This is a genomic window from Rhodopirellula sp. J20-39 (genome assembly GCF_057365095.1).
In genome coordinates this window covers 7,370,462-7,485,804 of sequence record NZ_CP195123.1, presented here as the reverse complement: position 1 = coordinate 7,485,804, position 115,343 = coordinate 7,370,462, and the positions used below count along the sequence as shown (strand labels likewise).

The window sequence follows — 115,343 nt, the reverse complement described above, 5'->3', positions numbered from 1 at the left end:
AGCGACAGTGAAGCAATCGATCCGTCGTTGAGTCGGACTGCCGTCGCTGAGTCGGACTGGTGGGGCACTTCGGAATGGTGTGTCGTTGGTAAGCGACCTTGGAATGCGTGCCACCGGATTAGCCACGGTCAGGTGGACCATTTTCCCGTTGCGAAAACAGGCTGAAACTGCGTGGGCGACAGGCTACAACGCGGGCTTTTGTCATTTGTCGTAAAACCTCTCATCTTCCCTATCTCTTCTTCTCTGCGTATCTTTCCTGGCGATGTTCTAGGGTTTAGGTCGCAGGAGAAGGTCTAGATGGGATTCCGAAGACTTCGTTCAAACCAAGTGGCTCAACGCCGCTCGCTTTCCAACGTTCAAAGCCGATCGTCACGTCAAACTCGGCGCCGATTGATGTTGGAACCGCTGGAAGGAAGGCGATTGCTTGCTGTCGCGTCTGATCTAGCCAACCTGACCGGACTGGTCTACGACGACTTTTCCGGCGACGGGTTTACCGCAGGCGAGGCTGTCGAGGGAGCCGTCCTGGATTTGTATTTAGGTGACGGGGATGACCAGTTTGAGCCGGGGGCCGGCGATACCGAACTGCGGATGACAACGACCGACGCATCGGGAAGCTACTCGTTCGAACGGCTGCCGGCGGGACAGTACTACGTGGTGCAGCCGGCCCAGACAATCGACGGGCGGACCTTGCAACGATTCGTTTCAGACCCAATCACGATCACGTCCACCCAGGCTGGTGGTCAGGTGATTCGCACTATCGATGGTTTCGACCAGGATTCGCAATCGGTTGCTGACGATACCAACGATGGGAATCCGTCGACGTCGACCCAAGCCAGTGTTGACGTTTTGGGCGGGGCGAGAGACTTGTTGGTGAATCTAACCAGCACCGATGGTACGATCGAAATCACGGTGAACGATACCAATAGCTCTGACCTTTTGAAGATCAGTTCCGATGGGCTGGGAGATGGTCGGCGGAGTGTGATCTATGACGGAAACGGTGACGCGCCGGAAACGATCGAAGCGACGGGGCTAAACAATTTTGATTTGACACAAGGTGGACAGGCATCCGGCATTGGTCTGGCAATGAATTCCGTCATTCCCGATGGGATCGCATTGGTACGGATTTATTCCGATCCCAATAGTGATGGCAATATCGGAGTCAGCACGGCGACTTTGGATATCCAGCGGTCGACAACACGACCAACCATCACGGAGTTCATTGACTTCGATGACTTTGTCACTACATCAGGTGGTGGTGCTGATTTCACGCAGATTGGTGCGATTGAAATCGAGATCCAGGGTGGACCAGACTATGACGCGTTGGCAAATCAGTTTGTCACGTTGGGGTCCAATGAGATTGCCGTTGCTGACTTCAGCAATTTTGAGTCGGTAGATTTAAGACTGACCAAGGAATTAGTGACAACCGACGCCACTTTCAATCAACCGGTTACGTTCACGTTGACGCTCGTCAATGACGGTCAAGACACAGCGACGGGAATCGTTGTCACGGACACACTCCCGTCAGGAATCACCTTTCAGAGCGATCAGCCTTCGCTGGGGACATTCAGTCCGACAAGCGGCGAGTGGTCGATCGCATCTCTGCCGATGGGAGCAACAGCAACGCTTTCAATAACGGGTGTTTTGACATCCGAAACCACACAGACCAACACCGCGGAAGTGACGGCGGTGCAACAGTTTGACACCGACAGCACGCCGGACAATGGCGATCCCGACGAGGATGACCAAGCAACGGCAAGTGTAACAGCAACGCAGATCAACCTATCGCTTGATAAGACGGTTTCCAATGTCCGTCCTAACGTAGGCGATACCGTGACGTATCAGATCGTTCTGTCTAACACCGGCGCGGATACGGCTACCAATGTGATTGTGGAAGAGACGTTGCCCAGTGGGTTGGTGTTGACAGGCAATTTGCCGTCAACGGGTACATTTAATACCGGGAATCGTCGTTGGACAATTCCATCGCTGGCATCGGGTGAGCAGGCAACCTTGGAATTAATGGTGCTGGTGAATCAGTCCGGTAGCTTCACCAACGTGGCGGAAGTGATTGCGGCCGATCAACGCGATACGAACAGCACGCCTAATAACGACGATTTGGACGAGGATGATCAAGACGACGCGACCTTTGAAACACAAGTCGCTGACTTGTCGGTCACCAAAGCGATCTCCGGTGGCGCCGCGACGGTGGGTGACAACGTTACGTTCACGATCACCTTGAATAACGAGGGACCCGATCCAGCAACCAACGTGAATGTTCGCGATGTCCTGCCAACGGGGCTGACCTATGTGAGTGATTCGGCCACGCTGGGGGATTACGATTTTAGCACAGGGATCTGGTCAATGCCTTCCGTGCCGGTTGATAGCGGGACCAGCAGTCCGGTTGTCTTGACCCTCGTCGCTGCCGTCCAGAACGCGGGAAGCAAGACCAATGTTGTCGAAATTATATCGTCGGATCAGGTCGATTCTGATAGCACGCCGGGCAATGGGAACACGACCGAGGACGATTACGCTTCCGTCATTGTGACACCGGTGACGATTGATTTGCAGTTGAGCAGTGAGGTGAGCTCCACACGTCCCGGACCGGAGGAAACGTTCACCTACACACTGACGCTTACCAACACCAGTTCGAGCGACGCCACAGGGGTGATGGTGCAAGATAGCCTGCCCGATGGAGTGACTTTTCAGTCCAGTACCGCGGGCCAGGTATACTCTTCGTCGACCGGGATTTGGAACGTGGGTAACGTCGCCGCTGGCGAGACTCGCACCCTTGAAATCGACGTCATACTCAACCCAAATCGAATTGCGATTTTCGACTCGATCGTCAACACTGCACAAGTAACGGCAGCCAACGAATTCGATACGGATAGCACGCCAGGCAATTCCGTCGCGAGCGAAGATGATCAAACCAGTGTAACGGTCGTTCCTGCACGTGCAGATTTGTCTCTCGCAAAAACGAGCGACAGCACGCAATCCAGTGTGGGCGAAGAGGTAACGTTCACGATCACGGCACGTAACGATGGCCCCGATCCGTCAGGCCAGTTCATTGTTTCCGATCCGATTCCCAGCGGAGCGACGTTTGTACGCGCGAACGCAACTATCGGCGTCTATAGCGAAGTGACAGGGCAATGGAGTGTCCCGGGACTTGCCAATGATGAATCGTCCACTCTTTCGATCGTCTTGATCAGTACGGTTGCGGGCTCGATCGACAACGTTGCCGAAATTATCTCGGCAACCCTTCCCGATACCGATAGCACGCCTGGAAATTCGGTTGAGGGGGAAGACGATCAAGCGAGTGCATCCGTTCAAGCTCAAGCGATCAACCTGTCTTTGGACAAAGTCGTTGATATCGCCACGCCACGGGTTGGTGAAACATTTCGTTATACGATCACGGTTACCAATTCGGGGCCAGACACGGCAACGAATATTGTCATCGGCGAAACGATACCAACGGCGATTTCCATCGTTGACAGCCTTCCCGAATCGGGAACGTATGTGACTTCGACTCGGCGTTGGACGATTCCTTCGCTGGCTGCAGGTGATTCCACGCAGCTTTTCCTGGACGCCCGAATCAACAGTCTCACCAATTTGCCCGAGGGTGATCTCGTGAACACGGCCGAAGTGATTTCGGTCGACCAGTTCGATCTCAATAGCACGCCAGGCAATAACGATCCCGATGAAGACGATCAGGATGCGGCCAGTGTGCGAGTTCCCATCGCGGACATTTCGATTGATAAGACCACGTTAACTCCGTCGCCCAACGTCGGTGAAACCGCTCGGTTTGAAATCGTTGTCTCCAACGCTGGGCCTGATGTCGCGACGAACCTGGTAATCCGTGATTTGCTTCCCGATGGATTGGCATATCGATCCGATAGCCAGAGTGACGCGTCGGGAGTCTACGTGTCCAGTACAGGTTTATGGTCGATCCCTTCGCTGGGCGTTGGGCAATCCATGACGCTGCAAATCAATGCGGACGTAAATGAATCGGGAACGTTTACCAACGTCGCCGAGTTGATCGAAGTTGACCAAGACGATCCCGATTCGACACCAGACAACAATCTTTTGTCCGAAGATGATCAAGATAGCGACCAATTGACGACGCCCATCATCGATTTGTCGCTTGCGAAAGTCGCTTCGGTCGCAAGGCCGGCGGTTGGTAGCGAGGTCTCTTTCACGTTAACGGTAACGAATTCAGGCCCCGATACTGCGACCGGTGTGGTCGTGGCAGACTCGTTGCCCAGCGGGTTTCAGTTTTCGTCAGCAACGCCGTCGGCTGCCTATTCGTCATCAACGGGACGTTGGACGGTCGGTACCCTAGCGAGCGGTGATTCCAGTGAACTGGTTATACGCGGTACTGTTGGCAACGAGGAAACGATTACCAATGTTGCTGAGGTGATCGAAGCGGATCAATTCGATCGCGACAGCACGCCGGGGAATGGATTTGATAACGGCGAAGACGATGCCGCGTCGGTATCGATCACGCCAGCGAGTGCGGATTTGTCGTTGACTAAGAGCGTCAATGACAACACGCCCAATGTGGGGGACGATGTCACGTTCACGTTGACCATTCGCAACGATGGGCCTGATGCGGCTGAGGACATCGAAGTGACCGACTCGCTGCCGTTTGGGCTAACGAACGTTCGTTCGCAAACCGCGACGGGAAGCTTTAGTGTTAGCGATGGGGTCTGGCGAATTCCAACGCTCGCCGCAGGTGGATCGGCGACTTTGGACATTACCGCCACCGTCGACTTTGACGACAACAATACTAGTGATCCAGTGGTCCGCACCAACTTTGCGGAAATCACGGCATCATCGCAGCGTGACCCGGACAGCACGCCGGGAAATCGAGCGGGTGAGGATGACGAAGCCTCAGTGGAGTTCACGCCACAATTGATTGACCTCGCGTTGACGAAGGGTGTCAGTGATACCCGGCCGAATGTCAACGAGACCATCGAGTACGTAGTCACCGTTCGCAATGATGGCCCCAGCACCGCCACGGGGATTGTCGTCGCCGATCCATTGCCCAGCGGTTTGACCTTTGCTTCCTTCAGTGCCGACGATGGAACTTACAACCAACAGACCGGTCGTTGGACGATTCCGGAACTTGCTGCGGGCAGTTCAACCACGCTCATCCTGCGGGCAACAGTGAGCCCCAATGTCGACAATCTCGATGTGATCTTGGCCGAAGGGATTGTGAATATCGCTGAAATCATTGATGCCGATCAGCCGGATCGGGACAGCACACCTGGCAATGGGGCGGGTGAGGATGACTATGCCGCGGTGACCATTACGTTGCCGCGGGCTGATCTTTCGCTGACCAGTAGCGTGAGTAACGCGACGCCCGACCGAAACGAGACGGTTCAGTTTTTGGTCACGATTCGTAACGACGGTCCAGACGTTGCAACAGGAATTGTGATTTCTGAATCGGTGCCTGCGGGTCTAACCGATGTCGAGATTATCGCGTTGCGTGGTGATTACAACGAATCCACTAATCGTTGGACGCTCGATCAACTTGAAGTGGGCCAGAGTGCTACGTTGCAGGTGAGCGGACGCGTGAGTTCGCCGGATACGTTGACCAACACGGCGGAAATTATTCTGGCGGACCAGTTTGATCCGGACAGTGTTGCTGGAAATGGAGTTGTTGGAGAAGACGATTTGACGGATGTGACTGCGGTTCCTCGTGTGGTGGACGTAAGCGTGTCAGCGGTCGTCAGCCCGGAAGAAATCGTCCTCGGCGATACCGTGCAGTTGGTGGTAACGGTCCAGAACGGTTCGGCGAGTACGCTGGTGCAGACCGCGGCGTTGGCTGATCGGCCGATTTCCGATGCGACCGGTGTGGTTGTGGAAATTGATATCCCCGATGGGCTTAGTTTGACGGATGTGGATCCGGCTTCAGCCAATTTTGACCCGGTTACTGGACGCTGGACGGTTGGCGACTTAGCCGCCGGTACGAGCCAGCAGCTCACCCTCCGCTTCTTGGTGACGGAACAAAATGCGAAGGTGTTTGGCATCGAAGTAGTCGAAACCAATGAATTCGATAGCGACAGCACCGCTGGGAATGGCGTTACCGGTGAGGACGACCAAACGGAAGCCACAGTCCGGCCACCACGGACCTTGTCCAAACGCTTGTTCTTGAGTCGTTGAAAACGGCGAAATCGATAGACAAAACAAAACCCAGGGTGCACTGGCAGCCTGGGTTTCGATGACGTGTTCGATTGAGTGCGACTTAGAACTTCAGATCGTTTCGAGGTTCAAAGTCTTGAGCTTCTTCAAACTGCTTGATCAATTCGATTGCCGACTCGGAAAGTTCTTCGGGCAATTGAATCTGCAGCTCGACGATCAGATCACCTGGGTTACCGGAGCTGAACTGAATGCCTTGGCCTTTGAGCCGCAATCGCTTTCCGCTGCGGCTACCCGCTGGTATCGAGAGCGTCACGGTGCCTTTCGGGGTGGGAACATCGACCTTGGCACCCATTGCCGCTTCGCCCACCGTGATCGGCAGTTTGACTTCAAGATTTCGCCCAACTCGATCAAAAAAGGCATGTTCATCGATCTTGATGATCAAGATCAAATCGCCTGGCTCGCCGCCGGGGACCTGTTGGCCTTGGCCGCGAAGCCGAATCTTGGCACCCTCTTCGACCCCGGCTGGGATCGTGACTGAAAGTTTCTCGTTCTTTCCGGTCCCGGTGGGATAGAACTCTGCCTTGCCGCCGAGAACCGCTTTTTCAAACGGAATCGATAGCTCGTAACGCGTGTTGGCTCCCCGTTGCGGTGGTGCAGGTTGCGATCGCCGACCGCCACCGAAGGGACTGCCTCCACCGCCCGGTGAGGCGCCACCACCGAGGATTTGTTCGAAGAAGTCGTTGAAACCGTTCTCGAATCCAGGCCCTCCACCTGCTCCGCCGCCACCCCGTCCGGCAGCTCCGAAGATTTGTTCCAGGTCCAAGCCGTCAAAGGATGGTCCGCCACCTCCGCCGGCACCCGGTTGATAACCGCCACGGATTTTCTCGAAATCGCTGCCGTAGCGGTCGTAAGCAGCGCGTTTTTGCTCGTCGCTTAGGACTTCATAGGCTTCTTGGACACGTTTGAACTTTTCTTGGGCCGCTTTGTCGTCCGGGTTCATGTCCGGGTGGTACTTGCGCGCCAGTTTGCGATAGGCTTTTTGCAATGCGGACTTGTCCGCGTCGCGAGAAACCTCGAGGGTTTGATAAAGGTCTTCAGCCACGGTGAATGTTCAAAAAAGAGTAGTTGCGTGTCAATTTGGCAGCTTTCATGCGTTTGCTAAGACTGTAGCAAACGACAAACCAATTACCGATAGGTCTGTTGTCGAAGGTGGACGCTGGACGCCGCTAAGCGAGGCATTGGGATCGGTATTTCGGTGCTGTCGTGTTTCTTGGGCGATGCTCGCGACCGCCGGTGTAATGCTTGCGGTTGCTTGGTTAATCCTTGCGGCTCAGCCGGGGCAAGCCGCCGAGGGAACCTTGACATTGCGTGTCGTTGATGAGGCGAGTGGCGAGCCCATTTCGGCTCGAGTGGAGCTGACGCGACCGACGCTGGTTTCGCCGCGAGCGAAAGCTCGAAACTCCCGCCGCGATAACATCCGCGTGGTGCGTCCCCTGCCTGCTCGGGGCACAATCGGGACGTCGTTCGGGTTCATTTTGGAAGACTCAGTCAAACTGAACTTGAAGGAGGGGCCTTACCAGTTTCGTGTAACGCGAGGACCGGAGTACCGGGTGATTCGCGGGGATTTCGTGATCGAGAAGACTAGTGTGGACGAGCACGTGGTTTCGCTTCCCCGGATTCTCGACATGAGCGAGCTGGGCTGGACGAGTGGGGATTGCTTGGTACCGAAGTCGGACGACGATCTTCCTCGCCGCTTGTCAGGCGAAATGTTGAAGGTGGCATTAGAGGAAGGCGGTGAGCCGACATCGGTGGAAGTGAAGGGTGGACTGGCGTTCTATTCGACTGGTGATGCTAAGCAAGATAGCGCGCAACAAGGAGATGCTGAGCCAAATTCACGTGCTGATGCTGATTTCGCTGCACTGGATGAAGTGAAGAAGATTACTTTGAGTCGACGAGACGCCGGCCGTGAAGCTCTGCTAGGTTCGAGCGCTGATACTAAGATTGCGATCGAGAATCCGTTTACATGGCCGTTGCCGGTTTACTTGGCTAGCCAACAAGTTGATGGCTGTTTTGTGCTGGGAGACTGGTTGAGGTTGGATGCTACCGTATCGCGTCCAAGTTCCGGTCGACCTTATCCGGGCGAGATGTTACCGGACAACCGATCGTTGGGCCGGGAAGCTGAACAGATCTATTGGGAAATGCTGGGTGCCGGATTCCGCATCGCACCGCTGGCGGGCACCGGTGATGAAGCAAGAGATCATCCGGTGGGTTACAACCGGTTGTACGTTGCGACTCAAGCAAACGAATCGTCATCCTATGAGCGTGCGTTGGCCAATCGAATGGCGGCGCGGAACGATGAACTTGAGAATCAAAGCAACTCAAGCGGACAGCCCGCAGTGGGACAGGCAACCACCGAACAACAAAAGTGGTGGGACGGCGCATGGCGCGGGGAAAGCTTTGTGACCAACGGACCGTTGTTACAGCCGAAGCTGAATGGGTATTTACCTGGTCACGTTTTCGAACTTGGAGCCGGCGACGAATTGCAGCTAACACCGGAACTGACCATCACGGTTCAGGACCCAGTAGAGTACCTGGAGGTGATTTACAACGGCATGGTGCACACGACATCCAAGTTGGATGAGTTTGCGAAAGCCGGTGGACGACTAAAACCCATTCGCGTCGATCAATCGGGTTGGGCGTTGATCCGAGTGGTCACGTTGTACGAGGGCCACTTTCGGGCGGCGACTACGGCGCCTTGGTATTTCGAAGTCGACGGGAAACCTCGGATTTCGAAACGCAGCGTCAAGTTTTTTCAAACTTGGCTGGCTGATTACGAAGCGGAGTTGAAATCGCATCGCAATCGCGACTTGGCTGCTTATGCACCATTCATCCGAGCCGCTCGCCAGTTTTGGCAGGACCGCGCCGACCAGGCGAGTCACCGTTAGGTCACTCGCCTGGATCGCGAAAGCGAACAGCTTGATGGGTTACCAGATCCGGATGCGATCATCAGGAGCGAGGTAAAGCGGGGCGTCTTCGCCAATGTTGAACGCTTCGTACCAAGCATCCATGTTGCGAACGATTCCATTGACGCGGGATTCGCTAGGGCTGTGCGGGTCAGTGATTAGACGCTTGCGAAGCTCTTGTTCACGGTACAAACGACGCCAAATTTGTGACCAACCCAAGAAGAAGCGTTGGTCGCCGGTCAGGTCGTCGATCACGGGTCCGTCCTTGCCGTCCAGCGACAGCTTGTAGGCCGCGTACGAGACAGATAGACCACCGAGGTCGCCGATGTTTTCACCCAGCGTCAGTTCACCGTTGACGTTCATGTCGTCGAACGGTTTGAATTCGTTGTACTGGTCAACCAATCCAGATGCTCGCTTTTCGAACTCTTCGCGATCCGTTGGTGTCCACCAATTTCGAAGGTTCCCGTCACCATCGTACTTGCTTCCTTTGTCGTCGAAGCCGTGGCTAAGTTCGTGACCGATGACAGCACCAATGCCTCCATAGTTGACCGCGTCATCGGCAGCCATATTGAAAAACGGAGGTTGTAGGATCGCGGCGGGGAACACGATCTCGTTCATCGTTGGGTTGTAGTAGGCATTGATCGTTTGTGGCGTCATGTGCCACTCATTGCGATCAATTGGACCGCCTAGCTTATTGAGGTCGCGGTGGTACTCGAATTGTGCCGCGGCGATCATGTTGGTCGCGGGCGATCCTTTGACGATCGTCAAATTGGAGTAGTCTTTCCATTCATCGGGGTAGCCGATTTTGGTGGTGAACTTAGCCAGCTTTTGGAGAGCCTGTTTTTGAGTGCCCTTGCTCATCCATTCGCGTGACTCAATGCGTTGGGCAAAGGCTCGCTTCAGGTTTTCGACCAGCTCATTCATTCGAGCCTTGGCTTTGGGGGTGAAATGCTTTTCGACGTAAAGTTGCCCGACGACCTCGCCCAATACGCTGCCGGTCGCATCGACGGCCCGCTTCCACATGGGTTGTTGTTCATCGGTTCCTGAAACAGCTTTTCCATGGAATTCAAAGTGTCGACGTTCCAAGTCCTCGGTCAGCGACGAGGCGTATCCGTCGATGATTTGAAACTTCAAGTAGTTTTTCCACGCCGCAACGGGTTGCTCGGTGAGAACTTCGTCGAGGGCTTTGAAATAGCTTGGCTGGCGAACGACCAAGTTTTCCTGGTCAGATAGGCCAGCAGCGTCGAGCGTGTTTTGAGTGGGGAACTCAGCGACCAGTTCGTCGACTTCGGCGATGGTCTTCAGGTTGTAGGTCTTTTCCGGATCGCGGTTTTCAGTCTTCGTCCATTGGCGTTGAGCGATTTCTTTTTCAATCGTGAAAACCTGTTTCGCGGCCGCCTCGGGATCGTCCGTTTTCAGTTCCGTCAGCATGTCGGTGACGTAGGTTTGCAGTTCGTCTCGTAAAGTGGCGTAGCGTTGGTCGTCTTCGAGATAGTAGTCGCGGTCGGGCAGGGTGAGTCCGGACTGGGTGAGGTAGACGATGTATTGATCGCTGTTTTTCGCATCGACACTGACGTAGGCTGCCATCGGGCCGTAAATGCCACGCTGAGCCAGCCAACCGATTGCCGAGGCCAGATCCGCTTGCGTTTCGATGGCGTCGACCTTTTTCAGCAATGGTTCGATGGGAGTGATGCCAGCTTGATTGCGAGCGGCAACATCCAAAACGGATCGGTACATGTCGCCGACTTTTTGAGCCGGCGTACCTGACGGAGCGTTCTCTGCAGCAGCCTGATCGATCAGTTTTCGGACCTGTTCACGGGTGGCATCATCCAGCACTGTGAAAATGCCGTAGTCGGCTTTGTCAGCAGGAATCGGGGTTTCGTCGAGCCATTTCTGGTTGGCGTACAGATAAAAATTCTCGCCTGGTTTGACCGTTTCGCTGAATAACGACTGATCGATGCCCGCAACTTTGTTCGCGGAATCAGACGAAACGCTGGGTTTTTGTTCACCTTGAGCCTGGGTGACACTGGCGAGGAATAGCAGCAGCAGGACGGGAAGTGTGTGCGTCGTTGATTTCATGGTGTCCGATTCCTTGGATTGGATGCGATCTAAAACTGGTAAGGAAATAGAGGCGCTGTCAATTTGCGTGACCTAAGATTCTGGGCCATACGGTTCAGGTTGCCCAGTGGTTGGTTGAATGACCGCCAGGGAGGCCCGTATTGCATATAACCCTTGTAATCGCGACAAACGATAGACTGCCATTACTGGTGGATGAGATTGCCCCCCACTCTCGCATGTGAGTCTGCGGGCTACACTGATTTGATGTGGGTTAGGGGGATTAGGAAAAGGATCCATTCGAAGCAAAACTGTGGAATACGAAATCACCACTGATCGAAGTAGCGACAATCACGAAACTCGCGGTATGCAGCCGCCGGTTCATGTGGCTGGAAAAACTGCGCCGTTGCGGTCCGATTCGATCGCAACGAAGTCCTTGGGCCAATTCCTTTCAGGTTCGCGGTCAAACACAACCTCGGCGAAGATCGATCGAGGTGACTTTTCCGCCATCCAGTTGCCGACGCTGGTCGAGTATTGTTTGCACTATGCGAAAAACGAGACCGCCACGCAGCCAGCTTTCACACATGTAACCGGACAGCCGGGAACGCACGATCGGCTGACATTCGAGCAATTAGACCGACGCGCTTGCGCCATTGCTGCTGAAATTCAAAGACGCGGAGGATCGGGGCATCCTGTCTTGGTCGTTCAAGAGCCTGGCGTGGATTACGCTGCATCGCTCTTTGGATGTTTGTACGCGCGGGCCATCGCGGTGCCGGTCTATCCTCCGCAAATGTTGCGTTTGCAACAAACCTTGCCTCGTCTTCAAGCGATGATCGCCAACGCGGGTGCGAAGTGCATGTTGAGCTCACGCTCGATTATCGGAGACTCATTGCTGCCGTTGTGGGGCATGCCTGATGAGATGGCGATCGCCGTTGACGAAGTGGATGCACAGGCCGCCGAAGATTGGGATGGTGTGTTGCCTAGCACGGACGACGTCGCCGTCTTGCAATACACATCGGGATCGACTGGGAATCCACGCGGCGTGATACTTTCGCACCGGGTGTTGCTTAGCAATCTAAATGCTGTCATCGAACACTATCACTTCGAAGGCGCAAACAGTGTCCAGTGGGTTCCACCCTATCACGACATGGGATTGATTGGTGGCATCTTTGTGCCGATTTTCCGTGGTGTGGAAACGGTTGTAATCTCACCAGTCGACTTTGTGCGTGACCCGTTGTTGTGGCTCAAGTGCATTGATCACTACAACGGTTCCAGCAACGGATCTCCCAACTTTGGATACGAGCTTTGCGTGCGGCGCATCAGCGATGCAGATTGCGAAGCAGCCGAATTGGACTTGAGTTCGTGGAAGGTTGCCATCGCGGGTGCTGAGCCTGTGCGAGCGTCAACGCTACGACGATTCACGGAAAAGTTTTCTCGCTTTGGTTTTGCACCCGAGTCCTTTTGTCCGGCTTTCGGGATGGCGGAAACGACCGTGGTCGCGACCGGAACCCCGTTGGAATCACTCTTTCGTTCGTTCGTCGTCGACTCGACCAAACTGCAAAGCGGAGTGGTCGAAACGGTCGCCGAATCAGGTGGCTCGGATCCGGTCAATACGCTCGAGTTAGTCAGTTCCGGAGTACCGGTCGATTCGATGTCTTTCGAGATCGTCGACCCGCAAACTTGCCTTCGCGTACCCGATGGGCGTGTCGGCGAAATCTGGGTGCGTGGCGATTCGGTGGCGTTGGGGTATTGGAACGACAAGGAAGCCACTGAGCGAACGTTCCACGCACGCATCGAAGGTGAAGATTCTCGCGAGTACCTGCGCACTGGCGATCTTGGGACACGCATCGACGGCGAATTGATCGTCACCGGGCGGCTGAAAGAACTCATCATCGTTGCCGGCCGGAATTTGTATCCGCACGATGTGGAAGAGGTTGTTCAGTCCGTCAGCGAAGCGTTCCGACCTGATACCGGAACGGCATTTTCGATGGACACGGGGGATAGCGAGGAACTCGTGATCGTCCAAGAACTGTGGCGTCCTAGAAAATTTTCAGCCGAAGAGTTGCTGCCTGAAATTGTGGCATCGGTACTGGATCAAACGCATGTGACACCGCACACGGTCGTGTTGGTGCGATCGGGAAGTTTGCACAAGACTTCGTCCGGGAAGCTGCGTCGAAACGACACGAAGCAGGCCTTCTTGAATGGCGAACTAACGGAAGTGGCCCGCTGGGAAGCTTCCGGAGTGACGAAACAAGATTCCAAAGCTTCATCGCCGCCGATTACCGAGACGGAAAAACGCGTCGCTAAGATTTGGTCGCGGTTGCTCAACGTGGATGACATTGGTCGCCAAGACGACTTCTTTCACCTTGGTGGCGGATCGCTGTTGGTGGGTGAAATGTTGACCGAGGTCGCAGCGGACCTCCAAACCGAACTGTCAATCACGACGGCATTTCGGCACAGCACACTCGCGGAATTCGCGAAGGCATTGGATGAACAATCCGGTACTTCCAATTCGCTGGTCACCATTCCGCAAACGTCGCTTCAATCGGGTAAGGCCTATCCGCTATCCCATGCTCAACGCCGGTTCTGGTTGTTGGATCAATTGGGACAGACCGACGCGTTTGTTTATGTGCCGGTATCGATTGAGCTAGACGGTCATATCGAAGTTGAAGCTCTGCAAGCGGCAATCGACTCGTTGGTAATTCAACATCCGATGTTGCGCACCCGAGTCGTCGAACAGGACGGTGACGTGTGGCAAATGATTGCTTCGCCTAATGATGAGTCGTCGCGAACGATTGTTCGTACCAATGCGAATGAACCTGCCGGAAGTGACGAACTGTTTCAAGTCAAGCTTACGCAAAGTGATTCGCAATCAAGCCGAATTGATTTGCGGTTCCACCATATGATTTGTGACGCATCAAGCGTTGAAGTTTTGCTGGCCGATTTGCAGGCGATCTTAAATTCGGATTCTGCACCGACGGACAACGCGGAAGCGACTTCGTATGTCGACTATGCCGCTTGGGATCAAAGCGAGCCGCGACAAGCGATGTTCGACTCGGGTGTGGAATACTGGCAACAGCGTCTCGAAGGCGTATCGCAAGAGTTTAATCTTCCTCGACACGAATCCAGTCAGGATGTGACGGCGAAGGTCTTTCACACCGAGGTGCCTGACGATCTTGGGAAACAGATTGAACGGATTGCAACGCAGCACGGCGTGACCGCTTCGATGGTTTACCTGACCGTGTTCCAGAGTGTGTTAGCTCGATACGGCGACAGTGATGATTTCGTGATCACGGTTCCGACTTCGTATCGCCCGGCGAAGGGGCTGAATCGAACGGTCGGTTGTTTCGTGAATCCCATTGCCTATCGCGCGACTGTCGAACCACTCGCAAGTCTCTGCGACGCGATGGTGGCTTCACGAGATCGTTTGTTGGCTGACCTTGATCATGCCGACGTGCCGTTTCAGCAGGTGTTGGGGGCCGTCGATGTCGATCGTACCGGACTGCGAATGCCACTGTCGCAGATCATGTTTCTCTATCAGCCGGCGATGAAGTCGCTCAAGCAGTTAGGGAAAACTTCGGTGCGGACAGTCAAAGCGGATTACTCCGACGTGACGGCATACGATCTCGCATTGGTCGTCGAACCTTCGCAAGCGACTGAATTGACGTTGATCGCCGGTCGGTCAATTGACCACGACGCCGCGGAACGAATTTTGAATGACTTGCAGCGATCATTGGAATGGATCGCAGGCAACCCTGAGTGCCGCGGTTCCGTATCCGAACTTGCCATCTCATTGCCGGTTCACACCGATTCGCAAGCGAAGCCGGCCGATACTCTAGCGATGTTAATCGATCGACTTTCCGAACATGCCAGCCTTCGTCCTAGTGCGATTGCGATTACGGATGATCAAGCTTCGTTAAGCTACGCGGACTTGGATTCATCAACGAATCGGGTCGCCGCGGCACTCATTGATCAAGGGATCCAGCCAGGTGACTTGATTGCCATCGAGATGCCTCGTTCGCTGGACTTAATCGTCGCGATCTTGGCGGTTTGGAAAGCACGGGCCGGTTACGTTCCATTGACGGAATCCATGCCCCGCCAGCGACGCCAGCAGATTCTTGACGATGCTCAACCCAAGTTGTTGATTGATTCGGCGATGTGGGATTCGTTGCTAAGCGGCGGGGAATCTTTCAACAAACCGACTTCGGTTGATGTTGGCGGAAAAACTGACGATCTGGCTTACGTGATGTACACGTCTGGCTCAACTGGCGTGCCTAAGGGCGTGGCGATCGAGCAGGGCAGTGTTTCCAATTTGTTAGCATCGTTCGCGGAACAACCTGCGTTCTCCGCCGATGACACCATGTTGGCAGTCACGACGGTCACGTTTGATATTTCGGTGTTGGAAATGTTCCTGCCGATTTGGTGCGGTGGCGGTGTTCGCATCACCGCCCATCAAATTAGCGATGCTCCAGAAGCCGTCGCTGAGCTAATTGAACAATCCGATTGCACACACGTGCAATCAACTCCATCGGCGTTTCGAATGTTGCTGTCGACGGGTTGGCGTCCCGGTGCCAAGCTGACTTTGTTGTGCGGTGGTGAACCGTTGATGCATGATGTTGCCAGCGAGTTGTTATCGACCAATCAATCGCTATGGAACGTTTACGGACCGACCGAAACAACGGTTTGGTCGACGATGCAACGCATCTTAGATCCGAATTCGATCACAATTGGAACTCCGATTCGCGAAACCGTATGCCGAGTGCTAGATCGCAATCATTTGGAAACACCGATTGGTGTCACCGGTGAATTGTGGATCGGTGGGCAGGGCGTTGCTCGCGGTTATTTCCGAAACGAGGAACAGACTTCCGAACGCTTTGTTCGGATTGATAAGGATCGCTTTTATCGAACCGGCGATCAAGTCCGACTACGGCCAGATGGTCAATACGAGTTTCTCGCTCGCAATGACCGACAAGTCAAAATCCGTGGTTTCCGTGTTGAACTGGATGAAATCGAGGCCGCGATCCAACAATGCGATGGTGTAGCACGGGCCGCGGTCGTGCTGCGTCAGAACCAATCGGGTTATGACAATTTTGAGGCCTATTGCGGTGTGTCCCAAGATCATCAAGGCGATCCGTTAACCGTCGACGCCTTGAAGCAGGATTTGAGCGACCGGCTTCCAGCCTACATGATTCCAGTAACGATTCATTTAATGGATCAGTTGCCGCAAACACCTGCTGGTAAGACCGATTACAAAGCGTTGCCTGCCAATGTGGGCGAAGACGTGGGGGCAACCAGCGAACCGCCGCAAACACCGATTGAAAAAACCTTGGCGGAAGCTTGGTGTGAGATCTTGGAAGTGGAATCCGTGGGCCGCCACGATCACTTCTTTGACCTAGGCGGCAACTCATTGATGGCGGCACAATTGTTCGCTCGATTGCGTGAACGGTTCCAAGTCCAACTGCAACTCAGCGAAATTTATCAGCGACCGACGATATCGGCCTTAGCGGAAGCTATTGTTCAAAACCAAGCTGACACTCAGGCGGATGAAATATCCGATCTGCTAAGCCAGCTCGACTCACTTTCCGACGACGAAGCCCTTAAAGCTCTCGAGCAAGATTCATGAGCGAATCACAATCTCCTGTTGAACTTGATTTTCTGATCATTGGTGCCGGCCCTGCGGGTATCCAACTGGGCTACTTCATGAAGAAGGCCGGTTGCAGCCACTTGATCTTAGAAGCCGCTGATCGACCGGGCACTTTTTTAGAGAAGTACCCACGCCACGGTAAGTTGCTGTCGATCAACAAGATTCATACCGGTTATACCGATCGCGCTACTCAGCTTCGTTACGACTGGAACTCGTTGCTATGTGATGATGATGACATGGCGATGACAAATTATTCCAAGGAATATTTTCCAACCACGGAAGAGTACGCCAAGTACACGCGTGACTTTGTCGAACGTTTTGATCTGAGTATTCAGTACAACACCAACGTCACGTCCGTCCGAAAGGCGGATAATGTTGGCGAAGGTTATGTGGTCCAAGATCATCACGGAACGACATACCATGTCCGTTGTCTGATCGTTGCCGTAGGCGTGCAAAAGCCTTATGTGCCCAACATCCCAGGCATCGAGCTGGCTGAAAACTACATGGATATGTCGTTGGATCCCGATGATTTTGCCGGTCAAAAAGTTTTGATCTTGGGCAAGGGGAACTCGGCGTTCGAGACGGCAAATCATTTGATCGCGGCCACGCGAGTGACGCATTTGTGCAGCCCCAATCCCATTAAGATGGCGTGGCAGACGCACTTCTTTGGCCACCTTCGTGCGGTCAACAACGACTTTCTAGATACCTATATCCTGAAAGGCCAAAACTCGGTTCTTGATGCAGAGGTCGAGTGTATCGAGAAGGTCGGGGATGAGTACCACGTGCGCATTCGCTTTACGCATGCGGAAGATCAACGAGCGGTTTTGGCTTACGACCGTGTGCTTTGCTGTACCGGTTTTCAGTGGGATCCGACATTCTTCGATGCCGATTGCCAACCGGACATGGCTTGCGAAGATCGGTTGCCGGCGATGACCAGCGGTTGGGAATCGACGAACCTGCCTGGTGTCTTTTACGCTGGCACAATCACACAAATTCGCGATCTGAAGAAGACGATGAGCAGTGTGCTGCACGGCTTTCGTTTTAACACCGCAAGTCTTTTCAACATCGTCACCGAACGCGTTCTGGGCACGCCCTGGCCGCGAGATTGCTTCGAAGCGACGTCACACAATATTGCTGAAAAGATTACCGAACAGGTCAGTTCGGCTGCTGGCTTGATGCACCAACCTGGATTTCTAGGTGATTGCTTGGTGGTGGACGACGAAACCGGACAAGCGGAGTATTTTGCCAATCTTGCGGTGGACTACATCCAAGACAGTGACTTCGCCAAAAATGCTCACTACTACATTATTACGATGGAGTACGGTGAGTTCGATGGCGATTTGTTCAACAAAGAACGCGATCCAGATGCCGCCAAGGGCTACGACGATGCTTATCTGCACCCGCGGATTCGTCGTATGTGTCGCGGGCGAATGCTTGCCGAACATCACATTTCCGAATCCTTGGAAAATGATTGGCGAATTGGCAAACATCCGGGCGATCTACCTCTGATTCGCGCTCTGGATTTCAAAGGCCAGGCTGATCCGACCCAATACCAAGAAACGCATCGCGAACAGTTGGTGCAGTACTTGGAAACACAATTGGCGGTGGGTTCACCCGGAATTGATGAAGTCCCCGCCGCAGTCGGCTGCTCAGACGATTCGATGGGACACAACGCGGGTGAAACGTGCGGCTGCACAGCTGCTTTCCCGACGACTACCCCGCCGGATGGCCAAACATGTCCGACCTCGAGAAACGCCTAGCCCAATTATCTCCTGCCAAACGGGCTTTGTTGGAGAAGATGATCTTGGAGCGAGGCGGAAGCCTCACGGCCGAGATTCCGGTGCGACCTGCAGATGCGGCGGCCGAGCTATCAGGTGCGGAAAAACGATTGTGGTTTGTCGACCAGATCGCCAAAGACGATCCGTTCTACAACATGCCGCTGGCTGCGCGATTGCGTGGACCGTTGAAGCAAGAAGCATTCGAACGCGCTGTCCAAACCGTTGTGGAACGTCATGAGTCGTTGCGGACGACCTACCATCTTTCCGATGGAACGCCGTTTCGTCATGTGCACGCGTCGATGCCGGTGCGCTGCAATTGGGTTGATCTTTCGTCGTCAAACGATGCGGAAGCCGATCTAAAGAGCCGCATGCGAGTTGCCGGGCGGGCGCCTTTCGATCTTGAAAATGGACCGCTGTTGCGGGTGACGGTTTACCAACTGGGTGAAGATCACCATGTCGTCTTACTGGTGATGCACCACATCGTTTCGGACGGTTGGTCGATGATCGTGATGTTGCGAGAATTGACGCTCGCGTATGAAGCCTTTGTGATCGGCGAGAAAGCGGATTTGTCACCGCTTACGATTCAGTACGCTGATTTTGCGCACTGGCAAAACGAGCGTCTCTCGGGCGACCGCATTGATTCGCAAATGGATTATTGGCGTGGACAACTTGGTGATGCGCCGGCGGTGCTGGACTTACCGGTAGACCGACATCGCCCGGCGATTCAGGATTTCATTGGGGCCACAGTCGAATTTGAATTATCCAGCGAGCTGACGAAAGGCGTCAATGAACTCGCAATTCAATTGCGAACGACTCCTTTTGTGGTCTTGATGGCAGCCGAAGCGGTTTTGTTATCACGCAGTTGTCGCCAGGATGAATTGGTTTTGGGGACGGCTTCAGCAGGACGTGTTCATCCTGAAATCGAGCCGTTGATCGGCTTCTTTGTCAACACGCTGCCACTGCGAATCGACTTAAAGGAATCGCCAACATTTGCCGAGTTGGTTCAGCAAATTCACACCACGACATTGCAGGCTCACGAGAATGCCGAGGTGCCTTTCGAACGATTGGTTGAGGAGTTCGCGCCGACTCGAGATCGAAGTTTTTCACCCATCTTTCAAGCCGCATTGGTGATGCAAAACTTGCCGCGTGACCATAAGTTGGCTCGTGATTTGGGACGCGAGGCGAGTTTGCAGGTTGATCCAATCTTGGTCGATAACGGAACGGCGAAATATGACCTGACGTTCTTCTTGTGGGAAGAAGACCATCGCTTGATTGGACATGTCGAGTACCGTTCGACCTTGTTGGACAGCACGACGATCCAGCGAATGATCGAGTCCTACCGGACGATTTTGGAAGCGGCGGTGGCGACGCCGGAAGCGAAAACAGAACGGCTTCCGATGTTGTCCAGTGATCAGTTCGAACAGGTTGTGAACGTTTTTAACGACACTTTGGTTTCCGAGGATGGAACGCAACTGCTGCACGAGTTGGTTGAGGAGCAAGCGACAAGCCGGCCTAACAAAGTTGCCGTAGTCGATGATGGGAAAGAGTTTACCTTTGAACAACTGATTCGCCGCGCGGAGCAAATCGCTCAGCATTTATTGGGCGAAGGGATACAACCCGAATCGGCCGTGGTGCTTCGTCTACCACGATCGTTTGATTTGATCGCGGTTGTTCTTGGCGTGTTGAAAGCAGGTGGGAGCTTTGTGCCAACGAACATGGACGCGCCGCAATTGCGTCTGGATCAGGTCGTTGACGACGTCGACGCGTTTGCAGTTATCGATTCGAAGTGGCTAGAAACGCATGCCGGTGAACCGGAGCAGAAGACCGCATGGCCCGATGTTAAGTCGACCGATCGCGCGTACGTGATTTTTACTTCGGGATCGACTGGGAAGCCAAAGGGAGTCCAGATCGAACACCGAACGATCACGAACTTCATTCGTGGTCAGATCGAACGGATGGAAGTGTGCCGGGACGATCGCTTCTTGTTCAGCTTTTCGCCGGCGTTCGACGGAGCAGTTTCAGAAATCTTTTACTCGCTTTCGAGTGGCGGCACGTGCGTACCGGTGGACCAGTCAACGTTGTTGGATCCGACAACGCTTAGTCAGTTTTTAAACGATTCGAAGATCACCGTTGCAAAGTTCCCGCCAGCATTGTTGGCGATGTTGAACCCGCAAGATGTCCCCAATTTGCGAACCATCGCTTCGGCAGGCGACAAGTTGACCGGAGAACTTGGACGTCGTTGGACGAATGCGAAACGCCGCGTTTTCAATGGTTATGGTCCAACTGAAGTCAGTGTTGGTTGCAGCATGATGCCGCTGCATCGGAAGTGGGAAAACGAGAAGCCGCCGATTGGACGTCCCATGCGAAACATGCGGATGTACGTCTTGGATGGGCACCGTCAACCGTTGCCGATCGGCGTGACGGGCGAGATCTACATTGGTGGTGCCGGGGTCGGGCGTGGCTATCTGAACGCTCCCGAATTGACGGATGAAGTTTTTGTTGACGACCCGTTTGCGGCCCCGCCGTATCCGGATCTGGACCGAGCGAGAATGTATCGGACCGGTGATTTAGGTCGTTGGTTGCCCAGTGGTGAGATGGAATTTGTCGGACGCGCTGATGATCAGGTTAGTGTGCGTGGTTATCGGATCGAGCCGGGCGAAATCGCGTCGGTTCTAGAAACGTTGCCCGCCGTTCGGCTGGCTGCGGTTGTGGAACGATCCGATGATGAAAGTTCGCAGTTGGTTGCTTATGTGGTGGCCGAACAGGAAGCATTTGACGTTGATTGGATCAATGCGTCAGAACGTGATCACGTTTCGCAGTGGCACAATTTGTTTGAACAAACCCACCGTCTCGCCCCGCCCGTGCTGGATACGGCCTTTAACGTCACCGGCTGGATCAGCACGTTCACGGGACAACCGATTCCGACCGCCGAAATGCGGGAGTGGGCCGACGGAGCGGTCAGCCGCATTGTGTCGCTCAACACCGATCGTGTTCTTGAAATTGGATGCGGAACAGGTTTGTTATTGTTACGGGTGGCCGAGCATTGTCAGTCGTATGTGGGTTCCGACTTGTTGGAATCATCGCTAGACAACATCCGGGTGGAATTGCAACGTAAGCCGGAATTGAAGTCCAAGGTCAGGCTACACCAATCCAACGCTGATGATTTTTCGCACTTACTTGGCGATTCCACGAAACGCGAATCGTTTGATTGCTTAGTGCTTAATTCGGTTGTGCAGTACTTTCCGTCGCTGACTTACCTGCAGCGAGTGTTGCACGATGCGATTGAGTTCATCGAGCCCGGTGGGTATCTATTTCTCGGTGACATCCGAAATTTATTGCTGCAAGATGTGATGGCGGCCGCGGTGGAACGAGCGCGAGCTGAATCCACTTTACCGATATCGGAACTGAAGCATCATGTTGCTTCACGAATTGAACACGAAGAGGAGTTGCTGATTGATCCACGTTGGTTTGACCAGCTTACGGAGATTCACCCGCGTTTGCGTGAAGCAAAAATTTTATTGAAGGCGGCGGATGCGAATAACGAGTTGAGCCAGTTTCGATACGACGTGGTGATGCGAGTTGACGAGCCTGTTTCAGATGATGTCTTAGAGCAAATTCAAGCAACACAATATGAAACGAAGCTGGCTTGCGAGCGAGCCGCCGAAGAGATCAAAGCTTGGCAGTTGATTCAGTCCATGGGGCAGGGGCAAACCGTCGCCGATCTGGAAGCGGCGATTGATGCGGCTGAGCAAGGCAAGCCGGTGATGCTGGATATTGAACCGGCCGACCGCTTTGCAAACGACCCGGCGGCTTCTGAGGTGTCACGTCGGTTTACCAAGCATCTGCGAGACGAGCTGCTTGAACGGTTGCCTAGCTACATGGTTCCATCGGCCTTTGTGCTGATGGATGAATTGCCTCGAACAACCAATGGGAAGATCGATCGCGATGCGTTACCGCGTCCATCGGGCCGACCTGCGTGGGCGGGAGACTTTGAGGCCGCCAGCACACCTACACAGAAAGTCCTCGTTGAGATCTGGGAAGAGCTCTTGGATGCGCATCCGATTGGCGTGCGAGACGATTTCTTTGAATTAGGCGGTCACAGCATGTTGGCCGTGCGAATGACCAGCGAGGTTGAAAAGAAGCTGGGCGAACGTCTGCCGTTGGTGGCATTGTTCCAGGATGCAACGATTGCTCACCTTGCCGAGTTGATTGATCAACCGGAGTTGGCTTCCATCAGTTCAACCTTGGTTCCTTTGTCCGCCGCGGCTGTGAAATCGTCCACGACATCGAAGTCAGCACCGTTGTTCTGCATTCATCCGGCCGGTGGCACGGTATTTTGCTACCGAGAATTGGCCCATTTCTTGTCAGCTGAAGACTCATCGAACGATCGAGCGATCTATGGATTGCAGGCACATGGGATCGATGGAAATCGGCCACCGCATGAAACGCTAGCGGAGATGGCGGCGCATTACGCCCGTGTGATTTCGGAACAACAACCTAGCGGAAAGGTTCATTTGGCAGGATGGTCGCTCGGCGGAAACATCGCTTTTGAAGTGGCTCGCCAATTGCGAATTCGTGGGCGATCCGTTGGCATCGTCGCTCTTCTTGATTCGGGTTTGTTGTCACCTGAAACGGAATTGCGAGAAGAAGACTTCTTGCCGCTGTTGTCGGCGCTATTTCCAGGGGCCGCTAACTTGGACCTGGAGGCGATCCGTCAAAAGCCACCCGCCGAACAACTTCAATTTTTCGTTGATCGAGCGGCCCAGGCGGGCATCGTTCCGGAAGAATTGGATGCCGAGAACCTAGCGGCGAATAATGCGATGCACGTCTTTGGAGTCTTCCAGGCGAACGTGAAAGCGGTTCATGAATACGTTGCGGAGCCCTACGATGGTGAAGTGCATCTGTTCCGACCGGAGGATCAGGATCGAACCAATCCGTTGTTCGATGATCCGTTGTTGGGTTGGCGAGCGGTGACCGAGGGAGTGCAAGTAGTGACCGTGCCAGGTGACCACGCTCACATGCTGCAGGAACCTGCTGTCAATGCGTTGGCCAAGCAACTCGCGGGGATGTTAAGTCAGAACGAAGCTTTGGCGTGAACAGCCTTCGGAGAGCACTTGTTGGCTAACGGCGTGGGTCGTCGCCGCGACCACGCCGCGACCGAGAGTCGCCACGAGGGCCCTTTAGTAGCGAACTGACATCAAACGCTTCGCCTTTAAGAGACTCGAACTGCTCTTTTTGATTCGCATCGAGGACGTCCATCATCATGGATTCAATTTCGGTGCGGATGTCTTGCATCTTGCCGTGGAAGTCTTGGCGAGGTCCAGCTTGTCGCATCTCTTGGAAGCTCTTTCGCATCTTTTCGTCTTGGACGCGGCGGATTTGCTTGAGCTTGTCAATTTGAACTTCGGTTAATGCGAGTTCCTTTTGGACTTTCGGCGCACCGAGTGCCATTGGACCGTGAACTTGAATGGCAATCTGTTCGAGCCGTTCGACTTGTTTAGGCTGAAGCACTTCGACAAGGCGGTTGCGCTGTTCTTCTCGCCGGCTTTGGATTTTCTGAAAGAGCTTTGCTCGTTCTTCGTCGCTGGCGTTTCGGAAGTCAAATTCTCGATCGCTGTCGTCACCACGCTTCAAATCCGATTGTTCACGTTGTTGGTGTCGCAGTTGCCGTTCCAGGTCCCTCAATCGTTCCACTTGGTCGGGTACCAAATTCAGTTCCGATTGAACCTTAGATGAGCGAAGAAGCCCGAACATGATTTCGCTGCCGGAAGGCTTTCCGCCAGGGCCGCGTTTCCCATCACCATCATGATCCCGGCGATCGCCACCTTCCCGGCGATCACCACCATCTCGGCGATCACCACCATCTCGTGAACGACCATTCTTGCCGTCCTTGTTGCGAGATTGATCGTCCTTGTCTTTTTCCTTGTCAGCGGACTGCGGTGGGACGCGATTGGGCGCGGAGTCGTTGCTGGCGACTTTGTCGCCCGATGGAGGTGTCTGGGAGGCGACTTCGACGCTGGTGACGACCGCGAAAGCTAGGCAGCCGATAAGGCATGCGATGAAAAAAGGACGCTTTGTCATGAATCTGAGGTGGCAAGAGCACTTGTCGTTTTGCCGAAAATGGACGGCACTGTTCTATTGAAACCCCATTGAGGGCCTAAGTTTCGCAAACAACGACACATTCGAGCGTTGCTGGGCCGAAATTCAGCGGATATCCGGCCAAACGCGGGCATCGCCCCAGGAGCGAGAAACGCGGCGTTCTGGATGCCTTTGACTAGCTTAGCTTCTTGATGCCAGCGGTGGGATGAATCGTCCGCCAGCCCTTCTTGATCAGCTCTTTCATCGGGATCTGTTTCAGACAGGCGACGACTCGGTTTTCAAGCGAGAATGAAAATCGATGCCACCTGGAATCGGTGATCGTTCCGTAGGCCACTTCGCTGGTCGTTGTGGTTTGCTTTTGCTTGTAGGGTTGTTCGCCGTAGCCCATGTCGATGCAGTTGATACCGTGGCTGCTAGCGGCGCGAACGATCTCGGTAAACAGAGCGGTGCCAGGCGAGTAGCGAGCGTAGGTCGGATCGTATGTGGGGAACCAATAATGCAGACGGCCTCGTTCGATCATCCCGTAGTGCGCGGCGACGACTTTGTCGCCTGCCCAAAGCACCGACAGGATTCCCTTGAGCGGTTGCTTGCCTAATTGGCAAAACTCAGCTTCGTTGGAGACCATCGAGGTGAGGTCCGGCCGGTGGGAGTCTGCTTCGCTGCACGCGATTTCGTCATCCCCATTATGCAGCTCATCAACCAGCTTGCGTGTCCAATCGGGGAGGAACAAATCGAGAATGTGCGTGCGGTGGTACTGCGCCCTTTTCCACTGAATCGTTTGCTTGAGAATGTCAGGGCATCGGCAGTCGATTTCCAGGCGGACTTCGCCAACCTCTCGACTCAGTTTGCGAGTCTTCTGGCCCTGTTTGCCGATCGTGCGGTGATCCCGTTCCAGTCGTCGCAGGAATTGCTTGGAGTCGCCCGCTAGGTCTGCTCGAAAGGCTCGGACGGTTTCTAGTCGATAGTCAGCAATCCAGTCCGATTTGGCTTGGATGATCGAATGCATGTTGAATGCGGTGACTTTGCACGCCTGAAGCCATGCCGACCAGTCCACACGAGTGGCATCCAGTCCGATCACGCTTTGAGCGTCGTTTAGAAATCGACCCACGGGAACGCCAACCCGCCCAACACGATGGAAGGGTAGAAAGCCGATGGCATGTTCGGGATCGAGGGCTGACCCGACGGCGCCATGGTCGTTGGAATCCGTGTCCTGTTCCGACGTCGTGGCAACAGCGACGAGAACATCACCTCGGGCGCGATGAACGGCTGCAGCAAACCGAGGCGAAAAGAAGGGCTGGTCGAATTGGGCGGAATCGTCAGCGATCCACCGCAATGCGTCCCACTTGTGGAGCATTTCTGGTGAGAGGTCGTCGAAAGCGACAACCTGAATTCGGGACGCCGGTACAACGGATCGATCGCTCAACTTCATGGCTGAAGGAGCAACGTCCTCCCACTGTTCCGAATGGACGCCCGGGTTTAGCGGAGCATCAACCTTCGAACGAGTCGGATCACCTTGGTGTGGTGCAGGGGGAGGGGTGACGTCAGGCAACACCAGGGAGATCGATAAACGCGGCAAAGAAGGAAGGCAAGACAGGATGACATCCGTGCATCGCATTCATTCAGGTTAGTCCAAATGGCCTAACTTGCACAGTTAACGAAATCGTTTTCTAACGACGGGTCTTTTTGACCTTCGCTCCGCCTTGGCGGACCTTGAACTTTGGATTGCTCTTGCAAATGACGTAAATTCGGCCACGTCGTTTGACGACTTGGCAATCAGGGTGGCGGTATTTCAACGCGCCGATACTGCTAACGACCTTCATGAGATGATTCTCGGGGTGGATATGCGTTGTATAGGTAGTGTTTCGGGCCACGCAGGATAGCGAAATTTCAGCGGTGGGCAACGGCAATCCGAAATCCAGCCTAGAAAAGTACGCTAAGACTGATTCGAAGAGGCTGATGTCAGCATCTGATCGAAGGCCGAAACCAAGTATTCCAAGGGGAACAAACAAAACGACCATTCACGACTGGCCAAGATCTGTTCTTCGGCAGAAGCCTGGTGTAACTGTGCTAATTCCGAACGTAATGTCGCTCGGGTTGGCTCCAGCAACGCAGACAGCTTGCCGTTGATCGACTCAATTTGCCGGTGCCAGTCACTTCGCTGGTGGTGTGGAGGCATGTTATCGAGCAGGTCTCGTTTTTGGCGAGCGAGAGCCTGGATCGCGGGCGAATCGTGGATGATGTTGAGTTTGGTGTCGTTTTCGGTCGAGTTTTCTGAGTTGGAAGCGTTGCCAGCCCAGCGTTCACCTTGGTACTGGGTATCCCGGATTTTTCGCTGCAGGGTGCTGATCTTGTCCGCACGGTCGGGGTCAACCGACTGACCGGGAAGTCGCAATGTTGCGGAAACGACCTGAAAGGCGGGGGCTGTGATGCCGTAGAACTGGCTCATGATTCGATCTGCAAGCTGATCGTATTTGCCGCCGCCGATGCCGTGCAGGAACAAATCGCTCAGCAGTAAGCGTGCGAACATGGTGGTGACGAGCGCTCTCGGTCGCAGCTTGAATTCGGGTGAATTGGATTCTGAAAGAATCACGGCAGCCCGATCTCGATCGCCAGCGGGCAACAAAACGCCCGGACGATCATTGGAGCGATCCGTGATTTCCAATTGGTCGCCTATTCGGCGGACCCACACGGCTCGCCGGGTTGGCGAATCATTGCCGTACACCCATAGCGGCAATTCCCAATATTCACCGTCGACAGTCAAGTTCGGGACGGGGTGGGCGTTGCTGCGGATCCCATGCCAGGCACGGTAGTGGTCAGCCGAATCGTTATAGACTTGATGAAAACGCTCGAAATCGTCGATCCACTCCATCACAAAGCGGGCGAACGGGAGTCCGCGAACGGCAACGCCCAGCGGGATTTCTAGCGTGTTCCAGCCCAATTCCGCCTCGAGTGAGTGCCGGGCTTGAGCGAGCGCACAACCGGCGATTTCGCAACGGCGAATTGCCTCGCGAGCATGCGGCCATAGCGAGGAAATCAGCGGGTTCTTCACCAATGGAGCAATCGTCCGTTGGACCCCATTTTCGAAAGCGTCGAACTGCCTCAGGTCTCGGATTTTGGCTTGTTCGTAAGGGATCCCCGACCCGCCATTGTCGTACCCCACCGACGAAATACGAGCTCGCCCGAACGAATCTCGGACGGGCACGCGAATGGAACGACTTGATGCGACGTCGTTATCGATCACCAAGTTGATGCCAATCGCACCCGTTTCTTGGCTGATGTGCTGCAACGCAAAATTCTTAAACCACACACCTGGATGAAAAAGTGTGGGCTGATGACCGGCCATCACGATCGGTGGCGTTTCCAGGTGGGGTGCCGTGCCGGGCAAGGGATTGCCTGCGGCGATGGCTTCCTGGTTGCTGGTTTGCGTGTTGCTGCCGCTTGGTCCGCTGACGGTTCGATACGCCGACGTGTATCGCCGCGCATCCTGAATCACTTGTTGGCGAGCTTGCTGGCTTAGCTTGTGCCAAAAATCAGATTCGCTCGAACCGCTCAAGCCGACTTCATCACAAAGATTTTGCTTCAGCAGAAGCTCGGAATCGCCGATCTCTGGATCGATCAAGGCGGTACGGTCGTCCTGGCGAGCACGGAAAGCTCGATAGCCCGTGGTAGGGCGGGCTGGTGTGGTCACGACAGCGGATTCGTTAGTGATGGAAGATGCGGTCATCAAAGTTTGAAACGAGTGGCAAAGTCGGATAGGAAAGACCGTGCAGTCCAGCTGCATTCCGGTTGGCCAACGAGCTTCAATAAGTCTCGCAGTGCTGGACCGAAATCAACCAACCATCGGGTCGGTCGGCTGGAACATACAACTCTAGGAGTTGGACCAGTCGAACGCTGGCTAATCAACGCCGGGCGAATCGATACGGGCCAACCCGTCTTAAGGCCAGTCAGGATCAGTGACAGACCGGTTCAGCGACGCCAAACGAGATTGCACGTCAAGCAATCGCTGCCAAGCAGACTGCTTTAGCAACACTTGTTCCGTATCCTCATCCGTTTCCGCAGTTTCAATCAAACGTTCCAACCGATTTTGAAGGAAATCGAGGATCTCGCAAAGTTGCGCCTTTTGTCCTGGCGAAAGATCGTCCGGAATCCCAGGCAATTCTTCTACCTGTAGCGATTCGACCGGCAACGGGCTTTCAGGTTCCTGTTGCAGATCAACGGCGATCGATTCATCCAGTGACTTAATGTCTCGATTGAGCGTTCCCCCGCCATTGCCCATCAATCGCAGTCGCTCGGCGATCTGTTCTTCGGACCCCAGCAACAAAAGGCTTCGGCCCACCGCAATCAGATCACCGTGACGCAGGATCTTCAGTTGGCATTCCGAACCGTTAACTTTGGTTCCGTTGGTGCTGTCCAGATCCGTCAAGACGAGGCGATCATTATCGCGTTGGATCTTCAGATGACATCGGCTAACTCGCTCGTCGTTGAGCTGGATGTCGTTCCCTTCTTCACGTCCGATCGTCAGCGGTGGCGAGATTTCCTCGAACAGCTTCCCGCGGTCAGCGCCGTGCAGAACTTTGATCGTTACATTCGACACCGATCGGCCTCGGACGAAAATTGAAGAAGGCGGAGAATCCTCAAGGGACTGGAAACACCTTACCAAAAAACGATACGTGTTCCCAGAAACTGAAAAAGGGGATGTTGACTATAAACGCGTCAAGTGGCTACGTCTCCCGCAATCACGTTTTTGATTGCGTAATTTTCACTTCCGGGGCATCGATTATGCGGGGCACCGCTACTGCACCTCGGCAATGACGCATTTCAAATAGTCACTTTCAGGACAGGATACCGCACATGGGTGGTCGGGTGATGGGCCAAGTACTCGCGTCATCACCAAATCTCGCCGGCGTTTGCGGCCGACATCAACCAGCATGTTCAGGAAATCAGCACGCGAGACGTGTCCTGAGCAACTGCAGGTGACCAAAATTCCCGATGGGTTGAGCAGGTCGACGGCGGACATGTTCAGTCGAGCGTAGGCCCGCAGCGCGGCGTCGACTTGGCGTCGCGACCCGGCAAACCGAGGTGGATCGAGGATGATCGCATCGAACTTTTCGCCGTCTTGGCCGCGTTGCTTGAGATCATCGAAGCAGTCCGCTTTTTCGAACTGGACGTGATCTAGCGAGTTCGCAGCCGCGTTTTGGCGAGCCATCTCAAGTGCTTTCTCGCTGCTGTCGACGCCAATCACCTCAGCGGCGCCCGCCCGAGCGGCGGCCAAGGCGAAGCCGCCCGTGTAAGTGCAAACGTCCAGGACTCGGCGACCCTTCATGTACGATGCGGCGATCGCATGGTTGTCTTGTTGGTCCAGGTAGCCGCCCGTCTTTTGCCCGTCGCAAAGATTCAAAGCCATCTTCAAGTCGTTGTGCTGGTACCACACTCGACCGGATTCTTCCGATTCCAGCCCGCGGCTCCAGGACTCGATTTTGGTAATCCAGTCCGACGAGACGCCTTCGTGTTTGGCCGTCGCAGGATCCATCCGGCAAACGACTCGTTGGCACGGCGTGCCGTACTTTTCGCAAGCCGCCAAGACTTGATCGATCAGGAATTCGCCTCGCTGTAACAAAGCTGCCGAGGTGAACTGGATGGACAGACAATCCGCATAGCGATCCACGATTAAGCCGCTAAGCAGGTCCGATTCGCTAAAGATCAAACGCTCACCACCGCCAGCAAGGTTCGGGCGAACCGTTGATTGTCGACGGCGAGCGACGGCTTGGTCGACACGACGAGCAAACAGGGCATCGTTGATCGGTTGGTCAGCTTCGAAACTGTAAAGTCGCAATCGCAATCGGCTGGCTGGGTTGTATAGACCTCGTCCGATCCAGTTGCCGTCATGGTCAAGTAGCTCGGCGACTTGGCCGAACTGATTCTTGGTGTCGGCTTGGTCAGCGGCGAGATCAGTGGCCTCGGTCGGTGCTGCCTCGGTTTGAGCGGCGTCCGTCTGAGTGGTTTCCGGAACTGCCGTCAGTGCTGCGTTGTCTTTCGCGTTCTTGCCGGACTTGAGGTTCTTGTTGACGCGTTTGCCGTCGCCACGCTGGTTATCTGAGCGCGTCCCGTCGGCTAACGCGGTGGCCAACACCCAGGGGTGCCGCGATAGAAACGGAAAGTGACGGTTGGGTTTGGTTCGCAAAATCATCGCGGCGGTCGCTTCCGTCTCGGTGGGTGGGTGCGATTCCATGGCGTCTGAAGTGGCGGAATCGGTTGTTTCGGTGTCGTCGGAGGGGTGGGGCACGATGTTGAAGCTTCGAAAAGGGGACGGTCGTCAAAGGGCCGTTTTACTTGCAGGAACCAGAAACTATGCCCTGAAATTCAAAATTTGCGAGATGGGAGGTTTGCCCAAGCTTCCTGATTCGGCAAAATAGAACATTGCCGTCTAGGCAAAATAAAGGGTCTGCGGAAACCTGCGTTTGCGATTCTGGTGAATTGCAGACGGATTTCGGCCAAGTTCCCAAGCGGGCTGGTCCGATAATTCTGCCAATTGGCAGACGCTTCTGCTGCCTTTCACACTGAAGTTTTGATTGCTGAAAACCTAAGGTAATATTTATGCACGTCGTCGCCGAACCCTGCTCCGGATGCAAGTACACCGATTGCGTTGTCGTTTGTCCCGTAGAATGTTTCTACGAAGGCGAACAAATGCTCTACATCCACCCGGAAGAGTGCATCGATTGTGAAGCATGCGTCCCCGAGTGTCCTGTTGAAGCGATCTTCCACGAAGACAATTTGCCGGAAGAGTGGCAGAAATACATCGAGATCAACGCAGAGCAATCCGAGGAATGCGAAGTGATCACCGAGAAAAAAGAACCGCTTGCCGATAACTGAGCGTGATGCGGATTGGCCCAATGATGATCGTCCTGAAGATGACCAGGACGGTGACAACCGGGGCAATCGTGATCTCCAAGGACACTCTCATTTGCCCGTAGCCGAGCGATCGTCGATTGTCGAGCGTTGCCGGCAAGTCGGGGCGGTTGCATTGCCCTGGATCAAGCGAGTTGTTTTCTTGCTTGTGTTGATGGGGTTGGTGGCTGCGGCGATCCAGTCCAGTCGACGTTGGGTGGCTGAGACTGCGAAATTGACTGCGGAAGCGGAGTCTTTGCAACTGCAAGCCGCTGCGGCGAGCGACCCAGTTCGTCGTTCGGTATTGCGTTCCGAGGCGGATGCAAGGATCGCTGCGATCCCCTCGCTCGGTAATGTGCGTTGGGATCGAATGGCCTTCGCCGCGTTTCTATACGGGCTAGGGTTACTGCCACCGGGTTGGATTTTGCACCGGTGTTGCCTGGCAATGCAGGTTCCTTCTCGATGGCGTTTGGCCGTTGCCGCCCAATTGCTGGGGCATGTGGGGAAGTATGTGCCGGGTAAAGCTCTAGTGGTCGTGCTGCGCGTCGGCGCGATCTTGCCCAAAGGGCTGCCTGCGTCGCAGCGCCCAGTCGGTCGCGCCACAACTTGTGTCTTTTTAGAAACCCTGTTGATGATGGGCGTCGGCGGTTTTCTCGCTGGGGCGTTGTTGTGGAATTCGCCATTGCCGATTTGGGTGCGGTCGATGGCAGCGTTGATGGCGGTCGGTTCGATGTTGCCACTCAGCCCGCCGATCATGCGGCGATTGGTAGCTGTCGTACAACGTCGCCGAGCTAAACGGGAGCAAGCCTCTGCCTACCAACCGCAAGCCTCCGCCGACCAACCGCAAGCAACGGACGACCCGTTGCCGGTATCACAATCGCCAACGGTTCAAGGAATCACGTGGTCGTTATTAACGGTATGTGGTTTGGCGTCGTTGATTTCGTGGGCGTTCATTGGCGGTTCGTTTGCGTGCCTGGTTTCCGCGATCCCTTCGTGGGAAACCTTTTCTGATGCTGGGGTAGCGAACGAATTGGCGTCTGCGGCTAGCGTCGATGGTCTTGCTTCCTGGTTTGACTTGCTTTCTTGGACCGGGACGGCGACCGCGGCGATCTCGCTCGGCATGGTACTCGGGTTTGCATCACTGTTGCCCGGTGGTGCTGGCGTGCGGGAATACGTCACCTTGCTTGTTCTTGCGCCCGTGATTGGGCCAACCCACGCGTTGTTGTCGGTGATCGCGGCGCGGTTGATGTTTATCGCTGTGGAAGCCATCCTGGCGGCGGTCGCTTGGGTTTACTTGCGACGTTTTTCAGCCAACGCTCTGTAAATTCACTCTTAACGCAACCGAAATTCACTCGTAACACAACCGTTTATCAAGACCTTGAAAGACACTTTTCCTACAGCACCCTTTGGTTTCCTGCCTTTCAATAAACCCAAGGGCATGACGTCTCGTGACCTTGCCAACCGAGTTCAGCGACGACTGCGGCGCGAGAATGAAAATCGCAAGCTGAAGGTTGGGCATACTGGCACGCTGGATCCTTTGGCATCCGGTTTGGTGGTGTTGGCCGTTGGTTCCGCGACTCGGTTGACGCCGTGGATGTTAAAGCCAACGAAACGTTACGTTGCTACTTTCCGGTTTGGTGCCCACAGCGAGTCTGGCGATCTGGAAGAACTGGTGATCGAAGTGGCTGATCCGGTCGTGCCAACGCGTGCGCAGGTCGAACAAGCACTTGCCAGTTTCAGCGGTTGGGTCGATCAAACGCCTCCGTCGCACTCCGCGATTTGGGTCAACGGCGAACGTGCCCATCAACGCATCCGTCGCGGTGAAGAAATTGAAATGCCAACCCGTCGAGTCTGGCTGGGTGCCATTGAATTGCTGCGATACGAACCGCCTACCATTCAAGTCGATGTGACTTGTGGTTCGGGAACTTACTTGCGGTCGTTGGGGATCGACATTGCTGCCGCCTGTCAAACGGTTGCCGTGATGACGGACTTGGTACGCACCGAAGTAGGGAATTTCCATCTCGATGCAGCGATCGATTGCATGCCACCGAACGATCCGCCGCCGGTTCCAGGGATGCCCTTGCGGCACGAACTAACACCGATGAGCGATCTGAATGAGGTGACAGGTTCCCCGTGGTTAACCGATTGCGTTCAGTCGCCGATCCCTGCGTTATCCTTCATGCCCCGAATGGATCTGGATCGAGTGGACGCCTATCGCGTGCGAAATGGCTTGTATGTCACCGGGGAGCCAACTGCGCCAGAACACATGTCGGTGCCGCCGGACGATCCGAATCCTCAAACTGACTTGGCGGGTAACGAATACACCGCTGGTGAGATGATCGCGGTCGACCCCGAGGGAGACCTCGTGGCGATCATGCGGATCAAAAAGGCGCACTGGGCACCTTATCGAGTGTTCGCACCGACGTCCGATCAACTACAATCCTGATTCCGCAATCCCGCCTTCACAGCCTCCCACCTCAGCCCGCCTTTGCCATGTTTCACCGTACCGCCCGTCTGTTTTCGTTTGTATTTGTTGCCGCCTTGGTTTGTTGCGTCGTCGGCTGGAAGATTTCTCAGTCGCCCGCGGAGCAAATGCAAACCTTCGCAACCGCCTATCTAGAAACGCTCGACGACAGTCAACGCGAATTGACAATGAAGAATTTTGATTCGCCCGAGCGTGTGGGCTGGCACTTCATTCCCAAAGACGAACGCAAGGGATTGATGCTGGAGAAGATGAACGATGCTCAACGCACCGCGGCGCTGCGTTTGTTGCGTTCGGCATTGAGCGAAGCTGGGTACTTCAAGGCGAATCGAATCATGTTGCTGGAAGAAGTGCTCAACGAAATGGAGGCTGGTAAAGGTCGTTGGGAACGAAACCCACAGCGCTATTACGTGACCTTGTTCGGGGATCCGAGTCAAACAGCCTCGAAAGACGACAGTGGGAAAGCCGCTAAATGGGGACTCAGTTTCGAAGGGCATCACTTGTCATTGAACTTTGTTTGCCGTGGTAACAAAGTGCTCGACAGCACGCCCCAATTCCTAGCCGCAAACCCTGCGGTGGTCATGAATGACACCACCGTGACGCTCGGTAAAGGGACCGCTGTACTAAGTCGTGAAGAGCAACTGGGGTTCAAGTTGGTTAACGGCTTCGCGCCCCAGCAAAAAGAACTCGCGGTGATTGCGGATCAGGCCCCGCGAGACATTCGCTTTATTGCCCAGACGCAACCGGACGTGCTTCCTCCCGAAGGAATCGCTTATTCGAAACTGGATGACAGTCAAAAAGAGTTGTTGCAAGAGTTGGTTTTTCTTTACACCGATGTCGCCCCTGATGAAGTGGCGTCAAAACGACGTGCCGAGATCCAAGAGGATGGCTGGGACAACGTGTGGTTCGCTTGGGCCGGCGCAACGAAGCCTGGTGTTGGCCACTATTACCGAGTTCAAGGAAAACGTTTCCTGATTGAATTCGCAAACTCGCAATCGGATCCGGCTGGTAATCCTGCCAATCACATCCATACGATCTATCGCGATTTGACTGGCGACTTCGACTTGCCAATCACCCAGTAGTCTCGAAGCGATTGAAGTCTTTGACGGGCTAATTTTTATAATGGTGCAGCGACATGCAAGATGGTTGTTGCACGGTGTCCCACTCCGTCGTGGGTTCATGGTGAAGGTACAAGTATCTTCACCGAATCTTTGCAAAGCGTCGCTCATCCAGGTGGAGCACGCCAATGAGTGATGGGCTTCGGTAACAGCGAGGCAATCTTCACCAAAACCTGATCTTCGAAGTCGTCTGAACTTCATGGAAGTTTTCTAAGATCCGCCGCGTGGAAAGTTCAAAACGGAATTGAACTTTTCAGTTGGCGGACTTTGTCCTGCGGCGCATGCTGGCAGCGTGAGGCACCGTCTGGAAAGCTTCCTTTCATTGAAACGGCACGCATGGCCGAACAATCAGATGGTCTGTTTGAACACGAGAGTGAACGTCGTGTTCGTACACTCTTTATCAGTGATACTCACTTGGGATGCCGATACAGTCGTCCTGACGCGTTGTATCACTTCTTGGGCCAGTATCGACCAGACCAACTGTTTTTAGTGGGCGATGTCGTCGACGGCTGGAAGTTGAGTCGACGTTGGCACTGGCAACCAATCTACAACCGCATTCTGGATCGCTTGCGTGAGATGATGGGTTGCGGAACTCAGATCACGTATTTGCCGGGGAACCACGATGCTTTGTTCCGTAACCCGTTACACCGTCGCTTGCTAACGGATCATTGCAAGTACCTTTTGATCACCGATCAAGTGGTTTTTCATGCGGCCGACGGACGCCGCTTTTTGGTGACGCATGGTGATCGCTTTGATTGGTTCGAAACCAACGCGGTCTGGCTCTCCAAATTGCTGATGCGAACGTACGACCCACTGCTTGGGATCAGCCGCTGGCGACACCGGTTTAGCAGGAATCACGCTGCCAATCCGTATGCCGTCTGCAATCGACTGAAACGACAAACCAAGTCGATTGCCAAGTTTGTTTCTGCCTTCCAGCAACAACTGATCACACATGCCGAACGTGTGGGCTGCGACGGAATCATTTGTGGGCACCTGCACAGTCCCACGATCGCTCAATCGGATTCCGTGATTTACTGCAACACCGGTGACTGGGTGGAAAACTGTACCGGGTTGATCGAGCGTTTCGATGGCACGCTGGAGTTGCACTCACATTACCAAGACTTACCGCTGCAAACGTTGCCGCCCCGCGAGCAATGTCAGTTGTCGATTGCCTGAACGGACTGACCACGAATCCCCCTTTTCTTAGATAGGAACCCCATGTTTCACCGTTGGTTCGAAGCGAAATGTTTCCGTGCGATTCACTCTCGCAACCTGGTTTACAACACCTGTTGGGAAGATCCACGGCTAGACCGTCAAGCTCTTCGACTGCATTCGAATGATCGCGTCGTCATGATCACTTCGGCGGGATGCAATGCATTGGATTACGCGCTGGACAGCCCGGCGTCGATTGATTGTGTGGACATGAACCCGCTGCAAAACGCATTGCTGGAACTGAAGATCGCGGGCATTCGAGAATTGGACTACGAAGATTTCTTTGCCGCCTTCGGCACCGGCTGGCATCCGGATTGGAACCACTTATACGACACTCGGTTGCGCCCTCAATTAACGCCCAAAGTGCGCGAGTCCTGGGATTCGCGTCGGCATTTCTTTGACGGTTCGGCGAGACGTGGGACTTTCTATTTCCATGGTACATCAGGGCTATTTGCTTGGTGGATCAATCATTATCTCGATCGCGTCGGGCTTCGTGATGCCGTGAGGGATTTGATTGCCGCGCCCGATGTGGAAACGCAACGAGAAATATTTGCTGAGCAGCGTGTCGAGAAACGCTTGTGGAGAATGCCTATCCGTTGGGCTCTTCGGCGTGATACGACGATGGCCATGTTGGGTGTGCCAAGGTCACAACGTTTGCAGATCGATCGCACCTACACCGGCGGGATTGAAAGCTTCGTACGAGATCGAGTGCAAGCGGTTCTGACGAATCTGGCGTTGGCTGATAACTACTTTTGGCGGGTGTACCTGACGGGGGCATACTCCCAAGATTGTTGTCCCGAGTATCTTAAGCGTGACAATTTCGAGCTGTTGAAAGGCGGCTTGGTCGATCGGGTGCGTTGCCATACGCAAACGATGGAAGGTTTCCTATCCAGCCGAGACCATGCGTTTGACCGGTTTGTGCTGCTCGACCACATGGACTGGATGGCTGAACGGGCACCGGAAGCATTGGCTGAAGAATGGCAAGCGATTGTGGATCATGCCGGTTCGGACGCACGAATACTCTGGCGAAGTGCCGGGCCAGAGGTCGGGTTTGTCAATCCAATTCAAGTTCGCCATCGTGGCAGCGTCCGTCGACTGGGTGAACTGTTGAGCTACCGTTTTGATCTTGCTCAGCGGTTGCACCAGTTGGACCGCGTCAACACTTACGGAAGTTTCCATATTGCGGACCTGGAGACCGCAGCGTGAGAACGCTTGTATCCGATATGCGCACCATCGGGCAGCTTTTATTGGTGCCCGTCCGTGGTGACACTCACCAGGATCGGTTGGAGAGCTTTTATCGAGCTCAAGCGAGTGACTACGATTCGTTTCGCGAACGCATGTTGCATGGACGCCGAGAGTTGATCGACTCGTTGGTCTTTCCGGACCAAGGTGTGTGGGTCGATTTGGGATGCGGCACCGGTAAAAATCTGGAGTTTGCCGGTAAGGAGATTTCCAAGCTCGGAGGGATCGAATTGGTTGATCTTTCCGATTCGATGTTGAAGGTGGCTGCCAAACGGATCGAAAGTTTGCGCTGTGATGGAATGATTGATTCTTCGACTGAAACCCAAGTTCGGTGTTGTGATGCGACCGCGACACCGTTGGCCGATGGGTGTGCCGATGTCGTCACGCTTTCTTACTCGTTAACCATGATTCCAAACTGGTTTTCCGCGATCGATGAGGCATGTCGGTTGTTGAAGGTGGGCGGCACCATTGCCGTTGTCGACTTCTATGTGTCACGCAAGCATGCCAGTCGTGACCGAGTTCGGCATGGTTGGTTGACTCGAACGGGGTGGCCGATTTGGTTTGGGACCGACAATGTTAATTTGTCGCCCGATCACCTGCCGATGCTATCGAAACGGTTTCAAACGCGATCGCTGCATGAATCGCGTGGTTCGATTCCCTATCTGCCGTTGGTGCGTGTTCCGCACTATCGGTTTGTCGGCACGAAAGGGTAAGCAGCACGAAGGTTTGAGTAAAAGAGAAGCCGATCATTCGAAAGAGTGTTCGATGAAATCGTTGTTGAGTCGTTCTATCGTGCGCGTCGTCCACAACGATGAGGTCAACGTCATCAGGTTCGGTTCGGACGGATTGTATCGCAGTCGTGCGTGACCGGATGTGAGACCGACGGCGACATGCTGTTGCTTAGTGGGATCGTAGTAGACCCAGGGGCATCCGCTGGCACCGCCGCCGAAGTGGGTGGCGACGACCGGCGAAAATTCATCTTCGCCGCCACCGCTGACTCCAAACAAAAATCGACCGCGGCTACGCCAAAGTTGCTTGCCGAAATCAAAACCACTGCCCGCGGGATAGCCTAGGATGTCGACCCAGTGGTCGTCAAAGAATGCCACATCATCGAGTTCTTGGATTGGCAACTCGACGCCCATGATGTCGCCAATATTGCAATCGACACGACAGATCGCAATGTCGTTGTTCGTCAAAGGGTTGTCGAGATAGGCTTTCGGCACGATCCCCGATGTGATCCGGCACGCGGGAGTTGGAGTGGACGAATAGAAATCGTATCCAGGATGGAATTCCAAGCCTCGCGACCACTCGCGTTCGTTTGAATCGAACAGATTGTGGGCACAAGTCATGATGGTGTTGGGGCCGGTAATGAATGCCGAGCCGCTGGCGAATTGACCAACATGTTTGCCGGGTAACATGATCGCGAGCTTTCCAATCGCGTTTGCGATCGTGCTCACATCGGCGGGGATGCTCTGTTCCTGTTTCGAAGGTGTGTATCCCGCGGGCCACGCTTGCGGTGAACTCCAAAGTGGCGAGTCTGCCAAAGCCGTGGCGAACAGCGGCGTCAGTGGGCCGGTGCGTAACCGAGCTGGATTGGGGTATCGTCGCGCCGGACGCAGGTTTTGCAACGTGCCGGGATCAAGAGGCTGGTCATCGACGCGGCCCAGCAAGGATCGATCGGACGGACCCGGCGAGTTTTCGGGGACGTTGGATTGCAATGGGTTCCTACTGGACCGGCCGACTCGGGTAGGCTGATCGACTCGGGCGTTTTGCTGAAGCCAAAGCCCACGTTGAGTCAGGAACTCGTGTGATTGACCGGTGAAGGAGCGAGTCGTAACGCGATTGTCTCGCGGGTTTGCGTTGGGGTTCCGCGCGTCCGTCATCATGGATTCCGTGCTTGCTGATGAGTTCGTTGGTTGGAACGAGCGAAATCATTCGCTGGGATCAACTCGACAAAGAGACTTCGCATCATGCGGTCCGAACCCGCTCGGTGTGAGTGGCCGGTGTTGCTGGCTGCTAATTCACGAGCTTTCGATTTTTTAGCTTCCAATTTGTAAGCGTGAACATCAAATGCGATTGGGCGGGCGATCCATCACTGTCCAGCGATTCGGCGATTTCGTCAAGAGTTGAAATCGCCAAGCCCGCACCTGCGTTCGAATTGCGTATGATGATCGGTTTTCGCAAGCGAACTCTTTCCAACTTCATTCCCCATATGGCTGTCCCCATGCCGAGTCGACTCATACGTTGGTCGCTGACCTCTGCCCTGGCCGGATTTTTGTTCGGCTTCGACACTGTTGTGATTTCTGGAGCCGAAAGCACGATCCAGGCATTGTGGTCGTTGGGCGATGGCCAACACGGACTGGCCATGAGTATGGCATTGTGGGGCACCGTGGTGGGTTCGTTGTGTGGTGGTTGGCCGACGGATCGGTTTGGGCGTAAGGCAACGTTGTTGTGGATCGGAGTACTTTATCTCTCATCGGCGATCTGGTCGGGACTGGCAACGGACGTCTATTCGTTCATGTTGGCTCGATTTATCGGCGGTTTAGGGGTCGGGATCTCGACCGTTGCAGCCCCGCTGTATATCTCCGAGATCGCGCCGGCAGATCGTCGCGGTCGACTTGCTGGCTTGTTCCAGTTCAATATTGTGGTCGGCATTGTGGTCGCGTTCGCGTCCAATGCGATGCTCGGTCGGATCGGTGAAAACGCATGGCGATGGATGCTCGGTGTGGAAGCCATCCCTGCGCTTATTTTCAGCCTGTTGTGCATCGGGTTGCCCGAGAGTCCACGTTGGTTGATCTCGCGTCGTGGTGATGAAAAGGAAGCGACTCGTATCTTTGGGTTGGTCAGTCCAGAGGCATCACCGCAAGAGATCGCCGACCGCGTTGAGCAGATTCATCAAGCGTCCGAAGAATCGGATTCGTCAGAACGTTTTTGGACGATGCGTTTGCGGGTTCCGATCGCGTTGGCCTTCTTCGTCGCGTTCTTTAATCAGCTATCTGGCATCAACGCGATTCTGTACTTCGCCCCACGTATCTTTGAAATGACGGGTCTGGGGCAACAAGCGGCTCTGCTTCAATCGATAGGGATCGGTGTCACCAACCTGATCTTCACTTTCCTAGGGTTGTGGTTGATCGACCGATTGGGGCGACGCACGCTCTTGTTAATTGGTTCGGTGGGCTACATCGCATCTTTGGGAACGTGTGCATGGGCGTTTCATAGTGAAAACTTTGACATCGTTCCGGCGTGCATCTTCGCCTTCATTGCAGCCCACGCGATCGGTCAAGGTGCCGTGATTTGGGTGTTGATTTCAGAAGTCTTTCCGAACAAGCAACGTGCTGCGGGGCAATCGCTGGGCAGTTTCACTCACTGGATTTTCGCTGCGATTCTGACCTCCGTCTTCCCCATGATGGTGGGGGCGTTCGCACCTTCGCACGTCTTTCTGTTCTTCTGTGGGATGATGGTGTTGCAACTGATTTGGGTGCTGTTCTTCGTGCCGGAAACCAAAGGGGTGGCACTCGAAGACATTGAAGCGAAGCTTGGGATCGCGCCGGCGGCTAAGTCAGCGTAGCTTGTCGGTATTCGAAAACTGTTGCTTGGTCGTCAGCTTGTCCGGCACGATTTCGTCGGCTGACAAGGTGATGGTGTTCGGGCTAGAATTCGTCACCTGCCTTCTTTGCCCTACCTACTTTGACCCTGAGTGTTTGACATGCACGACCATCAATACGTTGAGCGTTTTGTTAGCCTATTGGATGACGATGCGAATGCGTTGTTTAACTCGTCCGTGCAAGACGCCGTGGCGCTTTTGGGCGCTGGTGACGCGGAAAGTTTGCGGCAGGTCGATGGGCAGTTTGCGTTGGTGCATCGCAGTGGCAACATCGTCCGCATGGCCCGGTCGATCGGGCGTCCGATGCGGTACTTTTTGGCCAAGCAAGTAGCCGGCCCGTGCTTGGTGGTTGCCGAACGAATGGATGAGATTCGTGATTGGCTCAAAGCCGAGGGGTTGGAAGATCAGTTTCATCCGTCTTACACGCGAATGGTGCCCGCCCACCACATCGTCGAGATCGCTTTGTTGGGATGTCCGGATCCCAATCCTGTGTACACCCGTTTTTTCACGCCGCAACGCAATCGGCTTTCGACAGACCTCGATCAGATTGGCTACGCGTATATCGCGGCACTGCAAAACGAGATCACATGTTGGTTGGATCATATCCCACAACACGAACCCATTGGTGTGTTGTTCAGCGGCGGCATCGATAGTGGGGCCGTGTTTTGTGCCACGTATGATTGTTTGTTGAAACGTGGCGAATCGCCGGCGCGGTTGAAAGCATTCAGTTTGTCGATCGATCAATGCGGACAGGACGCGGAACAGTGTCACCAATTCTTAAGCGATCTAGACTTAAGCATGTTCTTGGAAGTGATTGACGTGCCGGCATCCGCGATTGATTATCGCGAAGCGGTGGAAGTGATCGAAGACTACAAGCCGCTGGACGTTCAAGCGGCGACGATGGGCTTGGCCCTTTGCCGCGAAATTCGAAATCGCTATCCCGATTGGAAGTACTTGCTCGATGGCGACGGCGGCGATGAAAACATGAAGGATTACCCTATCGAAGAGAACAGCGAGCTGACGATTCGCAGCGTGCTGAACAACCTGATGCTGTATCACGAGGGCTGGGGCGTCGATGCGATCAAGCACTCGTTGACCTACAGCGGCGGTCAGAGCCGCGGCCATGTGCGATCGTGGGCACCGGCGAGGAAGTTTGGCTTTCGAGGTTTAAGCCCGTTTGCCCTTCCTAATGTGATTGAAGTTTCCGAGGGGATCCCGTTCATCGAGCTGACCGATTGGGAACACGGCAAACTCTACAACTTGAAAGGCGAAGTCGTCCGGCGCGGTGTCGAACAGGTAACTGGTTTAACGATGCCGGTATTCGAAAAGCGACGTTTTCAACACGGTGCGGGCACCGATGCCACGTTCACGGAGTTGTTCCCGAGTGATGAACAGAGTTACCGCGACGCGTTTCGCAAGGTATTCGCGTGAGTTTGAATGAGGCCTCGCGAGACTCCGGTTTGCAACTCACTTGGCGTTGGGCCGTATGAGTGAACCGCAGTGGTCCGACGCGGCGATCCTTTCCGCCCGTGGGCCTCGGAACTCAGTCGACCTAAATCGCCCCTACGCAATGTTGGTCGAGCCGGAGTACTCGGCGGCGGGCGTGGTCGAGGATGTGGCGACAGTTTTTCTATCTAACCGCGAATGCGTTTTTCGCTGTCTGATGTGCGATTTGTGGAAGAACACGACCGATGCGCCGATGCCAGCCGGAGCGGTCGTTCGCCAGGTTGAACATGCGATAGCGGAGCTCCCCGTCGCTCAACACATCAAGCTCTACAACAGCGGCAATTTTTTCGATGCACGGGCGTTTCCGCGGGGCGATCTTCCTAAAATAGCCAGGCTCGTTGCCGGTTACCAAACCGTGATCGTTGAGAACCATCCCAAGTTGTGTAACGACAAGGTGATCACGTTTCAGGATGATTGCGGAACGCAGCTTGAAGTGGCGATGGGGTTGGAAACGTCCCACGAGCCGACGTTGTCACGTTTGAATAAGCAGATGACGACTGGTGATTTTTCGAACGGCTGCGAGTTCTTGTTGAAAAATCAAATTCGCGTCCGTGCATTCGTCTTGTTGCGGCCGCCCTGGACAACGGAGACGGAAGGGATTCAGCAGGCGATCGCGTCGGTTTGGTTCGCGTTTGAAAACGGCGTCGATTGTTGTGCGGTCATTCCGACTCGGCAAGGGAACGGAATCATGGATCGGTTGTTAGCAACGGGTGATTTTCAGCCTCCGTCACTGCGTTCGTTAGAGGCCGTGATGGAGGAAACGTTGTCCTGGCGGAAGGGACGCGTCTTTGCCGATCTGTGGGACCTGCAGCGATTTTCGAAGTGCGACCATTGTTTCGATGCCCGGTACCAGCGACTTCAGCAGATGAACCTGTCACAAACGGTTCAGCCTAGTGTTATCTGTGGCATGTGTTCCGGTGACCTGAGTGACTCGGACGAGGGATAACGATGGCCGAAAACACGTATGACGTTTTGGTGTTGGGATCCGGCTTTGGCGGTAGTTTGCTGAGTGCGATCTTGGCGAAGTCCGGCTTATCGGTCGCGATGGTCGATCGAGCCAAACATCCGCGTTTCGCGATTGGCGAATCGTCCACTCCACTGGCCGACTCGGCGCTAGCCAGGATCGCGACGGACTACGATCTGCCAGAGTTAATGCCGTTGACGAAGTACGGTTCTTGGAAACGATCGCACCCGGAACTGACATGCGGACTCAAACGTGGGTTCAGCTATTTTGGGCATCGTCGTGGTCGGACGTTCGATCCGCGTGACCAATTGATCGTCGCCGCCAGTGCGTCAGATGAGGTTTCGGACACGCATTGGTTGCGCAGTGACGTGGACCAATTTTTGTTTCAATTGGCGAATAAAGTTGGTGTCACTTCGTTGGAAGGTGTGGATTATCAACTCGCAACCAACCCAGAAGGCTGGAGTTTAACGGGGGCAAGCGATTCGTCGCCAGTTTCACTGTGTGCCGGTTTTGTAGTGGACGCCACCGGGCCGGCCGGTGTCGTGCTGCGAACGCTGGGGATTCCCGATCAAGCGGGCGTGTTGAAGACCCGGTCGCAAGCGGTGTTTGGACATTTTGCGGGCGTACGCTGCGTTGCCGAAATGTTCGACAAGAAGGGCGTTAGTCGTGGTCGGCATCCTTTTGCATGTGACGCTGCGGCCGTTCATCATGTCTTGGATGAAGGGTGGATGTGGCAGTTGCGATTGGATGATGAAACGGTCAGTTGTGGGCATCTTCTGCGTATGAACGATGTTGCTGAAAGTCAGCGAGTAGGTGCCAGCCGTGTTTGGGAGGATCAGCTCGACGCTTATCCGTTTCTTGCTGAACAGTTTGCCGGTGCGAGGTTGGTGCGTCCCGCCGGTGGACTGCAAGTCACGGGGCGATTGCAGCGATTGACGACGGTTGCCGCAGGCTCGAATTGGGCGGCACTTCCATCGACAGCAGGTTTTATCGACCCACTGCACAGCACGGGAATCGCTCACACCTTATTTGGAGTACGACGCATCGCAGCGGCGATGTTGGGTGACGACGGTCTTCGGAAGCAGCGGTTGCAGGCATATTCCCAAGCGGTGATTGACGAGCTGAAATTCATCGATCAATTGGTCGAAGGCTGCTACGCGGCGCTACCCCATTTCCAGCTGTGGAGTGCTTGGTGCATGCTCTATTTCGCGGCAGTGACCTCGCAGGAACATACTGACGATCCGGCTGGCGTGTCGTCGTTCTTGGGGGCAGACGATGTTGAGTTTCGTCGGATGCTGCTGGTGGCTCGGCAGAAGTTCCAAGCGACCCTTGAAGGCGTTCCCTGTCCGGAGGAAATGTCGTCGTTTGAAAACTGGCTTCGCAGCGAGTTGCAACCGTGGAATCGAGTTGGCTTGCTGAGTCCCGAAGCCGCAGGGATGTATTCCAGCACGGCTGCGCCGATATGAAACCTTGGGTTGGCTGAGTCTCATTCAAACTAAAGATCGGCAACTCTATTTCTGGCGGAGCGGACGAGGCAAAGAGCTAACGATTCCTCGCAAGTCCTTCCCCGTTGGCCAGAAAATCGAAGATTCGGTCAATCGAAGTTTGCCACGAAGGGTCGGGACATTCTTTGGGAGAGTAGAACGATTGTCCTCAATCGTTCGGGATCGTTCTTTTGCGTGGAATTCCCAAGCGATTGCGACAATCGCTCTACAATGAACACGCACAAACACGATCTCGAATGGCGGGAATCTGCCTCTCCACGACCCATTGCGTTACTGATCGTTCCGTCGTTCCTAGAGCATTTTGGGGAATGCTGTAGGCTGTAGCGGAAGTCGTCAAGACTTTCGATCTCCACGTCTGGTCACGAAACTCTTGACGAGTTCGGTTACGACAAAAATCAAAATGCTCTAACGAATGAAAATCACCTTCGTTTCATCAATCTTCGTGTGATCGCCGCTCTCCATTGGCATTCGGTTGTCATGGTAATACCAGGTACCATTGCCGCTGCTGTTTCCGTATCGCCAGAGCACCAGTTCTTTGCTGGGGCGTAGTATCCGGAAGTAATAGAGTTGACCTCGTTCGAGGGCATTTTCGGCAATCAGCGGGGCTGCCTGAGTCAGTTCGGCTTGTGATTGTGGGAACTTACCGGTTCGGCGTTGGTACTGCTTGATGGCAATCGCGGTCAAAGTCCAATCACGCACTTCGACCCATTCTTCCAAGTATTGGCCAATGTGTGGCAACCAAAAGGAGTTCGTAAAGGGAGACCCTTGATGACTGGCCATCGGAATGGAAATGCAATCGATCGCATCTGGACTCATCTCTCGCTCGTATGGCTTGGCTAATGACCGGGCACTTCGCCATGGTTCCGGTGGGTGAGATTCAGCCACTGAATCCAGTAGGTTGAGCCAGCGATTGAAATGTTTGGCAGATAAGATGGCGGAATCGGCTTCGTCGCCTCGCCATGAACGAACGCTGAAACGATGTCTATTTAGCTCGGTTAAACGCATCGCCCGTGTTGCTTCGACGCCGTTTTTCCATCGCTGAGACAAGTTCATTGGCTTTGAGATGAGGCGTGTTAGCTCGGTGAGTTGTTCGTCAGACCACGCGTCTGCACGCAACGATTGTCGAATCAGGGCTAGCTGAGTTTGGTACTGTTGAAAGATGTTGGTTTGTTCAAGTGGATGCCAGGCTCCATCCAGTCTCTCAAGCGTATCGCCCATGCGTTGTAAGATTTGGATCGCTTGTTCCGTATCGCCCCTATAAAAGGCGATCCGGAACATTTCCGCATCCTGTGTTGTTAGGTACCACGTTGTCCCGGTCAGACTGGAGGAAATTCGTTCGCCGTCAAAAACGATGGGCATCCAGACGTTGCCACTTTGCTCAGATAGCCTTTGTCGGATTGCGTCGAGACTCTGCCAACGGTTCGCTTGAGCTTCGGCGATCGGCTGTTCACTCCACTCTTGTCCTGGCAGCGGCATGGGTTCCATTCGATTTAGGTCTGCAGTGCGGCGAACCACCTCGTCGTTGAACGCTCGGGAAGCAAGCAGCACGTCGCTCCATGCTCCGGTGTGCGTTCGGCTGGTGGATGCGTCGTAGGCCTTGGCCAATGTCACGCTGTCGGTTGGGATATTGTGCGCCGACCATTCCGAAATGCGCTGCTCGGTTTGCTGCATGCAGGCGTATGATCTCGCTAGTGAAACCACAAGGACAGCCAGCAACATGACTGGCGGTGCCAACAAAGCCAACCAGAAGCCCCAAGCCCTTTTTGAGTCATGTGGATGAACGCGCATCATTGTTTCTCCCAAGGGGCAAACCAGCGTTGGCAAGGTACGAGGTATCGGTGGATCATTGGCGATACCTGGTTAGGATCCAGTCCCGGTTGCAAGCGATCTGAATAGGGTGATGTGGAAAATGGATGTTCGGCTCCGTTGAGCAGCGAGTCCATCTTTTGACGCGTCAGCAAGGTTGATTCGCCTTGCTGGCCTTGGCTGATGAGTTGAAGTGCCAGGGCAACGAACGCGTCGACACCATCGTCATGAACCCAGGCTCTTTGAGTCATGGGAACCCATTCAAACCATTCCGTCGTATCGATCCCGCCGAGTTCGGGCCTTCCCTGGGATGAGCGACGGTGTTGTGTGTATTTCCACCAAGACACCAGAACCGCGCGGCGTCGAGCGTCTTGTCTGCCCTGAAAATCGCTCAGCATGGCCAGCACGGCCTTGCCGGATTTTGATTCCGCGTACTCCGACATTTCTTCCCGAGCTAGGCGGCGAGCGAGATACACTTCCAATTGATCGGCATACTCCTGGTCAATCCACCGGGTGCTGATACGCAGTCGCCTAGTCATCCGTGTCAGACAGTCCATCCATTGTAAAAGCATCGCTTCGGCTTCGCTGGAGGGTGATTCCATGTAGTTGAGCCGATGCAGTTCAGTTGTTGCGATCGCTTGCCAGACAATCGCGGCGTCGGCGAACAAACCGGTGTCGTCCTCACCTGGCATTTGAATCCACGACTCAGGCGCGTCCGAAAGCGACTGCATGATCTTCAGTTTCTCGTCGACCTTTTGGATCGGTCCGAACTCGTTGGTCAATTCGCGAGTCGCTCGCTCGACCAGCATCAGATTGGAAGCGGGGGACGGCATGGATGCGAGTTGTGCGGCTTCGGTTAATAAGATTTCTTTTTGCTCCGCGGGCATCGCTGGGAAGTCGCGGACAGACCATTTTGCCCACGCGAAGGGTGTTAAGACAAATGCCATCACCGCCGTCGCGTGTGCCACCCAGAACGGCCAGCGACGTGTCCCTTCCATGTGCGTTCGCATTGTCCACCAAGTCGCGATCATAGGAACGCTGATACAGAACACGACGATCCCCATCGGCAGTCGCATGGTTGAAAAGGCGGTTGCTAAATAGATGACCGATACGATCGACAGCAGCAGTGACAAAAACGCGCTTGCCGCCAAAATGCGGGCGACATGACTGGTCCACTGGGATACGGCATAAACCGTCGCGGTGACTAGGCACAGGAATGCCAATGACGGCATGGCATCACCGTAATAGTATCCTTGTTGATGCGAAATCCACTGGGCTGTTGCCAACTGGACCGCTGCGAACACCAGCAGTGCGGTGCAGCCGATCGAGACACCAATCACATGTCGGGAAAACCATGCTCGTCCCGGTGATACGCCGCGGTCAGCCAAAAACTTCATGCGCAGGCTGCTGCCATCTCCGGCGAATGCCATCACTCCCAGCCAGGACGCGCTGATGGTCCCGAGCAGGGCGATGATGAACAGCATGCTGTCTTGTGATGAAAATAGCTCGAACACAATCTGCAGCGGTAAGGCAATCGCAGCGGCCACGGCACCGGAACCTAGGATCCACAGCAATCGCGGTTGATCGTGGATCGATTGCCAAACCAACGCCAGCGTGGCGTCGAGAGGTTTCGGCGAGGACATTTCGTTGGGTGAAACGAGAGAGTCAGCCAATTGGATGCGTGAAGCCTTGGATCCCAGTTCCAGTGCTGGTTGTGTTGGTTCAAAATGTTGATGTGCTGATCGCAGCCCCAGCACGACCATTGCTGGAATCATCGGTATTGTGATTGCAAACGTGGTCATCAAGACTCGTTGCGGCGAGCCGTATCCGAAACCCAATTGCTGCCAAAGCCAAGTCCCGATCGATGCTGCCATGAATGGTAATACCGCCAGCGGCAGTAGCAACAGCAGTGCCGCAAAAGCAGTTCGGCATCGCCAAGCCGCAAACATACCACTGGCCAACAGGTAGACCGTGTGCGCAAACCAAAACGAAAAGTTGACGACCGGAGTTCCAGGAAGCCAATCGGGCGAAATTTGCTGAAAGGGCTCCCCGGTCGAGAAGATCATGATCCCGGTCAGCAACCACATCACGATGAGGCCCAGTAACGCCACCGCAAACTTCGTCGTGAAGAGTTGGTTGACCAGGATCGGTAGCGAAGCGGACCAGTCCATCGTTCGCGATTCTTTCTCCTGGCTAACCAGCAGTGGGCCTGCCCCCACGGCAAACAACGCGGGGAGTCCAAGGATCAGTATGCCTTGTAGCGATCGGGTGGGTGACGATTGCCCGCCCATTTGATAGAGCACAAAGAGCAGGCCGACGACACTGATCACCATCCAAATCAGTGGCATCGTTTGCCGGTATTCCTTCCAAAGCAATCCGCGAACCGAAGCCGACGCTGCAATCATGTCAACGCTCCCGCTTCATCGGATACGGCCGGACTTGCCAAGGCCGCATGAGCCGGGGGCGATTCGCCGGAGCCACCGGTTTCTTCTCGCGTGTAGGCGATGAAGATTTCTTCCAGCGACATCCGGCGAGTGTGTACGTCCTTGACCCCGGGAGATGCCGCCAGAACCGGAATCATCTCAGGCTGAAAATCGCGAACGATCATCTGACGTTGTCGTCCCTCGACCGACTCGCAAACGATGCTTGCCGGCGAGGGTGGCGGCGGTTGGCTGATAAGCGGATCGTCGATGTTGAGCGTCAATTCGGTCATTGACTCTTTGAGTTGGTCAATCGGCTCGCAGCATCGCAGTTGTCCTTGGTGCAGGATCGCCACTCGATCGGCGACGCGTTCGACTTCCGAAATCTGGTGGCTGGAAAGGAACACGGTTCGTCCCGCCACCGCTCGCTCGATCATGCTTTCAAGGAACTCACGGCGTACCATCGGATCCAAACCTGAGGTAGGCTCATCCAGGATTAGCAACGCCGGATCATGAGCCAACGCCAATGACAGAGCGACCTTCGCTCGCTGGCCTTTGCTTAAGTGCTTGATCTTGCGGTCTTCGGGAATCTTGTAGTGTGCGACCTGTTGGCGGTAGGTCGGAAGAAACCCGTCGTCGTAAAAGGATGCCGTGAACCAGCCGATTTCGCCCACCCGCATCCAGTCGTACAGCGAAGGATTGTCCGGCACGTAACCTACCCGGCGGCGTACCTGCAGGGCTTGTTTGACCGGATCGAGATCGCACACGCGGCAGGTTCCGGAAGTGGGCGTCTGGAAGCCGGTCAGGATCCGGATCAGTGTCGTTTTGCCGGCACCATTTTCACCCAAGATGGCGAACACCTGTCCTGCCGGGATGTCCAAGTCGACTCCGTTGAGCGCCTCGCAGCCTCGGAATCGCATCGTGAGTTGATGAGCGGAGATTACTGACGACATATCAACGAACTCGCCGAAAAGGAAGGAATCTGAAAAGTTGCCTAGCGGAACAGGAGTTAAGCAGGCACGGGTGGCATAGGCTTCCAGCCTGTGAATGAGGAAGCACAGGCTGGAAGCCTATGCCACTTTTTGTTTGCTCGAGCCTGCAACGAAACGTTTGCATCTAGTCCGGCGGTAGACCGGCGGGCGGGATCTTTCCGGCGAGTTGACGCAATTGGGTATCGACGACTTTCTGAATCTCGTCGGCATCCATTCCCGCTCGCATCGCCTCGGCCAACACATCGCGTATCGATTCGGCAATGAACGACCGCCGCTGCTTACGGCATGCTGCCGGCGCGGTCGTGGTAACGGCAACGCCACGGCCGCGAAGCGTTTCAATCAACTCTTCGGCTTGCAATTCCTGGAACGCCCGAGCGATCGTGTTGGGGTTGCATGCTAGTTGATGGCTCAGTTGCCGGACGCTGGGCAATAGTTGTCCGGGGCGAAGCGTTTGTTCCGCGATGGCAAACTTGACCTGCTGCACGACTTGCGCGTAGATCGGTTGTCCGTTCGACGGGTCGATGTGAAAGAACATCGTCAACGCGGCCTAATGAGTGTTGATGCCCTTGACGGTTCGCGACAGCTTGGCAAAGCGTCACAGTGCAAGTGCGTGTTGGTGTACTGGTTCGATAGTACACCTGGGCCAAAAGCGAGTCAAGCGATTTTCTTGGCTCGGCTGTGCGGTCTGCATCGCCTGCGTTCCCACCATCATCAACGCGTCAGGGCTAGAACCGCACGTTGAACTGGACGTAGGTGAATTCGCCGTCACCGCCGGTCGCACCGTTGGGGGCGATGCCAGCAGGTCCGCCTTGAATGACGGGGCTGTCAAAGTAGTCACCTGCCCAAAGGTAGGTGTAGCCGCCGATGAACTGCGTTCTGGGCGAGATGGTCCATCGAGCCTGCAGGTCCAGTTCATTGGCTAGCTGCCGTGAAGCCGATCCGCTGGGATCTTGATAGATCGGTGTGCCACCGATGGAGTAGACCGCATCTCGGCGGCTGGCTAACCAGTAGTTGTGGTATGCCAGATTGAACTGGATCTTTTCGGTCACCGCCGTGGAAAGTTGCAAGTTGAGATCATGCAAATTCTGGCGGTTGGTTAGGTCGGCGGCACCCAAGTAGTAATGGCCACGCGGGTTCAGTGGATGGAACGTGCCGTGAGTTCCATCGTTCAGATCGTTGTCGCCGGATGCCCAGTCATAGAACAACCAAACGGTGGTCGCGAAACTTGATTTCGCCAGCGTTCGACCAATCCCGCCGGTGAAGAAGCCGGCTGATTGACGAAGACTTGCGTAGCTGCCGAATTGGTAGCCGCCTTCCAGTTCGATGTGGTTGTCGTTGTAGCTGCGTTTGGTGCGTCCACCGATCGTATGGAGATTGAAGGTGCCGTCGTTCCCGTCGAAGTCGCTGACCACGGCGTCGCTGTCGGTCAAACCAAAGTAGTACAGTTCGTTCAGGCCCTTGTCGATATTGCGTTTGAAGAAGGCACCAAAGAACTGCCGGCTGGTATCGGGCGAATCAAAGTTATGGTCCTCCGGAATATGCTGCGAAGGGCTTAGCGGTTGAACCCAAAAGGCGTCCAGTCGCGCGTCGTCGCATTGCCACCACGTTCGCACACCGTCGTGATTCAGCGGCGTGTTCCGCCAAGGCCGACTGGAAACCAAACGTTGCGAACCCAGGTAAAGCTCCTGGCGTCCACCTCGCACCCACCACTCACTGCCTTCACCGTCGGATAGCAGTCGAGCATCGACGGCGAGGTTTTGGGCATCGAAGCGATTCAGTTCTGTCGCACCGGATGTGAACTCGTTGCCATCGCTGGTCGCATCAATGGCTTCGGCAAACAGTCGCAGGTTTTCGCCCCAGTGCACGTCGGCGAACAAACGCGTGCGATGCAGCAGGAAGTCATCGCTACGCCCAGCCAAACGCTGGCCTCGAATGTTGTTCTCGTTATGAAAGCGCATCCGGTACTGGCCGCCCAAATCAATCGTCAATCGATCCGTCGGCCGCAAGCGTTTCAGAGATTCGCCCAGGAAAGACTTTTCGACGTCGGTTTCGTCGAGGTAGCTGAAGTCATTCTCCAGGTTCGATTGGGCATAAGCCTTGCTTGCCAAGACCGGGTCACTGGCTTGCAATTCACTCGTTCCACGCACGGCAAGCAATCCAAGAGCGATCACGAGGCCAAGGTTCACCCCGAGTCGATTGAAGGCTGGCGTGGAAGGCATGGAGGTGGATCCTGGCGACGGAACGTTGACCTAGGTAGCCATCGTCCACAACACCCCGATCCACCTACCTATTCTGGGGCCCAGCGAATTGCACGCATAAAAACAATCGACCCCATCCTCAAAACCAGCACATTTTCACACGCCCGCCACACCGCCCATCGGCGAGCCCGATCGGCCTCATCGATTTCGATCGCAGCCAGTAGAAATCCATCCTCATCACCAATGCAGTGAAACCAGAACGCTGCAAAGATGTTGTTTGCAAAACGCTTCCAACGAACTGAAGAAACCGACGCAACCCAGCCTTATTGAATCCGAGACCCATCGGGCCTTAACGCACTGTGCTGTCGAGAAACCGTAGTCGGTGCAACTGGTGCATACTGAGACCAGCAACACCGACGCGTCGCAGGAGCATCCACCGGACCCGCCATCACCGCCATTCAAAATGGCATCAAAAAGTCCGCGCATCTCTTCGTGCCCAAGCCAGCCACTCCCTCAACAAGAGTAGGACGATTGTCCCCAATCGTTCGGGCTCAAGCGGGCTCATCTGGTCGCGTGCAACTCCCAAACGATTGGGACAATCGTTCTACAATGAAGTCATGCAATCAGCCACTTGATCCTGTCAGAACTCACCATGTATCCAGGCGGTGGATAATCCAAAGGGCCGAGGTCCAGGGGCTGGAACGATCCAGGACGATGCCATGAGAGTACGGCGCAACTCCTGGCCTACTGGTTATGATTGCATTTAAAAAAGGCGTCCGCGACCCTTTTCAGCTCCCCACCGAAGCACCGGAAGGCGGTCAGCGGACCAGCCATCACTGCCATTCAAAATGGCACAATAACGTCCTCGCTGGGCTGGAACGATCCAGGACGATGCCATGAGAATACGGTGCAACTCTTGGCCTACTGGTTTTGAACGCCCTAGGAAAAGCGTTCGCTGCCCCTTTGGGTTCCCCACCGACGCCGCCATCCGTGCCATCCAAAATGGCAAGAAAGAGTCCGCTTACCTTTTCTTCGTGGCAAATGCTCTAGGGGTATCGTGTTCCGGCAAATTGCCAAGGAACAATTGAGGTGCTCAGATACGTTTAGCTGCTACCAACACCGCCGTTTTCATAAATTGAGCCAAACCGAACCACTTCTTCGGAGCGTTCGCAGAGCATTACCGCTTTTTTATTTTTGCCGAGTTCGGAAGATGGATTAGGCGATACGTTCACATGAGCTGTGTTTCCGAGATGCTCTTTGAACACAGCGCGGTAACCACAATCAAGAATGTCCTGATACTTCAAGCGGACGATACCGCAGTTCTTTCGATTCCATTTCGACTCCGCGAATGCAATTGCGTCCGGAACGCTAAACTCTGACTCAAGAAAAACAGAGAAGATCGGCTTCTTGTAGTAGGCCGTCGATGGCCGATTCTCAGTTCTACACCAGAGATTCTCCGTCGTAACAATCCAGATTAGCGGGTCAGTGGGGTTAGGCTCTGAACCTTGTTCTCGCACCTAATCACTCATTTTTCAACCAGGAAAACAGATCCGAAATCTGTTCGTCGTTCTGCCTAATCGCAATAACGTTCTTCTCCATGATTGAAATTAATTGCCCTTCAGTCGCATCGGAGGCATTACCATCCCAATAGATGAAGCTCGGTGGTCCCTCTGGCGAGAACTCAATCTCTAGGTGTTTGGGCCCGTTATGCCACTCAAGCTGAAGCCCGCCATCACAAGTTGGGTTGATAACGGTATTGGGATGAGTGATGGATCTTCTGCAGAAAACGATTACTGCCTGCACTACTTCATCCGTTGGCGCAACAGCATCGTAGCTATCCCAATTATCTGGTAATGACCGAAGTTCGTCTAAACGTGCCTTAATTCGATCTTCAGCATTCGGATCGTAGAAGTTTCCTTCACTCGTGTAGCCAGGGAAGGCGGTTGAGTTGGGTTCACAGCTAGGATGTGACGTCTTGGTAATGCGATGAGGGTCCGTTAATTGGAGCATGTTATTCTGATTCCTTCGGACGTATTTCAATTCCCCAAGCCTTTTCAATCAAAGACTTCAGGGTGTCGATTGATAATGTAAATTCATCTGCTGCAGTTGCGAGTACTTCGCTTTCGCAACTTCGTGTTTCATGGTTGCCGCTTACTATTAGCAGACGCTCTGTCTGTTCAATCGAAACGGCAATACTCTTGTTGTCTGGTGCATCAAGTGAAATAGAGGCAGAGCGACGCTTGCTCTTGAATTCGCCCAATTCATCCGGCAGAGAACGTAGGGTAGGGTGTATTTCGTCTGAATTTGCTTTAAACGCAATGTTTGCGCCAACAGCTACCAATGGTGTTTCGGCCAGTTTCCGCAATATTTTCCCGACAGGGGATCCACAGTCGAAATCCGGTGACTCACTAACAATTTCTATTCGCTGGGGGTCAACGACAAGCTTGGCCCCGTTTTCACCAAGGCTAATGCGAAAACCTGGTCGCGAAAGTGCGAACTCCAAATTTTGAGGATCGCCCTCGAGCACACCACATTTTTTTAGCCAAGGCGGCGTGAAAATGTGAATGTTAAATGTGCCTACAGCGATGAGGCTGGCAGATTCGAAAGTGAATCGTGTCACAACAATCTGAGCTTTCTCGACATGAAAAACGAATATTTGACTTGGTACTCTAAGTTTACGTTAGACGCTCGAATAGCCGCCAACGTTCAACTAACATTCTTGATTTTAAGTAGTAGCCACTTGGAACTCACTACGGCAAACGGAAAAACAGAAAAGACAGTCTAATATAGAAAGCAGGGGACACCTTCATATTCTGTTGCCAAATGATTCGGCTAGCAACAGTTTAGTCGTCGGGAATGTCGGTTTTCTTTATAGGAAAAATGTAAGTACTGGTCGTGCTGCAAACTTATTCTCGGTTCGCACGACTAGCCCCACCCTTCACCCGCCCTCTAGCCCCGCCCTTTTGAGCTCTATTCGCTCGAAAGCCTGGGTTTCAGCCAGAGTTAATTCCAGGAGATGGGAATTCAGCCTCGTCCACGCATCTGGTTGGGTCTGTCTCTGTACGGGTTTGCCCGTTCTTTCCCGAGCTGTTGCCTCACCTAATGCAAGCCAGAGAGATGGCCCCGAGGGAGTCGAGTTGGTGGTTGCTCGAGACGGGCTTGGTAGGAGGGTCACGAGACGTTCAAGAAGAGCGTCGAGCGGGCGGGGCTGACCGCTTGGCTGAAGCGGATGCAGGACCTGGGGGCGACCCGTGACTTCGAGTTGCTGGACCTCGGGCAAAGACGCGACACGCTGCATCGGGAGCTGTGGCCCGTCTAGATGAGGCTCGTCGCCATGGCGAGGCAATCGTCGTTGGGCCGGGTGATTGAAAGAGGGGTGCCGAACGAGGGACGAAAATTACCCCAAAATTCACCCCGCTCGATCGCTGCGAATGGCGATGGATAGCATCTGGCCGAAACCGTGGGAGATTCGAAACGCCGCTAGAAACGGGTTTTGTTGCTGGTGAGTGCCAGCGGTTTCCCTTTCAAAATACCCAGGGCGGGACTCGAACCCGCAAGGCCGTATTCGGCCGGGGGATTTTAAATCCCCTGTGTCTGCCAATTCCACCACCTGGGCAGGTGCCGTGATTCACGGTGTTTTTGTCGATTTCGAGGGCGGCTTCGGGCCTCAAAAGTGCTCGATGGTGACAAATGGGGCACCACCGCGATGACCGCTGCATGTGCCATCGTGGCAGGATAACCGAATCCACGTCCTGGCAAAAGGACGGTTTCGACCTCCGAAATCGATCTTTGAAGCAGCTTTCCAGGCAGCTACACGACCCGAACTTGCGGGCCTTGTTTTCGCTTCAGACACCTTATTTTCCTCTTAGAGGGGGCCGTTCATCCAAAGCGGGGCTTCCGTGGGGAATTGGATCTTCGCAGGGGAGCCGGCCCGGTGTGCGGGTTTTTTAGTCCGTTTAGGGGGTGGATCTGCTGTCTTGGGCGTCTTTTAGGGAAATTGCGTGATCTTTCAGGGTCAACGTGACATTGTCTATTGGCAGGGCTCAACTTTCGCAGAAGGGCGGGGTAACGGATCACTCAGTCCAGTCGCCTAGTGTTGAGGGTCGATCGTGCTCGCAGTCATCGCGTCCGTGGTGGTTTGGGTGGCCAAGTAAGTTGCCTTGCATCCCACGTAGGAACCTCCAAGTGCAGGAATCCAATTCATGAACTCATCGAATCACTATGCTCGCGGATGTTCTGGTTTTCAGACCATGCCGCGTCGTCAGATCCTTCAAGCCGGGACCCTCGGTGCGTTCGGGCTCTCGATGGCCGACCTCTTTCGTCTGCAGGCGGCGGAGAACTCGGGGATGACGGTGGGCGCTGGCAAGAAGATCGAGCCGCGTGCGAAGAGCGTGATCCAGATCAACCTGCCCGGCGGTTTCCCGCATCACGAGTCGTTTGATCCGAAGCCGGAGGCGCCTGTTGAGTATCGCGGGTCTTTCGGAGTCGTGAAGACGAACACCGGTGAGGTGTTCAGCGACAATTTGCCAAGACTGGCGTCGATCGCCGACAAGTTGACGGTAGTGCGATCGGTTGTTGGAAAGATTCCGGACCACAACCTGGCGACCTACAACCTGTTCACCGGCTACACGCCCTCGGCCGTGATCGACTATCCGCAGATGGGATCCATCGTGTCGCACGAGCTGGGGGCTGTCGGCGAGTTGCCTTGTTACATCGCGATCCCGGGCAAGAACGCGGCCAGTGGCGGCACTGGGTTTTTGCCAAGTATTCATGGGCCGTTCGAAACCGGCGGCGATCCGGGAACGGAAAAGAAGAACTTCCGCGTGCGAGACTTCTCGTTGCCGTCGGGAATGTCGGTGGATCAGCTTCGGCGTCGGCGGGCGGTTCGCGAGACGGTCGAAAAGCGGATCCGGGACCTTGAGGCGAATCCGGTGATGCTTGACACGATGGATGAATTCCACGCTCGGGCCTATTCGCTTTTGACATCGACCGATGCCCAAGATGCATTTTCTTTTGAAGGTGAGAGCGACGAAACGTTGAAGCTGTATGGCAGCGAAGTCACCGGAGACATCAAGGGTCCCGATGGTCGGCTGCATCCGAAGGGACTCGCCGAGCGGCTGATCATTGCACGCCGGTTGGTGGAGTCGGGAGTGCGGTTCGTGACGCTGGAGTATGGATCGTGGGATTGCCACAGCGGTGTGGAAAAAGCGTGCCTGGATCAGATGCGTCCGTTTGATCATGCGATCGCGGGATTGGTGACGGACCTGGATCGTCGCGGGATGCTCGACTCGACCATTGTTTGGGTGACGACGGAGTTCGGCCGCACACCGAAGATCAACAAAGAGAGTGGCCGGGATCACTGGTCACGCAGTTTTTCGATGATGGTCGCGGGCGGCGGTTTCAACCAAGGGCTTACCTATGGGGCCAGCGACTCGACGGGCGGCGAACCCGCTCGCGATGCCGTGACCCTCGAGAACTTGATGGCCACGATCTATCACCAGATGGGCATCGATGCGAACAAGGAATTGGTGGCGTTCGGGACGCGGCCGATCGAAATTATCCGCGATGCCGAGGTCGTCAAGTCGCTGATTAGCTAAGCGACGGAAACGATTCTTCTTACGGGAGCCAACACAACATGCTTACTTTCAGCAGGACGATTCTTTCGTCTGTCGTCCTTGTCGTTTTATCAAGCGGTTTGATATCGAGCGGTCTCGCATGGGCTGACCCTTGGATCGCTGGCGTGACACCACGTCTGGTCGGTCGGGGAACGACCAGCGAGATCACGATCACTCGATGGCGCCACGAGGCCAGCGAACTGGTGTTCTATCCACCAGGGATGACGGGCCCGGAGTACGACAACAACGGCGATCGCAATCAGCATCCGGGCATCCGCTGCATCGGCACTGAATTTGACGCTGAAAAGGAGCGATTGGTTTGTCGGTTGGAGGTTTCGGACGATTGCCAGCCCGGCGAGTATCCGTTTCGGGTTTTGACCGCGGTGGGGCTCTCTTCGATGGGGACGGTTCATGTCAGTCCGTTTCCAGTGGTCGAAGAGGGCGAGAAAAAGCCCAATACGAACGACCAAGTTGAAACCGCATTGCGGGTCGAGCCAAACGTCACCGTGTTGGGAACGCTGTCGAGAAGCGCCGCCGATGACATTGATTGTTTCCGCGTAGCGGGCAAAGCTGGCGATCGACTTTCCGTTGAGGTCGACATGGTCAAGATGGGCAACGACCTTCGCTGGAACCCGGTGCCGGATGGTTACGATTCCGTGGTCACGGTTCTTGACCCGTCAGGAAAGCGGATTGCGATCAACGATGATTCGTCTTTGAACCGGCAAGACCCGTTGGTGTCGGTGAAGTTGCCTGTCGACGGTGATTACACCGTTGTTCTGCGTCGCTCGATGTTTGTTCCCGAAGAGAGAGCTTACGCGATCCACATCGGTCAGTACTTTCGACCGCTGGCGGCATATCCACCGGGCGGACCGGCAGGGGTGCCGCTTGATATCGAGTTGCTCGGCGACCCACTGGGGCCTGTGTCGCAAACCGTGACACCACCTGACGCACCGGGCACGTTCGCGTACTTCGGCGAAGCAACGTTGCCATTGTCGCTGCGTTCCAGCCCGTATCCGAACTTGCTTGAAGAGCCGGATCAATTCGAAACGCGAGTTCCTAAAACGCCGATCGCGGTTAACGGCATCCTGGCCAAGTCGGATGAGACCGATCGGTTCCGCATCACGGTGCAGAAGGGTGTGCCGCTGCAGGTGCGGGTTTGGGCCAGTGCACTGGGGTCGCCCGTGGATCCGTCGATCAAGCTTCGCCGAGTCGACGAATCAGGTAAGCCCGGGGCGGTGGAGCTTCAGGCTGATGATGCCAAACGTCCCGAACGCGATATCTTTGGCGGGCAGGGTGACTTTCCTGAGACGTTCGATCCGTCGGTGATCTGGACGCCGAAGCATGACGGTGATTACGTGCTTGAGATTGCTGATCCACGTGGTGTGGGTGGTCCAACGCATGTTTACCGTATCGAGATTGCACCGCCGGTTAACACGCTGCATGTGGGGCTTTCGTTTGAAGGTTACAAGCCAGAGCGGCCTCGGAAAACGTCGCTGTCGGTGCCGCGTGGCGGTACCTGGACGGTCCGGTTGTCGCTCTATCCGGCACAAGGAAGCAACATCAAGGGACCGATCGATCTTGGGATTGAGGGGATGCCTGAGGGTATCAAGATGCTGTCCCCGCGGATGCCCAGTCTGGAATCGGTTTGGCCGATGACGTTGGTGGCGGATGCCGACGCCGAGTTGGATGCATCGCTGATCAACGTGACCGCGCGGCCAGCGGACGGTGGCGAGCCGTTCGTTGTCGTGAACCAACAAAACCTGCAACGGGTGTCCTATTCGCACTATCCGTGGCGAAACATTCGGGTTGACCGATTCGCGGCCGCCGTGAGCGAACCGGCTGGCTTTGCGTTGGATCTTCAGGCACCCAAACAACCGCTGATGCGTGGATCGGAGATGACCATCCCGATCAAGATTCTGCGAGAATCAGGGTTCGACGAACCGCTGGAGATTCAGTGCGAATTCGCACCGCGCGGCGTCGGTACATCGCCCGCCGAGATCATTCCGGCGGGCGAGACGTCAGCCTTCCTAACGCTATCGGCGTCAGCGAATGCCAAGATTGGCAGCTCACCGCTGTATGTGATGGCGACCACGACCCAGGCGAGAGGCGGACGGGCGGACAGTAAGGTTCGGGGCGATACGGAATTAGGATCCGAGCGTGTGAGGGTCTCGTCGGATGTCGTCACCATCGAGGTTGCCGAGCCCTTTTTGTCTCTTTCAACCGAGCCACAAAGTGTTCGCCGCGGCGAGAAGATTGAGTACCAGTGGGCAGTCAAACAGATTCGTCCGTTTGAAGGCAAAGCAACCGTCAGCATGCTGGGTTTGCCGGTCGGTGTGACTCAGGTCGGTGATGAGCCGACGATCGATAAGGATTCGACTGAGGTGACGGTGCAACTGGAGGCACGCGACGAGGCGTTGTTGGGTTTGGTGAGTGATTTGAAGTGCGACGTGCGGTTTTCCGTCGGCGGCACCGAGATCCAATTACGGACGGGCTCCGGCAAGCTGCGAATTGACCCGAGATTGGAAAAGTGATGCGACCGACAAACCTGAATTCAGAACCCCGAAATCATTCCAAAGTAGGGACCACATTCGTGACCGTAAAATCAATGCTGACTTGGGTGCTTGCGGGCATCTTGCTGACGTCCAGTGGCGTCCATGCGGCGGAAATTCTCGCCGACACGTTGACGTCCAGTAAGTCCGCCGCCGCTGAATCGGCATCGGGGACTTCGGATCTCGATCAGTCGGAGGCTGACCTGTCGGACACAAGTCCTTCGGTCGTGCCGAGCTTTCGGCGTGACGTCATGCCGGTCTTCTTCCGCGCCGGGTGCAATGCCGGCACGTGCCACGGATCGGCTCGAGGCAAGGATGGCTACATGCTTTCGTTGTTTGGTTACGACACGGCGGGTGACTACTTCCGCACGGTGGAAGAGATTCCAGGCCGCCGCGTGAATACGGCGTTGCCATCGGAAAGCTTGCTGTTATTGAAAGCGACCGGTGCGGTGCCTCACACCGGCGGAAAGTTGTTCGAAAGTAACAGTGAGCTTGCCAAAACGCTGCGAGATTGGATCCAGGCGGGTGCTCCGGATGATGTCGGCGATGTACCCGATGTGGCCGGCATCGCGGTTTCAAAGCCCTCTTTGGTTTTCAAAAAGGCGGCACAGACGATGGACTTGCGGGTCACGGCGACGTACGCCGATGGTTCAACTCGCGATGTCACATCGCTGGCTCTTTTCGGTACCAATAACCCGAGCGTGGCCGACATCGATTCGCAAGGCCGCGTGATCGCCAAGGGGGCCGGCGATACGACGGTCTTCGCAAGGTTTAGCCGGTTCACCGTCGGCGCCGAAGTGATTGTGTTGCCGTCCAGTGAAGGGTTCACTTGGCCCAATCCACCGGAGAACAACTTCATCGATAAGCATGTCTTCGCGCGACTGCAAAAGTTGCGGATCGCGCCATCGGAACTTTGCGACGACGAGACGTTCCTTCGCCGTGTTACCCTTGATCTTGCCGCCCGGCCACCGACGGTGGAAGAGTATCAAGCTTTCATGGCGGATACTTCGCCCGACAAGCGAGCTCGAAAGATCGACGAATTGCTTGCCAGCGAAGACTTCACGGATTACCTGACGGCGTTGTGGGCGGAACTTTGCCGAGTTAATAGCCACGACTACACGGGACGAGGTGACTCGCATAAACCCGCCAATGCGTTCAACGCTTGGTTGCGCGATCAAGTGGCCGCCGATCGGCCGTTTGACGAAGTCGTGGCCGACATGGTGACGGCGGTTGGCAGCACGAACATCGACGGCCAAACGGGCCTCTACACGATGCTGATCAAAGACTACCAACTTGATCCCAAGGTGATGGCGGCGGACTTCTCGCAGCTTTTCTTGGGCGTGCGGATGCAGTGCGCGGAGTGCCACAATCACCCCTTCGATCGCTGGACGATGGATGACTATTACGGCTTCGTCAGTTTCTTCAGTTGCGTTAAGCGAAAGTCGGGCAGCGACAGTCGTGATCGGCGAGTGATCTTTGATCCATCTGCTCCACCGGCCAAGCACGCGTTGGACGGTCGGCCCATGCCCGCGAAATTGCTAGGTGAAGTTGAGCCCGTGAAGGGCGAAGGCGATCCGCGACGAGCGTTGGCTGCATGGATCAAGGATCCCGGCAACGACCTCTTTAACCGCAATATCGTCAATCGACTTTGGGCTCATCTATTTGGTGTCGGCATCGTGGACCCGATTGATGACTTCCGGGCGACAAACCCGCCGGCGAACGGTCCGCTATTGGATTCGCTCGCCGCACGGTATGTCGAGCATGGTCGCCGAATTCGGCCGATTGTTCGCGACATTTGTAACTCGCGGGTCTATCAGCTTTCGATTGAACCGACCCCATCTGGGAAAGACGACCTGCGGCAGTTCTCGCATGCTCAACTTCGGCGACTGCGGGCCGACGTGTTGCTTGATTCGATCGTTGCCGTTACCGGGGTTCCTCGGTCGTTGCCTCGATCCCCGACGGGCACGAAGGCCATCAACTACATCAACCGTAACCACAACATGGCGACCGGTGATTTTGTGCTGGATACCTTTGGCCAGTCGCCGCGAAAGACAGTGTGTGCCTGCGACACGAGAACCGAACCATCGCTCTCGCAAGTGATGCACTTGCTGGTGGGCGACACGTCCGGTCCCCGGGTGCACAAGGCGGGCAGCAACGGAGTACTGAAGTCAATCATGGAAAACGCATCGTCACCCGAAGATGTGATCGAGGCCATCTTTGTCCGTGTCCTTTCCCGTCGTCCGACAACGGCGGAGATGGAAACGATGCTGCAACTTGTAGCTGATGGTAAACCGTCGGACATCTACGAGGACATCTTCGCTGGACTGATCGACTCGAGCGAGTTTCTTTTCAACCACTGATGCATCCATTGTCTAAACAACCTGCCGCCGTCCAACTAGATTCGACTCGGAGAAGAATGATGAAGACTTCGCGCCACCGGCTTTCGCTTCCGTTTGATTCGGTGGCAGCATTTTTGGTTTTCGGTCTTTGTGTGGGTCTGCCGGTGAACGCGCACGCCCAAAACGAGATGATGATGGGCCAGATGTCCACTGGCGATAAAGACACGAGCCCAAAAGACACGGGCGTGAAGTCCGGTGGCAAGCCGGTCACATACGATGATCATGTCGCCGCGATCTTGAAAAAGAACTGTGCGACCTGTCATGGCGATGGGAAGCAAGAGGCCGGACTGAACCTTGCCAACTACGCTGACGTGACCGGCGAAAGCGGGCTTGTCGTACCAGGGCGATCGACAGCCAGCCACTTGGTGGAAGTGATCACCTCGACCGAAGAAGGCGAGCGGATGCCGCCCGAAGGCGACCCGTTGCCAGCCGAGGCGGTGGCGTTAATCAAGAAGTGGATCGACACCGGGTTGCGAGAAAATTCAGGGAGTTCCGCTGCGGAAATGCGAACGCTTGGCTTCCAAGCCGCGGCGCCGACTTCCGATGATGGTCCTGGAGCGGTTCCAGCGAACTTGCCAACGTTCATCCGCACGGTGACGCAGCGACCCTATCCGGTGCTCGCTCTGGCGGCCAGTTTGCGGGCTCCCGTGGCGGCTCGAAGTGGTTACGGTCTTATCGACTTTTTCAACCCTTCGACGGGTCACTCGTATGGCGCGATCGAGTTTCCTGAAGGCGAGCCGCTTGTGCTGAAGTTCAGCCAATCGGGGCGATTGCTGCTGGCCGCTGGCGGTAAGCCGGTGCAAAGCGGGACCGTCGTGCTCTTTGATGTGGCCACGGGGAAGCGTCTGGCAAGCGTGGCTGACGAGCCGGATGCGATCATCGCCGCGGACATTTCGCCCGATGAAAAGCTGGTGGCAATCGGGTGCACGAGCCGGCTCGTGAAGCTCTATAGCACCGAAGATGGCAGCCTGAAGGCGACCCTCGATAAGCACACTGACTGGGTCACCACGGTCGCGTTTTCGCCAGACGGAAAGTATCTGGCGACGGGCGACCGAATCGGTAATATCCATCTTTGGGATGGGGCCAGCGGCGGAGTGATTTTGCCGCTGTCGGAGCATAAAGAATCTGTGCGATCCCTATCGTGGCGTAGCGATTCGGGCGTCGTCGCTTCCGCCGCCGAGGATGGCACCGTTGTGTGGTGGGACGTGAAAGACGGTTGGCCGTTGTCTCAAAAGCCGAACGCGCATGCCGACGGCGTGCTTGATTGTCATTTCGGTCCACAAGGAGAGCTGGTCACCAGCGGCCGCGATGGGGCGGTAAAAATCTGGTCGGCCCAAGGCAAGCAGCTTAAGGCGTTTTCGATCGCGGAACCAACGAAAACCGAAAGTCCGCTTCCCCCGGGCGTCCGCGTTTTGCCAACCAGAGTGACGATCGCGGACGATGGTTCCACCGTAATCGCCGGTGACACATCCGGAAGCCTCCACACCTGGAAGCTTCCTTAAAACTTGGAAGCTTCCTTAAAACGACGGAAGCTCCCTTAAACCACGGATCAAACCCGAATTACTTCATCTGACGGTAGCGCTGGATGAGTTGGTTCGTGGAGCTGTCGTGGGCGAGGTCGCCGGTGTGGTCGCTGGCTAGTTCGGGGATGATGTTTTTGGCGAGGACTTTGCCGAGTTCGACGCCCCATTGATCGAAGGCGTCGATGTCCCAGATCACACTTTGGACGTACACGTTGTGTTCGTACAACGCGACTAGCTTGCCAAGCATGGAGGGCGACATCTGTTCGCCGAAGAGCGTGTTGGAAGGTCGGTTGCCTTGGAAGACACGATGGGGGACGAGCCAGTCTTCGGTGCCTTCGGCTTTCACTTCCTCGGCGGTTTTGCCGAACGCGAGTGCCTCGGATTGAGCCAGCACGTTGGCGATCAGGATGTCTTGATGGTCGCCGATCGGATTGAGTGACTTGGCGAACGCGATGAAGTCGCAAGGGATCAGACGCGTGCCTTGGTGGATCAATTGATAGAACGAGTGTTGGCCGTTGGTGCCGGGTTCGCCCCAGTAGATCAATCCGGTTTCGTGATCGACTTGTTCGCCTTGAACGGTGACGTACTTGCCGTTGCTTTCCATCGTGAGTTGTTGCAAATAGGCAGGAAAGCGTTTGAGGTATTGTTCGTAGGGAAGAACCGCGGTGGTTTCGACGCCAAAGAAGTTGGCGTACCAAACCGATAGCATCGCCATCAACACAGGCAGGTTGTCTTCCAGCGGTGCGGTGCGGAAGTGTTGGTCCATTTCGTGAAAGCCGTCAAGCATTTCACGGAAGCCGCTGGGGCCGACGGCGAGCATCGTCGAAAGTCCGATGGCGGAGTCCATGGAATAGCGGCCGCCCACCCAATCCCAAAAGCCAAACATGTTGGCGGTGTCGATTCCGAAAGCGGAGACTTTTTCGGCGTTGGTCGAGAGGGCGACGAAGTGTTTCGCGATCGCGGATTCATCGCCGCCGATGCCGTCGAGTAACCATTGCCGGGCGGTCGACGCGTTGGTCATCGTTTCGATGGTGGTGAAGGTTTTCGACGCGACGATGAACAGTGTTTCAGCGGGGTCGAGATCCACGGTGGCTTCGGCGAAATCGGTCGCGTCAACGTTGCTAACGAAGCGAAAGGTCAAGTCGCGTTGGCTGAAGTGACGCAGTGCTTCGTACGCCATGACTGGCCCAAGGTCCGATCCGCCGATACCGATGTTGACGATGTTGCGAATGGTTTTGCCGGTATGGCCTTTCCAGTCGCCGCCGCGAACGCGTTCACAGAACGCTGACATTTTGTCGAGGACGGCGTGGACTTCGGGGATCACGTTTTCGCCATCGACGATCACGCTGGCATCACGCGGCGCACGTAGCGCGGTGTGCAGAACGGCCCGGTTTTCGGTCAGGTTGATCTTTTCGCCGGTGAACATCGCTTCGATCTTTTCGCCCAGGCCGCGTGAGCGGGCGAGATCCAACAGCAGCGTCATGGTTTCCGAAGTGACGCGGTTCTTGGAGTAATCCAGGTACAGTCCCGCGGCCTCGGTGGTCATCGTTTGGCCACGTTTGGGATCGTCGGCAAAGAGATCTCGCAGTTGCGAATCTTTGATGGTGGCGTAGTGATCCGAGAGGGCTTTCCATTGCGGTGTGCCGGTCAAAGTAGCAGTCATCGGTAGGTCTTCGCTGATGGAGTTAGTGGTGGATTCGCGTGAGGCATCCGAGTTTGAATTCGGATTGAGAATAGGAAAAGCGTACTCGGTGGCGACTAGCCACGGTGGCCCAGACGGCCAAACATTTTGTCGAGTTCGTTGAGGCTGAAGAATAACGCCGTTGGCCGCCCGTGGGGGCAGTGATGGGTTTCTTGATACAGGTCTTTTTGCTCCAACAGGCTGGTGATTTCCTCGGGGGATAGCGGGTCACCGGCTTTAACAGCGGCTTTGCAGGCGACCGTGCTGAGCAAATGGTTCAGCAAATCTTTGGGGTTGGGATCGCGTCCGGCGCCCATAACGGACTCCAGGATCGTCCGCAGCATTTCCGCAGGACCGCGTTTAGGCAGGATCGCGGGGTAGGAATGGATCAGGATGGTCTCGCCGCCAAAGTCTTCGATTTCCAGACCGATGCGGGCGAGCGTGTCTTTGACTTCCAAGGCAGCGGCGCGTTCAGCCGGTGTCATCGAAACGGGTTCGGGGACGAGCAGTCGTTGAGCTTCGAGTGAGGATTCTTCGCCGAGTACTTTCTTGCAAACCCGCTCGTAGAGGACGCGTTCGTGAAGAGCGTGCTGGTCAATGACGACCATCCCTTTTTCGTCTTGGGTGACCAAATAGCGGTTGTGAACCTGGAAGCCTAAATAGCACACGCTTGGACGAGGACCGGCGGATTGACCGGGCTGAAATGACTGGCCGGTGATCGCGTTTGGGTTTCCACCCGATGCGCCGTCGGTGCCGGGTTGGGTGCCAGCAGTGGATTGGAAGCCAGTGGCGGACTCGTTTTCGTTTCTATCCCCTTCGTTCCCGTCCCAAGGAGCACGTTCGTCGGTGGAGGATCGGTTCGCCAAATCACGCTGCGAACCACCATCGAACGGTTGGAATTCAGGCACACCGCCGAGCATGGATGATGACGAGGAACTTGAGGACGCCGGGTTCGTGGAAGAGGCGGACTCGATGCGATGTGATTGCGGCAGATGAGGACTGACGCTGGCGGTGTCTTGGCCGGTTCGTGCCCAATCGATCACGGATTGACGCTGGACGTCGACATCACGTGCGGGCATCCCCATCACGGATTCGCTGGGTGTGCGAAGGTCTGCACCCTGAATCGGCTCCGGTGGTGTGGGGGAACCGACTCGGTGAGTCATGTCGGTTGATAGAAAACGTTGACGCAATGTTTGCAACAAACGGCTGTAAACGCGACCGCTGTCGGTGAAGCGAACTTCCAGTTTGGCCGGGTGCACGTTGACGTCGATCATCTCCGGCGGCATCGTCATCCGCAGGAAACAAACCGGATGCCGTCCAACCATCAGCATCCCGCGGTAGGATTCACCGAGGGCATGTTGCAGGGCGCGGTCGCGAATGTGGCGTCCGTTCAAAAACAGATACTGCATTCGGTTGTTGCCGCGACTGACCGAAGGATCGCAGGCATAACCGGTGATCTTGACCTGAGAGTCTTCGCTATCGATCGGGATTAGTGATTCCGAAATCTCGGTCCCAAAGAACGCTTCGATTCGGTCTGCCCAACGAACGGTGGGCAGCAGATCGAACATTTCCTTGTCACCATTGCGGAGACTGAAGTGCACCTTCGGGTTAGCGAGCGCGAGCCGCGTGAAGGCTTCGACAATGTGTCCACGTTCGGTTTGTGGAGTTTTCAAAAACTTGCGGCGGACCGGCGTGTTGAAGAACAGGTTGCGGACTTCAATCGTCGTGCCCACCGGGCAACCACAAGGACCAGGGGATTCGATGACGCCGCCGCGGATGTCAATTTGGCTGCCGCTGGATTCTCCTTCGGCGCGGCTACGGATGGTCATCTGGGAAACACTGGCGATCGATGCGAGTGCTTCGCCGCGGAACCCGAGTGTGCCGACGTGAAAGAGCGAATCGTCGTCGGGTAGTTTGCTGGTCGCGTGACTGGTGACGGCCAATGGCAGTTGTTCGGCAGTCATGCCGCAGCCATCATCGCTGATTCGAATCAGTTCGACCCCGCCACCATCGATGGTTAGGTCGACGCGGGTAGCGCCGGCATCGATGCTGTTTTCAAGAAGTTCTTTGACCACCGAAGCGGGCCGCTCGATGACCTCGCCAGCGGCGATCTGGTTGACCAGTTGGGGCGGCAGTTGCCGGATGATGCGGGGGCCCCTGGTTTGAGGGCCGTTGTTTTCAGAGGCCTTGTATTCTGGGCCCTTCTTATCTGGGCCCTCATTTTCAGAGACCTGGGACGCGGCTGCGGTCGGCGACGTGGTTTTGTCGCTGGCAGCGGAATCGGTCAGAACGGCGACGGAATCAGTTTGTGCATTGCTCATGCCCCGAATGTAACGGATCGGGATTAATGGACCAGCGGAAACTGATTTCAGGTGCGTCGGCCGGTTCGGGATGGTCCGCGATAACCCGCTACAACACGGATGATCGATCAGGTTCCCCAATCGGGTTTGTCCGATCGATCAGGCGAGTTGATCTCGGTCAAAGCTCGGAAGCTTTGAAAAGCCGGTGATCGCTATCGCAGTAGCGGTCTAGTTCAGTTCCAGCGAGGATTCCAGCTCGCGAAGTTCCTTTTCTGTCTCGTCCAGAGGTGCTTCGCTCTCGAGTTCGCCGGTTGAGATATCAGAGTCGTCAAACGGGGCAAGTTCGCTGCCCGAGGAAGTGAAGTCCAGTTTCAACCGATTCCCGTCGGGCTGAATCAGGTAGGCCTCGTCGACTTCACCTTGGGCGCCCATTTTGACCGAAAACTGTTGAGGCCCTGCTTCGGTTTCCGCGTCGAAAATGACGAAATCGGGGTTCTCTTCAGCTTCCTTCACCGTGGCGGTGAAGTTCATGGTCAGTTTGTCGATCGTGCCGACGTTGTCTTGAACTTGGGCAGATTGATTCAGTTCAGCTCGAACTGGCTCAAAAACAACGGAACCAAATTTAGAAAATCCAAAGGTCATCAGACCGCAGCAAACGATCAGGCCGATGAACCCCAAACCGAAAACAATTCCCAGTACCCACAGCCAGGTGCGGCTCTTCTTGGGCGGTGGGTTATTGGCGGAAAAGCCACCGTCGTTGCCGTATTGCTGGGGTGGGTTTGAATGAAAAGAGTCGTTGGACATGTTCCCGGCAATCCTTCTAGGGGCAATGAATGTTCAATCAAGGGCGCCCGACGCGACTTTTGAACCGTCGTTTGTCGGTCGATTTGCTCCTAGTTTATAGGCGTTGGCATTCCGGTTGGCGAGGTGATCGTCGTAGCGATCTATCCGTTACCACTGGATTGCAATCGAATTTCGGTTATTTTAACACTGCTGCAAGCGACGCAAGTGGATTCATTCTGCGAGTGTGTTTAGCCGCGCGGTTGGGTAGACCGTTTTTTAGTCCAAATGTTTCGTTTTTTAGGTTGTCGCGCGAGTGCCACCCCATGGTGGTCGGCCGATAATCCAACCAGTCTGAGGAGACTCGCGTTCATGACCAAGTGCAAGTTGGAATACATCTGGCTCGACGGCTACCAGCCAACCCAGAGCATGCGCAGCAAGACAAAAGTTGTTGACGATTTTAGTGGCAACGTCGAAGACGCTGACATGTGGTCGTTCGATGGTTCGTCCACCGAACAGGCTCCTGGTGGTGCCAGCGATTGCTTGCTCAAACCTGTCTTTTGCTGCCCCGATCCTGATCGTTTGGGCACCGGCTTCCTCGTGATGTGCGAAGTGCTGAACGCCGATGGTTCGCCACACCGCAGCAACGGTCGGGCAACGATCAAGGATAAGGATGACGATTTCTGGTTCGGTTTCGAACAGGAATACACCATCTTTGATCCTGAAACCAAGAAGCCAATCGGCTTCCCAGCGGAAGGCTACCCAGCTCCGCAGGGCCCTTACTACTGCTCCGTCGGTGCAGGCAAAGCGGTTGGCCGCGAAATCGTCGAAGATCACCTCGAGCTATGTCTCGAAGCTGGTCTGAACGTCGAAGGCATCAACGCCGAAGTGATGATGGGTCAATGGGAATTCCAAATCTTCGCTAAGGGTGCAGCTCGTGCCGGCGACGAAATTTGGGTTGCCCGTTACCTGCTTGACCGTACCGCTGAAAAGTACGGCATGGAAATCAACTACCACTGCAAGCCAGTCAAGGGTGACTGGAACGGTAGCGGCATGCACGCTAACTTCTCCAACACGACCTTGCGTACCTGCGGTAGCAAGGAAGTTTACGAAGCGATCTGCCAAGCGTTCGAGCCTCGTATCACTGAGCACATCGACGTGTACGGTGCCGACAACGATCAGCGTTTGACCGGTCTTCACGAAACTCAATCGATCGACAAGTTCAGCTACGGTATTTCCGACCGTGGTGCTTCGATCCGGATTCCAATCTTCACCGTCGAGCACGGCTGGAAGGGTTGGCTCGAAGATCGTCGTCCGGCTTCCAACGCCGATCCGTACATGGTCGCCAGTGCGATCATCGCAACGGTTCGCACGGCAAAAATTCCAGAAACCGTTTAATCGCTTAAGCGATTGCAACAGTTCACTGGATAGAAGCCTAGCTGCTTAAACCACGAAACCCACGCTGCCAAAGCAGCGTGGGTTTTTTCATGCACACGCCTAGCTCTGCATCCCTGCATCTCTGCATCTCTGCATCTCTGCATCCCTGCATCCCTGCATCCCTGTGGTCCTGTGGTCCTGTGGTCCTGTGGTCCTGTGGTCCTGTGGTCCTGTGACCCTTTCTACCTCCTCAAATCCCCGCCGTGTTTTTCTTTCAGGCCGCTTTTTAGTTTGGTAAACTGCCTGTTTTCCAATCCCTAGGCTTCGAAGCGATCGCCGATGTCTGAACCACGTGAACCGCAACGTTCGAATCCCGATGGACCTCGCAATTCCGGCGACAGTGTTCCTTGCATCGGGATCGATCTGGGGACAACCAACTCCCTAGCTAGCATCTTTCGTGATGGCAAGCCGGAGTTGTTGCCAACGGCGCATGGCGGTGTGTTGACTCCGTCGGTTGTAGGCGTGCTAGACAATGGCGAGGTCGTTGTTGGGCAAACGGCAAAAGAGCTTCGTGTCACCGACCCCGAGTCATGTGCATGGTGCTTTAAGCGTTACATGGGGCAGGATCGCCGATTGAAGATTGGCAACAAGGAATTCACGCCACATGAATTGAGCAGTCTTGTGCTGCGATCGCTGAAGCAGGATGCGTCGGCGGCATTGGGCGTTGAGGTGACCGATGCGGTGATCACCGTGCCAGCTTATTTCAACGACCACGCTCGGCAAGCGACACGGTTGGCCGGTGAGATGGCGGGGCTGAATGTGCGGCGGATGATTAACGAGCCGACCGCGGCGGCTTTGGTGTATGGCTTTCATGATCGCGATGACGAGAAGAATATCGTCGTAATCGACTTGGGTGGCGGCACGTTTGATGTGACCGTGATGGAAGTGTTTGAGGGGACGCTTGAGATTCGTTCGAGTGCGGGCGAAAGCCTACTAGGCGGCGAGGACTTCACCGATCGCATCGTTTCGGAAGTGCTGGCGTCGGAGAACGCGCAGTTGGAGATTGCTGAGTTCAATGATCCGTTGCGGGTGGCTCGCATGAGAAGCGAGTGTGAGACAGCCAAGCGTACGTTGGCAACGGAGGAATCAGCGTCGATTCGTGTGCCTGATGTGGACGGTCGGTTTGCGGCGAAACCGAAGAAGTTCCGCATCGACCGGAAAACGTTTGCGCGGCTATGCGATCCGCTGATGCAGCGGGTGGCTGGGCCGATCGCGCGAGCGTTGCGAGACGCTGAAATACAGCCCACTGAAATTGACGAGGTGATTTTGGTGGGCGGTGCCACGCGGATGGATGTGCTCAAGAAGTTCGTCGAAGACTATTTCGGAAAGCCAGCCGTGATGCGTCACAACCCAGATGAGGTCGTTGCGTTAGGTGCGGCAATCCAGGCGGCTTTGATCGACGACGACGCAGCCGTGGATGACATGGTGATGACGGACGTGTGCCCGTTCACGATGGGCGTGGAGGTTGCCAAGGAACTCGGCGGTCAGGTCCACGAGGGATACTTCTCGCCAGTGCTGCATCGCAACAGCACCATTCCGATTTCCAAGGAAGAGGTTTATAGCACGATGGCGCCGAACCAAACTTCGGTGACCGTGAAGGTGTATCAAGGGGATGCTCGCAAGGTGGGTGACAATGTCTTGCTTGGACAATTGGAAGTCAGCGAGTTGCCACCGGGGCCGGCGGGCAGTCCGTTTTACATTCGGTTCACTTACGACGTTAGCGGCGTGCTGGAGGTGGAGGCTTATGCGCCGGGCGGCAAGAAGTTCCGAACCGTGCTGACAAATCACATCAAGGGCTTATCGCCGAAGTCAGTGGAAGCGGCGCGGCGGCGGATTAGCGAGATGAAGTTCTATCCTCGAGAGGATCTCGCGAACCAGCAGCTTGCTCGCTATGCCGAACGGATGCTGGGCGAATTGCACCCCACCCAGCGAGAACAGCTCGACAGCGTTTTGGATGCGTATGAGGCCGCTATGAACCGGGCCGATCGGGCGGAGTTCTTGGCTACTCGAGAGATGTTGATGATGTGCTTGTCGTCGCTAGGGATCCATCCTGATGGAGACGATCAGTGACGGACTCGACGCCCGCGAATGGACCCGATCGCGGTGCGACGGCAACGGTAGGGAAAGCGTATGTTCGCGAGATGTTGGACTTCAATCCGATGTGGGATGCCCAGCAAATCATCTTGCGTCGGCGTGAGCTATGGGGCGGTGGCAATGTAGGGAATGCGACGACGGGCAATACCGCCGCAATCGCAGTCAAGCCGGAGGTCGACCAGCGGCTGCGTGATCGAGCACGGCAATGCTTGGATGTGTTACATGCGAAGTTTTACGAATTGCCACAAGACAAGCTTCTTCAGTACATCGGTGCGCTACGCAACGAACGGTTGCCGGAGTACGCCGCTACGGTGGCGCGATTGCAGAAAGTTGCTGGTTTGCGAGACACGGTTCTGTCATCACAAATCGAAACAGGTGATGTCAAGTTTGCGTATTCTTTGCAGCAAAGTTTGGTGCGGCCAGCTATCGAAGGCGGTGCCTTTCGCGAACAGTTCATCGAATCGATTATCGAGGAACGCCGCGTCAAACCGGCATGCGATGCCGTCAAGAATTATCTCGATGCGCATCCGGAAATCTATGCGCTCGAACGAGATTGGTTCGATCTTCTGCTGGATCCGGACAATCAAAGCGCATGGTCGGATAGCTATTCGTTCAACGGGAAGTTTCGCCGTTTCATGGGATGGAATCCTAGTGGCGTGGAAACGGTCGGTGGATCCATCAAGGGCTGGGTGGCAGTGGTCGTCTTTATCTTGATCATTGTGGGAAAGGTGGCGGGAACGGTCTCTCGGTCATCCAGGCGTAATGCGAATACGCCTGCTGTGCCCACGGTGACGACATCGCCCACGGGATCCGGTCCGCAATCGTTCGTGAACGGTTTGCCAAGCGATGGTCCGTCGAACAATGGTTCGTCTAATGCCAGTGGTGCTTCGGTTCCGGCGTGGCAGCCGGTTGATCGAGCCCCTCGCGAAATCACCTCGAGCGATTCGGATTCGCTGACAAAGATAAGAGAAGCGATAGAAAAGGTTCGGCTTGAAAATGAGCGGGCTTTTCGTGAGAGCCAGGAAAGGATGAATGCGAGGATCGAAGAGGATCAACGCCGGCTAATAGAACGGAACGAGGAACGCCGTGCGCGTTCCAACGAGATTCGAGGTTTGATCAAGCGGAAATCGTTCGGACCGGATATTCCGATGCCGGGTTTCCATCCAGCCGAAATGCCCATGCCTAGCATCATGCCACCGAATTACCAAATGCCGACGCCACCGGGTGTTCCGCAAATGCGGATGGTGCCCGGGGGGAACGATTCGTAGTGAATGATCTGTCACTTTTACCTGGTGACCCGGTAGGCTTCTTTGGACTAGCTGAAGGTTATGACCGACGCGATCTCAAGCGAGCCTATGGGAAAGCCATTCGGATCTACAAGCCGGAAACGCATCCGGCAGAGTTTGGTCAGGTTCGTGATGCGTACGAACGTCTAGAAAGGCAGTTGCGTTACGGCAAGCAAAAGCAGCAGTTTGCGGATGCCGCTGATGCGTGGAGTAAGAACTCCGCAGCGGCGGAAGCAACACCGTCGGTCTCCAGTGCACCAAGTGGAAATGTACGGCCGGCGCGATCCGCGAAACCAGCTAGTACGCTGTCGTTGCGGCAGCTTGCCGTGGCGGATCCCGCTGCGGCGACGAAGCGATTGGCTGCCCAGTCACGCCGTACTCCGCCGGACTACTATCTGGCGGCGTTGTTGGCCGACACGACTGCCGGTCGTCCGACTAGTAAGTATCTAGTGCATCTGATCGATGGGTTGGCCGCGTATCCGTCGGACCCTGGGCTATCGAGTCTTGTTGGTGAATACCTGCGGACGGAAATTCCGGACAAGATGCTGGCGAAGGTCGTTCAATTTGTTGCCGAGAAGCTTCGGTCGCCAGTGTTCTATATGTTGACGGAGTCGCTCTGGTTGCGATTGGTTGACGCGTTACCGTTTGATCAGTTTGAAGAGTTGTTGAATCAGTGCGAGCGATCGATTCGCCAAACCGAACCTGCGTTTCGAACCGCTTTCTATTTGCGGTTGTTGCGATCTGCTATCTGGAAGGCCCCGGCGTCGTGGACTGATACGGTGATGACTGAGCTTGAGTCTCAGTCGGCGGATTTGGGTTATGCGGCAAGCTCTGACCTTGAATATCTTGAACGCCTTCGTAGTCTGCTAAAGGGTGAGGCGAAAACGCCTTCGACAGATCCGGTGCGAAAAAAGCTGTTGGCTGCTATTCGGTTGTCGTGTCAGAACGATGATGCAGCCACGACCGCGCGTGTGTTGCTCGTGCTCAACGAAATCGCTCGTCATTCGAAGGGGGTGCAGAGTGCGTTTCCGATGAAGACGGCGTCTGAAGATGCCGCTTGGGTTTGGTTGACATACGCTCTAGCCGAACAAACGCAGGTGTATCAAGGTGAGCCGGTCGAGTTACCTGTAGGACGTATTGAAACGCAGATTCGAAGTTTGATCGAAGACCTGCTCCCGCACGTGGAAAGTCTCAACTCCGCAATCAACGGTATTGAATGGCGTTACAAGTACCTGCCTCTGGTTGCATGGGTGATCCTAATTGTCATCGTCGGAATGTTTCCGTTGCTAATGATTGGGTTCGGTGTTCTGGGGACGGGGGCAGCAAACGTTTTACTGGTTTTGGCTGGCATGTTGGGGTTGTTTGTGGCATCGTTCATCAGCTTCTTCCGTTGGATCTTTCCGAAGTATCTGAACGATCGGATGGGTGAGAAACAGCAGTCCGCTATGAACAGGATCTACGCCAAGCGATGGCGAGCTCGATTGTTCCGCTACGCAGGTTCGTCCGGGGACGCTCTTCAGGTGCAGATTGCCCGTATCGATGCGGTTGGCAATGCGATGGGCCACAATCGTCTGGGTGAGATGATCAATATGTTCGTTCGCCAAGACGCGGGATTTTGCGTGTACGTCGCACTACAGTCGCTGGTGCGGTAGAGACCCACCTTGAATAAGAGTCTTGCTGGAGTCTTTGCCGGTTGTTGTGACCCTCGTAGTTGTCCAGCGGAGAATAACCCAAATGACCGGAAGTCGAAGATCAGGTTTTCTGCTGATGTGATTTATGTGGTTTTTTAGATGCCCAGGCGATCCATACCAAAATCCCTAACGCCAGAGCGAGGCTCGCGCCATTGAGGCTGGTCGCGATTCGTGTGAACCAGGCGGGAGGGTCGAGTCGCATCAGAAACATGCGTGTCGATAGATAGTTCATTGCTGGACATGCCAGCAGTGCGATTAGGACATATCGCAGTCGGGTATCGATGCGTCGCCAAGCGGTTGATGCACGATCGAAGTTAGTTGTGATTAGTCCAGTGAGTGGTGCGGCTAGCAATAAGGCGTCATACGATTGGTGGTATAAGCTGACGAGCAGTGTCGTCATCGCCAACGCACCTGTGATGCCTGTGATGCTATCGTTCACATTCGCGTTTTTCATTCTTCGTAGAGCTGCCATCGGTAAAGCGAGGATCACGAACATGAACGCGAGATGGGGTAGGTCGCCAGGATCGTTTTTGGACCACTTGGCGAGGATGGCAAAGAGGTCGAGCCGTGTCCAAGAGAACACGGGTGATTCATCTTGCATGCCGCGATGGACTTCTTGGGTGTGGACGATTTGTTCTTGAAGGATACTGACGCCATTGACCATGTCGCCGCCGCCTTCGTGGTAGGCGATCCAGCCTAACGAGGCTACTGCGCCAACAATGCTAAGAGCGGCGCCTACGGTAAGAGCACGGTAGTTGCCACGTGCCAGCATCAGAAAACCGAGCGGTAGAATGTAGGTGGGCTTCGCAGAAACGATTAGCAGCATCCAAGCGGAAGCGATCGGTTTGCGATCTGCCCAGATTACGGCAAGATAAGTTGCCACGACCAGTTGGAATGTGAAGTAACCGTTGAACAATGTGATGTGCCCACATCGCGTGAACACGATTGCCGCTGCGATCGCGAGCACCACGTCCAGTCGTCGCCGAAAACCCGCGGCATCGGCGCAGATAGCAGCGAGAGCTATTAGCAATGCAATTTGCAACAAGGTGTTGAGCGTTTCACCCGCATGCAATGGCAGCATCGCCAAGGGAGCGTGCAGCCATAGGATAACCGGCGAGAAGAATGGTATCTGTCGTGCGACTGGATACTTCGCCGCGTACGCCTCGCTGTAAGGACTTTCGCCTCGGATAGCGGCTTGGGCGGGAAAGTAGATTCCGTTGTGGAAGTCGCACAAGCCTTGTTGGCTGGGCGTGAAGGGGCCGGGCGTTTGGTACTGGAAGACAACACGCGCCAGCGTCGCGGCCAAGCCGATCGTCAGGATGAGGGTGGCGGCGAGGGCCAGTTTGCGATTGCCGATTTGCCATCGTTCGGGGTCGCCAGTCGGCGGCGCTTGCTGAGTTGATTGGTTATTGATCGTTCACTGCCTCCGGCGCGATGTGAGTAGAAGGCGGCAGGTATTCAAACCAGCTAACGCGGTGGCCAATATTGCGTTGGCCGCCCGCCAACGTCCCGCATCCTCAATGGGATTGAGGATGATTGTCGATTCGATTTGCGGAGCGTCTGAAGCGTTTGTCGAAGACCGGCATCGATGATGGTGTCGTTGCCGTTGTTCTCTATCGGTCGGCCTTTACCCGTCAACCTTTCGCCGATGGGCTTTTAGCCCTTTTCGATGAGTGACTCGCCGGTCATCTCGGCTGGTTTTTCGATGCCGAGCAATTCCAGCAGGGTCGGTGCGATGTCGGCAAGTCGGCCGCCTTCACGAAGCTTCTTTCCCTTTAGGTCAGGATCGACGACGATTAGTGGGACCGTGTAGGTGGTGTGGGCGGTGTGCGGGCCTCCCGTTTCCGGGTTGATCATTTGCTCGCAGTTTCCGTGGTCCGCAGTCACGATTAAAGCTCCACCAGCAGCCAGTGTGGCTTCGGCGATGCGGCCGACGCAATCGTCGACTTTTTCGACGGCTTCAATCGCGGCTTTCAGGACGCCGGTGTGACCAACCATGTCACCGTTGGCGAAGTTGACGATATAAACGTCCTCGTCGTCCGCCTTCAAATGCTCAAGGACCTTTTCGGTGATCCCTTCGGCAGACATTTCGGGCTTTTGGTCGTACGTTGAAACATCGCGGGGCGACTGCGCCATGCCCCAGTCTTCGCCGCCGAACGGATCGTCGCGATAGTCGTTGAAGAAGAACGTGACGTGGGGGTACTTTTCAGTTTCGGCGCAGCGGAATTGTTTCAGTCCATTGGCCGCGATCACTTCCCCCAAGATGTGTGGCATCTTAGGTGGCTTTTCGAAAATGACTTCGACAGGCAAGCCGGTTTCGTAGCCGGTCATGGTGGCGAAGTACAGGTTGTCAATTTTGTCACCACGATCGAAGCCACCACCGGGAATGTCTTTCCAGGCCGCGTCATCGAATGTGAACGCTTTGGTGATCTCGCGGGTCCGGTCGCCGCGGTAGTTGATGAACATCATCGCGTCGCCAGGCTGGATTGTGATCGCCGAGCCGCCTTCGGGAACAATGGAAGTGGCCTCGATGAACTCGTCTCCATCGCGGTTGGAATCGGTTGGGTGATCGTAGTAGTTCTGAATCGCCGCGGCCGCGGACGTCGCTGTTTTCTCGGTGCCCTTGGTTAGCATGTCGTAGGCGGTTTGGACGCGTTCCCAACGCAAGTCACGGTCCATTGCATAGAAGCGACCGATCACCGAAGCGACCACGCCGACACCGGTTTCTTGGCATCGCTCTTCGATTTGGCTGACGAAGCCTAGCCCGCCGCGTGGTGACGTATCGCGTCCGTCGGTGATCGCGTGGATCGCCAGTCGATCGCCGGTCAGGGCATTGCGTTTGGCCAATTCGATGGTGGCCATCGCGTGTTGCAGATCGCTGTGGACTCGGCCATCGGACATCAGGCCGAGGATGTGCAGTCGGCCGCCGGACTTTTTAACGTGATCAATCGCACCGGTGACGACGGGGTTGGAGAAGAACGAATCGTCACGAATGGCGCGGGTGATTCGCATCACTTCTTGGTCGACAATCCGTCCGGCACCGATGTTTTGGTGTCCGACTTCGCTGTTGCCCATGACGCCATCGGGCAAGCCAACGTCTTCGCCGGAGGTCGCGATCAAGACGGACGGGTATTCGTCGGTCAGGGCACTGTCGACCGGGGTTTTCGCGAGATGGACGGCATTGCAGTCATCCCATTTCGGATCTGGGTTTTTGCCCCATCCATCACGAACGATGAGGACAACAGGTCGGCGGCGGAGGTTGGAGGTCGCAGTCACGGTTCGCTTGTTTTCCAGAAGTGGTTGAGCGTACGGAGTTTCTCGTGCTGCTAATTTATCCAATCATCGCGTTTTCAAGTAGGCGTCCAACGATCGTCGAAAGGACGGTGGGGATGGCGAGACGGGTTGGTCGCAGGATGGGTTTTGGCAAAACCCGCTATTTTTTGCGATAGAGTTTCCGCTGCTCGGCGTATTCCTGCGGTGTTGGCAGGGTTTCCGAGTCTGGGTGCTCGGCTTCCATCAGCCGCTGCAGGAAAGGGCGGCACCAGCCACAGCCGGTGCCCGCTCCATAGCAGTTAGAAAGCTCGCTAAGTCGCCGTGGCTTTTCGACACGGATGTACTGAACGACTTTGCGACGACTGACGTGAAAACAAAGGCAGAGGTCATCGTCGTCGTTCATGGAGGTCTTTTCGCGAGCGATTGATAATCGAGTAGGAATGCCGGAACTGCGCCGAAGCGGCTCGGTCCGGCCTACTTGACCCTGAAGCGTAGGCTCCAGTGCTTCGCTAGCGTTGGACGCGAGCGTTGCCCTTCCAGATGCTCCAAACTTGGTCTTCGTCGGCAGGTTGGCCGTAGTCTGTGTTAAGCGTAGCAGTGAGTGCACCGGTCGCCCAACCGAATTGGGAGCTCTTGTCCGCGTCCCAACCCTTCAGCACGCCGTAGAGCAATCCGCCGACGAAACCGTCGCCGCCACCGATCCGGTCGAAGACGCCAATTTGGCGAGGTTCGATGACGCTGAAGTTTTCACCGTGTGACACAATCGCGCCCCACATGTGCGAGTTGGCGCTTTCGACTTCACGCAGCGTAGTGGCGAACAAAGTCGTTGAAGGGTATTCCTGTTTGACGCGATTGATCATGCCCTTGAAGCCGTCAATCTTGGCAGCGATGCCTTGTCCGCCAGCTTCAGGGCCTTCGACGCCCAAGCAGAGCTGGAAGTCTTCTTCGTTGCCGATCAGGATGTCCGACAGGCTGGCGATTTCTTTGAACTGAGCCGCTAGTAATTCTTCACGGCCCTTCCAGAACGAGGCGCGGTGGTTCAGGTCGAATGAGATTCGAGCCCCATGCTTCTTGGCCACGCGAGCGATTTCCAGGCAGAACTCGCTGGTCTCTTCCGACAGAGCCGCGATCAGCCCAGACATGTGGACGATCTTAGCGCCTTCGTCACCGAAGATTCGTTCCAGGTCAAAGTCTTTGACGTTCAGTTTGCGGCCGACTTCGCCAGCACGGTCGTTTTGAACGCGAGGTCCGCGAGATCCCCAGCCGCTGTCGGCCATGTTGATCTGGTGACGAACGCCCCAGGGGGTGTCTTGCGAGAATTCGGGGCCTTCGTAGTCCATGTGGCGACGAGCCAAGTCGTCTTTGATGAACCGAGCGACGGGGCTGTCTTTAACGAACGCGGTCAGGATTTTGACAGGCAAACCGAGGAACGACGCGATGCTGCCGACGTTGGATTCGGCGCTGGTGCCCTGCATCTTGAAGGTGTCGCTGCAATGAAACGGCTGGTGGTCAGCCGGCGTCAGCCGAACTCCCATGCTGGTCGGAATGACGAGGGAGTACTTGGCGTCTTTTCGAAGCTCGATCATTTAGGCGGCTCGTGGGGGAAGAGTCTGGTGGGAATTATGGAATGTCGTGGAGAACCGATAACCGCAATTTGGATCACTGCGGTGTCGGTTGTTTCCGATGGGGACGCTAGCGGGAAGCTAGATCGTGACGGAAGCAAAGCCGCCGTCGATGGCGATGTTTTGTCCGGTGACGAACGACGAAGCCTGGCGACTGGCTAGCCAGATGGTGGCTCCGGCGAGTTCTTCTGGCTTGCCAAAACGTGCCATTGGGGTGTGGCCGATGATTTGACCACCACGCTCGGTGTAGGTGCCGTCTTCGTTGAACAGCAACTTTCGGTTTTGTTCAGCGGGGAAGAAGCCAGGGCTGATCGCGTTAACGCGAACGCCGGTGGTTGCCCATTCGCGAGCGAGCCAGAGGGTGAGGTTGATGACGGCGGCCTTGGCGGCGGAATAGGCGACTACGCGTGACAGCGGGATGATGCCCGACATCGATGCGATATTGATGATGCTGCCCACACCGGCTTCGATCATTGCCGGAGCAAAAACTTGGCTGGGAAGCAGTGCTCCGCCGACCAGATTCAGATCGAAAACCGTGTTCCAAGCTTCGCGGGGAAGCTTGCAGATATCGGCACCCGGTGGAATCGTCGCGTCGGGATGGTTTCCGCCCGCAGCGTTGACCAACACGGTCGGCGTTCCGGCCCAGGCGGTGATGGCGTCACGGGCGGATTCCAGAGAATCGCTCGACAAACCATCGGCAGCGAAAAACTTCGCTTCGCCGCCAGCGTCCGTGATCGCCTTGGCTCGGTTATTGCCGCGTTCTTCGTTACGGCCGACAACCGCAACTTTGGCACCTCCGCTACCGAGAGCCTCGGCCATGTGGCCGCCGAGTTCGCCAGTCCCGCCGATTACTACGGCGACGTCATTTTTGAGATCAAATAGTGTATTCATAGGACGGGTACTTTAATCCGCCCGATCGCCGTCGACCAGATGCTGATCAGGGGGAACGGATTTAGAAGAGATTCCGTTACATCAACCGATCGCCAGTCGCTATTTTTTCGTCGCCAATCTTGATTGCATCGCCGGCGGCTAGATGCCGGAATCCTGAGCTCGCCAGTCGACCAGGTGAACTTCAACGCTTTTGTAGCCACGAAATTCGTTGATCACCGGTCGGTAAGCGATCTCGATCGGGCCTCTGCATTCGTTCAGTGGATCGCACCAGTCGGCCGCACCAAAGGCGACCCCGCGAATGACTCGGTCGCCCTGTTTGAAACGGACCGATAAGTGGCGTTCACCACCGCCCATTTTTTTGGCTGGTTCCGCCAGTTCGACGCCGCGGCCCAGCAACACCGGTCGTGGGTTGCCCGCGCCGAAGGGGGCCATGGTTTCGATTTCCTTCATGATGTGCAGGTTCAGTTGGCCCAGTGGGGCCTCTGCATCAATCTGAATCGACGGCACGATCTCCTGTTCGGCCCATTGGCGCGAAACCGCTTCGCAAAAGTCGCCTCGGAAGGCTTCGATTTCTGATTCGCGGATGGTCAAACCGGCGGCAGCGGGGTGGCCGCCGAAACGTTCCAACCGGTTTTCACATTCCAGCAAAGCGGCGTGCAGGTTGATGCCGGTTCCGCCCACGCGGCCGGATCCCACTGCGTCGGCTTTGCCCGTGTTGTCCATCGAGATGATGATGACGGGCTTGGCGTACTTTTCGGCCAGGCGTCCGGCGACAACACCGATTACTCCGGCATGCCAGCCGACGCCGTTGAGCACCAACGCGGCGTCTTCATCCACGTCGAATTCTTCTTTGGCTTGTTTTTGTGCGGCCAATTGCACGCTTCGCTGCAGTGTATCGCGAGTGCCGTTGAGGCCGTCGATGTACTCCGCCAGCATGCAGGCTCGCTCGCCGGCTTCGATCGTCATCAGCTCAATCGCGAGTTGGGCTTGGCCTAGCCGACCGGCGGCGTTCAGTCGCGGGGCAAGCGAAAACGCAATGCTTTCGGTGGTCAATTCGGATGCCTGGTCCAGCTTGGTCAGTTTCATCAATTCGAACAGGCCCGGCAGTGGTTCTCTCTGCATGGTCTTCAGTCCGTGATTGACTAGCACTCGGTTTTCATCGACCAGCGGCACAACATCGGCGATCGTGCCGATTGCGGCCAAAGCCAGTGATTGCATCAAGAACCGCTTCATCGGCGGTGTGACTTTTTTCTGGCCTGCCTTGGCTTGGCAAAGCGACCACGCCAATTTGAAAGCGACGCCGGCGCCACAAAGTTCCCCGAAGGGATAGTTCGTGCCAGGAAGTCGCGGGTGAACGATCGCCGCCGCATCGGGCAGCGTGTCATTCATCTGGTGATGGTCGGTGATCACCAGGGTGACGCCCAGTTCCCGGCAAACTTGGGCGCAGTGGACGCTTGTGATTCCGCAATCCACCGAGACGATTAGCTTCTTGCCACGCTGGGCCAGTTTGCGAATCGAGTCCTCGTTCAGGCCGTAGCCTTCTTCGAGACGATTGGGGACATGATAAGCCACATCGGCACCCAACAATCGCAGTCCGTTGACCAGGATTGCGGAGCCCGTCATTCCATCGGCGTCGTAGTCGCCGTAGATGACGATGGGCGTGGATTGCTCGATCGCGTCGAGCAGGATCCGAGTGGCCTCGGGCACACCGGGAAGTTCCTGCGGGTCGCGCAGGTTGGTGAGCTTGGTGTCCAAAAAGGCTGTAGCGTCATCGGACGAATAAACGCCGCGACTGACTAATAGCTGTGCAACGACGGGCGAAAGGCCTGACGTTCGAATCAATTGTTCGACCATCGGGCCATCGTGTGGCGTGATCCGCCATTGCCGCTTCATCCGTGTTGCCTCGTGGAGCTTTGGCCAATCAAAGGGCCACGCTGGCGGGTGAAACCGGAATGTTTCAGCGAAACGCTTCCGTCAGCGTTGGGAAAAACTAGCGAACTACTTTTTCTTTTCGAGGTGCCAAGTGTGCTTGCGCACATGTGGATTGTACTTCTTCAACCGCAACTTCTCACCACCTGGCTTGCGACGCAGGGTGTAGTTGTAGTGACCGGTTTCTTCACAGACCAGGAAAATGGTCTCTGCTTTTTTCTTGCTTTTAGCCATCGAAATTCAGGCGACGAACGGGGAGTGTGTTGAAATTGGCCCCGAAGTATGGTCGCAGAGAGGGCATTTTGGCAAGACGTTCTTTCAGGACTTGGGCGGATTGAGCAGACGAGTGATTGTTTCGTCGTCCAAGTTATCCTTCGTGGCGACGTAAACGCCGGTGTCTACGAAGGTTTCGACGGGATTTCCCCGTAAGTGGTCCGCCAAAGTTTTGACGGCCAGATAGCCAATTTGCACCGGATCTTGCAGCACGATGGCGGCAACTTCGCCGGCCGACAGAGCATTTCGAAGGGAATCGCTGCTATCGAAGGCCACCAATTTTACTTTTCCTTGCAGTCCTCGATCCCGGATCGCTCGCAACACGCCCTCGGCATTGGGTTCACAGGCGGCAAAAATCCCGTCGACGTCGTCGCCGTAACGATTCAGTAGCGTTTGAGCCTTATCAATCGCCGATTCGGTGGTCGTGCCGGAGTACTGGTCACTGCTGATCACTTCGATGTTGTCGAATTGTTTCAGCCCGTCGAGGAATCCCTCTTCCCGTTTGTGCGTGCTGTCGCTGCCTTTGTTGTATCGCAAGCAAATGACTTTGCCGCCGGACTCACCGAGGCTGTCGGCCATCGCTTGGGCAGCGATTTGGCCGCCGCGGAAGTTGTCGGTTGCTACAAACGCGACCATGGCGTCTTTGGCAGCGTTGAGACCACTGTCAAAGATGACGACCGGAACCCCGGCACGCCCGGCTTCTTCGACCGGACGGATCAACGCGTCCGCGTCCAATGGTGCCAGGCAGATCCCATCGACCTGAGCGTTCAAGAACCCTTGCACCACGTTGATCTGTTCGTTGCGGTCACTTTCTTTGGCTGGGCCTTTGAAGGTGATTCTCGCCCCGACTTCTTCACCAGCTTGTTCGGCACCGTGTTTGACGGATTGCCAATAGATGTGATTTTCCCCCTTGGGAATGACAGCAAAATGCAACAGACCGTCGCGGTTCTTTTTGCCAGGGGCGTTTGCTTGTTGCGCCGAATCTTGAGGTGGCTGGCAACCGGCGATCGCGATCAACGAAATTAACAACGCTATCGGCGTATAGCTAGCAAACCAAGTCATGGTGAATGTCCAACTGAAGCGAAAGTTTGAAACGAGCAAATATATTTTTACGACCAGAGTTTACCGTATTTCGTTTGCCAGATTCATCCACCCCCGGCTCGTTGAACGTTTGACTTGAAAGAATTTGCAAAACTGCCTTGACCCGCGAAAGCCGCCCCAGCTAAGTTCCCGCTCATGGTCGTGAGCCGGTTGTTTCGGCAACCTTTTGCGACCCAAATGAAGTGTTTAAGAATGCTTTTCGCACGGGTCACTCTTCGGAGTTGGCTGCGAAAATCGTGAGTGCGGTTGGGTCATGGATGACTCGAAAACACTCGTCAGATTCTTAAGTACTTTTAGTTCGGTTGGTGCTAGCAAGGATGCGATGCGCCAATTCGGACGACACCACCCACCGGCTCCCGGAATAGAAGCGCGTTGTCCTCCGCCCCCCTAGGACCTCGTACTTTCCGGGAGCTTTTTTTATGCGCGTACGTTACGCAGAGGATCAGTTGCACTGACCGTCCCGATGTATCGAGGTTCGGATGCGCTGGAGTTCAAGAGTGCGAGCAAACGGATGCAACGCATGCCGATGACGCAACCGCATTGCAGACTTTTTGAGCAACCCTACGCAGGGTTCTGTATTTCTCTCTTGCGCTGAAACCCACATTCCGGCTATCGTGCAAAGTCGATGATCGCCCGGGAATATGCGATCGTGATTCGACTCATCTATTCGAAGCGAGACGCACGGATGCGACGCAGAGCAATCAAAGACTTTGATCTTCAGTCTCGCGAACTGTCACAAGCCGAACGAGCGCAGACAGAACGGACCGTGCACCGACGTGCCGATCGAATGCGCCGCCGCCGAATGATAGGGATCATGTCGTTCCTATTCATGGGACTTGTGGTTGCTGCGGCACCGAGCATGGTGAGCTACTCACCGCTGAGTCGATCGATTCTGGCTCAAGCGTTGGCCAGTTATGGCTGGGATGCCGATGCGGATTCGATCCAGGTCGGATGGGTCACGCCGACGCGAGTGACTGGTTTGCGGATGAAAGGTCGTCGCGCCGGATCAACGGTGGAAGTCGGTGAATTGCGAACCAGCTTGACGTTGCCACAATTGTTTGGAGGGGATGTTTCGTCGGGCAACTTTGGCGAGATCGTGTTGCGAGACGTGATGGTGAGTTGCCGCGTGGATCAACGCACCACTTCAATCGAAGAAGACTGCATCGACTTTCTTGCACCCTCGGACTCCCCGTCAACGATGCGGCCAGATGGCGTCGTTCAGGTTCAAGGCTTGCACGTTGACTTAACGGATTCATCAACGGGTGCAACTTGGGCGATCGATCAATCCAATGCTTCGATTGCAATTACACCGGATCAATTGGAATCTCAATGGCAGGGCGTGCTAAGCCAGCCGGGTGGCGGTGAGGGATCTTTGCAAGGCAAACTCGCGTGTTCAGTGCAAGGCAATGGCTTGCCGTTGACCTTGGACGTGGAAACGGATTCCCTTCCCCTTTCAATCTTAAGTTTGGTGGCGTTGCGTTTTCCCGAAAGCGAGCTTCCCGCTGAAATTACCGGCGATTTATCGGGCAACGCGATCGTGTCGGTACCAACGTCGGGGCACCCAAGTGTGTCGCTGCGTAAGGTGAAGCTGCGTGGCTTGGCGGCGTTTGATCCGCAGACTCACGCGAGACTATGGAGCAACGAACTGACTCAACTAGACGGTGATGGGACATGGCAGCCGGGCCGCATCGTCGCTCGTCAATTGAAAGCTCGAACTGATTTTGCTGTGGTTGCACTGAACGGTTCGTTTTCTGATTCAATCTCGATCTCTGGAACTGATTCCAATCCGCTGGTTTGGCTCGATCAAGTCGATGCAACGGCCGATGTCGAAGTGGACTTGCATCGTTTGCATGCGGCGATGCCCGGGTTATTGCCGCTGCGTCAAGACGCACAGTTGCACCGCGGAGTGGTTCGCGCCAGTATCCAGCCGATGGACTCGACCGCAACCAATGGACAAGGACGCGGGAATCAACGTCGTCGTCGTTTGATTGTTCAAAGCGATGCGATTGAAGCGACCGCCGGCGGCAAGTCGGTCCGGATCGCTCCCATGGATGCGACCGCCATCGTGGCCAGCGACACTTTCCAGTTGCGAGCGGAACAGTTTGAAATGCGAAGTCCGTTTGCGACGATCCGAGGTCAGGGTGACTTGGCATCCGGTTCGGCGGATGTGGACGTGAACTTCGGAAAACTATCCCGAATGCTTGGGCCCATCTTTGAGATGGATCAACAAGGTTTGCAGGGAGACATCCGTGCCAACGTGCGTTGGGACGCCGAGTCCAACGGTTTGTGGCGGCTTCGTGGAGAAAGCGACATTCGTGATTTGGTCGTTGAGGTTTCTCCGCAGCAGCGTATTCGACAAGATCAATTGCATTCCACGATCGACGTTGAAGGTCGATGGACTGGGCAAGGGAATCGTTGGGCACTGGAAGAGTTGACCCGTGGAGGATTGCATCTTGAAGGCGATGGCTTGCGAGCAGATGTGGACTTGGTGCAAACGGTTCCCCGTCTAAGCCGAAATGAGATGATTCCGTTGAAGTTGCGAGGGCAGGGACGAATTGAAACCATCGCAGAACTCGCCCGTCCTTGGTTACCGGAGTCACTGGCCAATTGCCGAGGCGGATTGGACTTCACCGCGCGGGCTTCGGTCAATGGTAACGGTGCTGTGGTGCTGCAAACGATCGATAGCCAAGTGAATTCATTGCAGGTGCCGATCGCCGATCGTGATTGGCAGCAAGAACTGGTGAAGATTCACTTCAACGGAAAAGCTTACTGGCCACAAAGTGAAGTGGTGATCCAGTCGATGACGGTTACCGGTGACGCGTTGTCGGCGGCGATCCAGGGTGAATGGATCAATTCCCGAGCGGATGTGGAAATCGCTTGGCGAGCTGACTTGAATCGATTGCAAACCAGTGCACCTAAGCGAATCGCTCAAGACCCTCGCTCGGTTCGTCCGGTTGGTTTCAATTCCAACCGAACTTCGAATCCAAGCAGCGAGTGGGCCGTCCGTGGAAGTGTCGAGGGAAATACGATCGTGGTGGGCGACACCACTCAATTGCATTTGGATACGCAACTATCTGGGCGTGATGTCGCCTTGCTGGAAGCGGGACGGGCGTCCAAGGCGGTCTGGCAAGAGTCGGCTGTCGAAATCGATGCTCAATTGCTGTTGAACGCGGCGCAAATGAGTGTGAAGGCAGATTCCTTCAAGCTCTCGACCGATTGGTGTGGAGCCACATTGGCCGGAACGGCGTCTTATTTCAATGATATCGCTGACGTCGATTTGCGTGGCCCTGCTCGCTTTCAAATGGATCAGGTATCCAAACGGCTGACGGACTTATCGGGGACCGTGATTGTCGCCGAAGGTCTGCATGAGACGCCTTTGGAAATTCGTTATGCACGAGGCAACAACAATCAATATGCCTTTACTGTGAAGGGCAACTTGGGTTGGGAAACCGTCGACACCGCGGGCATGTTGTTCGGGCCGGCGGAAGTGCCGTTCCGGATGACCGAAGACACGGTGACCATTTCGCCCAGCAAGATTCCGGTCTTGGGAGTCAGCCGGCTAACTCCTCAGATGATCGGGCCGCAGATCGCGCCGTTTGAATCCCAAACGGGATTTGAGTCCGCATCCGCTAGCACGGGTCAGGGTGAAATTTATGTTGCCGGTGACGTGCACTATCGACCGGAGTTGTGGATCGATGTGACGCCTGGGCCGATCGCTCGTGGCGTTAGTCTCACGCCGGACATGACCGAGAAGTGGCTGAAATACCTGGCCCCCATTGCCGCCGATGCCGCTCGTGTGGAAGGCGTCTTCAGTGCCGATTTGGAACAGGCCCGCATCTATGTCGACGATCCGACGCGAAGCCAAATCCGAGGCCGCTTGGACATTCAACAGGTACGGATGAACGCGGGACCGCTTGCTGATCAGGTGATCGCGGGGGCTCGCCAGTTGCAAGCACTCGCCGCGATCGGGTCCAACGTGCGTCCCGCCAGTACGGGTAAGACGCTGATCACGCTTCCGGCTCAAACGGTTGATTTTCAAGTCGCTAGCGGGATTGTTGATCACCGCGCATTGATGCTGGAGGTCGATCGGGCCAAGGTGGTCACCAGCGGCGAAGTTGCTTTTGATGGACGGCTGAACTTGACCGCTCAGATTCCACTAGATGCTCGCTGGTTGGGTAATGATCTGAAGGGACTTGCCGGGCAATCCATGACGCTGCCGATCGGAGGAACACTCAGTCGTCCACGTTTGGATTCAGCAGGCATCCAGAAAGTGGTTGCGGACTTTGGAGTGCGTGCCGCTCAGGGAGCAGTTCAGGATGCAGCCGGCAGCTTTTTACAGCAGCAGCTCGGACGCGGACAGCAGCAGCTCGAGCAGAGTTTCAATAAGAGCTTCGAGAAACTTCGCATTGATAAGCTTTTTGGGAACTAGGACATTATCCATATTTGCGACGGGGCCGGCGGCATATTCACTGGTCAGCCCACCTCGCCGTGACTGAATATTCGTGATGCGATTGACTGACCACGTGGTCAAAGAAGCAAGTCAGTCCTTCGATTCATAGCCGATTCATTTTACCGTTTGTTTGCAAAAGTAACCTGTGATTCCAACTCGCCTGACACGAACGATTTTGCTGGAGATTTTGAAAATCTTCATCGTCTCGTTGGTCGTGTTGACCACGATCATCCTGTTGATTGCGGTGGCTCGCGAGTTGATTCGCAAGGGACTTGGACCGCTGGCGGTGTTGCAATTGCTGCCGTTCGCCATTCCTATCTCGCTGCAGCACGCCGTTCCGGCAACGGCTCTGTTTTCGGTTTGCTGTGTGTATGGACGGATGGCGGCTGACGGTGAAGTCAGCACGGTGAAGTCGTCGGGGATCTCGCCGCTACGTCTTTTGCAGCCGGCGATTATCTTTGCTGCTCTGTTAAGTCCCGTCGCTGTCTATTGCAGTGACATGGCAGTGTCGTGGGGGAAGCCAGGTGTCAAACGCGTGGTTTTGTTATCAGTCGAGGATATCGCTTACAAAGTGCTGGAGGCGCAGCACTCGTTCACATCGGATCATGGTTTTTCCATTCACGTTCGTGACGTGATCGATCGCCGCATGATTTCACCAACGGTCATTGTCCGTGGCAAGAGTGACGACGCGTTCGAGGTGACCGCGAGTGAAGGTCAACTTTTAATGGACGAAGAGCGGCAAGCTTTGGTCCTGAAATTGGTCGACAGCAAGGTCGTCCGTGGCGAAGGCTTGCAAGGCATCGTGCCAGGTGAATCCACCTTTGAAATCCCGTTGGGCAATGCACTGGCCGATGAAGATATCGCTAGTGTCCGGCCTAGCGAGTTGCCGTTGCGATTGATCAGCCGCGAGCGGTCACGGCAAAGTGAACGAACTCACGCCGCGATTGGGCAGTTGGCCGCATTCACCGGGTTCGCGTTGTTGAAATCACGCCCGGATGAGATTGGCGGAACACAAGCCAGTAGCATCCACAACACACTGATCGCCAGCGAGCGTCGCTTGATCCGGTTGCAGACAGAACCTTGGCGTCGCTGGGCAGAAGGGTTCACGTGTTTCTTCTTCGTGATCGTAGGAGCGCCATTGGCGATCCTTGCGAAGACCAGCGATTACTGGACCACGTTCGGCATGTGTTTTTTGCCGATCATCCTGATGTACTATCCGCTTTACCTGTTCGGACTTGATCAGGCGAAAGCGGGTGACCTGCCACCCTATGGTGTTTGGGCGGGGAACGTGGTGCTTGCCGGGATTGGCTCAATTTTGATGGTGCGTGTCCGTCGCTATTAAGCCAGCCGTTTTCGTTTATCGTAGTAGCGACAAGACGTTTTGCGGGTTCTGGTTAGCCAGCGAAAGCACATTCGTTCCGGACTGAACCAAGATCTGTGCTCGAGTCAGTTTGGCTGATTCTTGGGCGAAGTCAGCGTCTCGGATCGAGCTTTCCGCTTCTTGCAGGTTAGCCAGCGTATCGTTGAGGCTGACCAGGTTGCTTTCTAGCGTGGTTGCTTGGAACGCACCCAATCGACCGCGGATTCCCGTTACCTGATCGATCGCCTCGGTAACGATTCGGGCAGCCAAGTTGGGGTCGGTCGACAACGCGGCCGATTCGCCACTGCCCAGTTGGAACAATCGACCGGCTGAACCGCCTAGACGGGCAGCACTGACACTTCCGATACCGATCCGTGCTTGCTGGTTACTGACCACATCGGATCCCAGTTGGAACAACGCACCACCGCCGGTGATGGAGAATCCAACACTGTCGCTAGTACCGTCATCGACGGTGATCGAGATGTCCAAGGTCGACGTGTTGATCGAAAGCGTGTTTCCACGACCATCGGCATCTACGCCGTTCACCTTTGCTTGGATGTCAGTACCGGTGACCCGTTGGCCTGAACCAATAGGGGATGTTTCAAACGTTCCGCCTGCACCTTCTTGGATCACACGAAGGTCGACGACGGCATCGGATCCATATTCGCTGGATGTCAAAACCAACGAAGTTCCGTCTTTGGTCGCGACGACGCCGGTTGCGTCTTGGACCAAGTTGATTTGTTTGACTAGGTCATCGATGCTGGTCCCAGCACTGACGTTGAACACTTCCGAGCCCGTTGCACCCAACAGTTCGAAGACAACGTCTTCGGCTAGACCACCCGAGCCGTTAACTCCGTCAGCGAATGCCGCTTCGGTGTCGGTGCCTGTGGCACTATTGAACGATGTGAGTGTGGCACCGGCGGCTACTTCCGCATTGTAGGTGCCTTCATCGCTGATCGCATCGATGATATCGGAGATGTCAACATCGACGTTTTCTTGGACTGTGACAACGATGTTGCCGTCGACGTCCACGGTAGCCGTTGGTGGTCCAACATCGGATGTTGTTTGGAAGGTGACTGTGTTGCCGTTAGCGGCGTCGCCGGTTTCTTTGGCTGTAAGATTGAGTTCAGCAGTGAAGGTGCCTCCGTCGATTCCGCCGGTCAGGTCCTCGGTGGTGGGGGCGATTGAAGTGCCGCCATCATAGTCGCCAACAGGTGGAGTGTCGGTGTTGGTAAGCACGGCATCGAAGTCGGCCAAGTCGTTGATCGCGGTTTCGATCGACGCAAGCGTCGCATCACTATCACTGTCGATCGTTAGGACGATATTACCGTCAACGTCAGTTGCTGCACCAAAGGTAGCCCCGGAAGACTCATTGATGATGATCTGTTTGTTGAACGCTTCCCCATCTGCCGAAGCGGTCACCGCGATCGTCGCAGTGCTGGTCGATGCATCGGCACCACCCGTCAACGATTCTGAACCGCTTGCGATGATGTCTGTATTGTCGACTGCGGTCGTGTCGGTACTCTGGAAATCAAAGTCGCTATCCGTTGACAGGAAAGCGGTGATCTGGGCCAGGGTTTGTCCTTCTTCCAGCGTGATCGTGATCTCACCTGGTGTGCTGGAATCGATCGACGATGCCGTACCGCCGGCCGCACCGGTGGTTTGCACAATAATGTCTAAGGCTTCACCTGCGGCCCCTTCAAAGGCTCCGCCCGTCTTCGCGGCGATGGTGAAGTCACCGGCTTGCGGTAGGGTTACCGTTCCAGAAGCCGCTTCAGTTTGCGGGTTGGCTTGAGTGAATTCGATCGAACCAGCCGCTGAAGCTGGCGCCACGACATTTTCGAGTGAGATCGATCCTGCGGACAGGGCGGGGGTAACCGCTTCAGGGATGTCCGGTATCGTGATGGAAGCTTGGGTCGCGGCAGCGGTCACGGTGACGGCCACGTCCAGCGATCCGAGTGCACCCAGGTTAGCCTGGTCTACTTGCAGGTTGGTGATGTTGCCAAAGTTGGTGCCGGCACTGGTCAAGAAGTCTAACCCGCCGTCGAGCAACTTACGTCCTTGGAACGTGGTTGTTTGGGCGATCCGGTTAATCGCTTCGAGTGAGCTGTCGATTTGCAACTGGTTAGCAGCGATTTCGTCAGTGCTTAGGGCACCCGTGTTAGCTGCCTCAACGACCAATCCACGAACGTCGTTTAGCAGGTTGCTGACCTGGCCAAGGGCACTGTCAGCGGTGCTGATGATTTGGCTTGCTCGATTGGTGTTCGAGACTGCTTTGCCAAGGCTGGTGATTTCACTTCGCAGTGCTTCACTTGCGATCAAACCCGCTGGGTCATCGCTGCCGCTGTTGATTCGAAGACCCGTGCTCAGTCGGGTCAACGCTTCTTGTAAGTCCACGTTGCTTGATTGAAGACGGTTTTGAGCGACCAGCGAAGAGACGTTAGTATTGATACGGGTCATGGCTTTGAATCTTCAATTTGATGCAAGTGTCTGTGGATATCGTTGCTCTAAACTCATCGGCGTCGGACCCTTGGAAAGCTCAGTATTCAAGCCGCTTTTTGGTTTAGTGTGTCCCCATAGGGACGACTATCTAAACCAATCGCTACATATTGCCATTTCACCGTTTCGTTTTGACTCGGACCCCTTCACTTTGAACAGTAAGTTGCACCCTTCGCATGACTTTTTTAAACGCTCGGCATTCGCTTATCGTTATTTGCCTGGTTGGAACCGGTGTGGGTGGATGTCCTACCGTGCTGGCGGAATCACCCAATGACGTCATTCCCACGACAGATCTCGCGGCGGCCAACGCTCAGCTATCAGAAGAACAGATCGTCGCGGCCTTTGCGGCTTCCCATGAGGGATACAGCAGCGACGAGTTAATTGTTGATGAAAAGTTGCGTGTGGCGTTCATGGACGCGTTGGGCATCGGGGAGCCGATCGATGGCAGCGATTCATCGGTTGCGGATCGTCAAACCACAGCTTTGCTCGAATTGTTGAGGCTACGAAAGCAGGGGCGTTTGGATGTGCCGACCACTCGTACTCGGCGTGAGGACATCTCGGGGATTACGGATACCGCAGAGATCGCGATTCGCACCGTGCTGGACCGCAACGACGTCAGTATTGATTCGGTGCTCTGTGATCCGCGACTTCGCAGCGAGCTTCAATCGGAAGCGGAAAAGTTGGTGCCCGGGGTGTCGGATCGATTGATTCGCAAAGCGGTCCTGCGGCTTCGTAAGATCAGACGACTGCGGCCGGAGCTCGTTTTGCGAGTGGCTCAGTGGGATAAAGAGGTGGTTACCATGCCGGTGATCGGTTTGGATCTCGAAGCGATTCCGCATGCTCCAGGGGTGTACATGTTCCGCCGTGACGATGGCTATCTGTATATAGGCGAAGCGGCGGATTTGCACGAGCGAATCAAACAGCATTTTGCCGGTAGCCATAATTCAGGCCTGGCGAAGGTCTTGGCTGTCCAGCCGACTGATACTGTGGATACGGCTGATTCTGAACAATCCAGACAATCCAGTGTGGTTTTGGAGCTACATGTGTTCGCAAAAGACTCACCGGGGCGGCAAACCGTGATGCGTCGTGCCTATGAGAGCGAACTGATCCGCTCCCGTGAGCCGAAGTTCAACCTGCGACCTTGACGGTTGTTGGGATTGTGCGGGTTGTAGGTTGTGGCGACATGCTTGGTCGCCGAAACTTCTAGCGATTGCCCGCCTGGTTTCCAAACGCGAACTATCTTGGCGTCTATGAAAACCATCTTCATGACCGTATTTGGACTTTCGTTCGCACTGGCTTTGGGGCCCGCCGCGACTGTGTCAGCAGATTGGCTGACGTTGCCATCGGACTACACGCATGATGCGGTTTCAGGACAACGGGTTGCCCAATACGCACCTGCCACGTTGCCAACGGCACCTCAAGGACCACCGGTCCGAACGAGCGGTTACACCCATTACCGCAGCACACTGGCGTACGGCCAGTCGGCCGACAACTATCATCGGGTTGAAGAATGGGGCGATCCGGTTCGACCTTACGGTGAATGGCGATTCCCATACCGACCATACAGCACTCCCTATCCTAATTGGGGTGCGCCGTTGGCCGGGTTGAACCTGAACAGTGGTAACTATTTCGGATGGCAATCCGGTGTGGTGCCAACGGCTTTGCCAGGCGTGGGCTTCCCACCCCATGCAGGACAAATTGGCCCGGGAACAGGACAAAACGGAGCAGGGCATCACGGAACAGGCCAAGCCGGCGGGAATCGACCGGACTGGCGTCCAGGTCCGCATCGGCCAAACTTTCCCAATCCCGCTGCGGGGACCAGTGGTTTGGCACCTTACCCATCGGGACGAGGCACCCCTTATCCCGTCGCACCGTATTACGACGGTTACTATCCGAACTATCGCGACTGAGCTTGACGCGATTGAGATTGCGATCGCGATTGCAAATGGATACCGCGATTTTGATTCGCTATCGACGACCGGTCGCGTTGACCATGTTGTAGCCCTTTTCGGTTAACAATTTGCTTAGCGTTCGCTTAGGTCCATAGTCGCCGTGAACCAGACGGATCTCTTTGGGGCGACTTTCCATCTCTTCAACAAATCGGATCAGGTCCGCTTGGTCACCGTGGGCTGAATAGCCGGTCAGTTGGTGGACGGCGGCGCGGATGGTGTGTTTTTTACCATCAAGTCGAACCCATTCGCTGCCGCGCGAAATGAAATGACCTGGCGTGCCACCGGCTTGATACCCAGCGAAGATAATGTCAGTGCGAGGGTCGCCGATGAACCGTTTCAGGTAATTCATCACGCGGCCACCGGTACACATTCCACTTCCGGCAATCACGACTGCGGGTAGCTGTTTTTCTTCCAAATAGTCGAGTGTCGATTTGTGTTCAGTATGGCTGCCGACGGTGGTGAGATTCTCGAAGACCAAAGGTTGATCGTCGGTTTCCATTAAGAACTGGGCTTCTTCCCCCCAGTGTTGTTTCATGTCCTTGTAAAGACTGGTGAAACGCGACGCCAAAGGCGAATCCACGATGACATCCACACGTTTCAGCAAGGATCGGTCGTCTGACTTTTCAACCCGTTCAAAGATCCCGTTCAGCTCGTATAGCAACGCTTGGGTCCGACCCAGTGAAAACGCGGGGATGATCGTCACACCACCATCGTCGAGTGTGTGCCGTATGATCGTTTCCAATTCCGCTTGGCGATCGTTTTTAGGTGGATGAAGTCTATCGCCGTAAGTGCTTTCGAGGACCAGAATGTCGGCGCTCTGTGGACTGACGGGCGGATTGAGTAGAGGGTTGGTTCCCGCACCAATGTCACCGCTGAAGACCGCTCGTTTGCTATCGGGCAATTCGACTTCAAAAATGGTCGAACCCAACACATGCCCCGCGGGCAACAAACGAACCTTGGCACCGCCAGGAATTTCTTTCCAATGATGATAGGGAACTGGCCGGAGCATCCGGTTGATCTGTTTTAAGAACTTACCGATCAACCTTTTCGATCTTGTGAAGCCAATTTTGAGAGCGTCTTCCATCACCATCGGCAACAATTTGGCGGTGGGCTCGCTGCAATAGATGGGGCCATCAAAACCAGCGGCAAGCAAATAAGGCAGGCGACCGGCATGATCAATGTGAACATGGGTTAGCAACAAGCACTCGACACCCCGTAGTGAGAATTTAATTTCGGGATTGGGATGCTTTTTGGCGTTGTCGCCTTGGAAGGTTCCGCAGTCAACTAACAAACTGCGATCACCGCTGCCGGAATCTTTCTGCCAAAGGAGTTGATGGCAGGAACCGGTGACACCGTCGTACGCGCCGTGATGGATGATTTGCATAAGAAGTTGATCAGAGCCCAGATGTCTTTAGCCGCAAAGTTTACCGAGAGCATATCAGATTGACGTTGTCCGGCGTCGATTCAGCATCGAATCGAAAGCCGTGATCCATTGCCGGACCATACGTGTCCCACGCCTCCCCGATACTTCTTTTGTCGCCCAGCAAGGGCCGCCTTCAACAACGATTCAGTGCAAACAATTAAAGGGAATTACCATGGCCAAGTTCTATGTTCAGTCGGGAAACTTTCGTCGTGTCGTCGCTGCCGATTCGAGCCGCAAGGCTGCGATTTGGGCGGTTCATGAGGTGATGCAGCAAATCATGCCAACCGAAAGCCACGAGGCTGCGGCAACTTCGATTGGCTTGACTGATCCCCAAGCCGAAGCTCAGACGGTGACCGTCTTGTCCGGTAAAGTTCGCGTCAATGAACGCGGTTTTGATCGCTCCGATGCAAGCGAGATTCCCACTATGGAAGTGGTCGGCGAATGGAACCAAATGGTGATGACGCTGGATCGTTTGCAGCGGATGTTTGGCGATTCGCCCGAGGTCGGTAACCCGGCTGCAAACAGTGAAGTGATGAAAAACAGCGAAGTGACCAACCCCGTTCGTGGCAACCGGCTTGCGGGTAATGATTTCTTGTCAGATGACATGGCGGCATGAAGCAGACCGTACCACAGCGTGGAGAAGCGTAGGTTTAGTCCACCCAATTTACGCAATCCGACCTGCATTAAGCCGTACGAACGGAAGGGCCGATACAACCAGGCGTTGGCTTTGCGTCAGCAATGATTGTTGGCGGCAATTGACCATATATGTTGGGTGTGAACCCACGGAGAAGGCTGATCTTGTCTCGGTGGATTTACAAGCTTGCTATCGGTGTCGTGTTGTTATTCCAGTTTGTTGGAACGACAACGTCGAAACTGTACGCCCAAAGCGAAGGCATTCAGCTCAACGCATCGAATGACCCAATCGTTGCTGAATTGGCATCTTTAGGGTTGCCCGAAAATTCAATGCTGATCGAAGTCGATCACAACGCTCCCATGCAGGTAGCAGCCTATCATGGCTTGTCTGCAAATGCGGAATCCCGCCAGTGGCATATTCTTCCTGATGGTTTACTTTGGGATCCGTATTTAGCTGGACCTCAAGAATCGCGGATGTCTCTGGTGATTCATCAGCGTACCGATGATCTAGATGGCTATTTCTGGGACTCGACATTGGGTGGTCGTGTCGGTTTGTTGCGATACGGAACCGATCAATCTCGCGGTGCTCAAGGCTGGCAATGGGATCTGGAAGGCGCCGTGATCACTCGATTGAACCTGGAAGAGTCTGAAGATGTCGAATCGATGGATTTTCGCTTCGGCACTTTAATTACCATGGCGGATGGTCCTTGGTCGGCCAAGTTTGGATACTTCCACATCAGTTCGCATGTGGGTGATGAGTATCTGGCGCGGAATCCTACCTTTGAACGTGTGAATTACGTTACCGAATCCCTGATCGCGGGATTGAGTTATCAGAAGTCCGAAGCGTTGCGTCTATATGGCGAGACTGCATTAGCGGTCAAAACTTCTGGTGGTGCCAAGCCTTGGCAATTCCAAACCGGTCTGGAGTTCATTCCACCGGTGGCGGTTCCAAAGAAGGGTGGACCGTTTACCGCTTTGAATATTGATATTCGAGAAGCGGTGGGCTTTCACCCCACGTTTACACTGCAATCGGGATGGCAGTGGCAGGGCAAACGATCCGGACGCCGGTTTCGTGCCGGCTTTCAGTACCTCAACGGGTACACGCCCCAATTTTCGTTCTTCGATGACAAAGAACAATCCATCGGGACGGGCATTTGGTTCGACTACTAGCCTAGCTGATGGCGCCGCTCATGCAGCGAACGGCGCGTCAACGTTTTGGTTAGCTTGAACCTTCTCAACGCATGCCTGGGTTGGCATCTTTGACCGCTTGAGCCATGACTTCGATGGCCGCGTCGGTGTAGCGTTCGTATTCGTTGAAGAAGTGATTCATTGCTGCTTCGTCGGCGAAGAAGAACATGCGTTGATGGATTGGATCACGCATGCCAAAGCGACGCTTGCCAGGCACGATTTGGCGTTCCTCGAAGAAGCGTACCACGTCGATTTCGTTCAACACGGGAGTGTACGGTGTGGGGTCAGCCAGGAACGTGTCCATCTTTTCGGCTGAACCGAACAAGTACAGTTTTCCTAGGTGCACGACGCCGAACTTCGGATTGCCTTCTTCCCATTTGTCCTCGTCGATCACGGTGACGGCACAGTAGCCTTCCATCGCTAACTTGGGTGTGGACGTTGATGCTGGAGCAGGTTTGGAAGCCGTGGTCGTTGGTTCCGGTGTGTTGTCCATCGAAGGTGGATCCAACATTTGGCCTGGCATTCCCAATGTCATGCCGTCGGTGCGAGCACCGGCCAATCGGGCCGACGCACCACCCGGCAAAGGACCGGTGGGCTGATGATAAGGGTTAGCAACCGGAGCACCGGGATGGGACTGGGCGAGGTTAGCCTGTGCAGGGCCGGTGGCGGGGCCAGCTTGGGCGCCAGATGGGCCTGGGTGGACGTGTGGGTTCGTTCCGGAGGGAACTTGTTGCATCGCATAGCTGCCAGCGGCGTTGACGGGCAGTTTGCTCTTGGGCTGCATCGCCAACATCTTGTTACCGGCGGAGGCCAGCATGCCGACATAGCGGTTTGGATCTTGTGGGCTGACTCCGTGTGCCAAACTTTCGCCATCCGGCGTCACGACGACGTCGGTGGGGAAACGCGTGACCTTGAACATTTTCGCCAGTTCAGGCGACTTGCCAGCGTGCACTTTGACTGGGACGAAGCCTTGCGAAATCGCTTGATTGACCTGAGGTGACTGGAAAGCACCGGCTTCGAGTCGATCGCAAAAAACGCAGTTGTCGCTGTAGAAATGCAGCAAAAGTGGTTTGTTTTGGGCTTTAGCTTGCGCGTGAGCGGTTGCTAAGTCGCTTTGCCAAGCAATCTCAGCGTGTGCCGCAACGGGAGCTAGCAAACAGGTGGCGGCTAGAAATACCGTCGATGTAATGTGTCGGGGCCATGCGAGTCGCATTGGACAAAGTCCTTTTTGTCGGTTTGCAGTATTGCGATTGCCCAACAGAAATGGGGCACGTCATCGGTAGTGATCGGTTAGGTAGACTTTAACGCTTGAGGGAAAGTTACCAATTTTGCGGACTGGACTGCTAGTGCGGCGTTAAAACCGAGTTTCACGGTTTCACAGACAACAATGGCCAGCGTTTAATGCCGGTTTGTAGATGACGATCCCGTACCGACTTAGCTATGGGGCACGGAAACGGACACGCCGAAACCATGCGAGCCTAGCCGATCGAACCGCAGGTCTAGCGAGAACTGCCTTCCTGATACGCTCTTAGCCGTGCGACCAGACCGCCAAGCTGGTTTGCTGCGGTGGGCAGTTCGACCTCGGCAAGTTCAGTTAGCGCCGCGATGGGGCCTTTGAACTTCTCGCAGTTCTGCTCCATCTCGACTGCGATGCTGCGGGATTTGTCGATTCGTTGTTGGCACAATCGAATGCGGTTTTTCCAGCGATTGACCTGCTTCTTTTCCTCGGTGGCCGGATGGTGTTCACCTGCGCGGACGGCAAACTGTTTCCGGCTGAGTCGGTCTCGGGCTTCGGCAAAGGCTTGTTCTGCGGTCCGTAATTGACGACGCCAATACGCGGGGTAGTCCTGGCCAAAGTGTCGTTGAGCTTGTGTGGCGACGGATTGCAGTTGGTAGCTCTGCAGCGTCAAACGCTCGCTGAGGTGACTGATCGCCCGCTGAAGATCTTCGAGCGTGTCGATACTGCGGACGTCGGCTTCACTCATGGACGGTCTCACCTAGTGGGACGAAATGGTGGTGTGATCTCAGGAAACGTGACCGATGGATTGGAAAAACGGGCAGAACGCGTGTTGTGTTTGAGGAGCAACCGGATTGAATTGGTTGCATCGAAAGCGAACCTAACCGGCCTTTATCGCCTCATTGGTAGCTTAGGCAAACCTTGCGGGCAACGCTTTCGTTCTTCCGTTCAGGTTGCAGCGATTATGTGCATCGATGGGCGATTGTGAGCCGAAACCGAACCTGACGGAAGGTACTACATACACAAAATCGGTTCACCCGATGATAGGATTCGATATGAATCGTTGGCTCATGTTAGCTTCATTCGCCGGCTTGTTGGCGATGTCCACAGGATGTTTGCACCATAACACACGGGGCGGCTGTTCGTCGTGCTCGGGTGGGACTGCAATGTCCAGCTGTGGAACCGGTAATTGCAATAGTTGCGAAACGGGCAATTGTGGCGGAGACTGCGGGTCTGCGTCTTGTGGATCGAGTGGTTGTGGGTTGATCGGCAAGGGCCGCGGCCGGCTTGCTGGTTGCCGCACAGGTTGCCAAGCTGGACCCATGGGTTGGCAACAAGGGGGGCTGGATTACAGTTCGCACCTGAACCCTGGATTCCTAGGACACAACGCGGGTAGCGCGGTTGCCAGCCAACCATTCCAAGCAGGTGCACCATCTGCGCAGGTTGCCTATCCGTACTATACTCACCGTGGACCACGTGACTTTCTGATGGATAACCCACCATCGATCGGTCCCTGAGCGGTTCGGGTTGGTTCTCGTTTAACAATCTCACCTATTGCATGAAGTACGCCGAGCATTGAGGCATTTGCAATAGGCTGTACTTTTCTCGAGGTGAAGTCCCGTGGCGTCTGATTTTCGACTCAAAGAATCGTTGCCAGAATTGACTGAACAAATCGTCGCGACGTATACGCCGGACGATTCGATCAATCACCTCGGGCATTGCCCGCTTCCCAGTTACGAAGCGGTGGTTCGAATTTTGTTGGACCTGAAGGATATCCTGTACCCAGGATATCGTCGTCGGACCAACCTACATGCTGGGAACATCCGCTACCACGTTGGTAGCTTGATCGACTCACTGCATGATCAGTTGACCGTTCAAATCGGACGCGCGTTACGTCACGAACATCGTGTGAAGCAAAAGCACGATGATTGCGTGGACGAGATCGACTTCGAAGCCAAAGGGCAAGCGATGACGATCGAGTTGTTGAAGCGAATCATTCCCTTGCGGAAAACACTCGCGACAGACGTACAAGCAGCTTTCGATGGCGACCCAGCGTGCCAGACAACCGACGAGATCGTCTTTTGCTATCCCGGCTTTGAGGCGATTACGGTTTACCGGATTGCTCATCAGTTGGTGAAACTCGACGTTCCCTTCATCCCTCGGATGATGACGGAATGGGCGCATCAGCAAACAGGAATCGATATTCACCCTGGTGCAACGATTGGTGATTACTTTTTCATCGATCACGGAACGGGTGTGGTGATTGGTGAAACTTGCGAAATCGGTGAACACGTCAAGCTGTACCAAGGTGTTACTTTGGGGGCGTTGAGCTTCCCAACGGATTCCGATGGTCAGATCATTCGTGGTCAGAAACGTCACCCGACGATTGAAGATCACGTCGTTGTTTACGCTAACGCAACCATCTTAGGTGGTCGTACGGTTGTAGGCCGAGATTCGGTAATCGGATCGAGTGTCTGGATCACGCGTAGCGTTTCGCCCGGTACAACGGTCTTGTTGGAAAAACCACAACTTCGTGTTCGTGGTGGCGATGACGCGGCGGATGAACTGGCTCCCGAACTGAACTACCAGATCTAGCGTGCTTAAAGCTGAACGCGCCATCGTTGTGATGGATCGCTTGTCGGATCTCTATCCTGATCCGCCGATTCCGTTGGACCATCGTGACGAGTTCACGCTGTTGGTGGCGGTGCTGCTAAGTGCTCAGTGCACCGACAAGAAGGTCAACGAGGTCACGCCGGAATTGTTCGAGGTGGCGGGCACACCCCGAGCCATGTTCGAACTGGGCGAAGCGAAGATTCTCGAAATCATTCGACCGCTTGGGCTTTCCAAACAGAAAGCGGCTGCGCTCGCGAAGCTTTCGGATTTGCTGATTCAGCAACATGATTCACAGGTCCCACAAAGTTTCGCCGAATTAGAAGCCTTGCCCGGCGTCGGTCATAAGACCGCTAGTGTCGTGATGGCTCAGGCGTTTGGTGTTCCCGCGTTTCCGGTCGACACCCACATTCATCGACTGGCTCAGCGATGGGGACTGACGTCGGGTAAGAATGTGGTGCAGACGGAAAACGATTTGAAGAAGCTGTTCCCTGAAGAGAAGTGGAACGACCTTCATCTGCAAATCATTTTCTACGGTCGCGAGCACTGTACCGCTCGCGGTTGCGACGGCACCAAATGTGGGCTTTGTCGCGAACTGTATCCGCGTCGCCGAAAACCGGTCGTTTGGATCAAACCGTAGTTACAGTCTTCGGTGCACTTGGTTATTCCGGCGAACACCAAACCACAATCGCCGGCAGCAACGTGAGGTTGGCGACTGTTGAGGCGGCCAGTGTGGCAGCGACAAGCAGCCCAAAAGTCGCGGTGGGCACAAAGGGGCTGGTTACCAGCACGCCAAAGCCCACGACCAACGCGAAACTCGCTAATACGATCGGCAATCCTAAGTCGGTCGCGGATTCGACGGCAGCATCATGTGTCGAACTGCCGGATAGCCGTCGGCGATGATAGCCGCTTAGAAAATGAACGGAGCCATCGATTGATAATCCGATGGATACGGCACCGATCATCGCAGAACCCAAGTCGAGTTGCCCGCCAAAAAGTCCCATCAATGAGAGCACGACCACGATGGGTAACGTGTTAACCAGCAACGCCGCCAAGGTTTCTTGCCATTGTCGGGTGGCAAGCCATAGCAGGGTGCCGACCAAACAGCATGCCAGTCCGAGGGCTCGCCATTGATCGCGAATCAGGCTGTCGACCAATTGCGACATTAAAACCGAATAGCCAGTCAGTAGCGGGCGGTCGGATTCGGCTAGGTTATTTTGCGTCGCGTACAGATCGAGTTCTTGGGTAATCGCTTGGGCAATGGCCGCCTTGTCCGGTCCCGACATCGCTTCATCGCGACGTAGCATGATCCGTAGTGAGCGGTGAGGCGAGTTCGCCGTTGGTTCAGGAAACGTCAACAATGCATGCGCAAATTCTGGGATCGCAGCACGCATGCCGGCCAGACGCACGTCCGGAGTGACAAACGACAGTAGGCTTGCTTTTGCCGCGACCGCGTCGGCATCGGCCAGACTGAGGACCTTACTAAGTCGGCTTTCACCATGCGGGCCCACGCGAATCGCACGTAAGCGATTCTCCAGTGCGAGCACTCGGTCCAGGTACGCTGGCGAGATCGAGTCTGGCGCTGGCAAGACGATGTCGATCACCCCAGCACCACCGAGTCGTTCTTCGACGCGACGGTAAACGGTCGCGATCGGACTGTCGGGACGAAAGTTTTGTAGAAAGCTGGTGTTGGTGGTCAGTGTGGCAACATGGCTGCCGCATGCCAGTGTGACCAGCAAAGTCGAGATTCCCAAAGGTATGCGGTTTCGCAATGCGATTCGGACGATCCTGCTTAGAAACTCTGAGCGTCGGTTTGGCACCCGAAGCTGATCCTGGCCGTCTGTATGACGCCAAATTCGAAGGCGGTCGGGCCACGCCAGGATCGCTGGCGAAAAGAGGATTAACGACACCAGCACAGATAGCGAAGCAACTCCCGTCATGATGCCAAACTGCTGAACAGGTCGAACTCCAGAAACCAGCAGCGATGCGAAACCAGCAGCATCCGTTAAACAGGTTGCGGCGATGGGGATCGCGAGTAGAGCGATCGTCGGTGTGGTGCTAACGCCGGATCGACGGCTGATTCCCAGGTGCATCACCGCGGCAACGACAATCACCGCAACAATCGCGATCAGGACGGCGGAAACCAAGGACAGTTCGATCCCGAACAACACCATGGTCGACCGCGTCGCCAACGTGGACCAGATGATGCAGATTGCCGACAAAACGACTACTCGGATATCGCCGAGAGTCAATAGAATCACCAACGCCAGCAAACTGATTGTGCCGATGGCCAAGCGTCTTCCATCCGCCAAAATGAGGTCAAACGCGTCCTGCAAAAGGATCGGTTCACCCACCAAGGCTGCATTGGAATCGGGGTTTACCGTATTCATTTGGTCGACCATGCGACGCAGGTCAGCCAGTGTCTTTTGGATGTTGTCGGGACCAAGCATCGCAACGATCGCCGATGTTGATTCGTCGCTGCTATGCGTGTATCCCTCGAAAAGTTCGCGGAACTCTTGAGCCAAATCGTCGTCGCGATTGAATAACGCGATGGAATCGTCGGACGCGAACGGAAGCTTTGGTCGTAGGTAGGCGAACACGTCGACCAGTTTGGCAACGGATAGAACACCAGCGACCGCGTCGAGAGATTCAACTTGAAGAGTCCGCCTGCGGTTGCGATTCAACCCATCTTGGCTCATCAAGTTCGGGTCGTCATAGACAACCATGACGACTTGGTTGCCGCCAAAGGTGGATTGAAGTTTTTGGTAATCGGCCAGTGAGACATCGTCATCGGCAAACATCGACGCCAATTGCCGGTTGACTTGAAGTCCCGATTGTATCGTCGCCAGTGGCCAAAGGCTCGCGATGCCAACGAGCAGTCCGAGCCAACGATATCGGTTGAGGAAAGACGCGAATCCAGCAACCGTCGTTGCAATCAGTGGCGGTCTGATGATGATCTCCTAGACGTCATCGTTCGACCCGCCGGAAGCACCCGATGCGTCTGGGGTACCCGACTTGGTTGCAACCGCATCTTTGTCTGGCACCATTCCAGGCGGCGGGAAGAAGATGGATTGAACGACCAGCATGATTGCGCCGGTGACCAATAGTGAATCGGCGATGTTGAAGTTCGGCCACCGCCACTGGTCGGACGCTTGCCAAAGGATCCAATCTCGCACACCGCTTTGCCATTGTTCGGGATAGCCGGGTTGCCACCACATCCCAATGCGATCATAGAAGTTGCCAATGATCCCGCCGGTGATGCATCCCATTGCGAAGGTAAGCCATTTTGAAACAGCGCCTTTGAACCAAAACAGCCAGACCAAAATGGCGATCAGAGCGAAGACCGAGATTCCTGCAAACAGAACGCCCTTGCCGGCACCGATTCCGAAGACGGCACCGATATTGACCGCGGTTTCGATCCCGAAGTAGCCTTCGATCAACCAGTAAATTTCGCTCTGGCCGGGAAGACCTCGCCATTCAAAAATGGCCTGTTTGGTCCACAAGTCGGCACCCCCGCCCAAAACGGCGAGCGCGGTAAAGAGAACGTAGCGAGAAATGGGGACCGAGCCAATTGAACTTGGTGCGGTCGACGTCGCTGCAGTGGAAGAGTCAGGTTCAGGGGTAGCCATCAAAAAATCGCGTGGGGAGTGGGGGGCCACGGGAAGACGACCGCCCCTGATAAACAGACGGCGGTGCAGTGTTGCCCTGTTCTATCGAAACCCAACGATTTTCATCACCCCGGTATGCCAGAAAGTGCTAACGTCCAACGCGAACGCGTCCGGAACGAAGCCGTTTTTGTGGCGGAGTGCAGGCCCGCGAATTCAGCTCGTTCATCCCAGCAACGCTCGATCGGAAGATTGCATCGAGCGTTGTTGCTAATCCTAGTCGCGGTGAGGTAACAAATCAGTTGCGGGGCGGTGGCAGTTCGTTGTTGCCGAAGCCCGTTTGATCCGATGCAGTGTCTTCCGGCAATGCGAGCGGATCAGGAAGAATTGCTTCTTGATTGCTTGGTTTTTGAAGCCGTTCCATCGCGGGTGCAGGTGCGGGCTCTGGTGTTTGAGTCGCGGTGGCATTCGGCTTGGATCCACCGAACAAGCCGCCCAATGCCGATCCCATTCCGCTCAGCAAACTTTTGCCACTGTCGGTTGGATCTTTCTTGGCATTGTTGGCTTGGCTGGTCGTCGGGCTGGAGGCTCCGCGAATCGGTTTTCCACCGGGACCGCCCATTTCCACATCCAATTCCACCATTGCGTCACTGCGGACCACGCCGAATTGAACACGGTCGCCTGGCTGGCTAAGCGATAGTTCACGAATCAAGTCATCGATATTGCTAATCAAACGTCCTTCCACCGAGACGATTCGGTCCAGTGGACGGAATCCACCAATTTTGCCTGCCGTTTCTTCCCCCGCGGTCGCAACCTCGACACCACGCTTGGGCGTCGCATTGCGTACTTCCAGACCCAAAGAGGCACGGGGGCGAGCCAAGGTTGGGCCGGCGGTGGAGGAAACCGGTGGTTTGGCGGCTTTGCGTGGTGTGGCGGAAGGTTGCCTACCGGATGCGTCGTCTTGTTTGTCGGCGGAAGCTTTGCCAGCAATTGCATCAGCAGGATCCAGATCGTCGGCCGTTTGGATGAACGGGACCATGGCTCGATAACGGCGACCGTTGCGATACAGTTCGATGGTGGCTTGTTGCCCGACACGGCTTCGGGTTTGAGCCCGGCTGACATCTGCCAAGGAAGCGGTTCGCACGCCTTCGATCGCGACGATCACATCCCCTGGACGTAGGCCGGCGCGGGTTGCCAATGAATCTTCACTGAAACCAGTGATAGCCAGACCACGGTACGGACCGACTTGGCTGGGTGAAACCTCGATGCCCAGTGTGGGCGTGTCGGATGAGTCGGCTGTATCGGATTTCCCCGATCGAGACTGGCCCGGCAGTGGCTTCGCCAAAACTCGAGCGTTTTTGGGGTCCGCATCAGCGCGGGATTGTCCTGGAGCTGGGTTGGGAGCTGAACGCCGATAGGCATCAGGTTGGACAGCCGGCGGCGGCTGAAGGGCGGCTCGGCGGCTTTCCGCTCGGGCACGCAGGCGACTGAACAGACCTTGAGCGGACGCAGATTGCGTGTCGACGCAGGCCAAAATCGCCAAACTGACCAGCAGGCCGAGTCCGATTTTGGAAAGAGGAAACATGAGTTGGGACAAAAACTTGGGCATGAATAAATCCGAGAAAGCGAAAATGTTGGTGGACCAAAGGTCGGATCCAATCTCGAATCAACGTCCGAGGTGAACCTTTCGTCCCCCCCGATGATAGAAGAGCCGACCGTTCCGGCCAACCAATCGGCCCAGATTCGGTTGCAAACCTCGGTTTCGACACGACAGGCAATCGCAATGGACGATAAACTCCCCGTCTAGCGATACACTCCCATACGACTCAGTTTCATGCCCCCTAATTCTTCTTCGTTGAGTTCGACCCGCAACCGGGACATTTGCGTGTGGGAATTGCCAATCCCAGATCTCGCGGTTGTCCTAACCGATTTTCTGGGACGCCTCTCGCCGACCCGAGTCAGCATCATTACCGACCAGTTGCGGGCAATTCTTCGGTCCGATCGCCAGCAAGATCTCGTGTTGCTTGCCGCATCAGCGAGCCCCGCCAATCTGGAAGAAGCCGTCGTGCTGATCGCGACGGTTCCTGAACCAGGTGACACCGCCTCGGTCCTGCATATGGACTGGACCCATCCTGCTACACCGGGCGATGCGACGGTTGCGGCCGGTTGTGCCGCGGCAATCTATCGCGAAATGGTCCCGATTTTCTCGGCCCGTGGTGTGCAATTCATTCAGTGGGCAACCGACCCTGACGAGACCGTTTCGCACCCGGCCGACTTGAATGCAGATCGGTCTGTGTTCGCTTGGCCGCGCCGAATGGGGTTCGTCCAAATCGGCACGCTGGATTATCTAGCGATGGACTTCCCGACCGCCCAAGACGGTGATGGAACGACACCGGTAATCTCGGAACGCGAACCGACGATACTTATCGAAACGCTGGATCACGAATCACCCGAAGCCGTGGCGGAGTTCGAACAGGTGATCCAGCACACCTATTCGGGGTCACTGGATTGCCCTCGGCTCGAAGAATATCGCACGCCCACTCAAATTATTCAGACTTACCGAAACGTTGATGCTTATGCACCGGAGTTGTGGTTCAGTGTACGGGCCGCTGTTACAGATGAGGATAACTTGTCTCGTGGCGAAGTCATCGGATGCATGATGTTGGCAAAACATCATAGTGCTGCCGATAACAACTTGGTCCTTGAACTGGTATACATGGGCGTGGTGCCGGAGCAGCGGGGACGCCGATATGGCGAGCAAATTATGCAGCAAATTTCGAAGATTTGCATTGCTGAAAATGCCAGCCGACTCGTATTGGCGGTCGATCAACGAAATCGCCCAGCGCACAGTGCGTATCGACGAATGGGAATGCTGAGCCTGTTCCGTGAAACGGTTTGGGTTCACTCGAATCAAACTGAATCTTTGGACTGAGTTACTGGCACCGTAGCGGAGTCAACCATCGACGATTCCAGTTCGGACGCCGATTTCATAATCAATGCGATGTCGCTGTCATCACCGCTATCAAGCTGGCGAAAAGGAGTCGGCGGGAAGGCGATGAAACTCGCGACCCAGCGAATTGCGATGGCGAATGCCGGACTCACCGTGTTTGCGTCTGACGGGTTGCGATCTGCAGATGGTTCGGTGCCCTACTAGCTATCGGCAGGACGTTGACTTCGTAGATATGAGCCGGTCCTCGTTGCATCACGGAAGTCATTTGAGTCCCCGATGGCATCCTCATTGAAAGCTGTCGGGCCGTGACATGGTTGTCGACAACCAAGAGAGATCGTCCTGATTGTTTGATGAAGTTAGGCAAAGCCGCATCGTCGACATTCATGAAATTGGTAACGTCGTGACGGTTTAGATAGAACGGTACTTCGGAGAATTCATGGTCGATCGTGGCGATCGATTCGTAATTCTCGATGGCCAGTTTGTCGGGCAATGGAGATGACTCACCGAACAATGTTTGTGAGCGACTGTAGGCCGGTACCATTTGATGCATCATCATGACAGCAAACAGAAACGCCACGCCGGTGGTGCTGCCCCACGCTATCCTGGCCTGATACCGGTTGCCGACTAGTAACAGCGATGTGACTAACAAAGACGTCCAAAGCATCGCCCAGGCATAGACTGAGAGGGACGCTTGCGGGTTGGTCATGATGACGAAGACTGCAAAACCGACGCCCGCCAGACAGGTTGTTGCTGTGGCAGTCCGGGCGGACCAAAAGCGGGCGAAAAAGTGCCGGTTAGGATTTTGCGTACTGCCAAGAACCTCATTGAGATAGTGCCCAATCATCAATGCCAAAGCAGGTGCGGCTGGCAATAAGTAAGTCGGCAGTTTGCACTTCGACATTGAAAAGAACACAAAACACCACACGCTCCAAAGCAACAGGAATCCAATCGCAGGCGGACGTTGAAGTCGGTTCTCTTCGCCGCGTCCAAACAGAAAGCGTGCATAGGGAATCGTGAGGAATGACCAAGGATGCCCCGCAATTAAGAGCACTGGGATGAAGTACCAAAATGGTCGGTGATGAAACTCGCCCGCGAATCTTGCCACGTTATGTTTGTAGAAAAACTCGACCAAGAAGCTGGGGTCTCGTTGGTGGACCGCAATGAACCACGGTAACGCGACAATGGTAGCGACCGATCCAATCAACCCGTAGTGCCACCACTTTGGTTGGGCGTGTCCGTGTGATAGCCATGCCATTACCGCAACTGGAGGCAACCATAAGACAATCGCGACGGGACCCTTCGTTAGAAAAGCAAGACCGATACAAATGCCCGATAGTAGCCACCAGCCTATCCGTAGATGCGATCCGCGTATCGCTTCGTAAGCCGTGAAAAGCGATAGCGACACGAACAGTGAAAGCACACCGTCAAGCAATAGATAGCGACTGGTGAAGGCGAAGCCGACCGAGAGTGAGAGCACGATACCCGCGATCAGGCCGATCTTACGATTGAAGAATCTTGTTCCGAAAAACATCGTCGACAAGATGGTGGCCAATGCAGCAAGCGATGGCACCAACCGAGCGGAAGCCTCGCTCATCCCAAAGCATTTGTAGCTTAAGGCACATAGCCAATAGACCAGCGGTGGTTTGTCGTAATAGGTATGGAAGTTCAACATGGGAAGAACCCAGTTGCCTGTGGCAATCATTTCACGTGGGATTTCAGCGTAGCGAGTTTCATCGCGATCGATCAGCGGGTAACTCAAATTGGTGAATAGAAAAGCCGCCGCGATGATCAACAGTCCGAACTGAAGCAGGCTGATCTTCATCGCTGAGCGATTGGGAGTCTTGCTGGCAAGGAAGCCCGTTTCGTCGGAGCGATCATGCGGCTTGGAAGTCGAGAGCAAAACCTCGTTCCACCAAAAGCGCGTCAAGCTGACAAGTACTTTGGGAATGTGCCTGGCGGATACCGTGCTTTCACCCAGCGTTCGGGGGCGATGCGAAACGCCGACTTCCACAATCCGGCACCCCAGACGTTTGGTCTGGGTTAGTATTTCAGAGTTGACGAGGAACCCGTTGTGTTTAATGGCGATTCGTTTGGCGATGTCCTGATGAAACATTTTCAGTGCACAGTCAACGTCGCGGACTCCGGTGCCGATCAACGCTCGGACCAATAGGTTATAGACCTTCGAATACAAACACCGGATGGCTGAGTCTTTTCGATCGATGCGGTATCCACAGACCACTTCGTATCGCTTGGATAGCAGGACGAATCGGTCCAGTTCGGTCAAATCAAATTGGCAGTCGGCGTCCGTGAAGACCACCAAGTCGTTCTTGGCCGCAGCGAATCCTGATCGGATAGCGGCGCCGTAGCCTTGATTGGGTGAGTGCTGCACCAGTCGGATGTGACCATTCTCGGCAGCCAACAATGTCACAATCGCCGCAGTTTCGTCCGTGCTGCCATCATCGACAACGATGATTTCGTAGGACTCAGTCACCTGCCGGAGCGATTGATTCGCTTCGGTGATTGCGGTCGCGATGACATCGGCCTCGTTCCAAGCCGGTAAGATGAGCGAAAGAGATGGGGCTGATGGAATCAGGGCAGATTCAGGCGGGTGCATCCTTGCACTCCTTTTGTTTATTAAAGAATTAGTAGTTCGCGGTGACTCTACGGCGGCCAACCGTTGGCGGCAAGTTCAACTTGTAAGTATTTAGTAGTTAGGTGCGTGTAATAGCGGAATTGAGTTGGGATGTTCGTCTGGGCAAGGTATAGGTAAACAGTCGCTCGGTCGGACTGTAGAACGAAAGCGACAGTTCGTCCTCGTTGACCAGCATCCAACAGAATCCAGCGGTGGCTAAGGCGAACCGTGTCTCGTCGATCCAAGCCGTACTGCGGAGCTTGCTGCCAGCACCGCTGATGACCTGGATCCAACCTCCCCCGGAATCCAGCAGTTGCAAGTCGTGATCGTGACCGGATAGATAAGCGTCGACGCCGAACTCGGTAAAGATTGGTGGTAAGAGCTCGGCGATGGACGGCACGATATCGTGCTGGCCTCCTGAAATGGCGGGATGGTGGCCAACGACGATTTTGTAATCCGCTTGACTAGCTGTCAGTTCATCCCGCAACCATGCCAGTTGTTCTTTGGCAGCAACGGGGTCGAGATGAAGACTGTTCGTGTCCAGCACAAAGCAGTCCACGGTCGCGGTGCCGGCACGATGGGATGTTTTGTAAAAGCGGCTTGGCATCTTCCACCGGTCGCTTTGCTGGGTGTACTGCACCTGAGCATCGACGTTACCACTGACGTCGTGATTGCCTAGGCAGGCATAGAAGGGCATATCGAACGATTCACGATCGAACAGCGATTCAAAATCACTATCGAATCGAGGGTCATCGACTGATTCGACGCCGCGTTCGTAAAAATTGTCACCTAAGAGCAATGCTGCGTCAGGACGAGACCAATTCGTATGACGACTCATCGCTTGAACGACCGCGTCGCGTCGCAGGGTGTCTTTTCCCGTATCGCCTACGATTAGCATGCTCAACTGCCCCTGATCGTTGACCCGTGTGGGTTCGGTTCCAATCTGAAACGGTTTCGCGTTTCGGGTGACGATAATCCACTGGTTGTGTGCCGCGACCCGGTATCCCAGGTAACCCAGTGGGCTAAGCAGGACTGCTAAAAACGTGCGACGGGACAGTCGTGGCATCTTCGGCAGTGAACTCATTTAACTATTCCTTTAGTAATTAAGTGTTCGCCCCATTCGAGGCGGTGCGGGCGGCAACCCGACTCAATAGTTCTCGGGCATCCACTCGTGCAGTTGCACGCGGTCTTCAAACCGTTCAAAGTCACGGACATGAACGTTGAAGTGGTGGAGTGCCTTCGCTGACCAGCTCGGCCACGGTGACCATTCACTTCGTTCGGACGCGAGTGCGTTCGTGGGGATCCACACTTGTTGTATGGAAACAGAAACCAAAACCAGCAACGCGATTCCGAAGACGGCGCGGACTCGGCTTGGTTGGTTGTCAGTTTGAGCCAATTTCACCAAACGATTGCTGCGACGGATCAAGGCGCTGCTTCGGTTTCCGAAAGCTAGCGTTCCCGCGGGCGTGTCAGTACAAGAGACGCTGTTGCATTGCTCGGCCACCTTGGCAAGGGTTCTTAAGTAGTCACTGAACTTACCGGTGGTCTTGGCCGCGACTTCATCGCAAAGGAACTCGCGGGTGAGTTCGGCACCACGTGCAGCAGACCAAACTAAGGGATGAAACCAGAACAACGTTGAACAAACACCCTGCAAAAAATGTTGCATCGGATGTTGAGTACGCAAGTGCTCGAGTTCGTGCACCAGCACATGTCGCAGTGTGATATCGTCTTCATCAAGTAACGTTGTCGGCAATACGATAACCGGTCGTTGAAGTTGCCAACAAAACGGTCCCTTAATTTCCGCCGAGGTCAGAATCGACAGGTTGGGAAGGCCGTCGGTAGCAACTTTGGTCCGCTGCAATAGTGCAGTTGGATCGATCGCGTCGCAGCGAAAGCGTAGGAAACGAACTAAACCAAGGCACAGCAGGGCACGTCTGATGATGGAAAAGGCAACTCCGATTCCCCACACGATGGCCAATCCCTCAACAATACTTGCTTGCCAAGTAACCATGCTTTGCACGGTTTCGCGTGAGACGCCCGATGGAAAGTCAAACAACCGGCGATGAGGCAAGGCAACCGCTGCGACGACCAACGCGATGACGGCTAAGAAACAGGTCGTCCACAATCGACAACCCCAACGCGAGTCGAGAATCCATCGCTGCAGTGCGAACGTGGTCACGAGCACGACCGTGATTTGGAAACACAGCGTGATGGCTACCTCGAACGCGAACCGCGTGTCCATTACGAGTCTCCCAACTCAGCAGCGGCTTTCTTGACGGCGTCGATATCATCCGGTGATACTGCGTCCGATTGCAAAAGACTTAACACGAGCGATCGTGTGGACCCACCGAATAGTTGATCCGCTAGTGATTTAAGCATGCCTTTGCGGACATCTTCGCGAGTCACCTTTGCCGTATAGGTGAACGCCCGGCCGATCTTCTTGCCGCGGCGAACGACGTTCTTGTCTTCAAGAATCTTCATCGTCGTTAGTACGGTGGTGTACGCTAATTCGCGGTCGATCGAAGCAACGACATCGTTGACCGTAACGGACTCTTTGTTCCAGACGACGTCCATGACTTCCGCCTCACACTTTGTCAATTCAACCGTCTTTTTTGATGATCGTGGCATAATGATTTTGAAAGTGGACGTTCTAATAAGTGGTACGCAACTGCGACCATTGATGATATTCGAGTAAGTCGACGCTATTGCTGACAAAGGAAATGTGGCCGTCACCCCACAAAAAGTTCACTCCACCAGGATGCCGACTGGAATGATCAGCCTCGTCAGCGAACGGGTTGTTGATACCCTCCAGAGCGGATCCGACAATCCGAGCCGCGGCGTCTTCGCCTTTGAGGCTGATTCCCAGCCAGGTGGAAGGAACCTGGGCCATCGTTCGTTCGCCGACCATCAGCGTATGGGAGAGGCCACGACTGAAGTCGCGGAACCGAGTCACTTTATTTTCCAGGAATGCGCCGTCACCCAAGGGTGCTGGGATGGAGTCGTCGGCTTCGAGTGTTCCGAAGGTTCCGACGTAGTTTGCCGTTGGCAATTCGACCAATGCGAGGGGAAGATCGTCGGACACCGTGGATTTCGTCATCACGAGATGGTCGTCTTCGTCTTCCTCATCACCCTCGTATAACACGAAGGTAGGTTCGCTGATGTCCGACGGACAGAGCATCATTTCCAGCGGAGTGTGCCGGGCCAAGTCGTGAGCTGGGTCTTCAATCGGTTTCTTAGTATCGATCTGGCTGAACAAACCCGGTTGTTCCAGGAACGGCAACAGTGGGACGGCCCAGCCGTACGCCGAATCCGCTGAGGGTGTGAACGTCCAGCCAGCCGGCAGGCTCCGTCTGACATCGTGATGATTGTGCATGGCCACACCGATTTGATGCAGGTGGCTGGTGCACTGGACGCGACGGGCGGCTTCCCGGGCAGAGCCGAGGGCGGGCAAAAGCAATGCCATTAAGATCCCAATGATTGAGACCGACACAAGCAATTCAAGCACCGTGAAAGCGGTGCGATTGGTTGATTGAGGGGGCATGCATTGCATGGGAATTGGCCACATCCGTGTGAGTTGATGTCGCCAATTTACGAAACACTTAGTTTTATCGCAATGGCTTCTTGAGATTGTATCCCTGCAATTAGCTAGGTCTGCAAGAACTTGCAGAGTCTCGCAAGACCTGGTTGGCAGTCGTCACATAGAGCGGCAAATCGCCAACAAGTGAGCCGTTAATGGGCAGGTTCTTTGG

General features: G+C 55.2%; 76 protein-coding genes and 1 tRNA gene (2 of these 77 running past the window's edge). 34 read left to right on the top strand and 43 right to left on the bottom strand.

Annotation, left to right across the window (positions count from 1 at the left end):
* Together ACR3ZL_RS27055 and ACR3ZL_RS27050 are read left to right on the top strand one after the other, a co-directional pair.
* On the top strand, positions 1-31 hold the 3' portion of the coding sequence (locus tag ACR3ZL_RS27055) for a COG1470 family protein (protein ID WP_486173114.1). The gene continues 1,550 nt to the left of window position 1, outside the view; 31 of the gene's 1,581 nt are visible here — the last part of the coding sequence; its start codon lies off the left edge, out of view; the stop codon is at positions 29-31.
* A gap of 266 nt (positions 32-297) precedes the next feature.
* The gene (locus tag ACR3ZL_RS27050) at positions 298-6,159 is read left to right on the top strand and encodes a DUF11 domain-containing protein (protein WP_486173113.1); all 5,862 of its coding nucleotides are present in this window, start codon (positions 298-300) and stop codon (positions 6,157-6,159) included.
* An 82-nt stretch (positions 6,160-6,241) separates the two neighbouring features.
* On the opposite strand, the gene ACR3ZL_RS27045 is transcribed toward ACR3ZL_RS27050, so the two are convergent.
* A complete protein-coding gene (locus tag ACR3ZL_RS27045; RefSeq protein WP_473649982.1) occupies positions 6,242-7,240 on the bottom strand; it encodes a DnaJ C-terminal domain-containing protein in 999 nt (332 codons plus the stop codon).
* Position 7,241: 1 nt separating this feature from the next.
* Between ACR3ZL_RS27045 and ACR3ZL_RS27040 the strand changes: the two genes are divergently transcribed.
* The gene (locus ACR3ZL_RS27040; RefSeq protein ID WP_473649983.1) at positions 7,242-9,083 is read left to right on the top strand and encodes a CehA/McbA family metallohydrolase domain-containing protein; all 1,842 of its coding nucleotides are present in this window, start codon (positions 7,242-7,244) and stop codon (positions 9,081-9,083) included.
* A gap of 39 nt (positions 9,084-9,122) precedes the next feature.
* Here the strand turns inward: ACR3ZL_RS27040 and ACR3ZL_RS27035 are convergent, their stop codons facing one another.
* Positions 9,123-11,180 (bottom strand): M13 family metallopeptidase, encoded by a 2,058-nt coding sequence (locus ACR3ZL_RS27035; protein ID WP_473649984.1) that lies wholly within the window; start codon positions 11,178-11,180, stop codon positions 9,123-9,125.
* 289 nt (positions 11,181-11,469) lie between these two features.
* Here ACR3ZL_RS27035 and ACR3ZL_RS27030 point away from each other — a divergent pair, with 289 nt between their 5' ends.
* Genes ACR3ZL_RS27030 through ACR3ZL_RS27020 form a run of 3 tightly spaced genes read left to right on the top strand, consistent with a single transcriptional unit; the run spans position 11,470 to position 23,674 of the window.
* Positions 11,470-16,779 carry an amino acid adenylation domain-containing protein gene (locus ACR3ZL_RS27030; RefSeq protein WP_486173112.1) on the top strand — a complete coding sequence of 1,770 codons (5,310 nt, stop codon included), beginning with the start codon at positions 11,470-11,472 and terminating at the stop codon, positions 16,777-16,779.
* Entirely contained in the window at positions 16,776-18,560 is a 1,785-nt protein-coding gene (locus tag ACR3ZL_RS27025; RefSeq protein ID WP_473649986.1) for an NAD(P)-binding domain-containing protein, read from the top strand. The genes ACR3ZL_RS27030 and ACR3ZL_RS27025 overlap by 4 nt, the downstream gene beginning before the upstream one ends.
* On the top strand, positions 18,536-23,674 hold the full coding sequence (locus tag ACR3ZL_RS27020) for an amino acid adenylation domain-containing protein (protein WP_473649987.1): 5,139 nt from the start codon (positions 18,536-18,538) through the stop codon (positions 23,672-23,674). Before ACR3ZL_RS27025 ends, ACR3ZL_RS27020 begins: the two co-directional genes overlap by 25 nt.
* Positions 23,675-23,699: 25 nt before the next feature.
* On the opposite strand, the gene ACR3ZL_RS27015 is transcribed toward ACR3ZL_RS27020, so the two are convergent.
* From ACR3ZL_RS27015 to ACR3ZL_RS26990, 6 genes are all read right to left on the bottom strand, one after another.
* Positions 23,700-24,659 carry a hypothetical protein gene (locus ACR3ZL_RS27015; RefSeq protein ID WP_473649988.1) on the bottom strand — a complete coding sequence of 320 codons (960 nt, stop codon included), beginning with the start codon at positions 24,657-24,659 and terminating at the stop codon, positions 23,700-23,702.
* 193 nt (positions 24,660-24,852) lie between these two features.
* Positions 24,853-26,106 (bottom strand): GNAT family N-acetyltransferase, encoded by a 1,254-nt coding sequence (locus tag ACR3ZL_RS27010; protein ID WP_473649989.1) that lies wholly within the window; start codon positions 26,104-26,106, stop codon positions 24,853-24,855.
* 238 nt (positions 26,107-26,344) lie between these two features.
* Positions 26,345-26,497 carry a type B 50S ribosomal protein L36 gene (ykgO, locus tag ACR3ZL_RS27005; protein ID WP_068259038.1) on the bottom strand — a complete coding sequence of 51 codons (153 nt, stop codon included), beginning with the start codon at positions 26,495-26,497 and terminating at the stop codon, positions 26,345-26,347.
* Positions 26,498-26,610: 113 nt separating this feature from the next.
* A complete protein-coding gene (locus ACR3ZL_RS27000; protein WP_473649990.1) occupies positions 26,611-28,401 on the bottom strand; it encodes a hypothetical protein in 1,791 nt (596 codons plus the stop codon).
* Between the two features lie 210 nt (positions 28,402-28,611).
* A complete protein-coding gene (locus ACR3ZL_RS26995; protein ID WP_486173111.1) occupies positions 28,612-29,271 on the bottom strand; it encodes an FHA domain-containing protein in 660 nt (219 codons plus the stop codon).
* A gap of 198 nt (positions 29,272-29,469) precedes the next feature.
* Positions 29,470-30,906 (bottom strand): class I SAM-dependent rRNA methyltransferase, encoded by a 1,437-nt coding sequence (locus ACR3ZL_RS26990; RefSeq protein ID WP_473653447.1) that lies wholly within the window; start codon positions 30,904-30,906, stop codon positions 29,470-29,472.
* 365 nt (positions 30,907-31,271) lie between these two features.
* Here ACR3ZL_RS26990 and ACR3ZL_RS26985 point away from each other — a divergent pair, with 365 nt between their 5' ends.
* The 7 genes from ACR3ZL_RS26985 (at position 31,272) to ACR3ZL_RS26955 (ending at position 38,329) form a co-directional block, all read left to right on the top strand.
* Positions 31,272-31,547 carry a 4Fe-4S binding protein gene (locus ACR3ZL_RS26985; protein ID WP_473649992.1) on the top strand — a complete coding sequence of 92 codons (276 nt, stop codon included), beginning with the start codon at positions 31,272-31,274 and terminating at the stop codon, positions 31,545-31,547.
* Positions 31,534-32,886 carry a lysylphosphatidylglycerol synthase domain-containing protein gene (locus ACR3ZL_RS26980; RefSeq protein WP_473649993.1) on the top strand — a complete coding sequence of 451 codons (1,353 nt, stop codon included), beginning with the start codon at positions 31,534-31,536 and terminating at the stop codon, positions 32,884-32,886. The genes ACR3ZL_RS26985 and ACR3ZL_RS26980 overlap by 14 nt, the downstream gene beginning before the upstream one ends.
* Before the next feature lie 54 nt (positions 32,887-32,940).
* Positions 32,941-34,008, top strand: coding sequence for a tRNA pseudouridine(55) synthase TruB (gene truB, locus ACR3ZL_RS26975; protein WP_486173110.1), 1,068 nt, complete (start codon positions 32,941-32,943; stop codon positions 34,006-34,008).
* A 47-nt stretch (positions 34,009-34,055) separates the two neighbouring features.
* Positions 34,056-35,126, top strand: coding sequence for a DUF3500 domain-containing protein (locus ACR3ZL_RS26970; RefSeq protein ID WP_473649995.1), 1,071 nt, complete (start codon positions 34,056-34,058; stop codon positions 35,124-35,126).
* 372 nt (positions 35,127-35,498) lie between these two features.
* A complete protein-coding gene (locus tag ACR3ZL_RS26965; protein ID WP_473649996.1) occupies positions 35,499-36,338 on the top strand; it encodes a UDP-2,3-diacylglucosamine diphosphatase in 840 nt (279 codons plus the stop codon).
* Between the two features lie 42 nt (positions 36,339-36,380).
* Positions 36,381-37,580, top strand: a complete 1,200-nt coding sequence (locus tag ACR3ZL_RS26960; RefSeq protein WP_473649997.1) for a BtaA family protein — start codon at positions 36,381-36,383, stop codon at positions 37,578-37,580.
* A complete protein-coding gene (locus tag ACR3ZL_RS26955) occupies positions 37,577-38,329 on the top strand; it encodes a class I SAM-dependent methyltransferase (protein WP_473649998.1) in 753 nt (250 codons plus the stop codon). Before ACR3ZL_RS26960 ends, ACR3ZL_RS26955 begins: the two co-directional genes overlap by 4 nt.
* Positions 38,330-38,362: 33 nt before the next feature.
* Here ACR3ZL_RS26955 and ACR3ZL_RS26950 read toward each other — a convergent pair whose 3' ends face one another.
* Positions 38,363-39,502 (bottom strand): trypsin-like serine peptidase, encoded by a 1,140-nt coding sequence (locus ACR3ZL_RS26950; protein WP_473649999.1) that lies wholly within the window; start codon positions 39,500-39,502, stop codon positions 38,363-38,365.
* 338 nt (positions 39,503-39,840) lie between these two features.
* Here ACR3ZL_RS26950 and ACR3ZL_RS26945 point away from each other — a divergent pair, with 338 nt between their 5' ends.
* The 4 genes from ACR3ZL_RS26945 to ACR3ZL_RS26930 all read left to right on the top strand — a co-directional run bounded on the left by ACR3ZL_RS26945 (position 39,841) and on the right by ACR3ZL_RS26930 (position 45,156).
* On the top strand, positions 39,841-41,184 hold the full coding sequence (locus ACR3ZL_RS26945; protein WP_486173615.1) for a sugar porter family MFS transporter: 1,344 nt from the start codon (positions 39,841-39,843) through the stop codon (positions 41,182-41,184).
* A 138-nt stretch (positions 41,185-41,322) separates the two neighbouring features.
* Positions 41,323-42,651: an asparagine synthase-related protein gene (locus tag ACR3ZL_RS26940; RefSeq protein ID WP_473650000.1), complete on the top strand. Its 1,329-nt coding sequence runs from the start codon at positions 41,323-41,325 to the stop codon at positions 42,649-42,651.
* Positions 42,652-42,706: 55 nt separating this feature from the next.
* Positions 42,707-43,672: an archaeosine biosynthesis radical SAM protein RaSEA gene (locus tag ACR3ZL_RS26935; protein ID WP_473650001.1), complete on the top strand. Its 966-nt coding sequence runs from the start codon at positions 42,707-42,709 to the stop codon at positions 43,670-43,672.
* Positions 43,673-43,674: 2 nt separating this feature from the next.
* Entirely contained in the window at positions 43,675-45,156 is a 1,482-nt protein-coding gene (locus tag ACR3ZL_RS26930) for an NAD(P)/FAD-dependent oxidoreductase (RefSeq protein ID WP_473650002.1), read from the top strand.
* Positions 45,157-45,600: 444 nt separating this feature from the next.
* Here ACR3ZL_RS26930 and ACR3ZL_RS26925 read toward each other — a convergent pair whose 3' ends face one another.
* The 9 genes from ACR3ZL_RS26925 to ACR3ZL_RS26885 form a co-directional block, all read right to left on the bottom strand.
* Positions 45,601-46,986 (bottom strand): hypothetical protein, encoded by a 1,386-nt coding sequence (locus ACR3ZL_RS26925; RefSeq protein ID WP_486173109.1) that lies wholly within the window; start codon positions 46,984-46,986, stop codon positions 45,601-45,603.
* Complete coding sequence (locus tag ACR3ZL_RS26920; protein ID WP_486173108.1) at positions 46,983-49,406, bottom strand: hypothetical protein; 2,424 nt, start codon at positions 49,404-49,406, stop codon at positions 46,983-46,985. The genes ACR3ZL_RS26925 and ACR3ZL_RS26920 overlap by 4 nt, the downstream gene beginning before the upstream one ends.
* Positions 49,403-50,374, bottom strand: a complete 972-nt coding sequence (locus ACR3ZL_RS26915; protein ID WP_473650006.1) for an ABC transporter ATP-binding protein — start codon at positions 50,372-50,374, stop codon at positions 49,403-49,405. Before ACR3ZL_RS26915 ends, ACR3ZL_RS26920 begins: the two co-directional genes overlap by 4 nt.
* A 163-nt stretch (positions 50,375-50,537) precedes the next feature.
* Positions 50,538-50,948 carry a GntR family transcriptional regulator gene (locus tag ACR3ZL_RS26910; protein ID WP_473650007.1) on the bottom strand — a complete coding sequence of 137 codons (411 nt, stop codon included), beginning with the start codon at positions 50,946-50,948 and terminating at the stop codon, positions 50,538-50,540.
* 190 nt (positions 50,949-51,138) lie between these two features.
* Positions 51,139-52,632: an alginate export family protein gene (locus tag ACR3ZL_RS26905; RefSeq protein ID WP_473650008.1), complete on the bottom strand. Its 1,494-nt coding sequence runs from the start codon at positions 52,630-52,632 to the stop codon at positions 51,139-51,141.
* A 1,082-nt stretch (positions 52,633-53,714) separates the two neighbouring features.
* Positions 53,715-53,915, bottom strand: coding sequence for a hypothetical protein (locus tag ACR3ZL_RS26900; protein ID WP_486173107.1), 201 nt, complete (start codon positions 53,913-53,915; stop codon positions 53,715-53,717).
* A gap of 217 nt (positions 53,916-54,132) precedes the next feature.
* Positions 54,133-54,621, bottom strand: coding sequence for a hypothetical protein (locus ACR3ZL_RS26895; RefSeq protein WP_473650010.1), 489 nt, complete (start codon positions 54,619-54,621; stop codon positions 54,133-54,135).
* Position 54,622: 1 nt separating this feature from the next.
* Positions 54,623-55,231, bottom strand: coding sequence for a hypothetical protein (locus ACR3ZL_RS26890; protein WP_473650011.1), 609 nt, complete (start codon positions 55,229-55,231; stop codon positions 54,623-54,625).
* Positions 55,232-56,141: 910 nt separating this feature from the next.
* A tRNA-Leu gene (locus tag ACR3ZL_RS26885) sits at positions 56,142-56,227 on the bottom strand.
* 586 nt (positions 56,228-56,813) lie between these two features.
* Here ACR3ZL_RS26885 and ACR3ZL_RS26880 point away from each other — a divergent pair.
* The 4 genes from ACR3ZL_RS26880 to ACR3ZL_RS26865 are packed head-to-tail and all read left to right on the top strand — an operon-like array spanning position 56,814 to position 64,676.
* The gene (locus tag ACR3ZL_RS26880; protein WP_473650012.1) at positions 56,814-58,208 is read left to right on the top strand and encodes a DUF1501 domain-containing protein; all 1,395 of its coding nucleotides are present in this window, start codon (positions 56,814-56,816) and stop codon (positions 58,206-58,208) included.
* Between the two features lie 38 nt (positions 58,209-58,246).
* The gene (locus tag ACR3ZL_RS26875) at positions 58,247-60,757 is read left to right on the top strand and encodes a PPC domain-containing protein (RefSeq protein ID WP_473650013.1); all 2,511 of its coding nucleotides are present in this window, start codon (positions 58,247-58,249) and stop codon (positions 60,755-60,757) included.
* A 59-nt stretch (positions 60,758-60,816) separates the two neighbouring features.
* Positions 60,817-63,135, top strand: coding sequence for a DUF1549 domain-containing protein (locus ACR3ZL_RS26870; protein WP_473650014.1), 2,319 nt, complete (start codon positions 60,817-60,819; stop codon positions 63,133-63,135).
* Positions 63,136-63,191: 56 nt separating this feature from the next.
* Positions 63,192-64,676: a c-type cytochrome domain-containing protein gene (locus tag ACR3ZL_RS26865; RefSeq protein ID WP_486173106.1), complete on the top strand. Its 1,485-nt coding sequence runs from the start codon at positions 63,192-63,194 to the stop codon at positions 64,674-64,676.
* Positions 64,677-64,734: 58 nt separating this feature from the next.
* Here the strand turns inward: ACR3ZL_RS26865 and pgi are convergent, their stop codons facing one another.
* The 3 genes from pgi to ACR3ZL_RS26850 all read right to left on the bottom strand — a co-directional run bounded on the left by pgi (position 64,735) and on the right by ACR3ZL_RS26850 (position 69,482).
* Positions 64,735-66,360 carry a glucose-6-phosphate isomerase gene (gene pgi, locus ACR3ZL_RS26860; protein ID WP_486173105.1) on the bottom strand — a complete coding sequence of 542 codons (1,626 nt, stop codon included), beginning with the start codon at positions 66,358-66,360 and terminating at the stop codon, positions 64,735-64,737.
* Positions 66,361-66,455: 95 nt separating this feature from the next.
* Positions 66,456-68,699: a DNA mismatch repair endonuclease MutL gene (mutL, locus tag ACR3ZL_RS26855; protein ID WP_473650018.1), complete on the bottom strand. Its 2,244-nt coding sequence runs from the start codon at positions 68,697-68,699 to the stop codon at positions 66,456-66,458.
* 207 nt (positions 68,700-68,906) lie between these two features.
* Positions 68,907-69,482 (bottom strand): hypothetical protein, encoded by a 576-nt coding sequence (locus ACR3ZL_RS26850; RefSeq protein WP_473650019.1) that lies wholly within the window; start codon positions 69,480-69,482, stop codon positions 68,907-68,909.
* Positions 69,483-69,830: 348 nt separating this feature from the next.
* Here ACR3ZL_RS26850 and ACR3ZL_RS26845 point away from each other — a divergent pair, with 348 nt between their 5' ends.
* The 4 genes from ACR3ZL_RS26845 to ACR3ZL_RS26830 all read left to right on the top strand — a co-directional run bounded on the left by ACR3ZL_RS26845 (position 69,831) and on the right by ACR3ZL_RS26830 (position 75,927).
* Positions 69,831-70,856, top strand: coding sequence for a glutamine synthetase beta-grasp domain-containing protein (locus ACR3ZL_RS26845; protein ID WP_473650020.1), 1,026 nt, complete (start codon positions 69,831-69,833; stop codon positions 70,854-70,856).
* A 318-nt stretch (positions 70,857-71,174) separates the two neighbouring features.
* Positions 71,175-72,965: an Hsp70 family protein gene (locus ACR3ZL_RS26840; protein ID WP_473650021.1), complete on the top strand. Its 1,791-nt coding sequence runs from the start codon at positions 71,175-71,177 to the stop codon at positions 72,963-72,965.
* Positions 72,962-74,257 (top strand): hypothetical protein, encoded by a 1,296-nt coding sequence (locus tag ACR3ZL_RS26835; RefSeq protein ID WP_473650022.1) that lies wholly within the window; start codon positions 72,962-72,964, stop codon positions 74,255-74,257. Before ACR3ZL_RS26840 ends, ACR3ZL_RS26835 begins: the two co-directional genes overlap by 4 nt.
* Positions 74,257-75,927, top strand: a complete 1,671-nt coding sequence (locus ACR3ZL_RS26830; RefSeq protein ID WP_473650023.1) for a hypothetical protein — start codon at positions 74,257-74,259, stop codon at positions 75,925-75,927. The genes ACR3ZL_RS26835 and ACR3ZL_RS26830 overlap by 1 nt, the downstream gene beginning before the upstream one ends.
* 100 nt (positions 75,928-76,027) lie before the next feature.
* Here ACR3ZL_RS26830 and ACR3ZL_RS26825 read toward each other — a convergent pair whose 3' ends face one another.
* From ACR3ZL_RS26825 to ACR3ZL_RS26790, 8 genes are all read right to left on the bottom strand, one after another.
* Positions 76,028-77,272, bottom strand: a complete 1,245-nt coding sequence (locus tag ACR3ZL_RS26825) for a glycosyltransferase 87 family protein (RefSeq protein WP_473650024.1) — start codon at positions 77,270-77,272, stop codon at positions 76,028-76,030.
* Positions 77,273-77,622: 350 nt separating this feature from the next.
* Positions 77,623-79,242: a 2,3-bisphosphoglycerate-independent phosphoglycerate mutase gene (gene gpmI / locus ACR3ZL_RS26820; protein ID WP_473650025.1), complete on the bottom strand. Its 1,620-nt coding sequence runs from the start codon at positions 79,240-79,242 to the stop codon at positions 77,623-77,625.
* Positions 79,243-79,399: 157 nt separating this feature from the next.
* The gene (locus tag ACR3ZL_RS26815; RefSeq protein WP_473650026.1) at positions 79,400-79,642 is read right to left on the bottom strand and encodes a (2Fe-2S)-binding protein; all 243 of its coding nucleotides are present in this window, start codon (positions 79,640-79,642) and stop codon (positions 79,400-79,402) included.
* A gap of 106 nt (positions 79,643-79,748) precedes the next feature.
* Complete coding sequence (locus tag ACR3ZL_RS26810) at positions 79,749-80,825, bottom strand: sugar kinase (RefSeq protein WP_473650027.1); 1,077 nt, start codon at positions 80,823-80,825, stop codon at positions 79,749-79,751.
* Between the two features lie 117 nt (positions 80,826-80,942).
* Positions 80,943-81,752: an SDR family oxidoreductase gene (locus ACR3ZL_RS26805; protein WP_473650028.1), complete on the bottom strand. Its 810-nt coding sequence runs from the start codon at positions 81,750-81,752 to the stop codon at positions 80,943-80,945.
* 138 nt (positions 81,753-81,890) lie between these two features.
* Positions 81,891-83,645, bottom strand: coding sequence for a single-stranded-DNA-specific exonuclease RecJ (gene recJ / locus ACR3ZL_RS26800; RefSeq protein WP_473650029.1), 1,755 nt, complete (start codon positions 83,643-83,645; stop codon positions 81,891-81,893).
* A gap of 105 nt (positions 83,646-83,750) precedes the next feature.
* Complete coding sequence (gene rpmG, locus ACR3ZL_RS26795; RefSeq protein ID WP_283433662.1) at positions 83,751-83,915, bottom strand: 50S ribosomal protein L33; 165 nt, start codon at positions 83,913-83,915, stop codon at positions 83,751-83,753.
* Positions 83,916-83,999: 84 nt separating this feature from the next.
* Positions 84,000-85,016, bottom strand: coding sequence for an ABC transporter substrate-binding protein (locus ACR3ZL_RS26790; protein ID WP_473650030.1), 1,017 nt, complete (start codon positions 85,014-85,016; stop codon positions 84,000-84,002).
* A 724-nt stretch (positions 85,017-85,740) separates the two neighbouring features.
* Between ACR3ZL_RS26790 and ACR3ZL_RS26785 the strand changes: the two genes are divergently transcribed.
* A complete protein-coding gene (locus ACR3ZL_RS26785) occupies positions 85,741-89,484 on the top strand; it encodes a hypothetical protein (RefSeq protein WP_486173104.1) in 3,744 nt (1,247 codons plus the stop codon).
* A 166-nt stretch (positions 89,485-89,650) separates the two neighbouring features.
* Positions 89,651-90,847, top strand: coding sequence for an LptF/LptG family permease (locus ACR3ZL_RS26780; RefSeq protein WP_486173103.1), 1,197 nt, complete (start codon positions 89,651-89,653; stop codon positions 90,845-90,847).
* Between the two features lie 15 nt (positions 90,848-90,862).
* On the opposite strand, the gene ACR3ZL_RS26775 is transcribed toward ACR3ZL_RS26780, so the two are convergent.
* On the bottom strand, positions 90,863-93,325 hold the full coding sequence (locus tag ACR3ZL_RS26775) for a flagellin N-terminal helical domain-containing protein (RefSeq protein WP_473650034.1): 2,463 nt from the start codon (positions 93,323-93,325) through the stop codon (positions 90,863-90,865).
* 215 nt (positions 93,326-93,540) lie between these two features.
* Here ACR3ZL_RS26775 and ACR3ZL_RS26770 point away from each other — a divergent pair, with 215 nt between their 5' ends.
* Positions 93,541-94,509, top strand: a complete 969-nt coding sequence (locus ACR3ZL_RS26770) for a GIY-YIG nuclease family protein (protein ID WP_473650035.1) — start codon at positions 93,541-93,543, stop codon at positions 94,507-94,509.
* A 105-nt stretch (positions 94,510-94,614) separates the two neighbouring features.
* A complete protein-coding gene (locus ACR3ZL_RS26765; RefSeq protein ID WP_473650036.1) occupies positions 94,615-95,274 on the top strand; it encodes a hypothetical protein in 660 nt (219 codons plus the stop codon).
* A 58-nt stretch (positions 95,275-95,332) separates the two neighbouring features.
* Here ACR3ZL_RS26765 and ACR3ZL_RS26760 read toward each other — a convergent pair whose 3' ends face one another.
* Entirely contained in the window at positions 95,333-96,700 is a 1,368-nt protein-coding gene (locus tag ACR3ZL_RS26760; protein WP_473650037.1) for an MBL fold metallo-hydrolase, read from the bottom strand.
* Positions 96,701-96,911: 211 nt separating this feature from the next.
* On the opposite strand from ACR3ZL_RS26760, the gene ACR3ZL_RS26755 reads away from it, so the two are divergent.
* Together ACR3ZL_RS26755 and ACR3ZL_RS26750 are read left to right on the top strand one after the other, a co-directional pair.
* Complete coding sequence (locus ACR3ZL_RS26755; protein WP_473650038.1) at positions 96,912-97,355, top strand: hypothetical protein; 444 nt, start codon at positions 96,912-96,914, stop codon at positions 97,353-97,355.
* Between the two features lie 182 nt (positions 97,356-97,537).
* Entirely contained in the window at positions 97,538-98,542 is a 1,005-nt protein-coding gene (locus ACR3ZL_RS26750) for a DUF1207 domain-containing protein (protein WP_473650039.1), read from the top strand.
* A 64-nt stretch (positions 98,543-98,606) separates the two neighbouring features.
* Here the strand turns inward: ACR3ZL_RS26750 and ACR3ZL_RS26745 are convergent, their stop codons facing one another.
* Together ACR3ZL_RS26745 and ACR3ZL_RS26740 are read right to left on the bottom strand one after the other, a co-directional pair.
* Entirely contained in the window at positions 98,607-99,773 is a 1,167-nt protein-coding gene (locus ACR3ZL_RS26745) for a thioredoxin family protein (RefSeq protein WP_473650040.1), read from the bottom strand.
* A 286-nt stretch (positions 99,774-100,059) separates the two neighbouring features.
* Complete coding sequence (locus tag ACR3ZL_RS26740; RefSeq protein WP_473650041.1) at positions 100,060-100,545, bottom strand: hypothetical protein; 486 nt, start codon at positions 100,543-100,545, stop codon at positions 100,060-100,062.
* An 872-nt stretch (positions 100,546-101,417) separates the two neighbouring features.
* On the opposite strand from ACR3ZL_RS26740, the gene ACR3ZL_RS26735 reads away from it, so the two are divergent.
* On the top strand, positions 101,418-102,392 hold the full coding sequence (locus ACR3ZL_RS26735; RefSeq protein WP_473650042.1) for a serine O-acetyltransferase: 975 nt from the start codon (positions 101,418-101,420) through the stop codon (positions 102,390-102,392).
* 1 nt (position 102,393) lies between these two features.
* Positions 102,394-103,047: an endonuclease III gene (gene nth, locus ACR3ZL_RS26730; RefSeq protein ID WP_473650043.1), complete on the top strand. Its 654-nt coding sequence runs from the start codon at positions 102,394-102,396 to the stop codon at positions 103,045-103,047.
* A gap of 22 nt (positions 103,048-103,069) precedes the next feature.
* On the opposite strand, the gene ACR3ZL_RS26725 is transcribed toward nth, so the two are convergent.
* The 3 genes from ACR3ZL_RS26725 to ACR3ZL_RS26715 all read right to left on the bottom strand — a co-directional run bounded on the left by ACR3ZL_RS26725 (position 103,070) and on the right by ACR3ZL_RS26715 (position 107,621).
* Entirely contained in the window at positions 103,070-105,208 is a 2,139-nt protein-coding gene (locus tag ACR3ZL_RS26725; protein WP_473650044.1) for an efflux RND transporter permease subunit, read from the bottom strand.
* Between the two features lie 159 nt (positions 105,209-105,367).
* Complete coding sequence (locus ACR3ZL_RS26720) at positions 105,368-106,036, bottom strand: signal peptidase II (RefSeq protein ID WP_473650045.1); 669 nt, start codon at positions 106,034-106,036, stop codon at positions 105,368-105,370.
* 274 nt (positions 106,037-106,310) lie between these two features.
* Positions 106,311-107,621, bottom strand: a complete 1,311-nt coding sequence (locus ACR3ZL_RS26715; RefSeq protein WP_473650046.1) for a PDZ domain-containing protein — start codon at positions 107,619-107,621, stop codon at positions 106,311-106,313.
* Between the two features lie 225 nt (positions 107,622-107,846).
* Between ACR3ZL_RS26715 and ACR3ZL_RS26710 the strand changes: the two genes are divergently transcribed.
* Positions 107,847-108,944 carry a GNAT family N-acetyltransferase gene (locus ACR3ZL_RS26710; RefSeq protein ID WP_473650047.1) on the top strand — a complete coding sequence of 366 codons (1,098 nt, stop codon included), beginning with the start codon at positions 107,847-107,849 and terminating at the stop codon, positions 108,942-108,944.
* Here ACR3ZL_RS26710 and ACR3ZL_RS26705 read toward each other — a convergent pair.
* From ACR3ZL_RS26705 to ACR3ZL_RS26675, 7 genes are all read right to left on the bottom strand, one after another.
* Positions 108,923-109,114, bottom strand: coding sequence for a hypothetical protein (locus ACR3ZL_RS26705; RefSeq protein ID WP_473650048.1), 192 nt, complete (start codon positions 109,112-109,114; stop codon positions 108,923-108,925). The two genes, ACR3ZL_RS26710 and ACR3ZL_RS26705, sit on opposite strands and share 22 nt — an antisense overlap.
* Positions 109,111-111,576: a glycosyltransferase gene (locus ACR3ZL_RS26700; RefSeq protein ID WP_473650049.1), complete on the bottom strand. Its 2,466-nt coding sequence runs from the start codon at positions 111,574-111,576 to the stop codon at positions 109,111-109,113. The genes ACR3ZL_RS26705 and ACR3ZL_RS26700 overlap by 4 nt, the downstream gene beginning before the upstream one ends.
* A gap of 97 nt (positions 111,577-111,673) precedes the next feature.
* On the bottom strand, positions 111,674-112,678 hold the full coding sequence (locus tag ACR3ZL_RS26695) for a metallophosphoesterase (protein ID WP_473650050.1): 1,005 nt from the start codon (positions 112,676-112,678) through the stop codon (positions 111,674-111,676).
* 63 nt (positions 112,679-112,741) lie between these two features.
* Positions 112,742-113,836, bottom strand: coding sequence for a M56 family metallopeptidase (locus ACR3ZL_RS26690; RefSeq protein WP_473650051.1), 1,095 nt, complete (start codon positions 113,834-113,836; stop codon positions 112,742-112,744).
* Positions 113,836-114,222 (bottom strand): BlaI/MecI/CopY family transcriptional regulator, encoded by a 387-nt coding sequence (locus ACR3ZL_RS26685; protein WP_473650052.1) that lies wholly within the window; start codon positions 114,220-114,222, stop codon positions 113,836-113,838. Before ACR3ZL_RS26685 ends, ACR3ZL_RS26690 begins: the two co-directional genes overlap by 1 nt.
* A gap of 22 nt (positions 114,223-114,244) precedes the next feature.
* Positions 114,245-115,135 carry a DUF1559 family PulG-like putative transporter gene (locus tag ACR3ZL_RS26680; RefSeq protein WP_473650053.1) on the bottom strand — a complete coding sequence of 297 codons (891 nt, stop codon included), beginning with the start codon at positions 115,133-115,135 and terminating at the stop codon, positions 114,245-114,247.
* A 188-nt stretch (positions 115,136-115,323) separates the two neighbouring features.
* Positions 115,324-115,343 carry the 3' portion of a sulfatase family protein gene (locus tag ACR3ZL_RS26675; protein WP_486173102.1) on the bottom strand. The gene runs 1,444 nt beyond the window's last position, so the window shows 20 of its 1,464 coding nt (coding positions 1,445-1,464); the start codon falls outside the window, past its right edge — the gene reads right to left on this strand; the stop codon is at positions 115,324-115,326.

Bases quoted from the DNA above. Each gene is read 5' to 3' on its own strand.
- ACR3ZL_RS27050 (WP_486173113.1), top strand. From the start codon at position 298: ATGGGATTCCGAAGACTTCGTTCAAACCAAGTGGCTCAACGCCGCTCG.
- ACR3ZL_RS27035 (WP_473649984.1), bottom strand. From the start codon at position 11,180: ATGAAATCAACGACGCACACACTTCCCGTCCTGCTGCTGCTATTCCTC.
- ACR3ZL_RS27025 (WP_473649986.1), top strand. From the start codon at position 16,776: ATGAGCGAATCACAATCTCCTGTTGAACTTGATTTTCTGATCATTGGT.
- ACR3ZL_RS27020 (WP_473649987.1), top strand. From the start codon at position 18,536: ATGTCCGACCTCGAGAAACGCCTAGCCCAATTATCTCCTGCCAAACGG.
- ACR3ZL_RS27015 (WP_473649988.1), bottom strand. From the start codon at position 24,659: ATGACAAAGCGTCCTTTTTTCATCGCATGCCTTATCGGCTGCCTAGCT.
- ACR3ZL_RS27010 (WP_473649989.1), bottom strand. From the start codon at position 26,106: ATGAAGTTGAGCGATCGATCCGTTGTACCGGCGTCCCGAATTCAGGTT.
- ykgO (WP_068259038.1), bottom strand. From the start codon at position 26,497: ATGAAGGTCGTTAGCAGTATCGGCGCGTTGAAATACCGCCACCCTGAT.
- ACR3ZL_RS27000 (WP_473649990.1), bottom strand. From the start codon at position 28,401: ATGACCGCATCTTCCATCACTAACGAATCCGCTGTCGTGACCACACCA.
- ACR3ZL_RS26990 (WP_473653447.1), bottom strand. From the start codon at position 30,906: ATGGAATCGCACCCACCCACCGAGACGGAAGCGACCGCCGCGATGATT.
- ACR3ZL_RS26985 (WP_473649992.1), top strand. From the start codon at position 31,272: ATGCACGTCGTCGCCGAACCCTGCTCCGGATGCAAGTACACCGATTGC.
- ACR3ZL_RS26970 (WP_473649995.1), top strand. From the start codon at position 34,056: ATGTTTCACCGTACCGCCCGTCTGTTTTCGTTTGTATTTGTTGCCGCC.
- ACR3ZL_RS26965 (WP_473649996.1), top strand. From the start codon at position 35,499: ATGGCCGAACAATCAGATGGTCTGTTTGAACACGAGAGTGAACGTCGT.
- ACR3ZL_RS26960 (WP_473649997.1), top strand. From the start codon at position 36,381: ATGTTTCACCGTTGGTTCGAAGCGAAATGTTTCCGTGCGATTCACTCT.
- ACR3ZL_RS26950 (WP_473649999.1), bottom strand. From the start codon at position 39,502: ATGATGACGGACGCGCGGAACCCCAACGCAAACCCGCGAGACAATCGC.
- ACR3ZL_RS26945 (WP_486173615.1), top strand. From the start codon at position 39,841: ATGCCGAGTCGACTCATACGTTGGTCGCTGACCTCTGCCCTGGCCGGA.
- ACR3ZL_RS26940 (WP_473650000.1), top strand. From the start codon at position 41,323: ATGCACGACCATCAATACGTTGAGCGTTTTGTTAGCCTATTGGATGAC.
- ACR3ZL_RS26935 (WP_473650001.1), top strand. From the start codon at position 42,707: ATGAGTGAACCGCAGTGGTCCGACGCGGCGATCCTTTCCGCCCGTGGG.
- ACR3ZL_RS26930 (WP_473650002.1), top strand. From the start codon at position 43,675: ATGGCCGAAAACACGTATGACGTTTTGGTGTTGGGATCCGGCTTTGGC.
- ACR3ZL_RS26925 (WP_486173109.1), bottom strand. From the start codon at position 46,986: ATGATGCGCGTTCATCCACATGACTCAAAAAGGGCTTGGGGCTTCTGG.
- ACR3ZL_RS26920 (WP_486173108.1), bottom strand. From the start codon at position 49,406: ATGATTGCAGCGTCGGCTTCGGTTCGCGGATTGCTTTGGAAGGAATAC.
- ACR3ZL_RS26915 (WP_473650006.1), bottom strand. From the start codon at position 50,374: ATGTCGTCAGTAATCTCCGCTCATCAACTCACGATGCGATTCCGAGGC.
- ACR3ZL_RS26910 (WP_473650007.1), bottom strand. From the start codon at position 50,948: ATGTTCTTTCACATCGACCCGTCGAACGGACAACCGATCTACGCGCAA.
- ACR3ZL_RS26905 (WP_473650008.1), bottom strand. From the start codon at position 52,632: ATGCCTTCCACGCCAGCCTTCAATCGACTCGGGGTGAACCTTGGCCTC.
- ACR3ZL_RS26895 (WP_473650010.1), bottom strand. From the start codon at position 54,621: ATGCTCCAATTAACGGACCCTCATCGCATTACCAAGACGTCACATCCT.
- ACR3ZL_RS26880 (WP_473650012.1), top strand. From the start codon at position 56,814: ATGAACTCATCGAATCACTATGCTCGCGGATGTTCTGGTTTTCAGACC.
- ACR3ZL_RS26875 (WP_473650013.1), top strand. From the start codon at position 58,247: ATGCTTACTTTCAGCAGGACGATTCTTTCGTCTGTCGTCCTTGTCGTT.
- ACR3ZL_RS26865 (WP_486173106.1), top strand. From the start codon at position 63,192: ATGATGAAGACTTCGCGCCACCGGCTTTCGCTTCCGTTTGATTCGGTG.
- pgi (WP_486173105.1), bottom strand. From the start codon at position 66,360: ATGACTGCTACTTTGACCGGCACACCGCAATGGAAAGCCCTCTCGGAT.
- mutL (WP_473650018.1), bottom strand. From the start codon at position 68,699: ATGAGCAATGCACAAACTGATTCCGTCGCCGTTCTGACCGATTCCGCT.
- ACR3ZL_RS26850 (WP_473650019.1), bottom strand. From the start codon at position 69,482: ATGTCCAACGACTCTTTTCATTCAAACCCACCCCAGCAATACGGCAAC.
- ACR3ZL_RS26845 (WP_473650020.1), top strand. From the start codon at position 69,831: ATGACCAAGTGCAAGTTGGAATACATCTGGCTCGACGGCTACCAGCCA.
- ACR3ZL_RS26840 (WP_473650021.1), top strand. From the start codon at position 71,175: ATGTCTGAACCACGTGAACCGCAACGTTCGAATCCCGATGGACCTCGC.
- ACR3ZL_RS26815 (WP_473650026.1), bottom strand. From the start codon at position 79,642: ATGAACGACGACGATGACCTCTGCCTTTGTTTTCACGTCAGTCGTCGC.
- ACR3ZL_RS26810 (WP_473650027.1), bottom strand. From the start codon at position 80,825: ATGATCGAGCTTCGAAAAGACGCCAAGTACTCCCTCGTCATTCCGACC.
- ACR3ZL_RS26805 (WP_473650028.1), bottom strand. From the start codon at position 81,752: ATGAATACACTATTTGATCTCAAAAATGACGTCGCCGTAGTAATCGGC.
- recJ (WP_473650029.1), bottom strand. From the start codon at position 83,645: ATGAAGCGGCAATGGCGGATCACGCCACACGATGGCCCGATGGTCGAA.
- rpmG (WP_283433662.1), bottom strand. From the start codon at position 83,915: ATGGCTAAAAGCAAGAAAAAAGCAGAGACCATTTTCCTGGTCTGTGAA.
- ACR3ZL_RS26790 (WP_473650030.1), bottom strand. From the start codon at position 85,016: ATGACTTGGTTTGCTAGCTATACGCCGATAGCGTTGTTAATTTCGTTG.
- ACR3ZL_RS26785 (WP_486173104.1), top strand. From the start codon at position 85,741: ATGCGACGCAGAGCAATCAAAGACTTTGATCTTCAGTCTCGCGAACTG.
- ACR3ZL_RS26775 (WP_473650034.1), bottom strand. From the start codon at position 93,325: ATGACCCGTATCAATACTAACGTCTCTTCGCTGGTCGCTCAAAACCGT.
- ACR3ZL_RS26770 (WP_473650035.1), top strand. From the start codon at position 93,541: ATGACTTTTTTAAACGCTCGGCATTCGCTTATCGTTATTTGCCTGGTT.
- ACR3ZL_RS26765 (WP_473650036.1), top strand. From the start codon at position 94,615: ATGAAAACCATCTTCATGACCGTATTTGGACTTTCGTTCGCACTGGCT.
- ACR3ZL_RS26760 (WP_473650037.1), bottom strand. From the start codon at position 96,700: ATGCAAATCATCCATCACGGCGCGTACGACGGTGTCACCGGTTCCTGC.
- ACR3ZL_RS26755 (WP_473650038.1), top strand. From the start codon at position 96,912: ATGGCCAAGTTCTATGTTCAGTCGGGAAACTTTCGTCGTGTCGTCGCT.
- ACR3ZL_RS26745 (WP_473650040.1), bottom strand. From the start codon at position 99,773: ATGCGACTCGCATGGCCCCGACACATTACATCGACGGTATTTCTAGCC.
- ACR3ZL_RS26740 (WP_473650041.1), bottom strand. From the start codon at position 100,545: ATGAGTGAAGCCGACGTCCGCAGTATCGACACGCTCGAAGATCTTCAG.
- ACR3ZL_RS26725 (WP_473650044.1), bottom strand. From the start codon at position 105,208: ATGTTTGCCGATGACGATGTCTCACTGGCCGATTACCAAAAACTTCAA.
- ACR3ZL_RS26720 (WP_473650045.1), bottom strand. From the start codon at position 106,036: ATGGCTACCCCTGAACCTGACTCTTCCACTGCAGCGACGTCGACCGCA.
- ACR3ZL_RS26715 (WP_473650046.1), bottom strand. From the start codon at position 107,621: ATGCCCAAGTTTTTGTCCCAACTCATGTTTCCTCTTTCCAAAATCGGA.
- ACR3ZL_RS26710 (WP_473650047.1), top strand. From the start codon at position 107,847: ATGCCCCCTAATTCTTCTTCGTTGAGTTCGACCCGCAACCGGGACATT.
- ACR3ZL_RS26700 (WP_473650049.1), bottom strand. From the start codon at position 111,576: ATGCACCCGCCTGAATCTGCCCTGATTCCATCAGCCCCATCTCTTTCG.
- ACR3ZL_RS26695 (WP_473650050.1), bottom strand. From the start codon at position 112,678: ATGAGTTCACTGCCGAAGATGCCACGACTGTCCCGTCGCACGTTTTTA.
- ACR3ZL_RS26690 (WP_473650051.1), bottom strand. From the start codon at position 113,836: ATGGACACGCGGTTCGCGTTCGAGGTAGCCATCACGCTGTGTTTCCAA.
- ACR3ZL_RS26685 (WP_473650052.1), bottom strand. From the start codon at position 114,222: ATGCCACGATCATCAAAAAAGACGGTTGAATTGACAAAGTGTGAGGCG.
- ACR3ZL_RS26680 (WP_473650053.1), bottom strand. From the start codon at position 115,135: ATGCCCCCTCAATCAACCAATCGCACCGCTTTCACGGTGCTTGAATTG.